Source organism: Exiguobacterium undae DSM 14481, from assembly GCF_000620805.1.
Lineage (GTDB): Bacteria > Bacillota > Bacilli > Exiguobacteriales > Exiguobacteriaceae > Exiguobacterium_A > Exiguobacterium_A undae.
Genome location: NZ_KK211187.1, coordinates 689,285 through 804,627 on the forward strand (window position 1 = coordinate 689,285; position 115,343 = coordinate 804,627).

The following is a 115,343-nucleotide window of genomic DNA, read 5'->3' on the forward strand; positions in this document are numbered from 1 at the left end:
CGCGGCGACCGTCTGCGGTTTGGACGGCGACGAAACCACGTGTCTTATGCAGACTGTTTGTGACGATGACCGGTGTTCCGCGCCCGACGCGGGCAATCTGTCCGCTCAAGACGGATGCCGCAGAACGCAAGGCAACCGTGCTGCCGGAGTCAGTCAGGACAAACATCTTGGCACCGCTGTAATCCGCTTTTCCGGCAGGTGTGGAAGCCGGTGAAGCCGTTCCCTTTTTTAAGTAGGTTCCCATGACATACCCTGTTTTTCCGCCGTACGTGACTTTATGCCAGTTCGAACTGATGGATAACGACTGCACGACTTGATTCGTTGGAATCGTCATCAGCAAGGCACCTGATGTTGTTGGTGCACTTCGCAAGTTCAACCGTTCTGTTGTCGTGTAAGCCGTCGAAGAAGCCGTCGTGACTTTCTTTAAGTAAGAGCCGGAGACGAAACCGGTTTTTTTGTTATACGTGACCTGATACCAATCGCCGTTTCGGAAACTCGATGTGAGTGTGGTTTTCGTCGGGATCGTCAGCAAGCGCGTTGACGAGGTCGAAGCCGCTTGACGTAACGACAGGGCATCTGTCGTTTGATACGTTGTTTTGGTAAAGGACGTACCGGTGACGACTTTCGTCAAATATTGTCCGATGACATAACCAGTCTTTCCGTTATAGGTGACTTTGTACCAATCGCCCAACCGGTAACTGGAAGTGAGCGATGTGTTGTTCGGAATCGTCGTCAATCGGTTGGATGAAACCGAGTTGGAAGAGCGGAGATTCAACAGATCGGTTGTTTTATATGTCGTTTTCGTAAACGTTGTCCCGGTTGCAGCCGATACTAATGAGGACGGAAAAGCGATGGTGATCAGAAGCAAAAGTACTAGGGCCGCTGCTAAGATTTTAGTTAATTTGTCCATTAATTTTCCAGTCTCCTTTTAAGTAAGATGAATAGGTACAAAAGCTTATATAGTCAATTAAATACTTTTAAAATAGTTTAATTTATAATTTATATGTTCCGTTCCATCTCCTTTCTGGTAATATGAAGTGTAGCTGAGGCATCGACAATGAGATAAAAATATTACAGAATAATTAAATATATAATTAAATTATATATTAAAGAGGCAAAAAGTAGTGCTTTATATTTCAAAAAACATACAATTGAAACATAATTGAAATATTTATGTTTAATTTAGGAAAGTAGGTCAACAAATGGGAACGAGTGAACATATCTACCGAGAACTGATGGAAATCGAAGAGGAATACCGTCGTCTGCAACGGCGTGCCGAGTATTTAATCGCGGAGCTGAGCCGGGGAACAGGGGATTCGGCAAAAGAAATCGCCGTCACACAAGAACGCCCGTTAAAACAACGCCGCGTGAATCAACGTTATCCACTGGAAGTCTATGTGCATCAAATCAGTGATCTAATGCGTGAACGCGAGTCGATGTCAGCACGCGACATTCAGATGGAACTTGAATTACGGTACCGGCATCAAATCAGCAACATCTATCAATTGATGGCAAAAGTCGAACAAGCGAATCCTGCAATCAAAAAGGTAGGACGCGGTATCTATACATATGATCCATCTGCAGAAGTTCCAATCTTCATGTGAGCCGCTCGTCGGCTCTTTTTTTTTATGATATAATTCGCGCAGGAGCGTGATGTTATTATGTTATGGACGGCGTCCATTGTCTGTTTTATCGCGGCCTTACTGATCACACCCGTCGTAAAACGCTTTGCGATTGCAGTCGGTGCCGTTGACAGTCCGGACGCGCGAAAAGTACACGTGCGGATCATGCCGCGTTTAGGGGGACTGGCGATTTATATCGCCTTCATGATCGGCTACTTTATTTTGCAACCTTCGAGTCCGTATGCGACTCATATTTTAGTCGGTGGTTTTGTCGTGATTTTGACAGGAGCACTCGATGACCGTTTCCAATTAAATGCCCGTTTGAAATTGATGGGGCAGATCGTCGCGGCCGTCGTCGTCTTAAACGGCGGCATCCGGATCGAATTCATCAACTTACCGTTTGACCAACAACTGTTTCTCGGTTGGTGGAGTGTTCCGTTGACGTTTTTATGGGTCATCGGGATCACGAATGCTGTCAACTTAATTGACGGACTCGACGGTCTTGCAGCCGGCGTCTCAAGTATCGTCCTGCTGACGCTGATCAGTCTGGCCGTCATTCAAGGGAATGTCTACGTGACGATTGTCGCGATTCTGCTCTTGATGAGTACGTTCGGATTCTTATTCCACAACTTTTATCCGGCGAAGATTTTCATGGGCGATACCGGTGCCTTGTTCCTCGGTTACATGCTGGGTGTCTTGTCCTTGTTAGGGTTTAAGAACGTCACCTTGTTCTCACTGGCGGTTCCTGTCATCTTGCTCGGGATTCCGATTTCGGACACGCTGTTTGCGATCGTCCGCCGGGTCTTGCAAGGGAAACCGCCGTTTGCACCGGATAAAGCGCATTTGCATCACCGATTGCTCGATCTTGGATTTACGATGCGTCAAGCCGTGCTCGTCATCTATGGACTTTGTGCGATTTTCGGTATGACGGCGATTCTGTTTTCCCAGACGAATTCGCTTGGTGCGCTTGTGTCCTTATTGATGCTCCTGCTTGTCCTCGATATCCTCGTCGAATCACTCGGATTGCTCGGAGAACGATATCGTCCCTTGTTGAATTTGTTGGAACGCATTACATCAAAATGACCAATCAGCCGCTCAAACGATTTGAGCGGCTGATTGGCGGTTAAGGAGTGTTTCGTGTGAATCTGATCGAACGAACAAATCGTATTGTGTACTTGGATGTGTTACGCGGTTTTGCATTATGCGGCATTTTATTCGTCAACATGCCGAGTTTTCTCGGGGAACGGACGACAAGTGAGATGGGACAGGTCGATCAACTGCTTCGACTCCTGTTTGACCTCTTCATCCAGACGAAATTCTATACCTTATTCAGTGTCTTGTTTGGAGCCGGTTTTATTTTGTTTATCGATCGCCTTCGCGTGAAAGGCAAATCCCTTTGGATCTTCGTACGCCGGCTGACGATTTTGTTGGCATTCGGACTGATCCACCTCTTGTTTTGGAAAGGGGATATACTTCAGACCTATGCGTTAAGCGGCTTCTTTTTATTGTTGTTCGTCAAAACGCGGCCGACGACGAAGCTGTTCGTCGGGATTGCCTTGCAGGTATATACGTTTTTCCTCTACTTATCGATCTATCTGTACGCCCGCTCGGAAGGGGATCAATCGATCGTCGAACCGGACGGAACGTTGCAAGAATTGGTCGCGTCCCGTCAAGTCCTGGACTACATAGCACATCATGCCACGATCGAAATCCCGATGGCGTTGACGAACACGCTGACGATTTTTCCGGAAATCCTGTCCTTGTTCTTGATCGGTGCTTACTTGATGGAACGGTTTACGGTCCGACCGCCGACGACCCGAACGCTCGTCGTGCTGCTCACGGTGAGTCTGCTGTTGTCGCTGCCGGCACTTTATCAGATCGTGCTGATTCATCAAGGCGAAGTACCGGACGGTTTAGCGAACTTCTTTTTCGTCTGGTTATCCGGACGGACACTTGCTGTAACGTATGCGGCGGCGATCGCCTTGCTGATCCGCTCCGGGCGTTCCTTAAATGGATTTCAGGTGCTTGGTCGGATGGCGTTGACGAACTATCTGTCGCATACGCTCGTCTTTACAGTGTTGATTTTCTTGACCGGCGCCTACGGAACGATCCCGCTTTGGCAAGGCACGGTAGCGGTCATCATACTCTTAGTGATACAAGTCGTCTTTTCCCGTTGGTATTTAAGACGACATGCCCAAGGTCCGGTTGAAGCCGTCTGGCGTGCCGGCACCTATGGACGCCGTAAATAACCAGACCAGAGTGTGCGAGGTGTCACAAAAAATTTACAAACTTTTCGTATAATCAGTGGTGGAGGTGGTTATATGAACAGATGGATCGAAATTTTTATCGTGTCCTTGAAACTTGGGTTAACGTCCTTTGGCGGACCTGTCGCCCATTTAGGGTACTTTTACGAGGAATATGTCAAACGAAGGAAATGGGTGGATGAGAAGGCTTATGCCGATCTCGTCGCCCTCTGCCAATTCCTCCCGGGACCGGCGTCAAGCCAGGTCGGGATGGGAATCGGTCTTGTTCGAGGCGGCGTCGTCGGTGCAATCGTCTCATTCATCGGCTTTACGTTACCATCGAGTGTTCTTTTGGTCGTGTTTGCCGTGCTTGCGACGGAATATGATTTGGCGGAAGCCGGCTTCATTCATGGATTAAAACTTGTTGCTGTCGCCATCGTCGCGGATGCTGTCCTTGGTATGGGGACGAAACTGGCGGTCGGTCCGAAGCGCCTGTTTTTGATGTTGCTCGCTCTGGCCGGAGTGTTGCTGCTCGCGCATCCGCTGGCGCAAGTCGGTGTGCTCGTGCTCGCGGCATTGCTTGGTTTGGTCCTGTTTGACGACGAACCGAAAAGCGGCGGACAACTTAACATCCGTGTGCCGCGGCTTCTCAGCATCAGCGCGTTGGTGCTGTTTACCGTCCTGCTCGTTGCGACACCGATTTTAGCGAACGTCGCGACGGGGAACATTCAATTGACAAGCATCATGTATAGTGCCGGAGCGTTAGTGTTCGGAGGCGGACATGTCGTCTTGCCGTTTCTGCAGCAGTCACTCGTCCCCGACTTTTTGACGGGCGACAGTTTTCTGGCGGGATATGCGGCAGCACAAGCCGTTCCGGGACCACTCTTTACTTTTGCGACCTACTTAGGAACGGTCATCCATGGTGTGACCGGCGGAATTCTTGCGACGCTCGCGATTTTCCTGCCCGGTTTCCTGCTCGTCATCGGGGTGCTTCCGTTTTGGGACCGTGTCCGCGGCAACAAACAGGTCAGCCGCATGTTGATTGGTGTCAACGCAGCCGTCGTCGGCATTCTACTTGCTGCCTTGTATGATCCAATCTTTACGTCAAGTGTCAAAACCGGGTTCGACTTTTTCGTCGCCTTCGGACTGTTTTGTTTACTCCGCTTCTACAATCAGTCACCACTGCGCATCGTCCTCATCGGTGCCGTGATCGGAACGATCATGAGTTGGATTTGAAGCCGCTTCAAGCGAATTGTAAACGGCATGTAAAAAACGAACGCTTTTTCTGTTTAGAACAGGAAAGCGTTCGTTTTTTTGATTAGAATGAATTGTTGAAGCAGTACCACGGTGAGTTGGCCGTCACTCCCGTTTAAGCGTCACGAGGACAATCGTATCACGGCTGACCTGATCAACCTGTCGAAAGCCGAATTGCTGATACAACGCGATCGCCGGAAGATTGGCCGCGGCAGTCGAGACAAAGTGGAGCAAGTGTTTGGCAATCCCTTGACGAAAATAATCCGGTGCGACGACTAAGCGTGTGATCGTCTCCTGTTCGATCGTCAAAGCACCGACGAGTTGTTCATCCAAACAATAGACGTAACCGCTTGGCTGCTCGTGCACGAGTTGTGCGGGCGTTTGCTGCAGTGGCGGGGAGTCGGAAACACCAATCAAATCCGCCTCGACTTGATAAGCCCGCTGTTGGAGCCGGTGAAGTGCCGGATAATCAGTTGCTTCCAGTCGTCGAATCATCCGTGACCTCCGGTGTGGACGTTAAGTCATCGGTTGTTTCCGGCAAGTTCAGTTGTTCTTTTAGCGTGGCTTTGGCGTCCGATAACGAAGCCGGATCCAGTTGATAATAGTAGGCCCCGTTGATTTTCGTATCGGTCCCTTTTAAATCGATGCGGTTCACGGCATTCAGTGACTTCGCGAACGGTTGCAGCTGGAATGCTTCCGTCAGCGACATGTTGGTCGTGAAGTTATCACCCGTCGCATCCATCAATTTATTGAGTTTCGTAATGGATCCAAAGGACGTCGACTGATCGATGATCGCCTGAACGACCTGCTGTTGGCGTTTCGTTCGTCCGATGTCTCCTTCAGGATCCTGATAACGCATGCGGGCATAGGCCAGTGCTTCCTCTCCGTTGAGCTGTTGGAGACCGGGCTCCAACTTCACCCCGTTTTTTTGATCCGAGGAATCGAGTGTATCGATCGGTAACTTGACATCGACCTCAATGCCGCCGACGGCATCGACGATCGCGACGACACCATTAAAGTTGATGGAGCCGTAATAATCGATCGGGATATCAAGCAGCGTCTCGACGGTTTCAATCGTCGAATCAATCCCGCCAAACGCATAGGAATGGTTGATTTTATCTTCATACCCGACAGAAGGGATCATGACGAGGGAATCACGGGGGATGCTGAGCAGATTGACTTTTTTATCGGTTTTGTTGAAGGTTGCGACAATCATCGTATCGGCCCGCGAAGACGTATCACCGGGACGTTCATCCGTCCCGACGAGCAGGACCGAGAAATGATCCTTTGTTAAATCGACGGCTGCTGCGCGTTTGTCTGATTTGTCGCCACGCGACAATTCAACCTCGGATTGTTTGGCGGCTTGGAACGTCTTGTTCGCGACATATGCGAACGCGGCGCCGCCTGTAATGAAGATCACCAGGAATCCGATGACGAACATTTTAAACCAGGGACGCTTTCGTTTTGGTTTTGCAGAACGGGATCGTTTGGAATCATCCACTGTTCATTACTCCTTACTTTACTGAATTATTAAAAAACTTTTAAATCTTTATAATCAGTATAGCAGGTCAGGGTTGAATGTCACGTTCGACGTAGCGGGAATGGGTTTTCTCAAGAACGGCCTGACCGTTCGTCAAGTTCGTCATCCAGTCGAGGAAAAGGGGCACGGCGCTTTCTTCCACCCAAACGTCAATCTTGACCTGATCCAGATAATGAATCTGATCGATGATGTGCGGGGTTGCCCGCAGTTCATTCTCAAGCTTCCCGAGCCACGTATAATCGACGGTGATTTCGACCAGATCGTGCGCGACACGTTCGACGATTCCGACAGCATTCAACGCTTCCGAGACACTGGAGCCGTAAGCCCGGATCAATCCGCCGCCACCGAGCTTGATGCCGCCGAAGTAACGGGTGACGACGACGACGGTGTTGCGGAGATTCCGTTTTTTCAGAACTTCGAGCATCGGAACACCTGCAGTCCCGCTCGGTTCGCCGTCGTCATTGGCTTTTTGGATTTCGTTTCGTTCGCCGATGACATAAGCGGAACAGTTATGATTGGCGTCGTGATGTTTTTTCTTGAGGTCCGCGATGAAGCTCTGTGCCTCCTGTTCTGAGGTGGCGCGCGCCAAATATGTAATAAATCGTGACTTTTGGATAATGATTTCATGGAAACCGTTTTCTTTTACTGTATAATAATTAAATAATGTCATAATCAAAAATGTCCTCCTCGTTAACTAGTTCTTTCTAGCATAACGACGATTAGAGAGAGAGACAACCGTGGGGACTGGCAAGGAACGGAGGGAGTAGTATGACGAATGAGATGGGGGAGCGACTGTCCTTGAATGATATCGTACAAAACATCATTGGTGTCGTAGAAGAAAGTCGGGAAGAAATCGTCCGCATCACGGAAAGTTCGCGGGAACAGTATGCTGAAATTCAGCAGGAGTTACGGGAATTGAAGACACGTGTCCACGACTACATTAAAGAAGCCGAGCGGCTAGAACGACACATTAAGGACTCGAAAGCGCGACTCGTCATCGTGAGCAAAAACTTCGACAACTACTCGGAACAAGATATTCGTTCTGCTTATGAGACGGCGAATTCGCTTCAGCTCGAGTCATTCATCAACCAACGGGACGAGATGAACTGCCGCAAACGGCGGGACGAGCTCGAACGCCGCCTGATCCAGCTGGATGAAACAATCGAGCGGGCCGACATGTTGATCAGCCGGGTTTCGGTTGTCTTGAACTTTTTGACGGACGACATGCAGGTGATGAATGAGAAGTATGAGAAGGCGATGCAAAAACAGGAGATGGGATTAAAAGTCTTCCAATCGGCAGAAAACGAACGCCGGCGTCTGTCCCGTGATATGCATGACGGTCCTGCACAAACGCTTGCTCATGTCCTGATCCGGGCCGACTTGATTGAAAAAATTCACCAACATAACGGTGCGGAAGCCGCTTTTGAAGAGATTCACCGCCTGCGGACCTTGATCCGTGACGGTCTGGCCGACATACGCCGCATCATTTATGATCTACGACCGATGACGCTGGATGATCTCGGGTTCGTCCCGACACTCGAGCGGTATCTGCGTCATATGCAGGAAATTTCGAATATTCCCATTCACTTCAACTACCTGGGTGGAGGGGAACGGATCGAGTCGACGTATGAAGTCGCCGTCTTCCGGATTGTTCAGGAAGCGGTCCAAAATGCAGTTAAGCATTCCAAAGCAGGGGACATTCGTATTATCATAGAACAGTATCAACATTCCGTCCGAATCCATGTCAAAGACAATGGGATTGGATTTGATTTTAATTCGATCGTCGAATCGTGTGATGAGTCATTTGGACTGATCGGAATGCGGGAACGGATCGAATTGATTGATGGAGAGTTTGAGATTGAGACGCAGCCAGGTAAAGGGACAGTCATCAAGGTAAGGATTCCAGTTGAGGAATCCGGAGCGAGAGGGGAAACACTGTGAATAACGAGCAAGTAAAAGTAGTCATCATCGACGATCATCAGCTATTCCGTGAAGGCGTCAAACGGATTCTCGATTTCGAAGAAGAATTCATCGTCGTCGCGGAGGGTGAAAGCGGAGCGGATGTCATTCCACTCGTCGAAGCCCACCAACCTGATATCGTCTTAATGGATATAAATATGCCGAAAGTCAACGGTGTCGAGGCAACGAAACGCTTAATGGAAGTGCATCCGGAAGTCCGGGTCATCATCTTATCGATTCACGATGACGAGACATATGTCATGCACGCGCTGGGTGCCGGTGCAGTCGGTTACCTCTTAAAAGAGATGGCGACGGATGAGCTCGTCAATGCCATTCGTTCCGTCTACCGGGAAGGCGGTTACGTCCACCCGAAAGTCACACCGAACTTGCTGCAGGAATACCGCCGTTTGATGAAGATGAAACAAACGATGTCTTCGCAGCCGATCGAAAAACGGGTCGCGGAAGCACCGCTTCACGTGCTGACACGCCGGGAGTGTGAAGTCTTACAGTTGCTCGCGGACGGTTTTTCGAACCGGGCGATCAGCGATACGTTGTTCATCAGCGAAAAAACCGTCAAGAACCATGTCTCATCCATTTTACGGAAGATGAACGTACCCGACCGGACAGGTGCCGTCGTCGAAGCCATTCGACGGGGCTGGGTCGTCGTCGTATAAGAACAGGACGGAAGCCGATTCGGGCTCCGTCTTTCTTTTTTTTAGACACCAACATATGGTATGATAAAAAGCGATTGTGACCTGTCAGAATACCTTATGTCACGACGGAACTCTTAAAAGCGAGGAAATTCACGAATGAGCCAGATTGTGATTTTAACGGATAGTACTGCCTATCTGCCAACTACCTATTGTGAAGAAAACAATGTCCATGTCGCACCGCTTAGTGTCATCTTCGACGAAGAGGCGTATCGTGAAGGAATTGATATTTCCGTACCGGACTTTTATGAACGGATTCAGACGGGAAGCCTGCCGACGACGTCACAGCCGAACATCGGCGATCTCGTCGATGCCTTTGAACGCCTTCCTGCAGGGACGGACATCATCGGCATCACACTCTCAAGCGGAATCAGTGGAACGTACCAGGCACTACATACGATCAACATGATGGTCGAACACGTCCAGGTACATCCGATTGATTCCCGGATTTCCTGTATGCCGCAAGCCTTTTTGGTCAAGGAAGCGGTCCGGATGCGCGATGCGGGTGCAACAGCCGCTGAAATCGTCACCCGTCTCGAAGAATTAAAAGAAGTCATCCGTGCCTATTTTGTTGTAGACGATTTGGAACATCTGCAACGCGGCGGACGTCTCAGCATGACGCAAGCAGTCGTCGGTTCGTTCCTGAAGATCAAACCGGTCCTTCACTTCGTCGATGGAAAGATTGTGCCGTTTGAGAAAATCCGGACGTTTAAACGGGCCGTCAAACGGATTGAAGAAATGATGGAAGAGACGATCCGTGGAAACGGTGCCGGTTATGTCATCGGTGTCATTCACGCAGAAGACTCGGCTAAAGCAGAAACGGAAATCGCTGTCTTACAGGAACGATTCCCGGAAGCACGGATTGAGATGAGCTTGTTCGGACCGGTCATCGGGACCCATCTCGGACCGGGTGCGATCGGTATCACCTGGTATCAAGAAAACTAATCCTGCGACAACGGTAGGACATATACGAAGAATACGGCGTGCCTGTAACAGTAGGCACGTCTTTTTCGTGCCGTTAACGCAGACTAGCCGCGTATTAACAACCGGCGCAGGAAGCACATCTGTTTTGCCGAACTGAATCCTTACATTCGTTCAGGAAGGATGAAGCAGATGGATTTACGAAAACGATGGATTCCGGATTACCAGTTGGATGTTTCTTTCGAGCATCCGGTCGAATCGAGACCGGCCGTGACATGGCGCTGCCAGCGGTGCGGCAAGTTACCGACACGTGGTCCGTGTACGTGTGGCCGACGCTGTTATTATTGCCGGCATTGTTTGATGTTTGGCAAGCTGAGGACGTGTGACCATCTCGTCACGGATCCGCGACCGCTTGATCCCGTTCGACCCGACCGGCATAGCGAACTGCATTTGACGGTCGATCAGCAACGGATTGCGGACGCCATCACGCAGACGATTGAGCAGCGAAAACGCCTGCTCGTCCATGCTGTCTGCGGGGCGGGGAAAACACCGATGCTGTTTCCCGGCATCGAACGGGCCCTCTGTTCAAACAAACGGGTCTTGATCACGACACCGCGTGCCGATGTCGTCCGAGAATTGACCGGGCATCTCAAACGTGCCTTTCAGCAGGCGGACATCGTGTCGTTGTTCGGGGGCTCACCGGATCGCTTGAAACTCGGTGAGATTACAATCAGTACGACCCATCAGTTGGTTCATTACCGGACCTGTTTTGACGTCGTCTTCATCGATGAAGTCGATGCCTTCCCGTACCAAGCCGACCGGACGTTGCACCGGTATGTCCGTCAAGCGATGTCTCCGGACGCGGCCCTGATCTTGCTCAGCGCGACCCCGTCTGTTCGGAACCGGCTCCTGCCGACCGTCCGGCTGATGCGCCGTTATCACGGCTTTCCGTTACCCGTCCCGGAACTCCGCGTCCCCTATACGACAAACGATGTCCTGCACTGGCTTCAGCAACATCCGGCGAAGCCCCGGCTTGTATTCGTGCCAAGAGTCGAAGCGCTTAAAACATGGCAGGGGGTATTGGAGCAACAGGGACTGGCGAGTGAAACCGTCCATGCGGCCGATCCGGACCGCGTTCAAAAAGTCGAACGGTTTCGCCGGACGACGGGGATCCTGCTGACGACGACGATTCTTGAGCGTGGCGTGACGTTGCCGGACGTACAAGTCGCAGTCCTTGATGCCGACCAATCGTTCAGTGTCGCGGCGTTGATTCAAATCAGCGGACGTGTCGGACGAAGTGCTGATTTTCCGGAAGGTGAGATCCTCTTTTTTGCGAACGACCGGTCGAATGCGATGTACCAAGCGGTTCATCAAATCAAGCGTGCGAATCGGGAGGGATTTCAATGAAGTGTTTGTTATGCGATCAGGACTTTTTACCCAGTTGGGCATTGTCGAATGTATGGACTAGGCAAACCCTGTGTCCGACCTGTAAAATAGAATTTGTAAAAAGAGGGGAATGCACGGATTGCGGCAAGCCGGGTCAACCGTTTTGTCTCGATTGCCATAATTGGCGTCAACAAGGAGAGCTGCTCGTGACCCATCCGCTCTTTCTGTATCATCCGCCGGCGAAAGCGTTCATGAGGCGGTACAAGTTTCTCGGGGACACGGCATTGCTCGACGTGTTTCAAACCGAGCTGAAGAAGGTAAAAGTCAAACAGGATTGGATTGTTCCGATTCCGCTGAGTCCGGAACGGTTGCGTGACCGTCGGTTTAATCAGGCGGAACTGATCGGGCGGATGATGCGGGGGCGCATCCGCCTTGTGCTCGAGCGGACAGACGGTCCGGCGTTAAGCCAATTGTCGAGGCAACAACGGCTCGACCGGGACAATCCGTTTCACGTGACGGAGTCCGTTGCCGGAAAAACAATCTTGCTGGTCGATGATGTTTATACGACGGGAATCACCTTACGCCAAGCCGCTTCTCGACTGCGGGAAGCCGGGGCGAAAGAAATTTCTGCCGTAACTTTATTTCGAAGTGTTTAAAAAATCTTCATTCCTGCCGATATTCAATATGAGGTGAAGGAAATGGATGTATTAAACTGCAAATCTTGCGGGAAGTTATTTGTTCGTCAATCTTCGGATCTGTGTGTGGATTGTATCAAGAAAGATCATACTGATTTTGAGAAGGTGCGTGAGTTCCTGCGAGAACGGCGAAAAGTCCGAACCTCACCTAAAGATGTTGAGATGGCTATCGGAGTGAAGAGAGAAACAGTCTTCCGTTACATTAAAGAAGGGCGATTGTTGATCTCTGAGATTTCTCAGATGGAGATCATGTGTGAGAGTTGCGGGAAGCCCTCCCGTGATGGCACGATTTGTGCCGAATGTCGTGACAAGTTGCGACGTGACCTCGCCCAAGCGATGCTAGATTCTTCTGCCCCTTCGAAACCGAAAACGTATCGAACTTGAATTAAGAATCTTGTAGTCTAGAAAGCAGGTGTTCACATGCGAATTGATTCTACGAAATGGGTTAACATGCCTAAGACGTACGAAAGAAATCAAAAAGTAGAAGGAACAGAACCAACACGTACGAATCGACCGGACGAGGTGACGATCTCAAGCGAAGCGCGGATGCGTTTCAGTGAGACAAGCTCATCCCGGACCGAGAAGATTGAATCCCTTCGTCAAGCCATTCAGGATGGAACCTATAAACCGGATGCGAAAAAAATCGCGGAACGTTTCTTGAACTTGTAAGAAGGTTAACTCAGACAGTAGAGGCGACTCGGGGCACGGATGCGCGGGTCGCTTTTTATATGAACACATACTATAGAAGAGGAGGAACTGGCGATGGAACTCATCAATCAGCTTACGGCAACGCACATGGATCTGTTGGAACTGGCACACGAAAAGAAACAGGTTCTGATTCAAAACGATATGCCACGCCTGTCGCAAATCGTCAAGGAAGAACTGGTTTATCTGAAACGGATGGAGCAGTTGGAACAGCAACGGATCGAACACATGGGAGCGGTGACGATGACGGAGTGGCTTCAAGCCCATCCGGAAGATGTCGAGGCCATGCGCCAGTTACTTCAGGCAATCGGCAAGCTCAAGATCATCAACGAATTGAACGCCGATTTGCTCGAGCAATCGTTACAATACCTCAACTGGCATCTTGAATTGTTGATACCAGAAGCAGATGATTTTACATATGGTCAATCAGCGCTTGATCGCGCCCACTTCAATCGAAACGCCTAAGGAGGGAAATACATGGGATCGACGTTCATGGGACTTGAGACCGGACGACGTGCACTGACAACGAATCAGTGGGCGCTCCAGTCGACAGGAAACAACATCGCCAATGCAGGGACGGTTGGCTTTTCACGCCAACGGTTGGTCATGGCAGCAACAGAACAATTGACATCCGCCATCGGAACGGGACGGATGGCTCAAATCGGAACCGGTGTCCGCGGAGAAATCCTCGAACGGGTCCGCGATGTCATGCTCGATAAACAATACCGCGACGAAGCGACGAAAACGGCTTATTACGGCACGAAAGAAGCTGCCTTCGGACGGATGGAAGATATCATCAACGAACCGTCGGATACAGGACTTGCCAAAGCGTTTGACGGTTTTTGGGAATCACTGCAAACGTTATCGACGAATCCACAAGATTCCGGTGCCCGCAGTGTCGTCCGGCAAAAAGCCGAGACGTTGACGCAAACCTTTAACTACATGTCGAAATCACTCAGCCAGGTCAAAGAAGACTTAAAGAGTGAAATCGACGTCTCGACTAAAAAAGTGAATGATTTGTTTACGAAAATCTACAACATCAATGCAGAAATCCATACGGTCGAACCGTTAGGTGTCTTGCCAAACGCGTTGTATGATGAGCGGGATCGCTACATGGACGAACTGGCACAGTATGTCGACTTTGAGAAGGAATCGGTCGATGCCGATGCCATCATCCAAGGCAACATGGGAAATGCATCAAAAAGTGCCGAAGGACGGATCGATATCCTCGTCAAGTTACCAAACGGCGATAAGTTGCGTGCCGTCGATTCCGACTTGCCGCAGGCAGGTACGTTGGCGTTTACGACAAACGAGGACGGTCTGTACACAGGATTCAAAACGAACAGCCAGACGATCAGCTTTGATGACGCCGGCGGCTTCGCGAACGGACGGATCATCGGTTTGATTGAGATGTACGGACATATGAAAAACGGTGAACCGGCCGGCGAGTTCGTCAAGATGCAGAGCAATCTGGACGAGATGGCAGTGACGTTCGCGACAGCCTTCAACGAGGCGCATGCCGCTAACATTAAAAAAGATAAAACGAACGGCACCAATCAATTTTTCGTCTCGACGAACGGTTCGGTGACGGCAGGAACGATTGCAGTCGGTCAGGAAATCAAGGCGAGTCTCGATAACATCGCGACGTCGACGGACGGCAACATCGGTGATAGTGCCGGTGCACTGAAGCTGGCCAACATGAAGACGACGAGCATCTTATTCGCAGCGTCTGCGACGACGACGACAATCGGCTCGTTTTACCAAAACGTCATCGGCGACATGGGAGTTGCGACGGATCAGGTCGGGCGACTCGGTCAAAGTTCCGCCGTTTTGATGGACAGTGCCGATCAACGGCGGATGTCCGTTTCAGCGGTCTCGATTGATGAAGAAATGACGATGATGATTCAGTATCAACATGCATACAACGCGGCAGCGCGTAATATCACGACGGTTGATGAAATGCTTGATAAAATCATCAACGGTATGGGAATCGTAGGACGGTGATGACTAAATGCGCGTAACACAGACGATGTTGACAAAAACAAATATCGGTTATTTATCAGCGAGTTATCAAAAGCTGAGCTCGATGCAGGAACAGTTGATCAGCGGGAAGAAAATCCAACGGCCGTCTGAAGATCCGGTCGTCGCGATGCAAGGCATCCGTTACCGGACGGAAGTCCGGGAAGTCGAACAATTCAAGAAAAACGTCAATGAAGCGACGGGCTGGATGGATTTAACGGATTCAGCGCTCGACGAAGTGACGTCGGCGATGAGCCGCGTCCGGGAATTGACGACGCAAGCTGCGACCGACACGTATGATGCGACGCAGCGAAAAGCGATTCAAAGCGAAGTCGGGCAATTGATTGAGCACATCGGGACGCTCGCCAATACGAAATACAATGAAAAAGGCATCTTCAACGGAACGAAGACGGATCAACCCTTCGTGTCGATTGAAGGATTACGCAACTATTTGTCGAGTTCGGATCAAGCGGTCGATACCGTCTTCACGGATGGGGATCCGGCAACAAAAGACAGTGAAATCATCCAGTATGAAATCTCGTCCGGCATTCAAGTGCAGGTCAATGTATCGCCGACGGACATCTTTAGTCCGGAGACCTTCACGACGTTAAAAAAATTGTATGATGCCCTCGGCGGCGTTTCGGAAACCGGTGCTGCGACCGACAGTTCCAATAACGGAGCCCAGTTATCGGCGATGTTAAAAGACTTGGATTTGATGGTCAATCAGACGGTTGAAACACGGGCTGATCTCGGGGCACGTGTCAATCGGCTCGAACTGAATGCCTCACGCCTCGAAGATCAAGAAATCATCGTCAAGACAGTCATGTCGGACAATGAAGACATCGAAGCGGAAAAGGTCATCATGGAACTGAAATCGTACGAGACATTACACCGCGCGGCACTCAGTGCAGGGGCGCGGATCATTCAACCGACATTGCTTGATTTCTTACGTTAAGGGAGTGACGGGCGATGAATCTGCCACATCTTGAGATGCGTCAAACGTCTGCAAAAATCGGCATCAATACGACACGGGCGACGCTTGAGCAACGCCAAGCACCGGCGACGTTATCGATCGAACAGCCGAAGGGGAATCTGTCGATGGAGACGGTCGCGGCCCGACTTGAGATTGATTCGACCCAGGCGATGATTGAAGCGGGACGGATTCCGGCGCTTGAATCCGTCGAACGGTATGCAGCATTTGGACGGCAAATGGGACAACAGGCAACCGGTCAAGCAGCAGCCGAAGGGGATCAACTGATGCGGATCGAACAGGGCGGCAATGCGGTCGCCCGCGTCGCCAAATCACGTGATACGCCTCCTGCCGAAGTAACGACACTCGGTTTTATACCGCGTAGTCTTGATCGTGTCAAAATCAATTACACACCGGCAGAAGTCCGGATCAACTATACGGCGGAGAAACCACGAATTGAGGTTCAAATCAACCGACCGGAGTTGAACGTCACGGAAGGTACGGTCGACATTTATCTACGGGAACAAAATCAACTGGATATGTGGCCGGTCGGCGGCATATTCGATGGGGAAGGATAATCATATGCAAATCAACACGGATTTTTTTGGCACCGTTCAAGTAGACGAAAGTGAAATCATCACCTTCGCTTCGGAAGTACCGGGTTTTCCGGATGCACGACGTTTTATTCTGTTACCGTTCGGAGAAGGGATTCCGTTCTGGTCGTTCCAATCGATTGACCAGACCGAGTGTGCCTTTGTCGTGACGAATCCGTTTTGGATCGACCCGGAATATGTCTTTGAGTTGCCGGAGTCGGCGAAGGAGCAGCTCGGGATTCAGGAAACGGCACAAGTCGCGGTCTATACGACCGTCACGTTGCGGGAACCATTCCAGGAATCGACGACGAACCTGCGGGCACCGTTCGTCATGGAGACGAAACGCCGTCAAGCGAAACAGATCATCCTCGATGAAACGTATGCGAACCGACGGATGATCGGCAGTTTGACCGAAGTAGGTGGACGCTGATGCTCGTCTTAAAACGAAAAACAGGTGAGGCGATTCAAATCGGTGACGACATCGAGTTGACGATTCTCGCAATCGAGGGCGACCAAGTTAAACTAGGGATCCATGCCCCACGACAGATTGATATTCACCGGAAGGAAATCTATCTGGCGATTCAAGACGAGAACGCCGAAGCTTCCCAAAGTACAGGTTTGATGAGTCAGTTGTTGAAGCAACGGACCGATACGGAAACTTGACCGACACTTCTTTTGCTAGTTCGCTAGTAGAAGAAGTTTTTTTCATTCACAACGAAAAAAATGCTCATTTCTTTTGAATCGTGTATAGTAATGTAGAGAAAAGAAACCTTTTTGACTAAAGAGGGAGTGTAGTGGGATGAATGAGACGAAGCAGCTGAAGAAAGATGCGAATCGTGTATTAAAAGCGACGAGCCGGACCTTTTATATACCGATCAGCCGTCTGTCACAGGAATTGCAGGAGGCGGTAGGAGCCGCCTACTTATGTATGCGTGCGATCGACGAGATCGAGGATCACGAAGAACTGCCGACGGACGTCAAGACTACGCTATTGCGGGAAACGGCATTATTGATGCGGGGAACGTTCTCGGACGAGACGTATCGGGCGTTGATTGCACCGTACGCCGACCAGTTGCCGGAAGTGACGCTTCGTCTTTCAGAATGGATCGCTTATTGTCCGGAAGGAATCCGGTCGAAAGTGCTGGAATCGACGGCTGAGATGGCGGAAGGCATGGCAGTCTGGGCGGAGCGTGACTGGACGGTCAAGACAGCTGCGGACCTTGACGAATACACGTACTACGTTGCGGGACTCGTCGGCGTCATGTTGTCCGATATCTGGTACTGGAAAGCCGGTATCGTCACGGATAAACAACAGGCCATCGGTTTCGGACGAGGCTTGCAAGCCGTCAACATCTTACGGAACCAACAGGAAGACGCCGAACGGGGTGTCGGTTATTTCCCACCGGGTTGGACGACGGAAACGATGTTTGACTATGCGCGCGACAATTTGGCAGAAGCGGATGCCTACCTCGCGTCGATCCCGAAACAGACGACGATCTACGAGTTTTGTAAGATTCCCCTGGCTTTGGCACACGGAACGCTCGATGCGCTCGCCCGTGGAAAAGAAAAACTCAGTCGTCCGGAAGTCTTGAAGATTGTTGGAAGTGCCGTCTTAAAACGCTAAATACATCAAAAAGGAGACCTCGTTCACGCGGAACCGGGTCTCCCTTTTTGTCGTTATCGGATATCTTCGAGGTAGGACAGGACTTTTTCTTCGTACGCTTGACGATCATGTTTATAGGATTGAACATGTCCATCGTTTTCCGTGACATAGAGTTCCGACCGGGGCGCTGCTTTTTGCAACCGCATGCTTTCCGTGACCGGAATCGCGTCATCGTCTTTCCCGTGAATCATCAAAATCGGATAATCGATGCGGCGGATGGCTTCAATCGGTTGGACCCGTTCCGGATTGAGTCCGGTCAAAGGCGGTGTGACTTGTAAGATCACCGGCGTGAACGGGAAGTTCGGCAATCCGCTCCAGACCGGCAGATTCGTTTCGAGATAGTTTTTCAGATCACTGAACGGGCTGTCGGCGATGACACCGGCGACTTCGGCTTTTGGCGCCGTGACGAGTGAGGTCGCAGCCCCCATCGAAATACCATAGAGGACAACCGGTTCCGAGGCGCGTGACTTCGCATAATTGACAGCCGTCAACAAATCATCCTGTTCCTTGGCACCGACCGTGACCCGTTTCCCGTCGGATTCACCGGATCCCCGAAAATCGAATGTCAACACGTTGTAGCCGGCTTGATTAAATTTCTTGAATAACGGGAGCACCGGCAAGTCGTTTTGCTCCCGATTTTTCCCGTAACCATGGGCAAACACGATGGTCAGCTTGGCGTCTTCGCTCGGAATCCACCAGCCGGACAGACGTGTCCGGTCCTTGACGGAACGGAACGATACATTTTCATAAGCAAGTCCTTCTGCTTTTTTCGGATTGGTCGTCAACGGTTCTTTTGCCGGCTCCGTCAGTGACGAACCGACATAGGCCGAGATGCCGACGATCGCGACGAGGACTAAGACAATTAAGACAATCAGTCCGGCAATCAGTTTCTTACGGTGTTTCTTCAACAACGACACGACAATCCTCCCTTTCTTCGACAGCGGTAGGTTAGTGGATATCTTTTTTCTTAAAGCGTCCGCCGTGGACATCGTGGATGTTCCCGATGGCGATGAAGGCTCCTTCATCAAAGTCACGGACGATTTCTTTTAACTTCGTTTCTTCCAAGCGACTGATGACACAAAAGATGATCTTTTTGTCATCTCCGGAAAAGGCGCCTTCCCCGTTTAAATACGTCATCGTCCGACCGAGCCGGTCCATGATGGCAAGTCCAATCTCTTCATGATTTTCCGAGATGATCCAGACACTTTTCGATTGGTCGAGTCCGTCAATGACGACATCAATCGTCTTGAAGGCGATAAAGTAAGTAATCAAGGAATACATCGCCCGGTCCCAACCAAAGACGAAACCGGCGGCCCCTAAAATGAAGACGTTAAAGAACATGACGATTTCACCGACGGAGAAGGGGGTCGATCGGCTGAACGAGACGGCTAAGATTTCCGTCCCGTCGAGTGACCCGCTCGCCCGGATGACGATGCCGACACCGATTCCGAGAATCAGTCCCCCAAACACCGTCGCAAGCAAATCGACCCGTGTCATCGGACCGATGTCTTCGAGTAATTTGGTCGCGACCGCCATGACCGTGATGGCATACAGTGTGGATAAAGCAAAGGTTTTTCCGATTTGTTTATAACCAAAAAAGATGAACGGAATATTGAGGAAAAACAGCCAGAGGGCAAGTGTCGAGTCCGTCAGCTTGGAACCGATGATCGAGATCCCGACAATCCCGCCGTCGATGATGCTGTTCGGGACAAGAAACCCTTTTAATCCAATCGCAAAAATGACCGCCCCAATCGTCAATAACAACAGGCGGCGTACCAGTTGCCATTTCGTTGACCGGCGGTGTCGTTTGGCCTGTTCAGTCGCAGGCATCGAATCCCTCCTTTTTCAGCACTTTTCATTACTATAACAAAAAAGCACTAAGGCGCGCGAGAACGACCTTAGTGCGATGCTTATTCTTTGTAGCGTAATGATTGGAAAAACCGTAAGACGAGTTCCGCTTCCTGCGTCGTCGTGTATTCGCCGACGTACTGCCCGTGTTCGATCGCTGTGACCGTCAAGGTGCAGGAGACAAGTTGAATCCCTTCAAACAGACGCACTTCAAACGTCGCGCTTTGCAACGGGAGTGGTATATCCGTCGTGAAGTACAGAAACCGGGTGCTGGTGCGATGAGCCTTGATGTCTGAAAAGCCTAAATCAAGTGCTTGATTTTGGTGTTTCAGCATCTTGATTTTCCCTTGAACGGAAAAGCTTGGTACACTGTCTTCCGCAAGCGAACAGGCTTCGATCGGATACAAGACTTCGCGCAATAAGTAACTTTCCATCACGCTGGCTGAGACCGGTTTGCTGAACAAATAGCCTTGGATGTTCGGACAGTTGAGCGCCCGGAATGTCTCGAGCTGACGGAGTGTCTCGATGCCTTCGGCGATGACGGATAAGTTGAATTCCATTGCCATGTAGAGAATGCTTTTGACAATCGCCTGTGCCTTGGCATCGTCCGTGATATGCGTCGCAAATTGGCGGTCAATCTTGACGACGTTGATCGGATACCGTTGCAGATACACCATCGATGAATAGCCTTTACCGAAATCATCAAGGGCAATCCGGACGCCGATCTGACTGACATATTCGAGTGTCCGGCTGATGTTCGGATCGTCCATGATCAAAGCGGCTTCGGTGATTTCAAGCTCCAGCAAGTGGGGCGATAAGTTGTACTTCGTCAGAATCTGTTCGATTTGATGTTCAAATCCGGGAATCAAAAAGCGTTTCGGTGAGACGTTGACCGAAATCGGAATCGCCGGTGCCCCGGCACGTGCCCACTGCTTCATCGTTTTACAGGCGGTGTCGACGACCCAGTCACCGATGGCGACATGGAGCGCACTTTCTTCGGCAAGCGGGATAAAATCATTCGGCGGAATCCGTCCCCATTCCGGGTGTTGCCAGCGGATCAAAGCTTCAAGCCCGATGATTTTTCCGGTCCAACTGTCGACCTTCGGTTGATACTCAAGAAACAGCTCTTCCCGTTCGATGGCATAATGTAAATCCTGTTCCAGCCGGTAACGGCGGTAATAATCGATGTCGAGATTCGAGGCGTAATGATGCAAAGCGCTGTGGTTTTCGCGCCGTGAACGGCGCAGTGCCGTATAAGAATGTTTCATCAGCTCAATCGGGTCGTCACTGTCGTCCGGGAAGCGGCTGACGCCGATCGAGACGCGGGCAAACAAGGCATACGGCTCAATCAAAATCGGTTCGGCGGATAACCCCAGTAACATGTCAGCACAGGACGTGACATCTTCCTTGTAGCTTGACGGAATCAGCATCGCGTACTCGTCCCCGCCGAGATGACCAAAAAAGATTTCCTTTGGTTTTGATGAATAAAGCAAGCTGCTGGTTGCTTGAATCCATTGATCGCCGGTCGCGTGACCAAACGCATTGTTGATATCCGTGATCCGGTTAAACGAAATCGAGAGAATCGAGAAGGTGGTCCCTTGTTGCATCCAGTCTCGAATCGTATCCGTCAATGACAGCCGATTCGGCAAACCCGTGATCGAGTCATGCATCGCCAACTGCTGCAACCGTTCCTCGTACTCTTTTTGCAACGTGATATCATGCATGATGCTGTTCGTATAGGCAATCGTTCCATCGAGTTGGAAGACGGGAATCTGTTGATCCTCAATCCACTTGCGACGTCCGTCCGGAAACAGCAGTCGATACTGGATCGTGCCGGATTTCCCGGATGTCAGTCGCTTGATGAATCGTTTCATCGCTGGTCTGTCACGCGGATCCAGTCGCTCAAACAACCAGTCTTGACTAAGAATCAAGTCTTTTGGCAACTCCTCGAAAATCTGGAAAAATCCTTTGGAATGAAACAGCAGCCGTCCGTTCGATAAATCGATTTGCGAGATCGCGGCCTCGAGCGCCTCATAAATTTCTTTTGTTTGTTCCCGTTCCATTTTCAGTTGCCGCCGGACGTCATCGACTTCTGACAAATCATAAAGAATCACGGAAATCGGACCGTTCAGACCGTCGCGTCGCAACGCTTTTAAACGCAGGAGTTGGTATTCTTGATTGGCGTTCAGCACCGATACTTCTTGTTCAAAGGTCTCGATTTCGCCGTCGAGCAACCGGATCATCTGGAACTTGAGCGGGTCGAAGTCACGCGGGTGAATCCGTTGATGGACCTGCTCGTTTGACAGGTGTTTCGGATTCGTTGGATCAAGACCTAAGTAGTTGATCAAGGACGGGGAATACTCGATGGTCCGCGTCGACGGATCATACGTAAAGACAACGAGTTCCGGAATCTGTTCCGTCAGTTCGAGTTGGGAACGGATTTGCGCGACGTCATCCTCAAGTTGTTTTTCGCGGGTAATATCGCGGGCAACCCCGTAGACGCCGACAATCTGACCGTCTTGTTCAATCGGCATATTGGTGATTTTCAGCGTCAGCCGATGTTGATCGACGTGCAGTCCTTGCGCCGTATAATGGACGGTTTCCCCGGCAAGGGCACGGTTGAAAAAGGCAGTCACAGCTTCAAGTTGTTCCGGCGGATTAAAGACTGCAAAATGTTCATATAACGTCTCTTCCGAATAACCGAGCATCAGTGGAAGGTATTCATTAAAGTAAATGATTTCACCGAGGTGATTGAAGAAAAAGACAGCATCCGTCGTCTGTTGAAAAAACGGCTCCACACGTTCCGGATGTGACAGTTCTAATCCACCGATCAACAAGGGGGATGTGGACGAACGACTGAGTCGTTGCATCGCGTTGAAAAAAGTCATGGCTGAATCTCCTCACTCGAATTTTTGGCTCTCTTTCTAGTATCGGAGTATCTGTCCCTGAATTGCAATCAAAGTTCGGCAGATAGACTTATTTTTCAAAAAAAGTGAATCATTTTCTGGGGAATGAGCGAAAAGGGAGAGCGGGGTGACTGCGTCCACGTTCTTTCGCTCGCTTTTCTCGGGCGGAACGGAAGCCGCGGTCGTCTTGACAGTCGACCGGGTCTCCCTTGTTCCTGACGGAAGCAAAGCTTCCTTTTCCCGCAGAAGTCGAGCTTCGAACGTGGACGCAACCGTCTTATATGATTCGTGGATCGAAAGGTAAACAGAAACAGCATACATATAAAAGGCGACAAGAGATGATCATAAAAGCGTAAAAAATCATTAAAAAGACAAAAAGACAAAAAGACAAAAAGACAAAAAGACAAAAAGACAAAAAGACAAAAAGACAAAAAGACAAAAAGACAAACCTCATCATGCTCCACTTGGTGTGAAGGCGGACTTGGTTTGTCATGATTTTAAGGCGTAATCAGATGGCTAAGTCGACAGATATGTCGCTGGCATTTGGATCGGCTTGTTCAGATCAGTCGGACTCGTTCATGCCGTGATGACGTCCCGGACCGTGTCCGCCGCGGGGACCTTGCTGTAAGTCGTCATAGCTTGAGACTTCATCGGCACGTTCTTGCATCCGTTCCTTGATAGCTGTTGCTTGTTTTTTCGTAATGGCACCACTCTTGACTTTCGCCTCAATCGCTGTTGTCTGTTCCGCAAGCACGGCCTGTTCGAATTTTGCGAACGAGACGTTATTTGCTTCCGCGAATTCCGGTAACGATTGATCGGCTGCTTTGAATTTCGTTTCATCGAGGTTCAGTCGTTTGAGGATGGCAGAGCTTGTATCGCCAAACACGTCGTGACCGCGTCCGGCGTGTTCACCCGGTCCGTGCTGTCCGCGTTCCGGCAGGTCGTCGTAACTGTTGGCATCGGAAATTTCTTCTGTCAGCCGTTCTTTGATGTCCGTTGCCTGTTTTTTCGTCATCTTTCCGTCCTTGACGAATTGATCGAGTTGCGTCGTCTGCGCGGCAAGCAAGGCTTTTTTGTAGTCGGCGAACTTGATCGCTTGAGCCTTCGCGTAAGCGGCGAGTGATTGGTTCGCGGCGTCAAACTTGTCCTGACTCAGACCAAGTGCTTTCAAGACGTCAGCGATCAACGATTCATTGAAGAAGCCGCCTTTATCGCCGTGATGGCCTTTTGGCATCTGCTCTTTCAACTCGGCGTAACTGGAGACACCGCTGAAGCGTTCGGTATGGTGTTTCAACATATCGGCTGCCTGCGATTTCGTTAAGTCACCCGATTTGACGAGCGAAGCGAGTTGTTCTTTGGCGGCGGCGAGCTCCGCCTTTTTATAATCCGTGAACGAGATGCCTTTTTGTTTGGCAAGATCAGCAATCGATTGCCCTTTTTCCCGGGCCGTCTCGACCTGCTGTTCGGTCAGATTGAGTTTTTTGAGTAATAACGTCAAGTCGAGTCGTTTCATCCCTTCAAAATGCGGACGTTCGGATTTTGTAGCCGTATCGCTGTCGTTTGTCGCGGCATACGCCGAAGCTCCTCCTACGGTTAAAGCGCTGATGGTCAGTGCGGTGATCCATTGTTTTTTGAATTTCATGGGTGATCACTCCTTTCACCTTTTATGTTAGCGGGCGAGAGAATCAAAGTTGTGAGGAAGTTGCAAAGAAATGGCGAAGAAAGACCAAGCACTTAAAAAAGGCGGTACACTACAAGTGGAGGGATGAAGATGAAGATTTTAGTGATTGAAGATGAACCGAAACTGGCCCAAGTCACAGAACGTTTTTTACGGCATCACGGTTATGGCGTCACGATAGCGGGATCATTGGCGGAAGCAAAAAAGAGCTTAAGTTCGGATCAGTTTGACGCCGTGCTCGTCGATGTCCGCCTGCCGGACGGGGACGGTTGGTCACTTGTCCCGTCGATCAAAACCAGTCAACCGGCACCGGTCGTCTTCATGTTGACGTCACGCGGGGAAGCGGACGACCGGGTATTTGGACTGGAACTTGGCGCCGACGACTATCTCGTCAAACCGGTTGTTCTGAAGGAGTTGATCATTCGACTGGAGCGGGCGTTGAAGCAACGTGTGCCAGCCGGACGACAGTTAGGGGACGTGACGATTGATGAAAAAGCCCGTCAGGTCAAAAATGGCGCGGAGACGATCAGTCTCGCGAAGATGGAATTTGAATTGCTCGTCTACTTTATGGAGCACCTCGGTGAGGCACTGAGCCGCGATCAAATTCTGGACGACGTCTGGGGTTACACGTTTGGCGGCGATACGCGGACGGTTGATACCCATGTCAAACAGCTGCGGGATAAACTGCCGACCGTCAAACAACAGTTGAAGACGGTGCATCGGGTCGGATATCGGTTGGAGGCGATCGAATGAGTAAGTTGATGCGGAAGTTTTTACTCGCCGTCATCGCCCCGTTACTGATCATGGGGGTGCTCAGTTTTGGTCTGACAGCGTTTCTCGTCAACCGGTTTGCGGAAGACGAACGTTACAGTCAACTGGCGCGGGAAGCGAATATCATCGAAGAAGCGCTGACGGAAAATCGACCGGTCCCGCGTGAAATTCAAGGCTTCATCACAACGAACGGCGTGACGGAACGGATTGGCGGGCGTGGCCGGCAAGTCGTCGACTTACCGATTTTAGAGGACTTGCAACAAGAGGACGTGATCGAAGTTCAAGGGAATCGTCTGTTGACCTATCAGGTGACAAACGGGGAAACGGTCATCACGACGATTCGGGAAGCACCGCTTGCGAGCAGTGCGCTCGACGGCGTCTATGTAGCGATTGGCATCGCCTTTCTCGTGACGCTGTTGCTCGCGGCAGGACTTGCCTATTACATGGGCCGGCAGTTCATTCGCCCGATCATTGACTTACGCGCCGTTGCCAAGCAGATTGGCGACGGCCAAAAAGACGTTGTGCTACCGGACCGACCAAACGATGAAGTCGGGGAACTGATCAGTGCCGTGGACGAGATGCAGGAACAATTGGTCCAAAAAGAGGTCTTACAGAAATCGTTTATCGCCGGTATTACGCATGATTTACGGACGCCGCTTGCCATCATCCGCAACGAAACAGAAGCTCTTGCGGCAGGTGTGATTCCGGTCGAAGAGTTGCCGGAGGTGACCGACAGCATCATCGAGGAGACGGACCGCTTAGGTCTCTTGATTGATGAGACACTCGTCTACTCGAAACTGGCCGGCGGGATGATGCCGCTTGACCGAACGGAAGTACAGCTTGATCGGCTGGTACAGGAGACGGTCGAACGCCTGCAGTCGACGTTCCAAAAAGACGGTCTCCGTTTGACGGTTGTAACGGAACCGGTTCAACGATTCCTTGATCGCCGGATGTTCGAGCGGGTTCTTGTCAATTTCCTGATGAATGCGCACGTCGCTGCCCCAAGCGGGAGTGAAGTCCGGGTCCGGCTGGTGTCGAACGAGCTGACGGTTGACGACGCCGGAAGCGGCGTCGTAGAAGCCGATCGGGCGACGATTTGGGACCTTTACGTCAAACAAGCCGGCGGTTCCGGACATGGACTGGGGCTTGCGATCAGCCGGTTGATTCTCGACAGTCACGGCTTGACGTATGGCGTCCGGGACAGTGAACTCGGCGGCGCCTGTTTTTATGTCCGATTCAAAGAATAAAAAATGTCCCGCTCCTCATGCTTGATGAAGGGCGGGACATCGTGTTCATTCAGAATCGTTTGCTTGGACGAGGCTTGGTTTGACGAGTGTATAAAATTCATCACTCATCCCGACGCGGCTGCCCATCTGGCAAGCCAGTTCAAGTGTTTCTTGGTAGAATTTCGCGACCAGGTTATGGTTTTTGATGTGCATGTCCTTCATCGCTTTTTCAACACCGAGGACAACTTTCGCGATTTGATCATCGGCATCATTTCGGACAGGAACGACGTTTTCCGGAAGATCAACTTCTTTATCGTGTCCGTTAAAGCGGAACGACGCCCCGAATCCAAGGTGCTCGAGGAAGAAATGCGGTAACAATTTCCCGGCGAAGAACTGGTGCCACTCTGATTCTTTCATCGTGTCCATGTCACGTTTGAATGATGTCGTCGCGAGTGCGTAGCGGTCATGTGTATCTTTCATGAACTTCTCGAGGATTGGCACCTGCATCGCAAACGAATTCTTCAGCAGATTATCGAGCTGTTCTTGCGTTAATTGTTCTTGTTCAGCCATCAGTTTAACCCCATTTCGTTTCGTTAGTTCTATCGTAAGAAATTTAGACAATTCCGTCAAATCTTTTTCAAGAATAGAGTTTACCTATTTCACAAAAGGGAATTCTTCTACTATCGAAGAGTTGAGGGGGAGTTAGCATGAAACGAGTAGCAATGACAGGGGTATTAATCGGAGCATGTCTAATTCCAGTGACAGCTTTCGGTGCAAGTGACGTGACGTACAAAACAGGAACGATTCAAAATAAAGAGTTCGGTTATTCCGTCAAGGCGACGAAGGCGTTGCAAACGGCCATCAAGCAGGATAAAGTCGAGCTCGTCAAAAACAAAACCGTGAAGTCGAAATACGGCACCGTGACACGCAGCGGAACGTTTTCGCTTTATTATAAGGTAAAGGGGAAAGATCAGTTGCTCGTCAACTTGAACTTTGAACCGAAGAAATTATCGAAAAAACAATTTGAGAAACAAGTCGGATACGGCACGTATCTCGGTACAAAAGGCAACAAAACGTATTATTACGTCCAGCCGACCGAAGCCGTCAAAGGGGCAGTCGGTAAAGCGAAAATTGCCAACTTGATCACAAGTGACGTTCCGGCGATGATGAAGACATTTAAATTAAAATGAGAAAACTGCAAGGAGCACCAGCTTTTGCTAGTGCTTCTTTTGATGGTTCGATATAGTAAAGGTTGAGGTGAAGTGAAATGGAATGGACAGTATCAGAAGTCAAACAAACAACAGAAGTTCTACAACTTGAGAAATGTGTTAATGATCACGATGGCATTGAATTGAAAGTCGCGGCGGATTGGGTCGGACAAAACGATTTTGCCGTTTATGACGATACAAAATTGATCGGTTATCTGCAAGCCTTTGCGTACTTACCGACGGAATGGGAAATCAATGTGTTCGTCGATCCGGATTACCGGAAACAAGGTATCTTCAAGACGCTTGTCGAAGCGGCGAAAGAAGCAGCTCGTCCGCAAGGCGTTGAAGCGTTTACGTTCGTCATTGATGATGAAAGTAAATCAGGGCAGGCTGTCCTTGGTCAGCTCGGTGCGGAGTACCGGATGACGGAATACAATATGGTCTTGAAAAAAGCCCAGTTGTTCTTAAAAGCGGATCCGGATTTCGAACTGCGGGAAGCAACAAAGGACGATCGTCCGTTCATCGTCGAGACACTCGGTTCATCGTTCGGAAACACAGCCGATGAAGCGGAGTCGATCTATCAGGCGATCGAGTCGGAGGATCGCATCACGTTCATCGGTGTCGCAAACGGCAAACCGGTTGGTGTCATTCGGGCGTACTTGGCGTCTGAGACACAAGCGAGCATCCATGCGTTTGCCGTTCGTCCGGAAGCGCAAGGCAACGGCTATGGGAAAAAGATGTTGAAGTTGATGGTGCAGGCAATGTTCCGCACAGGTCGGACGCAGCTTGAACTGGATGTCGAGACGGATAACGCACGGGCACTGGATCTCTATAAAGAGGCTGGATTCGTTGTTGGACGTGGTTATCAGTTCCACGTGCTCGGATTATAATTATTTTGTCGAAAGTCCACGCGAGTGGGCTTTTTTGTCGAGTTCAAAGACCATAGGTCTTTCTATTTTTTACAGAAATACGATATCGTTTCCGTTCGTCCGTTGGCGCGCTTTCCTCGGGCGGAACGCAAGCCGCGATCGTCCTCTTCGGACGACCGGGTCTTGCCGGTTCCTGACGGAAGGGACAAGCCCTTCCTTTTCCCGTAGGAGTCGCGCCCGGACGACGGAAACTTTTTTGTTAGAAAACGGGTGACAAGTGGTGAAGTGAACAATAGGAAAAAACAAGTTCATATTCTAAAAGAAGTCTGAAACCTTCTCGATGTTTTGTCGTATACTAAACATATGGAAAAAAAGAGGAGGCGACGTCATGGACGGTCGACAGGATTCATTACGGACGTTGAAATGGGTATCAGGTGGTTTAGAGGCAGCACTCGGTATTCCGTTGTTAGGTGGTTTGTTCATCATGGGCACAGGCTACACGCCCCTACTGTTTATGCTTGCCTTTCATATCGTGGTCGTCGCCTTGACGGCGCGAGCCGGTCGGGTCTCAAAAGGGAATATCGTCGGAATCGTTGCGTCGACAGTCGGCGTCATTCCAGTCGTCGGGATGTTGTTGCACATGGCAGCCGCGATTACGATCTTGCTGGATGCGGCATTCGGAAACCGGATCATCACGCGGACACATGTGGAACGCGTTGAACCGATCCGTCCCCGTCCGGTCCGGAAAGAACAGGAACGCAAAGAGGATCATCCGTTTTAAGCTTTTTTCGTTGACAGTTGAAAACAAGCCGTGTAAAGTAAACAACAAGTTAAGCCATATCAAACAAATCAACGACGCGGAGTAAGTACCGTCAACACTGCCGACAAAGCGAGTCAGGAAAGGTGAGAGCCTGACGCGGTAAGCTGATTAGGGAATGGACCGCTGAGAGCCTGTTGAACGATTCAGTAGACAGGACGGTTGCCCCCGTTACCGGGCTAGCTGGTTGTTGGACCAGCGACAAGAGGAGATTTTTAATCTCAACTAGAGGTGGCACCGCGCGGATACAGGCGTCCTCTATGCATCAGCTTTTGCTGTAGCATAGAGGGCGTCTTTTGTTTTACGTCAAGGAACGCCGAATCATCCAACGCACATTATCTTTAGGAGGAATTTTTTATGAAAAAGACATTGATCGCGGCGGCAAGCACGGCGTTCCTACTCGCAGGATGCTCGACGACGGAAACAGAAAAGGCAACACCAAACGAAAACGAAAAGAAAGTCCTGCACACGATGGAAAGTTACGATCTCTTGTCGGTCGATCCGGCAGATGCCATCACATCCAACATCTTCAACCAAATCTATGAAGGACTGTATCGGTTTGATGCGAACAATGAACTCGTCCCGGCAGCAGCGAAGTCGCACAGCGTGTCGGAAGATGGAAAAGTCTATACGTTTAAGCTCGATCCGAACGCAAAATGGTCAGATGGCAAGCCGGTCACAGCGGAAAACTTCCGTTATGCCTATGAACGGGTAATCGAGACGAACTCACCGTTTTCTTACTTGTTAGAACCGGTTAAAGAAACAAAAGTCATCGACGACGAGACATTACAAATTGAACTGAAACGTCCGACACCGTACTTCCTCAGCATGACGACGTTCGGCACATATATGCCGGTCCGGGAAGATATCGTCAAAGCACAGGGAGACAAGTTCGGAACGGACCCGGAAACAAACGTCTACAACGGACCGTTCACATTCAAAAAATATCAGGCTGAGCAAGGCTATATGCTGGCGAAAAACGCGGACTACGCGGACCGGAAAAACGTCAAGATCGACGAAGTCGATGTCAAAATCATCAAGGATCCGATGCTTGCGATCAATTTGTTTGAAACAGGTGAACTTGACGTCGCGCCATTGAACTCGGAAAACGTCGTCACGTACAAAGATCAAAAAGAGTACAACACGTTCAGCGACTCGCGGATGTTCTTCATCCGGATGAATCAAAAAACAGAGGCATTACAAGATCAGAAGACACGTCAGGCGATTGACGCTGCCTACGATAAAAAAGCCTTGACGGAAACGTTGCTTGGAAACGGATCATTGCCGGCTGATTACATCGTCCCGCAAGAACTTGATCCAAAGTACGACAAGACCCGTCAAATCGAAGCGTCGTTTGACGCAACACAAGCAAAACAAGTACTCGCCGATCAAAACCTCGAATTGACGATGATCATTGAAGATGATGACGTCTCGAAAAAAATCGGGGAGTATATCCAAGGTTCACTGAAACAACAAAACGTTGACGTAAAACTGTTGTCATTGCCGAAAAAAGAGCGGTTGGCGCGTGAAGGACGAGGGGATTACGACTTGTCACTCGCGAGCTGGGCGCCAGACTATCAGGATGCAACAACGTACTTGAACCTGTTCATGACAGGCAATCCGTTTAACATGATGGACTACTCGAACAAACAGTACGATGAACTCTTGAAACAAGCGGAAAACGAACTTGATCAAGACAAACGTCTGGAATTGTTGAGCAAAGCGGAAACGATGTTGCTCGACGATCAAGCGATTTCACCGGTCTACCAACGGAAAAATGCCTTCCTCCAAAACACGGAAGTCAAAAACCTCGCCCGTCACAATGTCGGAACAGATATTTCGTATAAATACGTTGAGATTGACCGAAAGTAAAGTAAAACCATCAGACATCTAGTCAACGCCTTTCTTCTATAAAAGGCGTTGACTAAATGTTTTTTTTTGTTATGTCTATTACATATGTGACAAAAACGTGAGGCGCATGAACTGCAAAATCAGGTCAATTCTATTAAAGCGTTCTCAGAAGTGACCGATAAAGAAGGTGATGAGATTTGAAACAGGAAAGGGAGTTTCGAAGATGAGTATGCTACGGAAAAATTTAAAGATGCGATTGTTTGTCTGGGTACTGGCGATTTCGGTCATCACAGGCGGAATTTCAGCACAGTTGACGTTGTTCTTACACCGGGGACTGGAAATTGCAGACGGTCCGTCGATTTGGTTTGGTGCCGGAATCGGCTTGATCTTATCGATCATCGGTTCATCGTTGATCCAATTGATTCTTCGTCAACCAATTAAAGCAATTGAGAAGGCAACGGAAACAGCACGTGAAGTCGCAAACGGCAACTTTAACGTGGACTTCGAAGAAGCGAAACGCGGCGACGAAGTGGATCAGTTGATGCATGAACTCGAAGTCATGGTCTTACATATTCGAAAACAAGCGACGCAGATGGGCAATTCAAGTGACAAACTGACGGCGTCAGCGCAGGAAATTGCGGCGGCTGTCCAAGAAGGCAACGCGTCGGGCGAAAGCATCCGTTCAGCGATGGCAGAGCTCTCAACGAAGATGAATGAGAATGTTGATCAAGCGTATCTGTCGATGGACGCGCTCGGTGCCGTCAAACGAACGATGGATGAAGTCGCAAAAGAGATGAACGAAGCGTTGAAATCAGCGACGGTCATGCAGACGGAAGCCGAGAACGGGAAGACACTGGCAACGGATTCAGTTGAAGCGATGCACATGATTTCAAGTAAAATGGAACAATCGGCAACACTGAACGGTCGCCTGACAGATATGACAGGTGAAATCTCACGGATTACCGATGTCATCAGTGACATCTCAGCGCAGACGAACTTACTCAGTCTGAATGCGTCGATTGAAGCGGCACGTGCCGGAGACGCCGGACGTGGGTTTGCTGTTGTTGCAGCAGAGGTCAAGAAACTGGCAGAACAGACCGCAACGTCTGCGAAAGAAATCACCGATCTGATTTCAGGTGTCAAACGTCTCGTCAACGATACAGCGAATGCGATGACGGATGTCCAAAAAGAAGTGGCGACCGGTGTTGGTCTCGTCGAACAAGCCGGTTCGTCGTTTGAAGAGATTCATCAGTCGACGGAAAGTGTCTATTCGCGTGTTCAATCAGTTGATCAATTGGTCATTAAGTCGGATAAAGAAATCGATCAAGTTGGTTTAACGACGGCGAATATCCTTGCGATGGTCGAAGAAGCATCAAAACATGCCGAGCAGGTCTTGCAAGCCTCAAGCCATCAGGCAGCTTCACTCGGTGAAGTCAACGGGGCGATGGAAGAATTAGTTGCCGTCGCAGAACAATTACAGGAAGAGACAGGCGCGACACGTCTGTAAATTAGAAATCGCAGACGAAATCAACGTCTGCGATTTTTATTTGAAGTTTTTTATTTTTTTTGAGAGAAACTGTTAAACATTTCGACGCGACGACGATATATAGAGTGGAAGCAGTCATCGACTACAACCACTGTGCTACTCTTGGGCCGGCCAGGGGGCACATCTCGGAGAAGATGGATCTTCAAAGAGACAAAAAAATTATTCCTATGGAGGGAAACTTAAAATGATTATCAATCACAACATTACAGCACTTAACACACACAACAAACTTTCGAGCGCTTCTGCGGCTCAAGGTAAATCAATGGAGAAACTCGCTTCAGGTCTTCGCATTAACAAAGCGGGCGACGATGCAGCTGGTCTTGCTATTTCTGAAAAAATGCGCGCGCAGGTTCGTGGGCTTGACCAAGCTTCACGTAATGCACAGGATGGTATCTCACTTATTCAAACAGCTGAAGGTGCATTGAACGAAACACACGATATCCTTCAACGTATGCGTGAACTAGGTGTTCAAGCAAACAACGATACAAACACAAATGATGACTTAGGCGAACTTCAAAAAGAGTTTGATCAACTTTCTGAAGAAATCACTCGTATCGGTAACAAAACAGAGTTCAATACAAAGACGTTGTTAAACGGAAATTTAGGTGTGAAAGCAGACGATGGTACTACTACTATTGCTGAATTAACAGCAGCAGGTATTTCAGCTGATGTTGCAGGAGTTAAATCAGGTTCTACTTTGACATTTACTTTAGATACTACGAACTCAATTAGTGTCTCTGATGGAACGACTACTCAACAAATCAATATCGATCCTACTGATGTTAAAGCAGGACAAACGCTTAACTTTGATAAAATTGGACTGAAATTAAGTTTTGACGCTGATGTTGACTTAGCAACAGGAGTAGCAGGTGGAACATTGAACGGAGAAACAATTACTACAGATGGTAATGGCGTTAAATTCCAAATTGGTGCGAATGAAGACACAGTACTTAATCTTGGTATTAAAGATATGCGTACAACCGCTCTTGGTCAAGGCGCTTCTGGATCAGTTGCTTCTTTAGCAAATGTCAACTTAACATCTGCTGGTGCAGGCTTTGATCAAAACATTAAAGTCATCGACCAAGCTATCAAAGAAGTTTCTGCTGAGCGTTCACAACTGGGTGCAAACCAAAACCGTCTCGAGCACACAATCAACAACCTCAAAACATCTTCTGAAAACCTAACAGCGGCTGAATCACGCGTTCGTGACGTTGATATGGCGAAAGAAATGATGAACCAAACAAAGAATTCGATTCTTGCACAGGCTGCACAAGCAATGTTGGCTCAATCGAATCAAACACCTCAAGGCGTGCTTCAACTCCTTCGGTAATTTGATTCCACCGGGCGTCTGATTGGGTAACTGATCAGAGCATGACTGGGTGAATTGCTGGAACTCCTTAGAGCCTTGATGTACGACAACGTGGCTGGAAACGGCGAGCGTGACCGTTCTGAAAAATATCAAGGATTGGACAATCAGCAGCCAAGCACCTGTAGGGAAACCTTGGTGAAGGTTCAACGACTAGGATAGACGACCTAATGGAAACTTCCGATGGTTATGAAATCCGTACTCCGTAAACGGCGGGGGAAGCGCCCAGCTCCTAGTATACCTAGGATGAAGATATAGTCTTATCATTAGCGAAAGCTAATGCGCGTAGCAAGCGAACCAACAGCCGCAAGGCGTTCTCCAATTACTCCGTTAATCGTAATTGGTCCTATAGCTTACTTAAAGGTCATGGACTTGTTCCATGGCCTTTTTCTATTGAATTTTAAAACAGGTATTACAACTTGTTAGAAGATGCCGATATACTACATAGAGAAGAAAAAGGAGTGTTTGTCCATGAATTCCATCAACACGGAAATTCGGCTTCACCTACCTGAAAATGTGTTGCCTTACGAAGCGACACGGAATGTCTTTGTTGAAGCGAATCAAGAAGATTTGGCGCAAGATGGGATTGTCATCTTGCCGACGCCACAACACATCATGAAGCTCGAAGCGGCTATTGAAAAAGCGAATGTTCAGCTTGAAACGCAACGAACCGGTTTGAAGTTCGTCAAACATGAAAAGCTCAATGAATTTTATATTCAAGTTGTTGATACGAATAACCATGTCGTTCAAGAAATTCCGAGTAAAAAGGAACTGGATTTTTTTGCAGCCTTTATGGAATTTAATCAATTAATCGATAAACGGATTTAACAGAAAGGACTGATTGGATGGCAGGGATACGTCTTAGTGGTCTCGCAAGTGGGATTGACACAGAAACGATGATCAAACAATTGATGCAGGCAGAACGCGCACCGGTTGATCGTCTGTCACAAAAGAAACAAACCTTAACGTGGCAACGGGATGCTTACCGCGAAATGAACCGCGGTTTGCTCGATTTACGGACAGCAGCGAGTGATATGTTGTTATCAAAAAACTATACAACGAAGACAGCAACCAGTTCGGATGCATCGAAAGTCGTTGTGACGACAAGTCCATCCGCAACAGCAGGCAGTGTCACAATCGACAGCGTAACACAACTTGCATCGGCTTCTTCACTTGTCATTTCTCGTAATGCATCATTATCCGGAACTATTTCCAGTCAAACGAAACTTGATGCCAGTGGACTCGTTGGGAAAGATGGTTCCGGGAATATAGAGTTGGAACTAACAACTTTTCAAGAAAATGGAACGGCAGGAATACCGGTGACGATGAAGTTTGATGGAACAGCGACAGTTGGTGACTTGGTTTCAAAAATCAACAATGATAAGTCACTTGGTCTCAGTGCAGTTTTCAATGATATTACTGGAAAATTAGTTTTAACGCGTCAAAATACCGGTAAACTTGCGGCAGATAATGAAATCGTGTGGACTGATAAAAATCAAATCGCTGATACAGCGATTGCGCCCGTTAAAACAACAGTAGCTGGAGAAAATGCGATTTACAGCATCGGTGGAACAGCATTACAACAGAAAACCAACACATTCACCCAAAATGGTCTGACAATCACATTGAACGGGACGTCTACAACTGCGACAACGATTAATACGAAACTCGACACGCAAGCAAACTTTGATTCGATCAAGAAGTTTGTTGATAAATATAATGACTTGATTGACAAAATGAATAAAAAAGTCCGGGAAGAAAAGTACCGTGACTTCCAACCATTAACGGATGCCCAACGCAAAGAATTAAGTGAAGATGAAGTCAAGAAGTGGGAAGAAAAGGCCATCAGTGGTGTTTTGAAAAATGACAGTTTCCTGCGTGACGGGATGACGTCATTCCGTAGTGCCATCTCTGCGAAGGTTGATACAGGGTATTCTTATACTGCCGACTCAAAAACGATTGAACTCAACTACATGTCGCAAATCGGAATCACGACAACCAGTGACTTTCGAGATGGTGGAAAGCTCAAACTTGATGAAACGAAACTGAAGAAGATGCTCGAAGAACAGCCGGAAGGTGTCTATAAGCTATTTACAGCAGATGCTCCGGAACCTGTTAAGAATCCCGATGGTTCAGTTACACGAAATCCAGGTGGACTTGACGGATTTGTACGTCAAATTCAAGGCTTCGCTACAACGATGCGAGATGAAATCTCGAAGGTCGCAGGACTTGATGGTGCTGTCGCGACGACGTACCGTCTCGGTAAATCATTGGCTGATCTCGATAAGAGCATGTTGACATGGGAAGATAAATTAAAAACAAAAGAAGACAGCTATTACCGTCGCTTTGCGGCGATGGAACAGGCGATGAACCAGGCGAACAGCCAATCGGCAACTCTCGCTTCGTACTTAGGACAATAAGGAGGACTTCAGATGGCAAACCCATACGCGACGTACCAGACGAACTCAGTGACCACCGCTTTACCACAAGATTTGACGTTGATGCTGTATGAAGGACTGATCAAGTTCTCGATGCTTTCCAAACGAGCGATTGAACAGAATTTGATTGAACAAAAAAACACGAATATCCAAAAAGCACAGGCCATTATTCTTGAGCTTCAACTGACGCTCAACCAATCGATTGCTTTGTCCAAAGACTTAAATAATTTATACGACTACATGCAAGGTCGTCTGATTGACGCCAACGTCAAAAATGATGTTGTGGCAATTGACGAAGTAATCGGTTTTGCGGAAGAATTCCGTGAGACGTGGAAAGAAGCGATGAAGCTCGCGCGTCAACGATGAGTCCGCTCGATCCGCTCCGTCTGAAGACCAAACATCTGATGGAACTGCTGGAGCAGACGCCGGAGGAAGAGGTCTACGATGAGTGGTTGCTGAAGATTCAGAACTTGTTGAATGAACGGGAAGCGTTTATCGCCGCCCACTCGAACTTACTCGCCGGTGCGAATCAAGCCGTCATTCAGGAGCTTGTCGCCGACAGTCAAAAAATCGACTTGAAATTATCGTCAGAAACCGCTAAATTAGGGGTACAAATCAATCAATTGCGTCAGACGAAAACGAGTCGAAAATCGTATGTTGATCCGTATGAAGAAGTCGAAGGCAGTTTTTCACCGTATTTTGATTCTCGTCAGTAACTTTCTAGCCTTAGGGAGGGATCTCGCGTGACAAAACGTGAAGACAAGAAACGAAAGGTCGTCAAACCATTTTATCGATCTGACGGCTCGTACGATCAGTTCATCGAACCGGATGTCGAGTCGGAATCCTGGGAAGAAGCCGAACGTCCGATTTCTGATTTACCGGATGCCTATGAAGAAGAAAAATATCGACGCGAGTCGTTGTAACGAAAGAGGACCTTCCACCGTGGGAGGTCCTCTTTTCATTTAAACCGATAGGCATTTTTTTCGTGTTGTTTGACGCTGTACATCGCTTCATCGGCCCGGATCAACAGTAAGCTTGTCGTCGTCCCGTCGTCCGGATAACGGGCAATCCCGATCGACGGCGTGACCGACATCGCAGTCCCCTTGAACCAAAACGGCTGATTGAGCTGGTCGATGAGCATTTCGGTATACTGAATCGTCTCCGGCTTCGAGCGGACCAGAAAGACGATGAATTCGTCACCACCGAGCCGTGCTGCGACCTCGTCGTCCCGGAGATGGAGCCGAAGTCGATTGGCTGTTTCTTGAAGGACGTAATCCCCCGCATCATGACCGTACTGGTCGTTGACTTGTTTGAACCCGTCAAGGTCAATAAACAACAATGAGCCGATATCGAGTCGCGTCAGTTGCTTTTCCAGCTGTTCTTCAAAATAGCGTCGGTTTGGAAGTCGCGTCAAAGCATCGTGGTAGCCGAGGCTCTCGAGCCACTGTTCCTGCTCGAGCGTCTCTGTGATATCGGATAAAAGGACATAGACATAGTCATGTTCCGGAACCGGAATTAATGTCGTATCATACGTCAACTTGTCATCCTGTAACAGCAGTTTCCGGCTGGACGTAAGACTTGCGACTTCTTGCCGTAGCTGGTGCAACAACTGATCTGGTAAGTCTTGACCGAACCGCTCGGTTGCCGCCGGATTCATCGCGTGCAACGAACCCGTCCGATTGATTTGCAGAATCGGTTCCGGATGGTCAAGAAACAGACGTCGGTATTCTTCTTTTCGTAACTCGAGCAGTGACGTCTGTTCTTTCACACGGCGGGCGAGATCGATCTCGACGATCTCATGTTCTTGAAACAGTTGTTGATTGCGGCGTTCGGAGAAAAATTGACGAATCAAAAACAATGAAAAGAGGACCGTGATCGCTAAGATGTAGACGATACCGGGTACTTCAAAAAAAGTGATCCAGATCAAGAGCAAGGAGAGACTGATATACGGCAGATAGGGACGTGATAACGTCCGCTGACTGGCGACGACGGGCGGGACGTTTCGGAAATAACCAATCAAGCCGGCTAAACTGATCGGATAAAGCGGTAAAAAGAAGACGGCGATCTCCAGTTGATCGCGGACGAGAAACGTATAGTAGCCGAAGTTCGTCACACAAAACAGGGTGACAGATTGCAGTAACAGACGATGCCGTATCGTGTCCCGTAAGCCAGTTGTATAAAGAATCAAAAATGCGAACAAGAGAGCCAAGAAACAGACGGCATAAACCGTCATCGCCACCAGTTCGAGCGGTGTCCGAGCAAATTCCGGTACATTTTGCAGAATCAGTACATATCCGAAGGCGAACGACATGCCGAATAAGATGAAGCCGTCGAGATACAGCAACCGGTTTTGCCGGAATGACGACCAGTCAATCAGCCGTGCCAAGACGAGGGCGGTCAAAAACAAAAACAGGGTCAACGTCACGTTTGCTAAGGCATCGGACCAGACGGGATGCAAGCGGCTCGGTAACAGCGCTAAGCCGAGGTTCAGGACAATCCCGAGCCAGAACAACAGAATCGCGTGGCCAATCAACCGGTACGGATGCCTCGGTCGCGGTCGGATGAACTGAACATACGCCGACCGAGCGCAGTAACTTAATCCAATCAACGTACTGATCCCGGCGATGACCGGCGTCACAGCCGGATTGAATGTCAAAAACAAGACAGGATAGAGTACGAGTACATACAGACTGATGACAAAGGTTCGGTTCATGCGTTCGCCTCCTTTCTAAAGAATGTCGTACTGTTCTGTTTCGTCAATAAGAGAGAAAACCCCTGTTTCATCTCACACATCGAAGACGAACAGGGTTAGAGGTCGTGCTGTTCCCGGTAGAGTTCCCAGTGTTGCCGGGCGTCCTTTTTTACGCGGTCGGAAACTGTTTTGCTTTGGAAGATGAAACTGTACCATTTGCGGGCATCTGCTGTTCGCTCGAGGACAGCGTACAGGTCGGCAAGTCGTAGTAAAAGCAAATCTTCCGGAATTCCGGTTTCAACCGGATCCGTGTAAGACTCGTACAACGCTTCATACTTCAAGACGGAGCGTTCCATCCAGAGTAACTCTTGCTCATGGTTGCCGAGTAACCGGTAAAGCCAGGCAATCCGTACGCCAAGCATCGCTTGGATGGCGTCTTTTTGCCGGGTGATCTGAGCCGTATAGAGACACAGTTTATAAAGTTGCAGGGCTTGGTCCGCTGTGCGTTCGGTTTCCGCAAACGGTAAGATCGGCAATGTCGGCAAGATATTAGTCGCAAGCGTCTCCCGGACGTCGGGCGGCAACTTGCCGAACGTATCGTGAAACAGGAACCGGCAGTGTGTGCACTGGACCGGCTCATAGTAGTAGACGTTCGATCCCTTGTAATGGATCATTCCGTCACGATCCGTTTTGTCAACCCGGATGTGGCGACTCAAGACCCGTTTCGTCTCCGTTTCTTTGAGACAATAGGGGCAACGGCATTTTTTAAGATAGAGGTCGGGCATCGGGGTGGCTCCTCAAGATGAATTTAGACAAAAACGTTGACGAGCATTCCTTTGATTTCGCCGATTTGATCCAAAATCTCAAGGCGGCGTGATTCGCCGGAAATGACGTTGTCGGTCAGTTGGAGTAGTTTAGCGTCGACCTGTTCGACGACCTTATAGATTTTCGTCCGGCCGCGGCGGTTGAAGCCGCGTTTTTCTTCAATTTGCTGTGATTGATCAAGAGCATCCTTCAGGAAATCCTTGATTTTTTCTTTATAGGCTTCGAGGTGCTCGATGGTCTGACTTTCTGCCAACAGTTGACCGTGCTCTTCGACAAGCATCAGTTTTTGTTGGAGGCGTTCGTAACCTTTATGCTCGCGTTTATCTTGCATCAGAGCCGAAAACGTCGTCGATGCTTCGACTTCACGTGGTCCGGTCTTCGGTGTCTGCAGGCGGCTTGTTTCTTGGATGCGCCGGATGTCCATCGGTGATTCCACCTTTCGTTAGTTGAGTAATTGTAAGACGCCTTGTGGCAAGGCGTTGGCTTGCGCGATCATCGCCATGCCCGATTGATTGAGAATGTTGTACTTCGCATACTCCATCATCTCACGTGCCATATCGGTGTCACGGATTCGTGACTCGGATGCCGTCAGGTTTTCTTTGCTGACGCTGAGGACGGATGACATTGCTTCAAACCGGTTTTGGATTGCTCCGAGTTTTGCCCGTTGTTGGGAAATCGTATCGATCGCTTTCGTGTAAAGGCTGATGGCTTGATCGGCGTCACTGCTTGTCATGACGCTGAGCGCGTATTCCGGTGTGCCGTCGTCACTCGGGAAATCGAGAGGACGGACATTTTCGTTCAGTTGTGTCGTCGAGGCGATGCCGATGTTACGTGCACGCATATCATCGATCGTCAAAGAGATGCCTTCACTCGCACCGGCGTTTGTCTGGATAAAGACAGCATTGTCTTTTCCATATGCACCTGTCAGTAATTTTTTGCCGTTAAACTGCGTCGTTTCGGCAATTCGTGAGACTTCGTTCGTCAGCTGATTGATCTCTTCCTGGATCGCCGTCCGGTCTTCCGTCGCGAGTGTTCCGTTACCGGCTTGAACAGCCAGTTCCCGCATCCGTTGCAGGAGGCTGTGGGTTTCGCTGAGTCCGCCTTCGACCGTCTGAACCATCGAGATACCGTCAAGGACGTTTTGTTCCGCTTTATCAAGCGCTTTAAGACGGTTGCGCATCTTTTCAGAAATCGCGAGACCCGCCGCATCATCGGCACCGCGGTTGATTTTTTGACCGCTCGACAGTTTATCCATCGTCGTCTTGACGTTGAGCTGATTGGCGCTTAAGTTTCGATAGGCTTTTAGAGCCTGTACATTGTTTGAAATCCGCATTAATAGTCCATCCCTTCATAACGCTCATGGTGTGCCGCCCGAACGAGGGGACGGTCTTTCTTCAGACTGGCTGCTTGCCAGGTGACGAGCAATTCTTCTGTCAGTTGCAACAATTCTTCCAAGCGTGCTGGCTCGATGTAGGCCTGTAACGTCTGTTCGGCTAAGTAATAATACAGTTGATCGAGTTGCGCTGTGATGATGCCGCCTTCGTCGTTCAGTCCGGCCTGCAGTTTCTCAAGCAGTTGGTAAGCTTTTTGCAGACGGCTGTTGACGGCATCGAACCGTCGTTCGTCACGACTGAGGATTGCCTGTTCATATTGCAGGACAAGTCCTTTTAACATCGTCTCCGTCAATTGTTGCGGTGTCATCTGGTACAGTTCTTGTTCGGTCATGAGTTCCGTCCTTTCGCGTGATCCAGTTCTTCAATCAACAGTAACAGTTCCGCCATCACGTCATAGAGTTGCGGGGGAATCGCCGTTCCGAGGTCGAGGTCGAGCAGGTGACCGAGCAGTGACGTGTCTTGTTCGATTGCGACGCCGCTTGCCCGGGCTTCCTGTAAAATTCGGTCGGCTGCGGCACCGGTCGCCCGGGCGACGACGATCGGCGCATTGCCGGACGCTTCATCGTACCGGAGGACGGCCGCTGATTTGCGATGTTTTAAATCAATTTTCTGATACATGGCTCCTCCTTAAATCCGGTAATCGTAACCGGTTGGGGTCTCATCCGGTTTGACGGCTGTTGGGGTGGTCTGTTCCTTCGTAAAGGCGTCAAACCGAATCTTGACGTCCTGGTAACCCGTCGCCTGCAAGGCATCGGTCGTCCGTTCGAGGAACGGTGTCGCTAGACGCTCGAGGAGCGGGAAATCATTTTCAATCGTAATCTGCATCTTCCGGTTAACAGTCTCGACACGAACGCCGATGTCCCCGAGTCGTGGGGTCTCGAGCTGGACATACAACGTGTTGTTTTCCCAGTCGATCACTTCATCCGGTCGCTTATTTTGTAAGTGGACATGCAGTCCGGCTGTCCCTTCGACGAGTTGAACGGGCAGGGCGAGCAACAGTTGTTGCAGTTGCTGGTTGTTGTCCGGTTTATTGACCTGTTGCTGCGTCGTCAGGAACGTCTGCAGTTTGGTGGCTTCCGGGTTGGCAGCCGGTGTCGCAAGTTTTAATTCAGCCGTCTGCAGCTGAAGCGTTTTTTGGACGGTCTCCTGTAAAACACGGGGACTGTTTTGTCCCGGCTCATACGGAATCGGTCGTTGAGATGCTGGTGCTTGAGTTGGCGCCGGAGTCGTATTCGCGACGACAGGACGCGGCATCGTATTCAATTCCGGCAAATAGGCGGTCCGGACATTGGTCGGAGCGAAGCGGAAGGCTTCCAGTGCTTGGAGGACGTCTTGGACGACGGCCTTTGCTTCCGCACCGCGTCCGAGAAACGCCAGTTCCGTTCCCCGTTCCAGTTTCGATAACAGTTGAATCAATTGTTTTTCATCGCGCATGCTCGTATGTAACATCGCATCGGTCTGTTGGAACGTCTGACGCAGCCGGTTCGCGGTGCTTTCGATGACTTGCGCCATCTGGAGCGGCCGTTCCTCGATCAGCGGTTCGATTTGACGCAGTTGCGAGACAATCGTCCGCTGCTGGCTCCGGAAATCATTTGTCACTTCGGCGAGCCGTGGTGTCACCTCGGCGATGACCGTCAGATTTGAGCGAACGGGTGGAGCAAGCGGTGCCGCTTTTTCTGAAACCGGCTGCTGGGCTTGGGTGATGACGGCGGTCAATTGATCGAGTTTGCTTGGCGCCGGTCGTTCCGCAAGCACCGGGCGTTCACTCGGAAAATAAGTCCGCAGTTGTTCGCGCACTTGCGTCAGTTCGCCGCGGTCGATCCGGGCGAGAATGTCCGGTTGGACGTCCGGTGGTAAGTGTGCCGCGATTTGCCGAAGGGCAACCGGTGTCGCCTGATCGATGTCACGGTGCGTCGGCAGCGTCACCCGGGCGACGTCAAGTGCGATGACGTTGCTGAGCGTCGGTTTCTCGAGGACGGCCTGGCGCTCTGGTAAGACGTCGACCAACGAATCGGTCGAGCCGAGCAACTGGGCAATCAAGGCATCGGCTTCTGCCGGTAAGGCACTGTCGGACGGCCGCGTCACGAGTTGCAGGACCAAATCCTTGTATGTGCCTTGGAGTGCAGCGACGAGCTTGGCGACCGTCTCCGGGGTCTGAGGCAGTTGACCGGTCGCGAGCAACCGGGCGACGGCCTGTTTCAGTTCCGGCGGGAGTTCGTCGAGTAAGGTCGCATCGACACCAGACGAATCGGGTTTGACCGGACCGGTCGGCGGGACGTCTGCTTGGTCGGTGATCTGTTCAATCAGATAACCTTCCGCTGTCTGGCCTTTGACCTTAAATTGAAAGGTGCCTTCCGGAACTTCACCCGTGAAGGTCATCTCGACTTTCTCGCGACCGACCTGGACGAGTGCCGTGTTCGGACCGGTCTTTTCAAGGACGGTGCCGCTGTAGGTTTTTGTCTCCGACAAGGCGGTCGGGGCAGCCGAACGGGTCGGACTGGTTGGATTCATCTGGATATTCATCGATGAACCTCCTTTCTTGATAAATTCTTCATCTTATTATATATCGGCACAAACAAAAAAGGATTGAGCGAATTCATCGCCCAACCCATTTTTTTTACGATTTGATTGCATTAAAGCGGTCCTCTAATGTCATCGCGTTCAATTGCTGGTAACGAGCCATCAGCTCGCCGGTTGCTTTCATTTGGTTGCGGACGATGTAAGGAGAGGCGTTTACGGGAAGGATCATGCCGTTACGAGTTTTGAGTTTAGTCTGTCCGTCTTCCTCGATGACTTCGGACATGTGACTCCAGGCATACCACTCGCAATCATCACGTTTTGGTGATTTGGTAGGGAAAAAGACAAGACCGAGTGTCGGTTCGATGACGACCGGAACTTTTCCTTTCACGGAAGCGACACGTTTAGCGGTGACAATCCGTTCCTCGATGGAACTGTTGTACTGTCTGCAAGACAACTGCAGGAGTTGATACGGACGAAGCGGCGTCATGATCGTTGACCCGTCTTCTAAGACGATGATGGATTGTTTCATCATGTCATAACAGGGCAAAATCGCAACGGTCCGTTTCGTGATTCGATACTTTTCGTCATTATGGAATGGTCGCATTCGACTGCATCCTCCTTAGATAGGACAATGGATAAAATAGGTAATTACTAACGATATAATACAATACTACACCTGTAATGACAATGTAATTTTTTGAAATATAGAGCAATAAGTGGCTTCGTTCGGTTTGATTTGATATTGAATTCAAATTAATCAGAATTTTTAATTGTCAATAATTGCTTCTTTTGCTAGTATAGACGGTAGAGAGCTTGCTCTCGCTATCCAGTTTGCGAAGGGAACGTGAATTCGAATGGAACAAGGTAAAGTAAAATGGTTCAATGCTGAAAAAGGTTACGGCTTCATCGAGACATCAGATGCAAAAGACGTCTTCGTCCACTTCTCAGCGATTCAAGCAGAAGGTTACAAATCACTTGAAGAAGGCGAAGAAGTAGAATTCGAGATCGTCGAAGGCGATCGTGGTCCTCAAGCAGCAAACGTCTCGAAACTGTAATCCCGTTAGCAGCCACCACCGTTTTTAGGAATCCCCTAAAAGCGGTTTTTTTGTTTCATCTCAATTTGTTAAGGGTATATACGCTAATATCAACATGCAACAACTATTATAGTACGCTAGGAATCAAGGGAGATGTTCAACAGAATGTCATCGTTTTCATTTCCTTGAAGGGCTTATCGTGGTATAATAATTACGAACCAAAGAATTTGCAATTTTCAGAAGGAAACGACTGAAGAGATGACGAATTCATAGGTTCAACCGGTTACTTAAGGAGGAGTTTACATGATCTACAACATTCGCGGTGAAAACTTGGACGTCACAGATGCTCTCAAGGATTACGTCGAGAAAAAGCTTGAAAAGTTAACTCGTTATTTTACAACTCCTACGGAAGCGCAAACGGCTTATGTCAATCTCAAAGTCAACAATGAGAAACAAAAAGTCGAAGTGACGATTCCAATGCCAAACCTCTTGCTTCGCGCAGAGGATGTCAATGGCGACATGTACGCAGCAATCGACCTCGTCGTCGATAAGCTCGAACGTCAAATCCGGAAACACAAAACGAAGATCAACCGGAGAGGCCGTGCCAAAGACGGCGGTATTGGGGAGTACTTCAAAACGCTCGAGGGACCGGAGGCAGACGCACCTGTCTACGAAGAGGATGAAGCGGAACTCGAACTCGTTCGAACAAAACGTTTCACACTTAAGCCGATGGACACAGAAGAAGCGATTCTTCAAATGGACATGCTCGGTCACACGTTCTTCGTCTTCTCAGACGCAGAAACGGGTAACACGAACGTCGTCTACCGTCGGAAAGATGGTCGTTACGGCTTGATTGAACCAGAATAATGAATCTACAGGGGACTCGTTCTACGGAACGGGTCCCCTTTTGGTATGCTAAAAAACTATATATCGATAGAGGGTATGTCCGTCTAAAGTTGGATTTCAGAGGAAGCAGTCGGTCCGCTTGTTGAAATTTGACGGCGTATTCGGTACACTGAATAAAGGAAAAATCTCGGAATTCTGTTCGTTTTAAGAATCGTTCGAAGTAAGGGGACTGTAAGGCATGGCTAATTTTCTAAAAGAGTTATTCGCACCGACAAAACGTGTGCTGAAAAAAGCAGAGAAAGCGGCAGATGCCGTTGAATCATTTGAGGCCCAAGTAGGAGCCTTATCCGATCAAGAATTAGAAGGAAAAGCGGTCGAATTCCGAACGCGTCTTGAGAATGGCGAAGACCTCGATGATATCTTGCCGGAAGCGTTCGCCGTCTGTCGTGAAGTATCGACACGTGTCTTAGGCATGCGTCATTACCGTGTCCAGTTAATCGGTGGATACGTGCTGCATAACGGTGATATCGCCGAAATGAAAACCGGGGAAGGGAAAACGCTTGTTGCGACGCTTCCCGTCTATTTGAATGCCCTCGCCGGAAACGGTGTCCACGTCATCACCGTCAACGAATACTTGGCGAAACGTGACCGTGACATCATGGAGCCGCTCTACGCGGCACTCGGTCTGTCAGTCGGCTTGAACCTCTCGAGCATGTCGCGTCAAGAAAAACAAGCAGCGTACAGCTGTGACATCACGTACGGAACAAACAACGAGTTTGGATTCGATTACCTGCGTGACAACATGGTGCTCTATAAAGAAGACCGTGTCCAACGTCCGCTTTCCTTTGCCGTCGTCGATGAAGTCGACTCAATCCTTGTCGATGAAGCACGGACGCCGCTGATCATTTCGGGATCTGCCGAAAAATCAACGTCGCTGTACTCGCAGGCAGATATGTTTGCGAAGATGATGAAGGCGGATGAAGACTATACGGTCGACATCAAGACGAAAAGTGTCCTGTTGACGGAACAAGGAATCGATCGCGCTGAGAAATATTTCGGCATCGACAACTTGTTTGGTCTCGAGCATATCGCACTCAACCACCACTTGAGCCTTGCGCTCCGTGCCAACTCCGTCATGCACCGTGACGTCGACTACATGATTCGGGAAGACGAAGTCATGATCATCGACCAATTCACGGGACGTGTCATGGAAGGCCGCCGTTACTCGGAAGGGCTGCACCAAGCGATCGAAGCAAAAGAAGGCGTCGAGATTCAACGCGAATCGATGACACTTGCGACGATCACGTATCAAAACTTCTTCCGGATGTACACGAAACTGGCCGGTATGACCGGGACAGCGAAAACCGAGGAAGAAGAATTCCGTAACATCTACAACATGCACGTCGTACCGGTACCGACAAACAAACCGATCGTTCGGGACGACCAGCCGGACTTGATCTTCAAGACGATGAACGGCAAGTTTGCTGCGGTCGCGGACGAAATCGAACGCGCTCACCGCGAAGGTCAACCGGTTCTCGTCGGGACGGTTGCCGTCGAGACGTCGGAGTTGCTCAGCAGCATCCTCAAGAAACGCGGCATCCGCCACGAAGTCTTGAACGCGAAGAACCATGCGCGGGAAGCAGAAATCATCGAGAACGCGGGACAACCGAACGCAGTGACGATCGCGACGAACATGGCCGGTCGTGGTACCGACATCAAGCTCGGACAAGGCGTCATTGAAAAGGGTGGTCTCTACATCCTCGGAACGGAACGTCACGAATCACGCCGGATCGACAATCAGCTTCGTGGTCGGGCAGGACGTCAAGGAGACCCGGGTGCGTCCCAGTTCTACTTGTCACTCGAAGATGAACTGATGCGTCGTTTCGGATCGGATTCCCTGCAATCGATGATGGACCGTCTTGGAATGGACGATTCTCAACCAATCGAAAGCCGGATGGTTTCACGTGCTGTCGAGTCGGCCCAAAAACGGGTCGAAGGAAATAACTTTGATGCGCGGAAACAAGTTCTCGGCTACGATAACGTCATGGCTGATCAACGGAAAGTCATGTACGCGGACCGGGCAGCGATTCTTGACGCGCAGTCGGTTTCCGACATCGTGCGTCCAATGATGATTCAGACGATCGAATCTGGTGTCCATCAGTACACACCAGTCGAGTTCGTACCGGAAGAGTGGAGCATCGGTGCACTTGCCGATTGGGCCAACCAAACGCTTGCGATCGAAGAAAAAGTGTCGGAGCAGGACTTGTTCGGTAAAGAACGCGAAGAAATCATCGAACTCTTGCAAGAACGTGCCTTTGCCCACTATGAGCACAAACGCTCAGAAGTGCCGGCAGAAGCGTTCGACGAGTTTGAGAAGGTCATCGTGCTCCGTGCGGTCGATCAGCACTGGATGAACCATATCGATCAAATGGATCAACTGCGCGAAGGGATTCACTTACGTGCTTACGGTCAAAACGACCCGCTCCGTGAATACCAGTCGGAAGGTTCGATGATGTTTGATACGATGAACGCGGCGATTGCAGAAGAAGTGACGCAATTCGTCCTCCGGGCGGATCTTGATCCGAACCTGAAACGCGAAAAAGTCGTCAAAGACGAAGTCGCCGTTTCCGGAAAAGAAGACAAGGTCGTCAAAAAGGCGCCGGTCCGGAAAAATCCAAATGAACAAATCGGACGCAACGATCCTTGTTGGTGCGGATCCGGTAAAAAATATAAGAACTGTCACGGCCGTCAGGCATAAGTGACGAAGCGGCTGAAAGAGGCGGGAGATTCCTGCCTCTTTTGACGGAAAGAGAAGGTGGAACACAATGGAATTAGCAGAAATACGCAATACCGCCGAGTGGATGGAAAAGAAGCTCGATGAATACAAAGCATCACTTGATCTTGAGACGAAGATTTCACGGATCGAAGAGCTTGAAAACGAGATGACATATCCGGACTTCTGGAACAATCAGGAGTCGGCGCAAAAAGTCATCGATGAGTCGAACGGTCTCAAAGCGATGGTCGATAAATACCAACACCTCGCAGACGGCCACGAAAACATCGTCTTAACGTATGAATTGATCAAAGAAGAACCAGACGTCGAGTTGCAGGAAGAACTCGAGTCGGAGCTCGGCGACATCAAACGGAAGTTTGACGAGTTTGAATTACAGATTCTGTTGAACGGCGAGTACGATGCCAACAACGCAATCCTCGAATTACACCCGGGAGCCGGCGGAACCGAGTCACAAGACTGGGCGTCGATGTTGCTTCGGATGTACCAACGTTTCTGCGACAAGCAGGGCTGGAAAGTCGAAACGATGGACTATCAGCCGGGCGACGAAGCCGGCGTCAAATCGGTCACGCTGCGGATCCAGGGGCACAATGCCTATGGGTACTTAAAAGCAGAAAAAGGGATTCACCGTCTCGTCCGGATCTCGCCGTTTGATTCGTCAGGCCGCCGCCACACGTCATTCGTTTCATGTGACGTCATGCCGGAATTCAACGATGACATCGACATCGACATCCGGACGGAAGACTTGCGTGTCGATACGTACCGTGCGTCTGGTGCCGGTGGACAGCACATCAATACGACAGACTCTGCCGTTCGGATCACGCACGTGCCGACAGGCGTTGTCGTTTCATGTCAGCAGGAACGGTCGCAAATCAAGAACCGTGAAGCGGCGATGAAGATGTTGAAAGCAAAACTGTACCAACGCGAAATCGAAGAGAAACAAAAGAAACTCGACGAAATACGCGGCGAAAAATCAGACATCGCCTGGGGCAGCCAAATTCGTTCATACGTCTTCCACCCATACAGCATGGTCAAGGATCACCGGACGAACTACGAAGTCGGGAATACGCAAGGTGCAATGGATGGAGACATCATGGGCTTCATCGATGCGTATCTCCGTTTGATGAATATGTAATCTGTCACGATACCGTCGGCCTATGTGTCGGCGGTTTTTTTCTACCAATCGATCCAGGAGGCGAAACAGATGCAGATTCGTACAGAAATATTCAAGGATGCCGCCGGAATTCGGACGGTCCACCAAGCCGCATTCGGACAAGCGACGGAAGCCGATCTCGTCGACGCCTTGCGCGAAGATGAGGCATCCTTGCCGCACTACAGCCGTGTCGCCGTGACGGACAAGGGGGAAATCGTCGGTCATGTCTTACTGAGCCGTGTGTTCATCGAAGACATTCCGTCGCTTGCCTTGGCACCGGTCGGCGTCAAACCGTTCTGGCAACGAAAAGGCATCGGGTCGGAATTGATCCGTCAAGTGATTGAAGATGCCCGGGAAGCGGGCGAGTCGCATATCATCGTGCTCGGCCATGACAGCTATTATCCGCAGTTCGGATTTGAACGCGCTGTCGATTACGGCATCGAAGCCCCGTTCCCGGTGCCGACGGACGTGTTTCTCGTCATGCCGCTCGAACGCCAAGCCCTAAAGGGAATCAGTGGGACGGTTCGTTATTCCAAACCCTTTAGTACGGTATAAGAGGACCACTGCGAGTTGCTCAGCCCTTCTAGTCGCTTCCCGGCTTTTCCGCTAAAATGAAAAACGGGTTGTAGAACTTAAGTAAGGGGACATGTAACGTTATGACATCAACACGTCAGGAAGTCGTTCGCGACTATATTTATTTATTACTCGGTTCATTGTTCGTCGCCAGTGCCTTCAGTTTATTTTTGGCACCAAACCAATTGGCATCTGGAGGCGTCAGTGGGCTCTCAATCGTCTTAAACGATTTGTTTGGCATCTCACCCGGCTTGTTTCAGCTGATTGCAAACGTCGTGTTGCTTGCGATCGGTTGGATGATTCTCGGGATGGGGTTTGGCGTCAAGTCGCTCGTCGGCTCGATCTTTTTACCGGTCGTCATTTTAGTCTATGAACGGTTTGAGGTACCGGCAGCGACGATGAATCCGATGCTTGCCGCGATTTTCGGCGGAGCCGGAGTCGGAATCGGATTAGGATTAATTTTTAAAGCCCGCGCCTCGACCGGCGGGATGGACTTGATCGCCCAACTGCTGCACCGGTTCACGAAGTTACCGCTTCACCTTTGTATCGCGTTGCTCGACGGGACGATCGTCATCAGTGCTGCCGTCATCTTTTCACTCGAAATCGGCTTGTATGCGCTCGTTGCCTTGTTCATCACGATCAAGATGATCGATATCGTCCAGCTCGGAATCACGAACGACAAGCTCGCCTATATCATCTCGGATCAACGGGAAGCCCTCGTCAAAGAGATCTTCCAGACGCTTGACCGGGGAGCGACGGAAATCGAAGCGGCGGGTGCCTTCACCCGGACCCGGAAACCGATGTTGATGGTCGTCGTCCGGCAGGGAGAGATCACGACGTTAAAAGAAATTGTTAAACACATCGATCCGACGGCGTTTCTTGTTGTCAGCGAAGCCCATGAAGTACTGGGACTCGGTTTTTCCGACGACAAACGTTACCGGAATGTACCGTAACTGTTTGGAAAAGATGAAGTTTTTGTGAAATCATGCTTAAAAAGTCTGGATAACGGTTATACTCTAATAAATAACGACGCAGCTTGTTACTTATAAGGGGGACATACGGATGAAGCTCAAAAATCTTTTACTTGCGGCAGGACTTGGCGCAACGCTTGTACTCGGGGCATGCGGAAGCGATGACAGTTCGTCTGATACATCGTCAGATACGACGAAAGAAGAATCAACAATGAACGATGATTCGTCGAAAACAGAAACAGCGGTGGATGCGGAAAAAATCTTCGCTAACAACTGTGCTTCTTGTCACGGGAACAATCTGGAAGGAAACGTTGGTCCGAACTTAACGAAAGTCGGAGCGAAGTTATCGTCAGAAGAGATTCAAGAAATCATTAAAAACGGTAAAGGACAAATGCCAGCAGGCATCCTGAAAGACGATAAAGAAATCGTTGCCGTCGCTGATTGGTTGGCTGAGAAAAAATAATTATGTGATAATATGGGGCTAGAGATGACGGACATGACAAGTGTTCGTCATCACTGGTCCCTTTTTTCCTTTAAAACCGCCGGAAATGACATTTGATTGTAATGTGCACCGTTTTTTTTGCCTGTTATAATGGGATTCGATAGGCGTTAAGACCTATCTGATCACCAACCAGTAATCAAGTAAGGATGTGAAGTAAGTGATCAAGATGCAACAAGTCAGCAAAATCTATCCGAATGGTGTCACGGCACTTCGTGAAGTGAACCTGACGATCAATCAAGGCGAATTCGTCTATATCGTTGGTCCGTCTGGAGCTGGGAAATCGACATTCATGAAAATGATGTACCGCGAAGAACGACCGACAAGCGGTTCATTTTTATTTAAAGGAATTGAAGTCGGCAAGCTGAAAAATCGGCAAATCCCCGAACTTCGTCGCCAAATCGGCGTCATCTTCCAAGATTTTAAACTCCTCCCGTCATTGACGGTTTATGAAAATGTAGCCTTTGCCCTCGAAGTCGTCGGTGAAGACAAATCACAGATCCGGAAAAAAGTGCTTGAGGTATTGGACTTAGTCAAACTGAAGCATAAAGAACGGAACTATCCTGATGAATTATCCGGCGGAGAACAACAGCGGATCTCGATCGCGAGAGCCATTGTCAACCGTCCGTCACTCGTCATCGCCGATGAGCCGACTGGAAACCTCGACCCGGATACAGCATGGGAGATCATGGAAGTGTTCGAAGAAATTTATCGCCGTGGGACAACGGTCGTAATGGCGACCCACAATCGAGATATCGTCAACAAGATGCGTCACCGCGTCCTTGCGATTGACGGTGGAAAAATCGTCCGTGACGAAGAGAAAGGAATGTACGGCTATGAAGTTTAATGGATTCCGTCATTTACGGGAAGGGGCAAAAGGTCTCGTCCGAAACGGCTGGATGACATTTGCTTCCGTCAGTGCTGTTACCGTGACCTTGTTACTCGTAGGAATTTTTGCAATGGTCATGTTCAACGTCAACAAGATTTCCGATAACGTCGAAAAAGACGTCGAAATTCAAGTGTTCGTCGAACGTGAATCCGATCAGGCAAAGATCGACTCAGTTGGAGAAAAGTTAAAGCAGATGCCGGGCATCGAGTCTGTGCGTTATAGCTCAAAAGAAGAAGAACTGGATCGCTTCAAGGAACAGCTTGGCGAAGGATCACAAGCGTACCAGTCGGTTGAGAAAGACAACCCGCTTCATGACCGCTACATCGTCAAAGCAACTTCACCAAATGAGACAGAAACTATTGCAAATACAGTCAAAAAAATGGAAAATATAGATAGCGTCGAATATGGTGAAGATTATGTTGAAAAGATGTTCAACTTCCTTGAAGGGGTTCGGATCGGCGGAATCATCCTGATTGTCGGTTTGACATTCATGGCGATGTTCCTGATTTCGAATACAATCAAGGTAACGATTTTCTCACGCCGTCGTGAAATCGAGATCATGCGACTCGTCGGTGCGAAAAACGGCTTCATCCGGGCACCGTTCTTTATTGAAGGGCTCTTGATGGGGATACTCGGGGCGTTGATTCCGATTGCCGTCGTCTACTTCGGATATGAAGTGACTTACAACGCGCTTCAGCCACAGCTTGTCTCGCTGAATGCGTCGATCTTCACCTTGATTCCACCAGGTGAGCTGTCCGTGCAAGTCGCACTGATTCTGCTCGCATTAGGTGCCTTCATCGGTGTCTGGGGATCAACGACGTCACTCGGTCGATTCTTGAAGATTTAAGGAAAACAACCAAATAAAAGATAGAGGAGAGATGCTTCTCATGAAGGTCCGATTCTGTTCTGCCGTCCTAAGCTTGGCATTAATAGGTTCAAGTGTATCCGTTCACGCAACGTCCAAGGAAGATTTGTTGAAGGAACAACAGGAGGTCGAGTCCCGTCTGCAAGAGACGGAGCGATCACAGAATCAGACATCTGAGAAGTTAATCTTGACGAAACAGGAGCGCAAGGAAGCACAGGCGCGCCTCGATGAAGTCAACAGCCGTTTGGATGATTTAGCGAGTCAGATTGCAGATCAACAGACGGCTGTTTCTGTCGCTAAACAGGAACTGGCCATCGTGACGCGAGCCGTGGATCAGACGACATTCAAGCTCCACGCGCAAGAACAAAAGATTGGTGATCGTCTGCGGTCGGTTCAACGGGACGGGGATGTCAAATACATCGAAGTCCTGCTCGATTCCAAAGATTTTGGTGATTTGATCTCCCGATTCAGTACGGTTCGGGAAATCATCAAACAAGATGACGGGGTCTTGAATGCCTATCAAGAAAACGTCAAACAATTGTCGGAGCAAAAAGCCGAACAAGAACTGGTACTCGGCCAATTGAAAAAGGAACAGCGGAAGCTGTTGATCTTACAGACCCGGATCATTGCCGAGTCCGATATCAAACGGACGCTCGTCGTTCAATTGAATCGTCAAGTCAAACAATTACAGCAGGAACAGTTTACGAAAGCCGAAGAAGCAGAGATTCTTGCGGATCAAAAACGATTGATCAGTCAACAACTCAGTGATCTGCGAGCCGCCGAATTACGAGCCAAGCAACAAGCCAAGGAACGGGCGGCAGCTGCAGCGGCAGCCGAAAAAGCGGCCCAGGAACAAATGGCCCGGGACGCAGCGCGAGCTGCAGCGGCGAAATCAGATGCGGCGAAATCAGACGCAGCCAAGTCCAAGCAGACAGAAGAACCGCTTCCGGTACCGGAAGCGACGACGGAAGCATCTGTTTCCAGTGATGCTGGTGAAGTTGGAGCGAAACCGTTCCAATTGCCGGTCACCGGGTATGTCTCGTCCCCGTTCGGTCCCCGTAATAATCCGTTGACCGGGAAGCCGGAGCTTCATACCGGCATCGATCTCGTCAACGCCAAAGGGACACCGATTAAAGCGGCAGCCGGAGGGATCGTCCTTCGCGCAGGTAGTGCGACCGGTTACGGGAACGTCGTCATGGTGACACACTTGATCGACGGGAAAGTCTGGACGACGGTTTATGCCCATTTGGATTCAATCGCTGTCTCAGCCGGTCAAACGGTGATGCCGGGTGAAACCGTCGGGACACTGGGCTCAACCGGATGGTCGACCGGACCACATCTACACTTTGAACTTCATCAAGGTGAATGGGCGGTCGGACAACCGAATGCGGTAGATCCTGCCCCATACATCTTGTAACTTCAACAGCATAGCTGACGAAAAGATAGGGTAACCTATCTTTTTTTGCTATACTGAAAAAAATAGCAGGTTTACACCAGAAACGAGGAATCACGCGTGAAAAAATCGACAACGGCCGTCATAGCGGTCAGTACATTTGGTCTCGGTCTAGGAGCCGGTGCTGTCGGGATGTTAGCGACAGGTGGAACGGATACAGCAACAAGTACCTCGTCGAATGCAACGGGGGATTGGAAGAAGATTGATCAAGTCCGACAGATGATTTCACAAAATTACTTGGAAGACGTAACGGATCAGGAGTTGCTCGAAGGTGCCTTAACGGGGATGACGGAAGTGCTCGAGGATCCGTATTCGGTCTACATGGACGAGTCGGAAACGGCTTCGTTTAACACGAACCTCTCATCTTCGTTTGAAGGAATCGGAGCGACGCTTGAACAAAAAGGGGAATCGATCGTCATCGTCTCGCCGATCAAAGGGTCACCGGCTGAAAAAGCAGGGATCAAACCAGGGGACGTCATCTTGGAAATTGACGGCAAATCAACAAAAGGACAAAAGACGGATCAGGCGGTCAAGAAGATTCGTGGTGAAAAAGGGACGAAGGTAGTGCTGACGATTCAGCGCGGAGGACAAGATCCGATGAAAATCACGATCGTCCGCGATACGATTCCGATCGAGACCGTCTATTCTGAGACGGAACAAATCGACGGAAAAACAATCGGCGTCTTACAGGTAACACAATTCTCTGATCCGACAGCCGGCGAGTTCGAGGAACAACTGGCAGCACTCGAAGAGAAGAACATCGATGGCTTGGTGATTGATGTCCGCGGAAATCCCGGTGGTCTGCTGACAGCAGTCTCGGAAATGATTGCACCGTTCATTCCGAAAGAGACGCCAATTTTCCAAGTGGAAGACAACAAAGGCGAACGGACGCAGGAATTCGGGAAAGCGGACGAGAAGAAACCATATAAGATTGTTGTCCTCGAAGACAGTGGTTCCGCGTCAGCATCCGAGATTCTCGCAGCCGGACTCAAAGAAGGCGCCGGTGCAGAAGTCGTCGGGACGAAGTCGTTCGGAAAAGGGATCGTTCAGAGTGCGTATGATTTAAAAGACGGCAGTGACTTGAAGCTGACGACGAACAAATGGTTGACGCCGGACGGAAACTGGATCCATAAAAAAGGTGTCAAGCCGACCGTCGAAGTTAAGCAACCCGACTACTTCAACGTCACGAAGATTCTGACGGACGACAAGACGCTCGCTACGGGCGACTATGGAAAACCGGTCGAAAATGCACATCTCGTTCTCGAAGCAATCGGCTTTGATCCAAAAGGGCAAACAGGATACTTCGGGGATACGATGAAGCAGGCCGTCGAACGCCTGCAGAAGGATGCGAAACTTGAGGTAACCGGCAAAATCGATCAAGTGACGGCATCGGAAATGGAAACCCGTTTGTTGAAAAAATTAGAAGATCCTAAAAATGATGTACAACGCATCAAGGCACTTGAAGTTGCCGCACAATAACTCACAGAAAGAGGTCTGAATGGGCGTGGAATTACTCGATGGAATCGGTTGGACAGCGATTAGTCTCTTCGCTAGTCCGATCTTGTGGTTAGCAATCCTGGTCAGTTTGGTACTCAGCATGCGACGGGTTAAACGCGAACGGAATCTGTTCCGTTCCCGCACGCGCAGCAAACGAACCGATGTATTTGAAACACTGGTCCCGGGACTGGTGGTCGGACTCGTACTTTCGATCGTCAGCCTCAGCTTAAGACTGACGATCTCGACCGAGTTCCTGCTGGGTCTGATGGGACTGACCGGTTTGATCTTACTGACGGGTGTCATTCGATTCAACTTACCGCTTTGGCCGCTCGTCATTCTTGCCGGGATTGGTTGGTTCGTGACGGATGACCGGGTCGAAGGGCTGAAGGATGTCGGGGCAACGGATCTGCTGTTGCTTGCGGCATTATCCTTGGCGGCGGAACTGATCCTGCTCGCATGGCGCGGGAAAAAGAAGTTATCCCCGTCGCTTGTCTTGTCGAAGCGCGGACGTTATATCGGCGGATTGTCTGCCAACAAGCTCTGGTTGATTCCGCTTGTCGTCCTCGTCCCGGGCAGCAGCCTGGAAGCGTGGATTCCACAATGGTCGTTTCCAGAGTTTGTTCCGATCGTCTTATTCCTGCCGATCGGCTTCAGTTTCCTCTTTACCGGACAATTACCGGAGCAATTGATCCGACCGCTCGTCCAGGGACGTCTGATCACGTTCCTGCTGGCTGTCCTGCTGACGGCAGGGGCTTTCCTGACCGGACAAAACGAATGGTTGTACGGGTTGCCTGTGCTGCTTGTCGTCCATCTGCTTCTCCATCAGCGGACAAAACGCTGGAATCGTTCACAGACACCATTGTTCTTGAATGGGAAGCGTGGTGTCGTCATCCTTGGAACGCTGCCTGAAAAACCGGCGTCTGAGATGGGACTCGTCCCGGGGGAAGCGATCTACAAGGTCAACGGAGAGTTCGTCGAGTCCGAGAAGACGTTTTATGAAGCGATTCAAAAACACAAACCGTATTTGCGGCTTGAGGTGATGAATCACAACGGGGACGTCCGCTTTGCGCAACGTGCGTTTTATGAACAGGATCACCATGATCTCGGCATCCTGTTCGTCAGCGAACCGGGCAATACCCGCTCGAAAATCCGGACACTGCAATAAAATCACGTCTCACGCCTTACTTTTTCTGCAGAGAAATCAGTTCAGCTATCCGGCTGGACTTTTTCTTTTGTCGAAAAACGGGTAACTTGCTAAGAGGAGCACTTCATAATCGAATGTTTGTTCGTAAAGTGGTACAATAAAGATAGATTTTTTTACTGGATGAGGGGGAAGAATACGATGGATTTTGAGTTAGTATCACCATTTGAACCGGGTGGCGATCAGCCGGCGGCAATCGAGAAACTGGTGGCGGGTGTCAAGGACGGCGAGCGGCATCAGACGTTGCTTGGAGCGACCGGGACAGGGAAAACGTTTACCGTCTCGAACGTCATCAAAGAGATCAAGAAACCGACACTTGTCCTCGCGCACAACAAGACACTGGCCGGTCAACTGTATTCGGAGTTCAAGGAGTTCTTCCCGGATAACGCAGTCGAATACTTTGTCAGCTTTTATGATTATTACCAACCGGAAGCGTATGTTCCGTCGACGGATACATTCATCGAAAAGGATTCCTCGATTAATGACGAGATCGATAAATTACGTCACTCGGCGACATCTGCTTTGTTCGAACGGGAAGACGTCTTGATTGTCGCGTCCGTTTCCTGCATTTATGGTCTCGGTAATCCGGAAGAATACAACAATCACGTCTTGTCCCTGCGTGTCGGGAACGAGATGGGCCGTAACGAAATGTTGCGCCGCCTGATTGATATTCAATATGAACGAAATGACATTGATTTTCAGCGCGGACGGTTCCGTGTCCGGGGAGACGTCGTCGAAATTTTCCCGGCGTCCCGTGATGAACAATGTGTCCGGGTCGAATTTTTCGGAGACGAAATTGAACGGATTCGCGACATGGATCCATTAACCGGTGAGATCATTGCCGACCGGGAACACATCTCGATTTTCCCGGCGTCCCACTTCGTGACCGGGGATACCCGACTCCAGAAAGCCATCGCGAACATCGAGACCGAACTCGAGACGCAGCTGGCGAAGATGCGGGAAGACGGTATGCTGCTTGAAGCGCAACGGCTTGAACAGCGGACGAACTACGATCTCGAGATGATGCGGGAGATGGGCTACTGCTCGGGAATCGAAAACTATTCCCGTCATTTGAACTTGATGCCACCGGGATCGACTCCGTATACGTTGATTGATTATTTCCCGAAAGACTTCCTGCTCGTCGCCGATGAATCGCACGTGACGTTACCGCAAATCCGCGGGATGTACAACGGTGACCAAGCCCGGAAACAAGTCCTCGTCGACCACGGGTTCCGTTTACCGTCGGCGAAAGACAACCGGCCGCTTCGGTTTGAAGAGTTCGAAGAGAAGGTCAGTCAGGCAATTTATATTTCCGCGACACCGGGGCCGTATGAACTCGAGCACTCCAAAGAGATGGTCGAACAAATCATCCGGCCGACGGGACTCGTGGATCCAACGATCGAGATTCATCCGATCACCGGACAAATCGATTATTTGATGGACAACATCCGCGAACGGGTCGCGAAAAATGAGCGGGTCCTCGTCACGACGCTGACGAAGAAGATGTCGGAGGATTTGACGGATTACCTCAAGGAACACGGCGTCAAGGTCAACTATATGCACTCGGAAATCAAGACACTCGAACGGATTGAAATCATTCGCGATCTGCGGCTCGGTAAATACGATGTCCTCGTCGGGATCAACCTCTTGCGAGAGGGACTCGATATTCCGGAAGTTTCGCTCGTAACGATTCTTGATGCCGATAAAGAAGGCTTCTTACGCTCGGAGCGTTCCTTGATTCAAACGATTGGACGGGCTGCCCGAAACTCAGAAGGGCACGTCATCCTGTTTGCTGACAAGATTACGGATTCGATGCAACGCGCGATGGACGAGACAGAACGGCGTCGCAACATCCAGATCGCCTTTAATAAAGAACACGGCATTACGCCGAAAACGATTCAAAAAGACGTTCGGGGTGTCATCAGCACGACGATTGAAAGTGATGACACGGTCGAAAAACTTGAGAAGTTCGACAAGCTCAAAAAACCGGAGCGCGAAACATTGCTCGAACAGCTCGATCAAGAAATGCGCCAAGCCGCGAAAGACATGCAGTTTGAGCGGGCGGCAGAATTGCGTGACCTTATCTTAGAATTGAAAGCAGGTGCCTAAGTTGGCAGAAAAAAAGAACAAGATCATCATCAAGGGCGCTCGCGTCAATAACTTACAAAACATCGATGTCGAAATTCCCCGCGATCAGCTGGTCGTCCTGACCGGCTTATCCGGGTCTGGAAAATCGTCACTCGCGTTTGATACGATTTATGCAGAAGGGCAACGCCGGTATGTCGAAAGTCTGTCGGCTTATGCCCGCCAGTTCCTCGGTCAGATGGATAAACCGGATGTCGATGCGATTGAAGGTTTAAGTCCGGCCATTTCGATCGATCAGAAGACGACCAGTAAAAATCCCCGCTCGACGGTCGGGACGGTCACGGAAATTTATGATTACCTCCGTCTGTTGTATGCGCGCATCGGGAAACCGATTTGTCCGAACCACGGGATCGAGATTTCGAGCCAGACGATCAGTCAAATGGTTGACCAAGTCATGGAACTGCCGGAGCGCAGCCGTCTGCAGATTCTGGCGCCGATTATTTCCGGACGTAAGGGTGCACACGTCAAAGTCTTTGAAGACTTGAAGAAAGAAGGGTTTGTCCGCGTTCGAGTTGATGGAGAAACGATTGATTTGACGGATGACATCGAACTCGAGAAAAACAAAAAACATTCGATCGAAGTCGTCGTGGACCGGGTGGTCGTGCGACCGGACGTCGAAGCCCGTCTCGCGGATTCGCTCGAAACGGCATTACGTCTGGCTGACGGCCGGGTCATCGTCGATACGATGGACGGCAACGAGATGTTGTTCAGTGAACATCATGCTTGTCCGATTTGCGGTTTCTCGATCGGCGAACTCGAACCACGGATGTTCTCGTTCAATTCGCCGTTCGGCGCTTGTGCGTCTTGTGACGGACTTGGAACGAAGCTTGAGGTTGATGTTGATCTCGTCGTCCCGCATCCGGATAAGTCGCTGAACGAAGGGGCGATCGTTGCTTGGGAACCGACCAGTTCACAATATTATCCGCAACTGCTTGCTGCCGTCTGCAGTCATTTTAAAATTGATATGGATACACCGTTCGACCAATTGTCGGAAGAACACCGTGACATCATTTTAAACGGGAGCAGCAAAGAGGAGATTCAGTTCCGCTATGAAAATGATTTCGGAATGGTCCGCAACACGACGTTATTCTTCGAAGGCGTCTTAAACAATCTCCAACGTCGCTTCAAAGAGACGTCATCTGACTATATCCGCGAACAGATGGAAGGCTATATGGCGAAAAAAGCGTGTCCGACGTGTAAAGGGCATCGCTTGAAACGCGAATCACTGGCTGTTAAGGTCTCCGGCATTCACATCGGCGACGTGACGAAGATGTCCGTCAAACAGGCGGTTGTCTGGTTTGAAGAGTTGCCAAGCAAATTATCAGAGAAAGATCAGACGATTTCCCGGATGATCGTCCGCGAGATTCACGAGCGGTCATCGTTCCTTGAAAATGTCGGACTCGATTATTTGACGATTTCACGAGCGGCCGGGACATTGTCCGGCGGCGAGGCACAACGGATTCGCCTCGCGACCCAAATCGGTTCCCGTCTGACGGGTGTCCTCTATGTCCTTGACGAGCCGTCAATCGGACTCCACCAACGGGATAATGACCGGTTGATCAACACGCTGAAAACGATGCGTGACCTCGGAAATACACTGATCGTCGTCGAACACGATGAAGATACGATGATGGCAGCGGATTACCTGATTGATATCGGTCCCGGAGCAGGAGACCACGGTGGGTTCGTGACCGCGGCAGGACGTCCGGAAGAATTGATGCAGGATCCGAATTCGCTGACGGGGCAATACTTGTCCGGGAAAAAATTCATTCCGGTCCCATCGGAACGGAAACAGCCGGACGGCCGGTCATTACAAATTCATAAAGCCTCAGAAAACAATCTGAAAAACGTCGATGTCGACATTCCGCTTGGTCTGTTCGTTGCCGTGACCGGTGTATCCGGATCCGGGAAATCGACGTTGATCAACGAGATCCTTTACAAGACGATTGCGCACGAAATGAACCGGGCGAAAGAAAAACCGGGAGCGCACAAAGGGATTTCCGGACTCGATCAAATCGATAAAGTCATCGATATCGACCAGTCGCCGATCGGTCGGACCCCACGTTCGAACCCGGCCACGTATACCGGTGTCTTTGATGACATTCGGGACGTCTTCGCATCGACGAACGAAGCGAAGCTCCGCGGCTACAAAAAAGGTCGCTTCAGTTTCAACATCAAAGGCGGACGGTGTGAAGCATGTCGCGGAGACGGAATCATCAAGATCGAGATGCACTTCCTGCCGGATGTCTATGTTCCGTGTGAAGTTTGTCATGGAAAACGCTACAACCGCGAAACATTGGAAGTGAAATATAAAGGCAAGACGATTGCCGACGTACTCGAGATGACGGTGGAAGACGCGTTAGCGTTCTTCGACAAGATTCCGAAGATCAGTCGGAAGTTACAGACGATTGCAGATGTCGGCTTGACGTACATGCGTCTCGGCCAACCGGCAACCGAATTGTCGGGCGGGGAAGCACAGCGGGTCAAGCTGGCGTCTGAACTCCACAAACGCTCGACCGGAAAAACGATCTACATTCTCGATGAACCGACAACCGGCTTACACGTCCACGATATTGCGCGTTTGCTGAAAGTCTTACAACGTCTCGTCGACAACGGGGATACCGTCCTCGTCATTGAACACAACCTCGATGTCATCAAGACAGCCGACTACCTGATTGATTTGGGTCCGGAAGGCGGCGACGGCGGCGGGAAGATTGTGGCGACCGGAACACCGGAAGAAATCGCGGCGGTCAAAGAATCCTATACGGGTCATTATTTGGCGCCAGTTCTCGAACGGGACGCGGCACGGATTGAATCATGAAACTTTTTTGATTCAGGAATCGTAAAAAGGGAAGTAAGAGAAGTAGAGCGAAAGTAATAAGCAAGTGGAATGGATTAACGTGTGCCAGATCAGAGGAGGGAATTATTGATGAAGCAAGATATGCGCCAACTGATACTTGAACAAGTGAAAGAAGGAAAGCTGACGATTGATGAAGCGCTCGACAAACTCGAACGCCTTGAGGCAATCGATCAGCAACAGTCGACGGCAAGTGAGCATAAGTATGTGGATGAACCGGAACATTACGACCGCGTGGACCATTATACGGTCGACTCCCTTACATCAAAGGTCATGTCAGCGTTTGACGGACTCGTCAACCGGATCAAGGAAAGTGATTTGTCACTGAACCAAACGTCCGGACCGAACGTCACGTACGTCAAACAATTCCCGTTCAGCGGTGAGACGATTCATTTGGATCTCTTTAATGCCAATGCCGTCATCGAGCCGGGTGATTTGGACGAGTGTGAGCTGACCGTTACCGGTCGTCCGCTCCGTCAAGTCAATGAAGAACAGGCACTCGAACAGCTGCAAGCTGCACTGCAACACTCTGTCTCTGCCAACACGTTATCGATTCGTTTGAAAGACAAACGTGTCCGGGCGACCGTTCATCTGAAGATTCCACGCCGTCATTACGAGTCGTTGATCTTACAGACACTGAACGGGGAAATCACATTGTCGTCTCTTGACGCGACGACGGTGCAACTGATGACGGCAAACGGACGGATTCATGTCCGTGACCTGTTCAGCGACGAAGTGAAGACATCAACGGCAAACGGTTCGATTGAAATCGAAGAATCGGAGATCAAGTCGTTGAAGGCAAAAACCGCTAACGGTCAAGTCATCGCGACCGGCGTCTTTGAACGGTCTGAGCTGAAAACGGCGAACGGAAACGTCCGTTGTGAACTGAAGACGGTTCAGGATGCGAAGATTCAAGCTTCGTCACTTGCCGGAAGCATCGCCTTGATGTTGCCGCACGGTGCTGAAATCTACGGTGAACTGGAAACGAACTTTGGTGGATTGAACTGCAACTTGGATGAAATGGAATTGATTCGCGATCAAAAAGAAGTCGTCAATCGGAAACTGCATTTCTTATCCGGTCGTGGTCGTTCGCCAAAAATCGAGGTTGCTGCCGATACGAAGACAGGTACGATTTCTGTCACACATGGTGTCCATCTCAGCCCACAAGCATTATAAGCAAATCCCTGCCCCTTCAACAAAGGAGGCAGGGATTTTTTGGGACAAAAAATCCGACTGCTTCCTCGCGAAAGGGGCAGTCGGATGATGTGTGATACGTCTTAATAATCGTAATCCTGATCCATCATCGGATCATTAAAATCCATATTTTCGAAATTGTTCATGTCATAGCCGAACGCGAGTAAGGTAATGATACCGATGATTCCGAGGATAATCGATAAAACAATCAACCCAATCCCAAGCCAGCTTTTGCGGCGTGAGCGATTCCAATAGAAGATGATTGCCAGAATATACGAGATAAACGAACCGCTGATGAAGATCCCGATGATCGAGATGATGAAGAACAATAATGCGGTTTGATCTTGATTGCGTGAGTAGGCTTTCCACATGTCAATCAGTGCGATGATGAGGTACACAAACCCAACGATGGCAAGAATCCCGAATAAAATCATGATGATGATAATGCCAATACCACTGCCTGAAGCGTCCATCATAAGATCCCTCCTTTTTATGTTATCTGTAATCCATTCCCAAGATTGTCCACTTCTAATCGAATTCCTCGATTTTCGTAAAAATATGGTACAATACTTCAAGTGAAAGGGGCTGATTGAGCGTGCAACCAAAAGTGCGAACAGCTGAAATCGTAAAGCAATTCAATTTAAAAATCGTCACCGGAGAAGAGGGCTTACACCGCCCGATTCTGACGGCTGATCTTTGTCGACCGGGTCTTGTCCTGGCGGGGTATTATGCCTATTATCCGGCGGAACGACTCCAGATTCTCGGAAAAACCGAATTGACCTTCTTTAATAATCTGACGTACGAAGAACAGCTCGAACGGGCGAATGTTCTCTGTACGGATGAGACACCGGGCATTTTGATCACTCGTGGGTTTGAAGTACCGGAAGCCATCGTCAAAGCAGCAGACGAAACGAACGTTCCGCTCTTGACGACAAAAGGACATACGACATCGGTCGAATCTCAAATTACGAACTTCCTTGAAGCAGAACTCGCACCGACGACGGCGATGCACGGTGTGCTCGTCGACATTTATGGCGTCGGCGTCTTCATCAAAGGAGCCAGCGGCGTCGGGAAGTCGGAAACGGCACTTGAACTCGTCAAACGGGGACACCGCCTTGTAGCTGACGATTCGGTCGAAATCCGCCAAACCGGCGACGGGATTTTGGTCGGGACTGCACCGAAACTGATTCAACACCTGCTCGAGATCCGGGGAATCGGAATCATCGACGTGATGACATTGTTTGGTGCCGGTGCCGTTCGTTCGCACAAAAAAATCAGCCTCGTCTGTAATTTAGAAATTTGGGATCAAACCAAAGTCTACGACCGTGTCGGTCTGGATCAAGAAACGCTGCAAATCATCGATACGGAAATTCCGTTCTTGACGATTCCGGTCCGTCCGGGGCGTAACTTAGCCGTCATCATCGAGGTGGCTGCGATGAACTACCGCCTGAAAAATATGGGCATCAATACAGCAGAAGAGTTTGCGGGGCGTCTCGCGCAAGCGATTGAAGATGGGAACGGTGGTCTTTGATGGGAACATTAGCGAGTGTACAACCGACGTTTGATCGCATCGCGATCGAACTGGGACCGATTCCGATCTATTGGTACGGGATCGTCATCGCCCTAGGCGCCGTCGTCGGTCTGATGATTGCGATCTTTGAGTCGAAACGGATCGGATTTAACGAAGAGTATGCGGTCGATGTCGTCATCTGGTCGATTCCGATCAGTATCATCTGTGCCCGTATTTACTACGTGGCGTTCGAATGGGATTATTATGGTCAGAACCTGGATCAGATCATCAACATCCGCCAAGGCGGGATCGCGATTCATGGGGCGATCATCGGGGCGATCTTGACGGTCTTGATCTATACCCGGAAGAAAAACATCTCGTTCTGGCAGATTGCCGACATCTTGGCCCCGTCACTTTTGTTTGGTCAAGCCGTCGGACGCTGGGGGAACTTCTTTAACCAGGAAGCCCACGGCGGAGAAACGACGTGGACGTTCCTGCAGGATACGCTGCACCTGCCGGACTGGATCGTTAATCAGATGTATATCGATGGCGTCTATTACGTTCCGACCTTCCTGTATGAAAGCATCTGGAACATCATCGGGGTCATCCTGTTGATCGTCTGGCGGATGAAGTTTAACCCGCGTCGCGGATATATCTTCCTCGGTTACCTCGTCTGGTATTCGATTGGTCGTTTCTATATCGAAGGCTTACGAACGGACAGCCTGATGATGGGCGACGGGTTACGGACCGCTCAAATCGTGTCGATTGCCTTGATCGTTTTTGGTCTCGTCATGATGGTCCTTCGGAAAAATGCCGTCCGTTACTTGGACGGAACAAAACGGGAGGCGAAATGAGCCGATGATTCAAACGATTTTATTTGATCTCGACGGGACGTTGATCGATACGAACCCGCTCATCCTGAAAAGTTTTGAACATACACTGAGTTATTACTATCCGGACCGGACGTTTACGCAAGCTGAACTGCTTCCGTTCATCGGTCCGACCCTCGAGAAGTCATTTTCAGAAATGAACGCCGACCAGTGGAAAGAGATGGTCGCGTTTTACCGCAGCTACAACATTGCGATGCATGACGCGCTTGTCCTCGAGTATCCGGGTGTGCTTGACGGATTACGTCAATTGAAGCAACAAGGGTACAAGATGGCGGTCGTGACGTCGAAAAGTCGGCGTGTCGCGCTGCAAGGCATTGAACTGTTTGGTCTGACGCATTTGTTTGACGCAGTCATCGCCGCGGATGACGTGACGGAAGAGAAACCGGCCGTTGAACCGTTTGAAAAAGCGATGGCACTGCTCGGGGCGACCCGTGAGGAAACCATCATGGTCGGCGACAACGATACGGACATCCACGGCGGGAAAAATGCGGGACTGAAAACCGTTGCCGTCGGGTGGGCGATCAAAGGTCGTCCGTATCTTGAAGCGTTGCAACCGGATGTGATCATTGATTCGATGGAACAGTTGGGTGACTGGATCGAGGCCGAAAATGCCAAGGCGGACTGATCGTTATCACGTCGGGTCGACGAACCCGCTCTGGCATATGTACCGGACGGTGTCGTTCCTGAAAGTGATGTGGTGTTTTGTCATCATCACGATCGGCCGCTTCTCGCCGTCGCTCCGTTTTAAGAACGGTCTCTACCGGACGTGTTTACGGATGAAGATCGGCGACCGGACGGCACTGGCCTTGATGGTCATGCCGGATACGATGTTTCCGGAACGGATTACGATTGGTTCCAACACGATCATCGGATTCAATACGACGATTCTCTGCCATGAATATTTGACGACGGAGTACCGGATCGGTAACGTGACGATCGGCAACGATGTGTTGATCGGAGCCAATGTCACGATCTTACCGGGTGTCACGATCGGAGACGGTGCCGTGATTGGCGCCGGTTCGGTCGTCCATCGCGACATCGAGCCGTACGAACGGGTATCGAGTCAGCCGTTGCGCCGGCATGAAATGTGACGAAAATGTGAGAACAGGAGGAAACGAGATGAGTAACGTCCGCTTTACGTACAAAACAGGAAAGTATTTCGGAAGATTATTTGCCGAACGTCCGCAAGGGTTGGTCGTCGAAGTTCTGGCGGTTGAAAAACACCCGATCCAAGGGGACCTGCACAATCCGAATCAGGTCGACGTGCCACTCTTCCATGTCCGTCCCGCCTTACACCCGCACGAAAAAGTGACGGTCGCACCAAGCGTCGTTTATGCGTATGACGGAGAGATTCCACCGTACGCAGACAGCTTACGGCGCGCGTACGAAAAGGATGTCGAACGCCTGAACGGACAAAATCCAGAAGCGGATGCTTTCGTACAAAAATGCTTAGAGAATTACAAGGAACTGGAATCGATTTATGCGAAACGTTGGGGGTAAACCCCGGCGTTTTTTTCTGTTGCAACGCCTTCCGAGATAGGTTATTCTTGTCTCTGCAACTACGAAACCAGATTTAGATCTATGGGGGCTTGAATCATGATGGAATTAACTGAATACAAAGCAGACCCCTTTGCGATTACAACGCGCCAAGCGGAACTTTTTTATTTCCGCGGACGGAAGGCGCACCGGGAAGGGAGACTTGAAGAGGCGGTTTATCATCTCGATGAAGCCACGACGCTTCAACCGGAAGATGTCCGTTATCTGTTACGGTACGCCCGTGTTCTGTTCGAGACAGGTGAAATCAACCATGCCAATGATGTGTTGAAACAAGTCCGGACACTCGACAAGTCAAATACCGAATCATTGTTTTATCTAGCAAATAACTACGCGCATGTCTCTTTATATGAAGAAGCGAAGACGTATGCGCTTGAATATTTATCTTGTGCACCAAACGGTAAACACGCAGAGGCATCGGCCGCGCTCGTGGAACTGATTGATCTCGAACAAGAGATGGAAGATGACGATGAGGATGAATTGATTCGTTTACATGCTCAAGCACAACGTCAAATCGACAAAGGGATGTTATTTGCGGCGCAGGAGACACTGGAGTCCTTGATTACCCAGTATCCGACGTTTTGGCCGGCCTATAACAATCTCGCCATTGTCGAGTTTTATCTCGGTGAAAATGACCGTGCCTTTGCCTCACTTGAACAGGTGCTCGACGGCAATCCTGGAAACTTGCACGCGCTTTGCAACACACTCGTGTTGCTGCACGAGATGGGACAGGATGAAGAAGCCCATCGCTTGTCGCAAAAGCTCGAGCATGTCCGGGCCGTTAACCTCGAGACCCGTTACAAAGTCGCGTCGACGCTTGCGATCATCGGTCGCCATGACTTGGCTTACGAAGAATTGAAGCTGCTCGAACGTCGCGGTTACCGTGGGGATCCGTTGTTCGGACACTGGTTGTCGATTTCTGCGTTCAAGACCGGTCATATCGAAGAAGCTGCTGCCTTTCTCCAGTCCAAGGAAGCAAAAGGGATGCGGGAAGAACAGGAAGCGTACGATATCCGGCATAACCTGCAGTTCCGTTCAGCCTTGATTCAAGCACTGAAGACGGAAGACGATGTCTCGCGAATCTTTACGGCACTCCTGCTCGGTAAGCTCAATGACGGGGAAGCAAAACTCGCCCTGTCGATGATGCCGGAAGTGACAGATCATCCGGATGTCTTATTGCTGACAGAACAGATCCTTCATGAAATGAACGGAGAGCATGAGGTCGTCGATGCTCGCATTCATCGTGCGTTGATGACGATCCGCCTCGCGGAACGGTATGTCTCGGACGAGGAACGGATGAGTCTTGAAGGCGACTTTTACGAACGTTTCGCCCGGCTCGTCCTCAGTGGGGAGACCTTTGAATCGATTGAGCAGTCTGCTGCTGCCTTGATTTATCTGTTCCACGATGTCCGCGAAGGGATGTTGATTGAAGACTGCGCGACGCTCGTCCATGTTTCGTTTGACGAAGTGGCGGCGACGATTCGGTCATATCAACGGCTTTTGAACCCGGCCCGTGCAAAGTGTTAGACGTTTGTACGATTCTCACCTATACTCAAATTACAACGAAAATACAGATGGGGTGGAATCATGACAGAAACTGAGCAAAAAATTTATGACGTCATCATTATTGGTGCCGGTCCTGCCGGTATGACGGCAGCACTTTACGCATCACGTGCAAACCTTTCAACATTGATGATCGAACGTGGTATTCCGGGCGGCCAGATGGCCAACACGGAAGACATCGAAAACTATCCGGGCTACGACAGCATTCTCGGACCGGACCTTTCACAAAAGATGTTTGATCACTCAAAAGCATTCGGAGCAGAATATGCCTACGGTGACGTTCGCAGCATCGAAGACGGTCCTGCTTACAAGACGATCCACGCACACAACAAGGATTATTACGCCCGTGCGATCATTATCGCTTCTGGTGCGCAGTATAAGAAAATCGGCGTCCCGGGTGAAGAAGAACTTGGCGGACGTGGTGTGTCGTACTGTGCGGTCTGTGACGGCGCCTTCTTTAAAGAAAAAGAATTGTTCGTCATCGGTGGCGGCGACTCAGCGGTCGAAGAAGGGGTTTACCTGACACGATTCGCGAAAAAAGTTACGATCGTTCACCGTCGCGAAGAATTACGCGCACAAAAAATTCTCCAAAAACGAGCATTCGACAATCCGAAAATCGACTTCATCTGGAACCATACGGTCAAACAGATCAACGAAGATAACGGTAAAGTCGGCGGCATCGAATTGATCAATACGAAAACAGCGGCAACGACAACGTATCCGATTGATGGTGTCTTCATCTACATCGGAATGAACCCGATCACAGGATATGTGCAAGACTTGGGCATCCTCAACGATCAAGGGTATGTCGTGACGAATGAAGGCATGGAAACGAACATCAAAGGGATTTTCGCAGCCGGTGATGTCCGTGAGAAAACACTTCGTCAAGTCGTTACAGCAACAAACGACGGTTCAATCGCGGCGCAAAACGCGCAACACTATATCGAAGCGTTGCTTGAAGAATTAAAAGAATCATCACAAGTCTAATTCAGGAACCAGCTTGGTTGGAGGCACTTCCATCAAGCTGGCTCTTTTTTTATGTTATACTGAAACCAGAATAAAAAATACACACGGAACTGTTGTCTGGAGGGCGAAGAGATGGAACAGAATCAACCGCAACTGGTCATCATCACAGGAATGAGTGGCGCCGGAAAAACGGTCGCGATGAATAGCTTTGAAGACTTGGGCTACTTTTGTGTCGACAATTTACCGCCGACGTTACTACCACAATTGATCGAAGTGATTGGACAGGTGCGTCCGAAAATCGCCGTCGCCATCGATACACGGGCTCGTGATTTCATCGATAGTTTCTTTGTCGTTTACGAAGATTTAAAGAAAACGAATCTGCAAATCCGGATGCTGTATCTCGACGCCCGCAATGACGTGCTTGTCCGCCGGTATAAGGAATCCCGTCGTTCCCATCCGCTCGCACCGACGGCGTCCCCATTGATCGGTATTGAACGCGAACGGACGTTGCTCGAAGGATTCCGTGACAAGGCGCAGCTGCTGATGGATACAAGTGACATCAAACCGCTCGCTCTCAAGGAACGGATTTTAAAAGAGTTCACGGAAGGCGAACGGATTCCGTTCACCGTCAACGTGATGTCGTTTGGATTCAAGCACGGTCTGCCGCTCGATGCCGATCTCGTGTTTGACTTACGGTTCCTGCCGAACCCGTTTTACATTCCGGAACTCCGTCCGAAGACCGGACTCGATCTCGAAGTCTCGTCGTATGTCATGCAGTGGCCGGAAGCGAAGTTGTTTTATAAAAAGCTCGTCGACATGCTTGAATTCCTGATTCCCCAGTACGAGCGGGAAGGGAAATCACAGCTCGTCGTCGCACTCGGCTGTACAGGCGGCAAACACCGCTCGATTACGTTTGCGGAAGCGATCAGTAAAGAATTCAAGAACCAATACCATATCGTGACGAACCACCGGGATTATGTGCATGCGAAGGAGGAGAAGTGATGAAATGGGAACGAAAAGTCGTCGCCATCGGCGGAGGAACGGGCCTATCGACTCTTTTGCGCGGACTGAAACACTATCCGCTTGATATCACGGCCATCGTGACGGTCGCCGACGACGGAGGCAGTTCCGGTCGCCTGCGGACGGAATTTAATATGTTGCCGCCGGGCGATATCCGAAACGTCATCGTCTCGCTTTCGAAATCCGAGACGTTGATGGACCGGATCATGCAGTACCGGTTTGAAACAGGAGAAGGGCTGCATGGTCACTCGCTCGGCAACTTGATGCTGACGGCGGCGACCCAGCTCTGTAACGGCTCGTTTGTCGAAGCAATCGGTGTCATGGGGCAGCTGTTGAATGCCGAAGGAAAAGTCTATCCGGCGACGGAACGGACGATCACCTTATGTGCCGAGTTTGAAGACGGGACCATCGTTAAAGGCGAATCCTTGATTCCGAAGGTCGGGAAAGTGATTGAACGGATTTTCCTCGAAGAAGAAAACGTCCGTCCGGTTCCGGAAGCGATCCAGGCGATTCTTGACGCCGATGTCATCGTCCTCGGACCAGGCAGTCTGTACACGAGTGTCATTCCGAACGTTCTGATTGAAGAAATTCGTGATGCGATCAAACAATCGTTGGCACCGGTCGTCTATATCTGTAACGTCATGACGCAGCCGGGTGAGACGACTGCCTTTACGGCCAATGACCACCTGAATGTCTTGGAACGATTCCTTGGCAAGGGTGTGATTGATACGATCATCGTCAACAATGAATCGATCGACATCAGTTATTTACGAAAATACCAGAAGGATCACGCCGATATCGTGACGTATGATGAGACGAGTTTTGAAGAGGCCGGAATTGAAGTTCTCGCCGATGATATCGTGGATTACAACCACCATTTCATCCGCCACGACTCCGATGCCGTCGCCAGTCTTGTCATGCGGAAGGTCTTATCGATTCGACGTGTCCGTCAATTCGAAGGGAAGGAGGAACTGACGTGAGTTTTGCTTCAGAAGTTAAAAAAGAATTAACCCAAATCGCCATCACCGACCACGAGATGAAGGCCGAGCTTGCCGCACTTGCGCGGATGAACGGAGCGATTTCGTTTGGTCTTGGACGCGGCTTGACGCTTGATATCTCAACGGAAAACGCGTCGATCGCCCGCCGAATCTATTCGTTGCTCAAACGGGCTTACGCCGTCCACCTCGACTTATTGGTCCGGAAGAAAATGCGGCTCAAAAAAAATAACGTCTACATCGTCCGCGTCAAACAACAGGCGGATAAAATCTTGCAGGACCTCGGCATCCTCGGTGAAGGATTCACGATGATCCGCTCGATCAGCGATTCGATTTTGAACGATGAACGCCGTGCCCGGGCGTATCTGCGCGGTGCGTTTTTAGCCGGCGGATCCTTGAATAACCCGGCGACCTCGTCGTATCACCTTGAGATTTTCAGTTTATACGAGGAGCACAATGCGGCGCTCCGGAGTCTGACGAACCAGTTTGACCTCAATGCGAAAGCGATTGAACGGAAAAAAGGGCATATCCTCTACATCAAGGAAAGTGAAAAGATTTCCGATTTCCTGAAGCTCGTTGGAGCGACCTATTCGATGTTGCGTTTTGAAGATGTCCGCATCCTCAAGGACATGCGCAATTCGGTCAACCGACTCGTCAACTGTGAAACGGCGAACCTCAACAAGACGGTCGGAGCGGCGCTGCGGCAAGTCGAGAACATCAAGTTTCTTGAACGGACGGTCGGACTCGATGTCTTACCGGACAAACTGAGAGAAATCGCGATCTTGCGTGTGACGCACCAGGACGTGACATTACAGGAGTTAGGCGAGATGGTCGAAAGTGGTTCCATCTCAAAATCAGGTATCAATCATCGATTGCGCAAGATTGATCAAATCGCGGATAAAATCCGGAACGGGGAATCGATGACCGGGGCTCTTTAGGGAGTAACTTGCGAGATGAACCATAGTCTACTATAATATATAGTCGGTGCAACTAAATGTTCGAATTAAGGAGTTTTTGAAATGGCTAATGAGAAAAAACGTATTTCGCTGACAGTTGATGCGAAGTTTGATGAAGTGCTTACGAAAAAAGCAAAAGCGATCGGGGTTCCGAAAAGTACACTCGTGACATTTGCGACTTCTTTATTCCTGAAGCAATTACAGGCAGAAGAAGAACTTTCACCACATGCGAACGGCATCTACACGCTGATCCGCGAAAACCATGATATCGTATCTGATATCACGGACATGATCGATTAATGAACAAGGACCGCTGTCTGCGTACTTCCTTCTTAACGGAAAGGTACAAGACGGCGGTCTTTTTTTATTTGAGAAACAGAAAAAAACCGCCTTCACACGAAGTGAAGACGGTTTGCTGAAACAGCTTACGCACGTTCCATGACACGGTCGATTAAACCGTAGTCTGCTGCTGATTGAGCAGACATGAAGTTATCGCGCTCTGTATCACGCTCGATGACTTCAAGTGGTTGTCCTGTGTTTTCAGCCATGATTTTGTTTAAGTGTTCACGCATTTTGATGATACGTTCTGCGTGGATTTTGATATCTGATGCTTGACCTTGTGTTCCACCAAGTGGTTGGTGAATCATGATTTCAGCGTTCGGAAGCGCAAAACGTTTTCCTTTAGCGCCGGCTTGAAGCAAGAAAGCACCCATTGAGGCAGCCATTCCGATACAGATTGTTGAAACTTGTGGTTTGATGAAGTTCATCGTATCGTAAATCGCCATACCCGCTGTGATTGAACCACCTGGGCTGTTGATGTAAAGCGAGATTTCTTTATCTGGATCTTCGGCTGCTAGGAATAGCAACTGGGCAACGACTGAGTTGGCGACGTTGTCGTCAATCGCGCTCCCGAGAAGGATGATACGGTCCTTGAGCAAACGTGAGTAGATATCGTAAGCACGTTCCCCGCGGTTGGTTTGTTCGATGACTGTTGGAATTAACATAGTCTTTGCCTCCTTATAGTTGGTATGTAGCTCATATTCGACTTGTCCTTATCATAATCCTTTGGTCAATATTGGTCAAAAGATACGCTGTAGGTTTTATGTATTTTTCCTGAAACGGATTGAGCTAAACATATCAATATAGAAAAAAGGCAATACCGATAACGGCATTGCCTGTAGATTCAAGTATGGTACACCCGGAGAGATTTGAACTCCCGACACCTGGTACCGGAAACCAGTGCTCTATCCCCTGAGCTACGGGTGCATGTTTTTACTGAACAATTAATAGTATACCGACATTTTTTCAGGAAAGCAATACTAGATTGTGAAATTTCTTGTTTTTTTACAGATGGCTTGAATCCGGGCAAGAATCCACCGGTCGATTATAATAGAAACAGGTACCGATCAAGTCTGAGAAACGGAAGGTGAAGGGATGGAACAGAGGCAGGAACAGACACAACGTCTCGTGATGTCAGCATCGCATTTGTTTCAGTTGGCGATTTTGGAAGAATCACGGGCCGAGCTTGAGGAACATCTCTATCGAATGATTCGTCGCGCCACGTCTCATAAACATAATGGAAGAAAAACGATTCATCCGGATCTTGAGCAAGTCGCGAATCGAATCGAGTCGTTTGAAGCGGATCTTCTAAAGCAAATACGTTTAGAATCGGTCAGACAGGAAATAAGATATATGGCGGAACAACTCATCATGTACTTAGATGCGGATGGATTACTCAGAACGACGGATGCACAACTTTCCACTAATTTAAAAAGTGAAGCCACGCTGATCAAGCAGGCCCGCGAACTGCTTCAACGATGCGAGCCGACCGGTATCGCGGCACGTTCGGAAACGGAGTGTCGGTTGTTGCATGCCATGGAATTAGAAGATGCCACACTCATTGATCGGGTGGCAGAACTCCATGACGGGCAATCCCTTCAGGACGTATTAGCCGGACTTGACGACGAAGAGCAGCGACGAGTGAAGAAGCAGATCAATCGACTGCCGAAAACGCCTCTTTTACCGGAAACGACCGTCGTTACGATGCCGGAAGCGGAAGTTCGAGTAGTTGACGATCAACTTCAGGTGGAGTGGTACGATTTGCCGCTCGACACGTCCTGGACGGATCTCGAAGAAGCAAAACCTTTTTTAAGCGCCTATGAACGGCGTCGCGTCACGTTACACGCAATCTTGGACGTCATCATGAAACGGCAGGTGAGATGGTTTCAAGGCGAACTTCATCTGGAACCCCTCACGAAAAAGGAAATCGCGGAACAAACCGGACATCATCCGTCGACGGTTGGTCGGGCGATTGCGCATAAAACGATCCGGACTATCCACGGGACACACAATCTCGAGAACTTTTTTGTTTCCCGGACGAAGGACGGGACGTCGAGCTTTTTGATCAAGGTCCGAATCGCACAATTGATTCGGGAAGCGACGACACCGTTGTCGGATCAGCACATCACAGACCGGTTATCGGCGGACGGCATTCGGGTCGCACGCCGGACGGTCGCGAAGTACCGGGCGAGCCTTGATCTGACCCGGTCCGACATCATGAAGAAACGAAAGGCGAATGACTGATGCAAACAAAAGAACACAAGAGCTTAACACTGTATTCACGTCCGGGTTGTACGCTATGTGAGGAAGCCGCCGTCTTACTTGATTTCGTACTCGACGAATTCCCGGAGTGGACGTTCGAGGAAATCAACATTGATGAAGATGCAGCGCTCAGTTTACGGTTTTTATATGAAATTCCCGTCGTGATGTATCAGTCTGAAATTTGGAGTTATGGCAAATTTGAGACAGACACACTAAGAAACCGCTTACTTGAAAAAAGTTAAAGGGCGAGGCTTGAAACCTCGAACAGAGGCTGTTATAGTGAGAATGTACCAAGTGGGACGAGATACGACACGCGGGACGTAAAGTGTCCAGCAATTTTGAGAGGAGCGGGAATACATGATTCGGCAGTTAGTACAGATCCAAAAACGAATCGTGCCTGATCTGATCGAAGAAATGCAGACACGTTACGACATACTTCATTATGTCCGGCTCATGCAGCCGATCGGCCGACGGACACTTGCGACAAGCCTCGGCTTGACGGAACGGGTGTTGCGCCGGGAAGTGGACTTCCTAAAAGAGCAAGGATTGCTCGAAGTGGCAACACAGGGAATGTCTTTAACGGATGAAGGACGGACCGTTTTACGGAGTATGCACAGCGTGATGGCAGAACTGGCCGGTATTTCCGATATGGCGAAAGCCTTGAAGGAAAAACTCGGCGTACGGGATGTCGTCATCGTACCGGGTGACTCGGATCAGACATTTTGGGTACAACGCGATATGGGACGTGCGACCGTCGCACGTTTGAAACGAGAACTTTCTTCATCTGTACACAACACGATTGCAGTCACAGGAGGAACGACGATGGCTTCCGTCGCGGCGATGATGTCGCCCGATAAGGAAAATCGTCCGATGACCTTTGTACCGGCACGTGGCGGCTTAGGTGAAACACTGGAATTACAAGCGAACACGGTCTGCTCACGGATGGCGTCTCGTGCACAAAGTGATTATCACTTGTTGCACATCCCGGACATGGTCAGTAAGGAAACGTTTGTCAAGATGGTGGAAGAGCCGAGCATAAAAAATGTGTTACAAATGATTAGAGATGCGTCAATCGTGGTACATGGAATTGGTGAGGCAAAAACGATGGCAAAACGTCGTCGTGCTTCAACGGAGTTACTGGAACAGCTCGAAACCGAGCACGCAGTCGCGGAAGCATTTGGGTATTACTTCGATCGGGACGGGAAAATCGTGCACCGGGTGAAGACGGTTGGTCTTCAACTCGACGACTTAAAACAAGTCGAACACGTCATCGTCGTCGCCGGCGGACATTCCAAGGCGGAAGCCATCAATGCGTATGTCAAACAGTCCCCGGACATCATCCTGATTACGGATGAAGGGGCAGCAACAACGATTTTGAAAGGGTAGCCCCCTTTTGAATAATAGATAACTCGCTTTACATTAAAAGGAGGAAAATTATCATGGCAGTAAAAGTTGGTATTAATGGATTTGGACGTATCGGACGTTTAGCACTTCGTCAAATTCTTCAGTTTGACGGAATCGAAGTAGTCGCAATCAATGACCTTACAGACACTAAAATGCTTGCACACCTCTTGAAATATGATACGACTCAAGGTCGTTTCGACGGCGAAGTCGAAGTACACGATGGTTACTTCCTCGTCAACGGTAAAGAAATCAAAACACTTGCTAACCGCAACCCAGAAGAACTCCCATGGGGCGAGCTCGGTGTTGACATCGTTCTCGAATGTACTGGTTTCTTCACAGACAAAGAAAAAGCTGAGCTTCACTTGAAAGCTGGAGCTAAAAAAGTCGTTATCTCAGCACCTGCTACTGGCGACATGAAAACAGTTGTCTTCAACACGAACCACGAAATCCTTGACGGAACTGAAACAGTTATCTCTGGTGCTTCATGTACTACGAACTGTCTCGCGCCTATGGCTAAAGTTCTTCAAGATCAGTACGGAATCGTTGAAGGTCTCATGACAACAATCCACGCTTACACTGGCGACCAAAACACACTCGACGCTCCACACCCTAAAGGTGACTTCCGTCGTGCACGTGCAGCGGCAGCTAACATCGTTCCTAACTCAACTGGTGCTGCTAAAGCAATCGGTCTCGTACTTCCAGAACTTCAAGGTAAACTTGACGGATCTGCACAACGTGTACCAGTCGCTACAGGTTCACTCACTGAGCTCGTAACAGTTCTTGAGAAAAAAGTAACAGTTGAAGAAGTTAACGCAGCGATGAAAGCAGCAGCTAACGAATCTTACGGTTACACTGAAGACGAAATCGTTTCTTCTGACATCGTTGGTATCTCTTACGGATCACTCTTCGATGCAACACAAACGAAAGTCGTTACAGTCGGCGACAAACAACTCGTTAAAACAGTTGCTTGGTACGACAACGAAATGTCTTACACTAGCCAGCTCATTCGCACACTCAAACACTTCGCAGAAATCGCTAAGTAATTCGAGCAATTAAATAGCAATTGAATAAGAGCGGAAACGATACAGTCTCCGCTCTTATTGCGGAAAAAAGTCTGGAGGGGCGCACTAGCCCCTCACTATACGTATGAGACGGAGGACGAATGTATGAATAAGAAATCAATTCGCGATATCGATGTAAAAGGAAAACGCGTGTTTACACGTGTGGACTTCAACGTACCGCTAGAAGATGGCAAGATCACAGATGATACACGCATCCGTGCTGCCCTTCCGACAATCAAACACTTGGTTGACGGTGGAGCGAAAGTCATTCTCGCAAGCCACATGGGACGTCCAAAAGGCGAGAAGAACCCTGAATTCTCACTTGCACCAGTCGTAGCACGCCTCAGCGAACTGCTTGGTAAAGAAATCAAGCTCGTTGAAGAAGCATACGGTCCGGTCGCTGAAGAAGCGGTCAGCAAGCTTGAAGAAGGCGATGTCATCGTTCTTGAAAATGTTCGTTTCTACCCAGGTGAAACGAAAAACGATCCTGAACTCGCAGAAGGTTTTGCGAAACTTGCAGATGTTTTCGTCAACGACGCATTTGGTGCAGCTCACCGTGCGCACGCTTCTACAGAAGGTATCGCCCATCATGTCGATACAGCTGTAGCAGGATTATTGATCGAAAAAGAACTTCAAGTTCTCGGTAAGGCTCTCTCAAACCCGGATCGTCCGTTTACAGCGATCATCGGTGGTTCGAAAGTCGCTGACAAAATCGGCGTCATCGATCACTTGCTTGATATCGTCGACACGTTGATCATCGGCGGAGGATTATCTTATACATTCCTCAAAGCTCAAGGTTATGAAGTCGGTACGTCACTTCTTGAAGTCGACAAAATCGAACAGGCGAAGGAATTCATGAAAAAAGCAGAAGACAAAGGCGTGAAGTTCTTGATGCCGGTTGACTGTGTCATCACGAAGGAATTCGGCGAAGAAACATATGTTGGACCACGCGACATCGACAGTATCCCAGCGGATCACATGTCACTCGATATCGGTCCAAAAACAATCGAACTGTATGCAGAAGCAATCAAGTCTTCGAAACTCGTTGTCTGGAACGGACCAATGGGTGTGTTCGAACTTGATAAATATGCAAACGGAACAAAAGGTGTCGCTCAAGCATTAGCTGACAGCGATGCATACTCGATCATCGGTGGTGGAGATTCTGCTGCAGCGGCTGAGAAGTTTGGTCTTGCAGATAAAATGAGTCACATTTCAACGGGTGGCGGCGCAAGCCTCGAGTTCATGGAAGGAAAAGCTCTTCCAGGTGTCGAAGCGCTTAACGACAAGTAATCTAAAGTTCACAAGGGAGTGTTTTCAATGCGTAAACCAATTATCGCAGGTAACTGGAAAATGAATCTTACCCTCAAGGATGCTGTGGCATTCGCTGAGGAAGTCAAAGGAACTGTACCCGCTTCTTCGAAAGTCGACGCGGCTGTCTGTGCACCGTCTGTATTCCTTGCACACTTGACAGAAGCGACAGCTGGAACGGACCTGAAAATCGGCGCTCAAAACATGTACGACCAAGAGAGCGGCGCATTCACAGGTGAAATCAGCCCAGTGATGCTCAAAGAACTTGGCGTAACATACGTCGTCCTCGGTCACTCAGAACGTCGTGAGTATTTCGGAGAAACAGATGCGTTCATCAACAGCAAAACGAAAAAAGCATTTGAGCATGGTATCGTGCCAATCGTTTGTGTTGGTGAAACACTCGAAGAACGCGAAGGCGGAAAATTCGAATCAGTGATCCGTGAGCAAACAACGAACAGCTTGAAAGGCTTAACAGTTGATCAAGTCAAAAACCTTGTTGTCGCGTATGAGCCTGTCTGGGCAATCGGAACAGGAAAATCAGCAACAGAACAAGATGCACAAGATTCTTGTAAATTCGTTCGCGATGTCATCGCAGCTGAATTCGGTACGGAAGCTGCAGAAGCAGTCCGCATCCAGTACGGCGGAAGTGTCAAACCGGACAACATCAAAGAATACATGGCTCAACCTGACATCGACGGTGCTTTAGTTGGTGGCGCAAGTCTTGAGACAGGATCGTTCCTCAAACTGTTGGAGGCGATTTAAATGAAAAAACGTCCAGTCGCACTGATCATCCTTGATGGTTTCGGTATGCGTGACGAGGAGTTCGGAAATGCTGTCACGGCAGCAAACAAACCGAACTTCGACCGTTACTGGGGACATTACCCGCATACATTGTTGAATGCGCAAGGAGAATACGTTGGTTTGCCTGAAGGACAAATGGGGAACTCAGAAGTGGGTCATTTGAACATCGGTGCAGGTCGCGTCGTCTATCAATCGCTATCCCGAATCAACAATGCCATTAAGGATCGCTCGTTCTTCTCGCGTCAAGCGATGAACGATGCGGCAGGTCACGTGAAGAAATACGGTTCAGCCCTTCATATCTTTGGTTTGGTCTCTGACGGTGGGATCCACAGTCACATCAACCACCTGTATGCGGTGCTTGAATTCGCAAAACTTCACGAAATCGAAAAAGTCTATCTCCATGCTTTCACGGATGGCCGCGATTGTGATCCACAATCAGGAGCCGGTTTCCTCCGTGATGCACAAGCGAAGATGGACGAGTTAAACGTCGGTCAATTCGCAAGTGTCTCTGGTCGTTATTACGCGATGGACCGCGACAACCGCTGGGAACGCGTCAAGAAAGTCTATGACGTCATCACGTTCGCAGACGGTCCGACAACAAAAGACCCAATCGCGATGGTCGAAGCTTCGTACAAAACAGACGTCACAGATGAGTTCATTGAACCAACGGTAGTCGTGCAGGAAGACGGTACTCCAGTAGCACCGATCCACGATAACGATGCGATCATGTTCTTCAACTATCGTCCGGACCGTGCGATTCAGCTCGCCAAGACGTACAAAGAAAAAACAGGCTTCAATGGATTTGAATTGCCGGACAACGCACCGAAGAACCTGCTGCTCGTCTCGATGACGAAGTACTCGGATGCGATTGATACGGATATCGTCTTCCCACCGGAAGACATCAAAAACACACTCGGTGAAACGTTATCAAAACAAGGCCTTAAACAATTACGGATTGCGGAAACTGAAAAGTACCCGCACGTCACGTTCTTCTTTAACGGTCAACGTGAAGAGCCGTATGAAGGAGAAGATCGGATTCTGATCCCATCTCCAAAAGTCGCGACATACGATTTGAAACCGGAAATGAGTGTTTATGAAGTCACAGAAGCACTCGTTGACGCAATCAACACGGACGAACACGACGCAATCATCCTCAACTTCGCCAATCCCGATATGGTCGGTCACTCGGGTATGCTCGAGCCGACGAAAAAGGCGATCGAAGCGGTGGATAAATGTCTCGGTCAAGTCGTTGACTTGATCATCAGCAAAGGTGGCGCAGCCATCATCACAGCCGACCACGGAAACGCGGACAAAGTCCTCAATGCCGATGGCAGCAAGATGACGGCGCACACGACAGAACCTGTTCCATGTATCGTCACAGTCGAGGACGTCGAACTCCTTGAGCCATTGACTGGCGTACTGGCAGACTTGGCACCAACTGTTCTCGACTTACTCGGAGCAGATCAACCGGCAGAAATGACCGGGAAATCGATTGTAGCAAAGAAATAATCCCGTCAATCGATGGACTGGTCACGGTCGCACTACAAACTAATCTTTCTCAAACAAAAAGGAGCGAATTTAAATGTCAATGATTACAGAGATTTATGCACGCGAGATTCTTGATTCACGCGGTAACCCAACAGTAGAAGTAGAAGTATATACAGAAGACGGCGGTTTCGGTCGCGCACTCGTCCCATCAGGCGCATCAACTGGTGAGCACGAAGCAGTTGAGCTTCGCGATGGCGACAAATCACGTTACCTCGGTAAAGGTGTCTTAAAAGCTGTTGACAACGTCAACGAAAAAATCGCACCTGAAATCATCGGTTACGATGTCTTCGACCAAGCAGGAATCGACAAAAAGATGATCGACCTCGACGGTACGAAAAACAAAGGTAACTTCGGCGCTAACGCAATCCTTGGTGTTTCTATGGCTGCTGCACGTGCTGCTGCAGATGAGCTTGGTCTTCCACTTTACACGTACCTCGGTGGATTCAACGCGAAAACACTTCCAACTCCAATGATGAACATCATCAACGGTGGATCACACGCTGACAACAACGTTGACTTCCAAGAGTTCATGATCATGCCTGTTGGAGCTCCAACATTCAAAGAAGCACTTCGTATGGGTGCTGAAATCTTCCACGCGTTGAAATCAGTTCTTAGCGGAATGGGTCTTAACACAGCAGTTGGTGACGAGGGTGGATTCGCTCCAAACTTGAAATCAAACGAAGAAGCAATCACAGTTATCCTTGAAGCAATCGAAAAAGCTGGCTACAAAGCAGGCGAAGATGTTTACCTTGCAATGGACGTTGCTTCTTCTGAGTTCTACGACAAAGCAGCTGGAACATACAACCTCGCTGGCGAAGGCAAAGTCCTCACAACAGCTGAGCTTGTTGAATTCTACGCACAACTCGTTGACAAATACCCAATCATCTCAATCGAAGATGGCTGTGACGAAAACGACTGGGATGGTCACAAACTCCTTACAGATCGTATCGGACACAAAGTCCAACTCGTTGGTGATGACTTGTTCGTAACAAACACAGAGAAACTTGCTGAAGGTATCGAAAAAGGCATCGCAAACTCGATCCTCATCAAAGTTAACCAAATCGGTACGTTGACTGAAACATTCGACGCAATCGAAATGGCGAAAAAAGCTGGTTACACAGCAGTCGTTTCTCACCGTTCTGGTGAAACAGAAGATTCAACAATCGCTGACATCGCTGTTGCGACAAACGCTGGTCAAATCAAAACAGGTTCACTTTCACGTACAGACCGTATCGCGAAATACAACCAACTTCTCCGCATCGAAGACATGCTTTCAGACGTTGCTGTATACGACGGAATCAAATCATTCTACAACCTCAAGAAGTAATTACGGGTTGATGATTTAAAGTGTGTTGTACACTCGCTGTACAGCCAATACCTCCTATTTATGTGCGATCTCCGCACATGAATAGGAGGTTTTTTTGTTCCTGATGGATCGGTTAAAGAGAGTTTAAGTTGAATTCTAAAAATAGAAACGATTTGTAACAGACAGCTTTAATCGATTACACCAATGTGATTCAGTTCGAAACGTTAAAAAAATCAAATTTATAGGACCTTTCTTTTACTACCTGGTCATTAAAATGTTATAGTTATAAATAAGTTTAAGTTCGATCATTATAGTGATTAGATAAATGTAAATGGATTAAGCTTAAAAACATCTAAAAGGAGACATGATCATGTTAAATTCAGATTTAGATATACGCTTAGAACCACGCATTAAGGAACTTTACCGCTTACATAAGGAGCGTTCAGCCAATATTGATTGGAGCTATCACGAATTCATTCCATGGGACAAGGCGATGTCGTTTAAACGGGTTCCTTGGGAGGAGAGTCAAGTTACGCTTCCGGAAGGCGTCATCGTTGCCGTGGAAACGGCATTACTGACAGAAGTAAACTTACCTTGGTATACATCGCATTTGGATTACACATTCAAAAATTCGATGGAAGTCATCAATGATTTCGTCCGCACGTGGACGGCGGAAGAAGACCAGCACTCGAGCTTACTGGAAACGTATTTACTTGTGACACGAAACGTCAATCCGACACGGTTGCATCAATTAAGAAGACGCGTCGTTGAAAGCGGCTGGTTCCCGGACTTCACGAATCCTTTGGCGACAATGGCCTACACTTCGCTGCAAGAGCTTGCGACACTCGTTTTCTATAACAACGTAGCGAGAGTGGCAGGAGCGCATGACAAAGACTTGGCGACACTGCTCCGCCGTTTGGCAAAAGATGAAGCCCTTCATTATGCGTTCTACCGCGACACGGTAAAAGCGCACCTTGAACTCGACCCGAACTTCATCGTGTTCTTTGAAGATGTCATCATCAATTTCTCGATGCCGGGAGCGATCATGCCGGACTTTACCGAGCGTATGAAGACCATCGCAGTGGATACGAATTACGGACCCCTCCAATACTTTGACCAAGTATTAGATGTCGTCGTGAAATACTGGGATATTGAGAACTTGCAACCTACGAGCGAAGAGGCCAAACAATCTCAAGCGAACATCATGAAATATCACGGGCGTTTGAAACGCATCAAGGACCGTCAATCAGCAAAAACGAAGATTGATGCATAAGGAAGGGAGCACTAAAAAATGACGTGTGAAATATGCGGAAAAGAAACGAATAACCAAGTCAGTTATTTGGAACTGAACACGTGGGAATTCAATTCGTTGAAGACAGAAGAAAAAGACTTTTATCCGATTTGTTACAGCTGTTTTGACAAGCATACGAACGAGTTCATCGATCAGGAAATGGATCTTGAATTAAGAAAAAAACGTTCGCAGATGGTAAATAAAGAAGTCGAGGCAGAAATCGAAGCTATTCTTGAAGTTGAAAATTAAGTGCTCAATTAGATTCCGATATATGTTGGAATCGTCAGACTGAAGACAAAATAGTGGTTTTTCTCTTAATCGAGAAGAGCCACTTTTTGCTCGTTCTTTGAAGTATTATTTTATATTTAGTCCAAATAAAATAAAGAGGGAAAATAAATTTGATACCCTCAAAATATCTTCAACATTCATAAATGAACTATTTTTAACAAAAAAATTCTGTACAAACTTATTCATTTACGTTTTTCTTCATATTTATTTTCAATAACGTAAAACAAAAAAAGTGTTATAAGGATAACGAATGAAGTTGTGCTATGCTCCATTAATTCAAAGTACGGTAGTGTTAAAGACAGAAGTATCAGTGACGTCGCTACTAATCGAACGATAACAAGTTTTTTATTATATTTGTTATTATCCAAATTACTTCCTCCTTTTTCAAATTTAACATTAACATTATTTCCTATATGATAAAACCTATTGCACATTAATCACGAGGTTTCTTAATCCAACGTTGAAGCGTCTCATGTGGTTTCCTCAAACAAGATCTGACAGCGCAGGCTTGCGCTTTTTCCTGTAGGAGTCGCGTGAAACGCGTGATAACAGGTGCATAGAAAAACATTCATCGCTCGACTTCTAAGGGAGAAGGAAGCAACGCTTCCGCCCTAGAAAAGCGAGCGAATGAATGTTTTTTCGTAGACCTAAAAAAACGAGACCCGACTAAACGTCGAATCCCGTAGTATCAAAATGGAATTATCCTCCTTGAAATCAATCCTCGATAAACGTAACGAGGTAATGATGAGCAGAATAGAGCGGAGCACGCGTGACGAAGAACTCGGGTAAGTCGACATCGATATCGAGTTCACGTAAAGTTTGCGGATCGAGACACTCCTGGACGAGACGTTTGATATCGCTGAGTAATTCATCGTGCAAATTCGCTTCCGCTGCGAAGGAACGTTTGGCTTCATCTTTTAACAATAAGACGACTGGAGGAAGACCGCGTAGTAAGTCGACCTGAAGTGGTTGTTCGTTGCGTTGAAAAAAGTCGTTTAAGCAACTGACGACCTTCATCGAATGTTCTTCTTTCATCGGTCGGACCCCCAACTTTCTTTAAGTAGCTGTTACTATCAAGCTATTCCCTAAAGTCAGATAGGATATGCAGACAAACTGGAATCGGTGCATTAACGGATTCAATAACCGGGTACAGAAAGAGGTAGGGGGGATGAATATGCTGTTTCGTTATTTATTTTTGGGTATGGACCCCGCGATCGACGAGATTCAACTACGGATCATTTATTTTACGGAATTGATTTTCTTTATCGGTCTGTATCAGATTACGAGTCGTTTTTCACGTCAAAGCATGATTCTCGGAACGGTCCTCGGCATCACGGGTCTGATTGCGCTCCTACCGGGAGCCATCTATATTCTGCGGTATAACCCGGAAGATGCGGTCATCGACATTACGTTCCTGTTGATTTACTTACTGGAGCCGCTTGCGATTTTAGCATTTCTCGTCGCCTTGTTTCGACGGTTGTATCAAAAACGCCATCCCAATCATTGAAGAAGTCCGGACAAACGTTGTCGTAACACGTTTGATCGGACTTTTTCGTCTGTCTGAAAAAAATAAATAAAATATATTTTAGCAAAAAGGATTGATGTGTAACCGGTTACACAATATGATACATATTGTAAGCGTTATCAAAAGAAAGAGGTGGCGAACATGTCGACCATCCGGGAAGTAGCGAAAGTGGCAAATGTCTCCGTTGCGACCGTCTCACGTGTCATGAATGAGAAGGGATATGTCAGCGAAAAAGCAAGAACAGCAGTCCTGCAAGCGATTAAGCAGCTCGATTACCGACCGAACCGGGTCGCCCGGTCGTTGTTCCAAAAACGATCTGGTCTGATTGGTTTGATTGTCCCGGACATCACCAATCCTTTTTTCCCGCAACTCGCACGGGCTGTGGAAGATATGGCACATCAGCACGGATTTCAGGTGATTTTGTGTAACACGGATGAACAGTTTCAGAAAGAACAAGAATATATTCAGTCACTCGAAGCGATGCACATCGACGGGCTGATCATCACGACGAACTATTCGAACAACCCGAACTATGAAGGAATCGAAGTGCCGATCGTTGCCCTCGACCGTGTTTTGCAAGGTGCAATCCCGACGGTCACGTCGAACGGTTACGACGGCGGTAAAAAAGCGGCACAGTTCTTACTCGATCACGGAGCAACCGAACTTGTCGTCATCAGCGGTCCGTCGAAATTGCCGACAATCAAAAAACGCCGGGATGGATTTGAGGAAGTTGCCGGGAAACACCTCGTCGCAAGTATCGAGTCGCCGTTTCATTTCCAAGGCGCACTCGGGGCGGCGAACTACTTATTTGACCATTACGACTGTAACGGAATTTTTGCGGCAAACGATGTCATCGCCGCAGCGACGATTCAGGTCGCAGCTGAGCGGGGAATCGCGATTCCAGACCAGCTACAGATCATCGGCTATGACGGAATTGAACTCGGGCAGATGATTTCACCACCACTTACGACAATTGCCCAGCCGATTTATCAGATGGGCGAACTGGCAGCAAAGTTATTGATTCAACGAATTGAAGGAAAAGAGATTGCGGCCGTCCATCATGAATTGATGGTCGAAGTCATCGAACGAGAAACGACGAAGCGGAAGGGTGAACAGTCATGAAACAAATCAGTGTAGTCGGAAGTATCTCGATGGACTTGGTCGTTGAAAGCGATCGTCGTCCGTCAGCAGGGGAAACGGTCATCGGATCCGCCTTCCATACGGTACCGGGAGGCAAAGGGGCCAACCAAGCGGTCGCGATTGCCCGACTTGGCGGCAACGTCGAAATGGTCGGCTGTGTCGGCGATGATGCAAACGGCGTTGCGATCCGGCAGAACTTTGAAACGGAACAAGTCGGGACGACGCATCTGCAGACGATCGCGAACGAACGGACGGGGACGGCGCACATTACGCTGGCGGAAGGCGATAATTCAATCGTCGTCGTCCAGTCGGCGAACTTGGCGGTCGTTTATGACGAGGCACAGCTCGACAGCCTGCTCGGTCAGACGGACATGATTTTATTACAGCTCGAAATTCCACTGGAAACGGTCAAACAGGTGGCGCGTTACGGCAAGACACACGGTATTCCTGTCGTCTTGAATCCGGCGCCAGCCATCGTTCTTGACGACGAGCTGCTGGACGACGTGACGTATCTGACACCAAACGAACATGAATGCGGCTTGATTTTTGGACAACAGCAGTCACTTGAACATTGGTTAAGCCAGTATCCGAATAAATTGATCGTGACAGAAGGCAGTCGCGGCGCCCGTTTCTATGACGGGGATGCCATCGTGACGGTGCCGGCAATCAAGACGGACGTCATCGATACGACGGGTGCCGGTGATACATTCAACGGGGCACTTGCGGTCAGCTTGACGGAAGGAACGTCATTGACAGAAGCGATCCGCTTTGCCAACAAGGCAGCCGGCATGTCCGTCCGCGCCCTCGGGGCACAAGGCGGAATGCCGACACGGGAACAGATGGAGGTTGAAGCATGAAACGACACGGGATTTTAAACAGTCACATCAGTAAGGTCTTAACGGATCTTGGTCATACGGACATGGTCGTCATCGCCGACTGCGGTCTGCCGATTCCGGCAGGCGTAGAGCGGATCGACTTGGCACTTGAGCTCGGAACACCGTCGTTCGCGGATGTTGTCCGTGTCGTCGCCGACGATATGGCGATTGAACAGGTGACGCTCGCAACAGAAATCAACGACACGAACGTCAAGGCACTTGAGGTCGTCAACCAACTCGACGTCCCGCAAGACTTCGTCTCGCACGAAGCATTCAAGGAACTGACGAAGCAGGCGAAAGTCATCATCCGGACGGGTGAAGCGACACCGTATGCGAACGTCATCTTACACGCCGGCGTCATTTTTTAAGGGGGAAGCACGATGCAAATTGAGATGACAGGTATCAAAAAAGCGTTTGGTCCCGTTCCCGTCTTGAAGGGTGTCGACTTTACACTGGCGACCGGTGAGATTCATGCCTTGATGGGTGAAAACGGAGCCGGAAAATCGACCTTGATGAAGATTCTGACCGGTGTCCATAAAGCCGATGAAGGAACGATTCAAATTGACGGCGTGGAACAACAGTATAAAAATCCGAAGCTGGCGGAAGAAGCGGGAATCGCTTTTATCCACCAGGAGCTGAACATCTTGCCGGACTTAACGGTCACGGAAAATCTGTTTCTCGGACGGGAACTGAAATCCCGCTTCGGCATTCTTAAGCAAGCGGAGATGAAACGGCTCGCTGAACGTGAACTGGCGGAATTGAACGTCTTCATGGACGTCAATCAGCTCGCCCGGACGTTATCGGTCGGACAACAGCAGATGATTGAAATCGCGAAAGCGTTAATGACGGACGCGAAGGTCATCATCATGGATGAACCGACGGCCGCTTTGACGGAACGTGAAATCCGCGCCTTGTTCAGTGTCGCGACGGCACTGCGGGCACAGGGTGTCTCGATCGTCTACATCTCGCACCGGATGGAAGAAATTTTTGAATTGTGCGACCGGATCACCGTCTTACGCGATGGTGTCTCGGTCTCGACCCACCGGATTGCCGAGACCTCATTTGAACAGATTGTCCGCGAAATGGTCGGACGTGAGATGGGCGAACGGTATCCGGAGCGGCAGGTCACGCTTGGTCAGACGGTCCTCGAAGTCACCGGGGCAACCGGCAAACGGTTTGAAGATGTCTCGTTTTCCGTCCGGGCCGGTGAAATCGTCGGCTTTTCCGGCTTGATGGGCGCCGGGCGGACAGAAGTCATGCGTGGCTTGTTCGGAGTCGATCGGCTGAAAGCAGGGACGATCAGCTTAAACGGCAACGTCATCAAAATCAAATCGCCACACGATGCGATCAAACAGGGACTTGGCTTCTTGACGGAAGATCGAAAAGGTGAAGGCTTGTTCCTCGACTTTTCACTCCGGGAAAACATCTCCTTGCCGACAATCCGGTCGTTATCGAAGTCCGGTGTCATCTCCGATCAATCGGAGCGGCAGTTCGCCGAAGGCTATCTCAAGTCGTTATCTGTCCGACACAGTTCGATGGATCAACCGGCGAAGTCGTTGTCCGGCGGGAACCAGCAAAAGGTGGTCCTCGCGAAATGGCTCGGAACGAAACCGGATGTCTTGATTCTCGACGAACCGACACGCGGTGTCGACGTCGGGGCGAAAAAAGAAATTTATACGATCATGAATGAACTCGCCGCATCGGGTGTCGCGATCATCATGATCAGTTCCGACCTCCCGGAAATTCTCGGGATGAGTGACCGTGTCTATGTGATGCGGGAAGGACAGATGAGCGGCATGCTCAACCAACAAGAGGCCACGCAAGAAAGTATCATGACGCTTGCGACAGGAGGACAATGACATGGAATTGATGCAAGGGAAACTGACAGAAAAGAAACCAAGACGACTCGGGATTGGTCAAAAGCTTGGTCCGCTCGCCGGACTGTTCGCCATCATTCTCGTCGTCTCGATCATGGAACCGGACTTTTTAACACTTAATAACTTATTCAACATCTTACGCCAAGTTTCGATCAATGCCTTGATTGCCTTCGGGATGACGTTCGTCATCTTAACAGGTGGAATCGACTTATCGGTCGGTTCGATTCTTGCGTTGTCATCCGCGTTCGTCGCCGGTCTGATGACCGACGGAACGTCCGCGATTCTCGCTGTGCTTGCCGGATTGATCGTCGGCGCAATCATGGGTGCGTTAAACGGAATGGTCATCTCACTCGGGAAAGTCGCACCGTTCATCGCGACACTTGCGACGATGACGATCTTCCGTGGTCTGACACTCGTCTATACGGACGGGAAGCCGATTACCGGACTCAGCCAAGGCGGCTGGTTCGAATTATTCGGTCGCGGCTACTTCTGGATCTTCCCGGTCCCGGTCGTGACGATGTTGATTGCCTTTGGCGTTCTGTACTTCATCTTGAAGAAAACGACGTTCGGTCGTTACACGTATGCAATCGGCGGTAACGAAGAAGCGGCAAAATTGATGGGGATTCAAGTCAACAAAGTGAAGATTTTGATCTACTCGTTGTCTGGTTTGATGGCAGCACTCGCTGGGATCATCTTGACGTCGCGTCTGAACTCGGCGCAACCGACAGCCGGAACATCGTACGAACTGGATGCAATCGCAGCGGTCGTCCTTGGTGGGACAAGCTTAGCCGGTGGACGCGGTTGGATTGTTGGGACGTTGATTGGTGCATTGATCATAGGAACACTCAACAACGGACTGAACTTACTTGGTGTCTCGTCCTTCTTCCAGCTCGTCGTCAAAGGGCTCGTCATCCTGTTCGCGGTACTCGCGGACCGGAAACAAACTACGTGATTTACCATCCAAAAGGAGGATATTGATATGAAAAAACTACTCGCACTCGTCATGATGGCGTTAATGGTCTTCGCAGCGGCTTGTTCGACGGAACAACCGGGCAGTGACACGGAAAAAGAGAAGAAAACAAAAGACTTTAAGATTGGTCTGTCGATTTCGACACTCAATAACCCGTTCTTCGTCTCGCTGAAAGAAGGAGCAGAAAAAGAAGCAAAAGCACAAGGCGCAACACTGCAAGTCGCGGATGCACAAGATGATGCCGCAAAACAAGCAAGTGACATCGAAGACATGATTCAAAAGAACGTCGATCTCATCTTGATCAACCCAACGGATTCAGCAGCAGTCGGTGCAGCTGTTCAAACAGCAAACGATGCGGACATCCCGGTCATTACAGTGGACCGCAATGCAGAAGCCGGTGACGTCATCGCGCACATCGCGTCGGATAACGTTGCAGGCGGGAAACAAGCGGGTGAGTACATGATCGAACTCGTGGGCGACAAAGCGCAAGTCGTTGAACTCGAAGGAATCCCGGGCGCATCGGCAACACGCGACCGCGGTGAAGGGTTCCACGCGGCAGTCGACAGCAAGCTTGACGTCGTTGCCAAACAATCCGCAAACTTTGACCGGGCAAAAGGTCTGTCGGTCATGGAAAACATCCTGCAAAACAACAAAGACATCAAAGCCGTCTTCGCACACAACGATGAAATGGCCCTTGGTGCCGTCGAAGCGTTGAAAGCAGCGGGCATGGAAGATGTCAAAGTCATCGGGTTTGACGCAACAGACGATGCCGTCAAAGCCGTCGAAGACGGGAAGATGGCGGGAACGGTCGCTCAGAAACCGGCTGAGATCGGTAAAACGGGGATCGACACAGCAATCAAACACCTTAAAGGCGAGACAGTCGAGAAGAACATTCCAGTCGAACTCGATCTCATTAAACAATAATTTTCCTCACCAGCCGGTCTGATTTTGTCAGCCGGCTGGTGTTTTTTGGAGGGAAGCTGAACTTCGTGAATCTATACCTTGTTCCCGTAGTTGTTTTTCTCTATAATGAAAGAAGCGTATATTACTGAAGGAGGATCATCGATGATCATTCATAACGTGGCTCTTGTCGGCCTCATCGTCGTTTCCGTTCTTCTCATCATCGTCGTTCTCTTGATGTCAGGCCGTACGGCTGGACTCGGAGCATTGACAGGTGGGGCAGAACAATTATTTGGTCGCCAAAAAGCCCGTGGCTTGGATGCGGTCCTAAATCGTGTAGCGTCTATTTTAGGGGCATTATTCTTTATCTTGGCGTTACTCGTCGCTTTTTATAAGTGAGTACTGAAACGACAGCCGTCCGATCGCGCTGTCGTTTTTTCTTATTTCTCGATTTCTATTTTTTTATTTTGGGGTATAGAGTTAGAGGGGGAATCATTTTATGAAAATCACATTACCAAAACCATTCTTTTTTGAAGGCGGCAACCGGGCAGTCCTGTTGTTACACGGCTTCACCGGCTCAAGCGCCGATGTCCGGATGCTCGGACGTTACCTGCAAAAACATGGTTATACATCACTGGCACCACAATATAAAGGGCACGCTGCCCCACCCGAAGAGCTGACGAAGACTGGGCCAGCCGACTGGTGGCAGGATGTCCTCGACGGTTACGAAGAGTTAAAAGCGAAAGGATACGACGAGATTGCGGTCTGCGGACTGTCACTCGGCGGTGTCATGTCGCTTCGACTGTCGATGCACCGTCCGGTCAAAGCGGTCATTCCGATGTGTGCGCCGGCTTACATCAAAAGTGAAGACGTCATGTATGCAGGAGTCACGGAGTATGCCAGAGAATTTAAGAAGCGAGAAGGAAAATCGGTCGAGGAAATCGAGCAGGAGATGGCTGTGTTCGAACCGATGCCGACCTTAAAGGATCTGCAAGCCTTGCTGAAAGAGACACGCGATTCACTCGAAGATGTCTATGCACCGACACTCGTCATCCAAGCCCGCAATGATCATATGATCAACACGGATTCAGCCAACATCATCCATGATGGTGTCAGTGCCTTACAAAAAGATCTGATCTGGTATGAGAACTCAGGTCATGTCATTACGCTCGACAAAGAAAAAGAAACGCTCCACCAAGACATCCATGAATTTTTGGACGGCTTGAACTGGAGCCATTAACTGGAGGTGTCACGTTGGAATTACGTGAACGCATATTAGAGGTCATCGCGGCGGACGAACGTCCGTTGTCGATTGATCAATTAACGAAAAAACTGGAATTAACGGATACGGCACAGTTCAAGGAACTGATCCGGACGTTAAATGAACTTGAAGAAGAAGCGCTTGTTGCGCGGACCCGTTCGAACAAATACGGAACCCTCGCTCAAATCGGACAAGTTGCCGGAAAAATCTCGGTCCACCAACGTGGATTCGGATTCGTTTCACCGGAAGACGGTTCTGCCGGCGATATCTTCCTGCCGGCACCGGAACTCGGCAATGTCTATAACGGGGACCGTGTCCTCGTCAAAGTTTTTGCTGAATCCAACGGCGGAGACCGCCGCGAAGGCAAGTTGCTCAAGATTCTCTCACGCGGACCGGCTGATTTCGTTGGGACGTTCGTCAGTCCAAAAGGACGGATTGAGTCGATCGCCTACATCGAACCGGATGATTCGAAGCTGACGTTCTTACCGGTCGTCGCAAACGAAGATACGCTTGGTGCCGTCGACGGCCATAAAGTCCTCGCGCGGATCACGAAGTATCCGGACGGCCGTTACGCCGGAACCGCCAAAGTCTTACAAATCATCGGGCATAAAAATGACCCGGGTGTCGATATCCTGTCGATCGTCCACAAGCACGGCATCAATGTCGACTTCTCGGACGCAGCAATCGCGGAAGCAAATGACATTCCGGATCAAATCGATGAGAAAGATCTCGTCGGTCGCGTCGACTTACGCAACGAAGTGACGGTCACGATTGACGGCGCTGATGCGAAAGACCTCGATGACGCGGTCCATGTCAAGAAACTTGCGAACGGCAACTACGAGCTCGGTGTTCACATCGCCGACGTCTCGCATTACGTCAAGGAAGATTCACCGCTGGACGAAGAAGCCCGCGAACGCGGGACCAGTGTCTATCTCGTTGACCGGGTCATTCCGATGATTCCGCACCGTCTGTCAAACGGAATCTGTTCACTCAACCCGCACGTTGATCGGTTGACGCTCAGCTGCATCATGGAAATCGACCAGAACGGTGCTGTCGTCAACCATGAGATTTTACAGAGTGTCATCAAGACGACGGAACGGATGACGTACACCGATGTCCGGAAAATCATCGAACGTGAAGACGAAGAAGTGGTCGCAAAATACCACGATCTCGTCGCCAACTTTGATCAGATGGCGGAACTGGCTGCGATCCTCCGCGAACGCCGCTCCCGCCGTGGCGCGATCAACTTCGACTTCCCGGAAGCAAAAGTGCTCGTCAACGAAGAAGGCAAGACAAGCGAAATCATCCTGCGCGAACGGTCGGTTGCCGAAAAACTGATCGAAGAGTTCATGCTCGCCGCGAACGAAACGGTGGCGGAGCACGTCCAGCACCAAAAACTGCCGTTCATGTACCGGATCCACGATGAGCCGAAAGCAGAACGTCTCGATACGTTCTTCAAATTCATCGCGAACTTCGGGATCAACGTCGAACGCAAAGGCGAGTCGGTCGCACCGAAGACGTTGCAATCGATCCTGAACGCCGTGGAAGGCGAACCGGAAGAAGCCGTCGTCAGTACGGTCATGTTACGGTCGCTCCAGCAAGCGAAATATGACGTCGAACCGATTGGTCACTTTGGTCTGTCGACTGATTTCTACACGCACTTCACGTCACCGATCCGCCGGTATCCGGACTTGATGGTCCACCGTCTCCTGCGCGAGTACATCATCTTTAATGATAAATCGCAAAAGACACAGGACCGTTATTCTGCGATTCTGCCGGAAATCGCCGATCACGCTTCAAAACGGGAACGTCGTGCCGTTGACGCCGAGCGGGAAACAAATGCACTGAAAAAAGCCGAGTATATGGAACAACACATCGGCGAGACGTTTGAAGGGGTCGTCAGCGGAGTGACCAACTTCGGCATGTTCGTCGAGTTGCCGAACACGATCGAAGGACTCGTTCACATCCAGGCAATGACGGATGACTTCTACCGCTATGACGAAGCGAACTATCAATTGATGGGCGAACGGACGAAACAACAGTTCCGGATCGGCGATGTCGTCGAAATCAAAGTCACCGGTGTCAACATCGATGAGAAGACAATCGACTTCGCAGTCGTCGGGATGCCGGAACGCCAACCGAAAAAACGCTTTGAGTCGAAGACGATCCGTTCAACGGGCGGCCGTCCGGGACAAAAACGCGACGACAAGAAAGACGACCGTCGCGGGAAGTCGAAACGTCCGAGTAAGCCGAAGGACCAGTCGAAAGGCAAAGGATTCGCGCTGAAAGACAAGAAGGATAAACCGCCGTTCCATAAAGCGGTCTCGAATAAAAAACGGAAGCGCAAATAAGCGCTTCTGTTTAGAAATGTGGTGGAAGAGAGATGCCAAAAGGTACAAGTTCAAAAGTATTAGCCAACAACAAACGGGCGTCGTTTGATTATGCGATTGAAGATACGATCGAAGCGGGTCTCGTCTTGACGGGAACGGAAATCAAATCGGTCCGTAAAGGAAAAATCAGTATCGGCGACGCGTTCGTCCGCTTCGACGGCGGGGAAGCGATTCTCTGGAACTCGAACATCGCCCACTTCGAACAAGGGAACCGGTACAACCACGAACAGCTCCGTCCGCGGAAACTGTTGCTGCACAAAAAACAGATCGCCAACTTGATGGGACTCGTCTCGCGCGACGGCTACACGATCGTGCCACTGAAGGTCTACATCAAAAACGGCTATGCGAAATGTCTGATCGGACTCGGTCGCGGGAAGAAGAAATTCGACAAACGTGATGATCTGAAGAAGAAGGATGCGAAGCGCGATATCGACCGCGCATTACGCGACAAGCAAAAGTATTGAACCCGTAACACTTTTCTGCTATTATAATAGTATTCGGAAAGCCCCAATTTTATATCTTGGGGACGTTACGGATTCGACGGGGGTAGTTCGGTCTTCTGTGGCGTGTCGAGGGGTCGGCCTCGTTAAAACGCATCAGCCATAACTGGCAAAACTAACACACAACTCGCAGCAGCTTAATAGCTACTACGGATCCTAGCAGCCGTCGCCTGGTCGGCTGATTTCTAGGGTCTCACTTTAAACAGGCTACGCTTGGACCCTTCCGTCTGGAGGGAAAGAGAAGAGATGGAATCAGACTGGTCGGACGGACGCCTGTCAATTGGCAGCCTGACGACGAGATCCCAATAAATTGACTACACACGTAGAAGCTTAAGTATACGATGCCTTCGGACGTGGGTTCGACTCCCACCGTCTCCATACCCTGAAATCTTAAGGATTTCAAAGATTGTCAAAACCCTTGTAAACTAAGGGTTTTTTTGTTTTTTCATTTAAACATTGAATATGTAATTACCTATTGTAATCACAATTTAGAAATCGACTTATTTAAAAGTGAATCAATTAATAGTTTGGAAGTTGATTTTATTTAAAATTATAATGTGGTTAATGGTTACATTTTTAGGTTAAAATGTATACATATTTGTGTTCCGAAAGGTGAATAAAATGCAGGAATTTAATATCGATACAATTAATAGAGACGCAAGTGATAAATATAAAGGATTTAGATATCAAAAATTTCGAGTTGCTATAAAAATGCTACAGTTAATAAAAAAAAATAATCGAAACAATATTATTGCGTTACCTGAATTTAGAGATGATGGACATTTCGTTGATGAAAATGGCAATGAATACTTGGAACAAGACAAATTATATGAGAAGGGCTTTTCTTTTAATTCTTCAGAAATTCAAAAATCAATGATAAATTTTTTGGATAACTTTATTGAGTTAAAAAAAGATCCATACATTAATTTTATTTTTTTTACTAATACTACATTTAAAGGTGAGAATCAAACTAAAAAGTTAACGGAATTAGGATTAACTGTTTTACAAAAACCAGTAATTCAGTACTTAGTTGATAAAGATTTTGAAAAAGATGTAATAGATTTTGTTTCTAAATATTTAATTAATATATATAAAGAGACATACGATATTCAAGAGGACAAACCAGATACATATCATGTAAATTACATTACTATAAAAAAAATGGAAAGCGAAGAATGGATAAATTTTTTATCAAAAGTATCGTTTAGATTTGGCGAGGGAGACTTAGATAAATTATCAGAAGAATTAGAAAGAGAAATTAGTGAATGTCAATTCTTTTCAGCAGAACATCTTGGAAAAGAAAATTTAATTAAAAGAAATTTATTAGATGTTATTGATGAACGAATGACACAAAAACATGTAACTCAAAAAATTATTGGTGTAGATTCAGTTAGATACATTTATAAAGAAGTTGAAAGTAGTAATAGTGAATTAGTAATTGATGAAGTGCATTTACATTGGGAGAATATCGAAAATGAATTAGAAAATGATTCAATAAGGAATCTTAAAGAAAAAATTCTTTGTGTTTGTCCAGAAATTAACGAAAAAACACTGAAAAAGTACACTAGAGAATCTGTAACCGTAAAAGATGAAATAAAAAGATTTGATAGAAGGCAGATCAACTCTCTCAGATATAGAGTATACGAAAGTATGGGTATTTTTTTTGAAGAAGAATTCAATTACAGTGAAATTTTAACAATTGACATGCTAAATGAAACTATAAAATTATTAAAGGAATTTGTATTAAAAGATATTGATCAATTAAAAAAAGATTATAGTTACGGTATAAAAAATGACATTGCGGTGAAGAAGATGACTATGTTGCTAATTGATGAATGTTTTTATTCATTTGATGAGGTGTAAATATGGATGATATTTTCAAGAAAAAAAGACTTTTGTACGATAGGAATGAAGATTTATATTTTTTAACATACAATGTAATCTTAATTTTATCAGAACTAGGTTGTACAACTGAAAAAGGTAGTTTTAAAGATTATAGAAAATTGATATTTTTAGTACCGATAATTTCTGATGATAAAAGTACGCAACTCTTAATAAATTATTATAAAAGTAGTAAAAATCCTAACAAGTATATTGTTAAAGAATTAAACAGAATTTACTACAGTTCGCTTGAAACAATAACTTTATTAAGGTATTTATTACTGATTTTAGAAAGAAAGAATATAATTAAAATTATTAATGAAGAAAACAAGGTTAATATTGTTTTACTAGAAAATGAAGACGTAAAACGATTTATTCAAAGTCCTATCTTTTTTAATGAAAAAACTAGGATTAATAAAATCAAAAAAAGAATCAAATCAATAAAACGATTAAATTATATAACTTTTGTAGACGGATTCTTTAAAATGAATGGAGTAGCTATATGGGAAAATTGAGAATAAATTCTTTAAAGTATAGAGGAAAGAAATATTATTATCAAAACAATCAATTTGGAAATGGCTTAAATTTATTAGTAGGTGATAACGGTAACGGGAAGTCTACTTTTACATATTTAATTGTTTATTGTTTAGGTATAAATGTAGAATTTTTTAAGGAAGGCCATAGAGAACCTATAGTTCAAATTCTAAATGATACAAACAAATCTGTTGAATTAGATATAATTATCAATGAGGAAAACTACATTTTAAGAAGAGGGATTGGTGAAAATATAATTAGTGTGTATGATATTGAAGCAGAAAAATACACATCTTATAGCGTACATAGATTAGGTTTGGTTTATCAAAAAGAAAAAATGACATTTTCTGATTGGATTATGAAAAAATTAAATATTGAATACATAGAAATCGAACAAAATGACTCTGTACATCGTTTAAATTTTGATGATTTATTTAGATACATATATTATGATCAATTAACTGAAAATAAAAAAATAATTAGCGATTTTGGAGTGCAATCTTCCGATTATTTTAAAAATAGTAATATCATGAAAAGAAGTATTTTCGAAGTGTTGATGTCTGGATATAGTGATAAGTATTATGAAAAGTTTTTTGAGCTTAAAGCACTTAATAAAAAATTAAATATCGAAAAGCAAAAGTTGAAATCCATAGAAATAATTCAATCTGAAATACTTAAACAATTGAGTAAAAATGATATTACCGATATAAATGCAGAGCTTAATGACACTAAAGTGGAGTTAAAAAGATTAATTGGTATTAGAGAAGATGTTAAACGGGAAAGGTATTTTGGAGAAGAGGTAGTATCAAGAATCCAAGATATTCAGAATAGCATTGTAGTTGAAACACATAAATTGAAAAATTATGAATATAAATTAAATTCGATATCTGAAGATTTATCAAAAGCTCTAAGAGTGAAAAGTGATTTAAAGAGCGAAATTGAACAATTAGACAGAATATTATTTACCTCACAATTCATAGACTTAATAAATAATGAAGAATGTCCATTTTGTCTAGAAAAAATAGATTTAGAAGAAAATAAGTGCATTTGTGGATCAGAACATAATTTGGATTTCTCAAGATTTATATATTCGGATAAAGAATATATTCAGCTCTTGAAAACAAAAGTAAAATCTTCAGAAACTATAAATGAAGTAATAATAGGATACAAAAAAGAATATGCACAACTTGAAGAAATTATTAGAAAAATTAAAGAACAAATAAAAAAATCCGTGAACGAAGTAAAATCTATCACTAATGATATTGAATCAAACTCTAATATCTCTACATTAGAAGAAATTACTGATAAAATAATCCCTTTAAAAGAAACTGCTTCTGAATTGGAAATTCTAAATGAAAGAATTAAAGATGTAAAATTATCAAAGACCTTAATCAATAAACTTGAGCATAATATTTTTGAGACTAAAGAAACCTTAAAAAAATTAGAAGAAGAAAAGGATAATAAATTTCAAAGAAACATAGAGCAATTTGAGAAAATATATAGTGAATATTTGACAGACTTTTTTAATGGTAGTGAAGATGAATACTTTGTTAAATTAGATAGAAATTATTATCCTTTTATCGGAAAGTATAAAGAACAAAGTTTTAATGTTCCAAGACGGCTATTTTTTTATCTTTCGCTGTTAAAATTATCATTAGATTCTGACTATCAAATTACTTTTCCAAAGTTTTTGATAATTGATACTTTAAAAGCCGAAGGGATCGAAATTTCTCATTTAAAAAAAATATTTACTTACATCGAAGAATTTAATGACTTAGATTGTCAAATTATTATCACAAGCGGTTATGATGAATTTGATGAACAAGTTCAAGGGGATTACTTGATTGATTATCTATCTCCAGAGAACAAGTTATTAAAAGAAGTGTAAAACTATCAACAATCATAATTAGTAAAATCAAGTATACATGAGTTAAATGAATAAAAGAAATGAGGCAGGAAAAATGATACGACGTGCCACCTTGATGGACGGAAAAGCCTTATCGGATTTGATGCGACGGATTGATCGGGAAACGAAATATATGTTGTATGAACCGGAAGAACGTAGCATGTCGACGGAGCAGGCGGAAGCGTTCATCGAACGGTTTGGTCAGGCGGCAAACTCAGATATCTTTGTCGTCGATGTCGATGACCAACTTGTCGGCTATGTGTTGGTCGTCGGTGGAAAACCAAGTCGAATCCGTCACCGGGCAAACCTTGTCATCGGCTTGCTGGATGCCTATACGGGGCGCGGGCTTGGTGCGGGATTGCTCGAAGCCGTCGATGCGTTTGCCATTGAAGCGGGACTCGTCCGGCTCGAACTAACGGTCCGGAAAGATAACCTGCGGGCAATCGAGCTTTATCATAAGTTCGGCTTCAACATCGAAGGAACACGGATTGCCTCGCTGTTTATTGACGGTGAATACGTCGACGAACTGGCGATGTCGAAAATATTTACAGCAGAAGAAGTCTAAAAAAGATGCTCGGTTGCCTCCTCTCAGATTGAGACGGGACAGACGAGCATCTTTTTTATTGCGATAATTTTTGTTGTTCGAACTCGACTTCGAGGACATTTTTGGCATAATCCTTACCCCAGTCATACATCGCGTCTAAAATCGGCATCAGACTATGGCCGTGTGGTGTCAACGAATATTCGACCTTAGGCGGAACAACCGGATAGACTTCCCGGTGAATGATATGGTGATCTTCCAGCTCCCGTAACTGATTGACGAGCATCCGTTGCGTAATACCGGGCATCAGACTTTTCAGCTCTCCGAAGCGTTTTGTACCTTCTTTACCAAGGTGCCAAAGAATCAGCATCTTCCATTTCCCCCCGATGATTGATAGGGTCAATTCCTTTTCACAGTTAAACTGCCGGTCTTCAAAATGTGGCATCGTCCCACCTCCTTTTTTAGTATAGCCCTCTTGTCATCGACAGTATACTTTTCCGCACTATGTATGAAAAACCGCACTATGTAAATTAAAAGTGCGTACTTCCCAAGTTCGTCTATCAGGATTATATTTAGTCATGTTCCTTCACGAACGTCAGAAGGAAGTGCCAGGTCCATAAATAGAGAGAAGAATGGGAGAGATCAATTATGAAATTACAACTCGCAATCGATTTAGTCGATACAGCAGGTGCCATCGCTTTAGTCAAAGAAATTGGTGAAGAAAACTTGGATATCGTTGAGATCGGGACACCGGTCGTCATCAACGAAGGACTTCGTGCCGTTAAAGAAATGAAAGCGGCATTCCCGAATTTAACGGTTCTCGCCGACTTAAAAATCATGGATGCTGCCGGCTATGAAGTCAGCCAAGCTGTCGCACACGGTGCCGATATCGTGACGATTCTTGGAGCAGCCGAAGATATGTCGATCCAAGGTGCGGTTGAAGAAGCGAAAAAATCAGGCAAGAAGATTTTGGTGGATATGATCGCTGTCAAAGATATCGCGACACGTGCGAAAGAGCTTGATGAACTTGGTGTTGACTACATCTGTGTCCACACAGGTTACGATCTTCAAGCCGTCGGTCAGAACTCGTTCGAGGATCTCGCAACAATCAAATCAGTTGTTAAAAATGCAAAAACAGCAGTTGCGGGCGGCATCAAGATGGAGACATTACCGGAAGTCATCGCAGCACGCCCAGACCTCATCATCGTCGGTGGCGGAATTACCGGACAAGACGACAAACAAGGAACAGCGTCAACGATGCGTCGGATGCTGCAAGAGGCGTAAATGACACATATTCAAACGATTTTACAAGAGCTGACGTCGACGGTGGAAGCGATTGATCAAGCCGAGACGACGCAACTCGCCGAAGCCGTTCTGAAGGCAGACCGGATCTTTCTCGCTGGAGCCGGTCGCTCCGGCTTGATGGGCAAAGCGTTTGTCATGCGTCTGATGCACATGAACTTCGATGCGTATGTCGTCGGTGAGACGGTCACCGCGAACTTGCGTGAAGGAGACTTGTTGATCATCGGATCAGGATCCGGTGAGACAAAAACACTCGTTCCAATAGTCGAGAAAGCGAAACAGATCGGTGGAACCGTCGCGGTCGTCACGATTGAGCCGACGTCGACACTGGCGAAGTTAGCGGACTTAACCGTCAAACTGCCGGGAGTGCCGAAAGAGCGGACAGCCACGGCGGATGAAACGGTTCAGCCGATGGGATCATTGTTTGAACAAACGATGTTGCTGTTTTACGACGCATTGATTCTTCACATCATGGCGGCGAAACAACTTGATTCAAAAACGATGTACGGCAAACATGCTAATTTGGAATAGAAGAAATCATAAGACCGGTAGACGTGTGTGACACGTTTGCCGGTCTTTTTGGTATAATTTTCAAAAAGGTATTTCCATTTGTGTGAGTTTATTCGGATGACAGAAAGAATCGACTTGTGATAATGAGAGAAACGAAGGGGTAGAAAGGAGGACGGGGAATGCGTTTTGTAAAGCCGATGACAATCATCGTATTGATCAGCAGTTGTCTCCTGTCGGGATGCATGTCTGAGACGGAAGAACCTGTCGTGAAACCGCCTGCTGACGTTAAATCAGTAAAACCAGTTAAAGAAAAAAATGAGGTGGAGGAATTTTTAATCAAAGAGCCATCGAAAGATGCGGATACACCGGGAAAAGCGGCCGTCGAACAGATTCAACTGACATTTAAAAATGGACAAACGGCTGTCCCGACCGAAGACGATGTCTTGTCGGAAGCAATTCTCGGTCAAAAAGCGGTTGTCAGTCTGCATGCACCGGAAGAACAGAATGATTACATAGTTTTGTTCTATGAAAGGGTTAATCGTTGGACATTAACCGGGATTCTTCCTGTGACGGGGCCGAATACATCCGGGCGTTCGGAATCACGTGGATTGAAGCTTCCGTTTTCAACGTTTAGGTCAGACGAAATGACCTGGAGTGATACGAAAGACGCACCAACCACATGGGCGTTTGCCGGGAAACAGGCGATCATCACGGTCTCGAAGCTGTCACAACAAACGATTGACGATAATCAATCAGCGGTCGTGACATTATCAAACGGAATTGAAGCATACATCCATGAGACGAAGCGGGAAGCCAGTTTGTCTTATCAGGACGGCGAACAGACGGTTCTCTTAGCCGGAAACGTCCCGGTAGCTAGTCTCAAAACACTTGCGGAATCACTGCCATCTGTCAGCTCTCTGTCGTTTCCGTATGCTGAAACGGAATGAAAAATCGCCCGTTTCCCGCAACTCCTGACAGAGTTGATGAAAACGAGCGATTCTTTTTTTACATATTTAATGTCTTACCACTTCATATCAAAATCAGCACCGACGTCTTTCGCTAGGTGCGCATCCGATCCGTAAACGAGCGGAATGCCTAAAGACTGAGTGAGTTGCAGGAGTTCCGGGTAAGGATAGGAAAGACCGCATAACGGTTTCCGCAATCCTGCCGTATTGAGATCAAGCGTAAAGTCCGCCTGGCGGATTTTCCGGACCGTCTCATCCAAGTTCGCCGGCGTCTGCTCGAGCGGATAGGCTTGGATGAACTTCGTCGGCAACGTCAGGTGACCGAGGCGTTTTGGCTGATGTGTGCCGAGGTTCGTCATGACGAGCGCCTGGATGCCTTCATAATACCGTTCGTGAGCCGCCGTGACACTGCCTGTCGCCGTGACGATCTCACCAAAACTTTCCTTGCTGAAGTCGACCATGTAATACCGATCCTCGATCCAGAGGTAATGCAGCGACAGGATACCGTCCGTCAGCTCGGGACCATAACGGGCGATGATGTCCCGCGTGCCGTCGACGTCATGCTCCCAGTAATCAAACTCCATTCCGATCCGGATGTCGATATCGTTTTTGTATGTGTCGCGTAACGTTTTCAGTTCTTCAATGTAGCGTTCGGCGGTCGCAAACGACATCCCGGAATCGTTATCGGGTGCCGGATCGACGAGTCCTTCCGGCAGCGGGGCGTGCTCGGTGAAGCTGATCCGTTCGAGACCTTGTACCAGGGCACATTCGATATACGCTTCGAGTGGATCCTTTGTTCCGTGTGGACAATACGGGCTGTGGACGTGACCGTCCCATTTGATCAATTGCATGACAAAACCTCCAATATGTTTTTTTCAGTACGAAAACAGGCAAAAGGATTGACAATCGAACCACAAAAAAGGTATCTTATCGTTAAATAATTTAGCGTGGTACAGTGATAACAAGATAAAGGAGTGGCGACATGCAATCATTTTCTACGATTCGACTCAAAGACGGGGCGACGGACTACGTCGGGCAATCAGCTGAACGCCTGCAACGTGTCATCCGCCAGCTCGAGGATGGGCTCGAACAATCTAACTATACCCGATTAATCACCCCTTTAATTGAAGAAGTCGGTGGCCGGGAACAAATTCGGATGGATTTTACGACAAGTGTCGCGCGGGCGCTCAGTGAGCGGGGCCGCGAACAATATAAGCGCGTCTTTTACAGTGGTTCGGTCTTCCAGCCGGAAGAAAAGTTCCAAGTCGGATTTGAAGAGCGGGGCGTCATCGCCGAGGTCGAAGCGATCCAACTCGGCGTCCGGTTGATCGAAGAATTGACCGGTAAAGAAGTGACGTTGTCGATCGGCGATGCCGGACTGATTGAACACTTGATTGAAACCCGGGTCGGTGATCACCACCTACGGGATCAAGTGACGCAGATGTTGCGGTTACGGAACGTCATCGAACTGAAACGGATTGCCCGGGAACTCGATGATGCCTTGCTCGCCAAACTCCCGCTCTTGTTTGGTCGGGAAGGGGCGGAACAGATCTTGCCGTATGTCGACGAAACCCGCTTGAATGCCGTCATCGATTTAGCAGACGCCGTCAATGCCGATCTCGACTTCGGACAGATGGGGTTGCAGACATACTATGATGGCGTGACGATTCACGGTTTCATCGAAGGTGTGACCGAGCCGGTATTGGTCGGAGGACGATACGACCGGCTGTATGAACAATTTGGTCAGGAACAACAAGCGTTCGGGATCGGATTTTCCGTCGAACGACTCGCGGAGGTGCTCTAAATGCGGATTGGGATTACGAAAGGCCGGCTGTCGAAAACGACGGAACGGTATTTAAAAGAAGCAGGCGTCGAAACATGGGGGGCGATCGAACGTGAATTGATCGTCAAACGCGGCGAACATGAATTCGTCTTCATGAAAGGATCGGACTTGATTCCGTACGTCGCCCAAGGCGTCCTCGACGTCGCGATCACCGGCAGCGACATCCTGCTCGAATCGGATCAGGAATTGTCGGAACTGGCAGAACTACCATTCGGGATTTGCCGGATGTCGGTTTGTGCGAAAGAGCCGTTGCAGTTCGAAGGCGGACGGCGGGTCCGGATCGCGACCAAATATCCGGTCATCGCAAAACGTTACTTCAGTGAACTGGGTGTCGATGTCGATATCGTGCCGCTGAACGGTTCGGTTGAACTGGCACCATTGCTCGGACTTGCCGATGCGATCGTCGATATCGTCGAAACGGGTGAGACACTCCGGGCGAACGGTCTTAATGAATACGAAAAAATCATCGATATCAACGCCCGATTCTTTACAAGCGAGTGGACGTTGAAACGCAAACGCGTCGAAGTGATTCAATTACTCGAACAGCTGACAGAAGGAGTGACTCGGTAATGGCAACGACAAAAAACTTCAGTGTCGACCGCGAGACGGAGCAAGCCGTCCGGTCGATTCTGGAACAAGTGGCAAACGACGGCGATGCAGCCGTCCGTCGCTATACAAGTGAATTTGACCGTGTTGATTTGACAGACTTCCGTTTGGATGAAACGAAGATTCAAGAAGCGTTTGATCAAGCCGATCCGAATCTGGTCGACTCGTTAAAACTGATGGCGACTCGACTCGTTGAGTGGCACGAACAAGAATTGCCGTCCGACATCGAGCTCGTCGAAGCGGACGTCACCCGTCGCCAACGGTTTGTTCCGGTTGACTCGGTCGGGATTTATGTCCCGGGCGGAGCAGCAAGTTATCCGTCGACCGTCCTGATGAACGCGATTCCGGCTAAAGTCGCCGGCGTCGAACGGGTCGTCATGGTGACACCCGTCACCGGACTCAGCACGGAAGTATTGGTCGCGGCGAAAATCGCCGGTGTGACAGAAATCTATACGATCGGTGGCGCCCAAGCCGTCGCTGCCTTGACGTTCGGTACGGAATCGATTCAAGCGGTTGATTTGATCGTCGGACCGGGTAACCGGTTTGTTGCCGAAGCGAAACGTCAAGTCTACGGCATCGTTGGTATCGACTCAGTCGCTGGACCGTCAGAAGTCGTCGTCATCGCTGATGAGACGGCGCATCCGGACCGGATTGCCGCCGATCTCCTCGCCCAAGCAGAACACGACCGGGACGCCGTCGCGATTGCCTTTGTCCCGACGGAAGCGATGAAAGCCGACGTCGATGCGAACATTGAACGCCGTCTGCAACAGTTACCGCGCCAGGAGATTGCACGCCGGGCGATGGAAAACGGCGGCGTCTTCGTTGCCTCACTTGATGAAGCGATTGAAGAAGCAAACCGTTTGGCAGCCGAACACTTGGAGCTCGCTGTCGCGAACCCGCAAGAGGTCGTCAAGTTGATCCGTCACGCCGGGATGATTTTCCTCGGACACGAAACACCGGAAACACTCGGGGATTATGTCGCCGGGACGAACCACGTCTTACCGACATCCGGGACAGCCCGCTTTGCGTCCGGCTTATCGGCACGAACGTTCTTACGTCACCAGACGATGCTCGAAGCGACACGGGAAGGTGTCGCCCGACTAGCGAATGCCGCGAAAACCGTTGCCCGGGTCGAAGGACTCGAAGCACACGCACAAGCGATAGAAGTGAGGGAGAACTGATGCGACTACACCAAAACGAACGATTTACGGCACACAGTCCGGTTGGCATCGAGACGATCAAACAACTCGTCGAGACGTTTCCGTTCAATGAATATCCGGTCGAAGTCATCGATCAAGTCAAAGCATCGTACAGCGCCTATGCCGGTGTCCGTCCGACGCAACTCGTGGCCGGGAACGGCTCCGACGAACTGATTGGTTACCTCTGTGCCCGCTACGCCGGTCCAGAGTCACCGGTCATCGCCTCGCAACCGGACTTCGTCATGTATCAGTTTTATGCCGACCGCGCACGGGCTGACTTCAGTAAAGTCCCGTTGCTCGACGGGATGGCGCTTGATGTCGATGGACTGCTCGCTGCACCAGGCAACATCATCTTCCTCAGTCACCCGCATAATCCGTCAGGGATCTTGCGGAAGGAACAGGATGTCCGCCGATTGCTCGACAGCGGAAAATATGTCGTGATTGATGAAGCCTACATCGACTTTGCCCTCGAACAATCGATGGTCGCTCTGCTCGACGAGTATCCGAACGCCATCATTCTCCGGACGTTGTCGAAAGCATTTGGTCTCGCGTCCTTGCGACTCGGCTTCCTGATTGCCAGTGAACAGGTCGTCGCGGAAGTCGAATCAATCAAGTCGCCGTATAACGTCTCCGGACTCTCGGCTGCGGTCGGAATCGCCATCATGGCCGAGCCGGAGCTGGATCTCGTCTTGGAAGAGACGTTCGCGAGCCGGGACACGATTGCCCGTCTGGTCGAACCGCTCGGCAGAACGTATCCGAGTGCTGCGAATTTTGTTTACGTTGAATACGACGAAGCTGAACGCTTCACCGAACGTTGTGCCAACGCCGGACTGCGGATCCGTTTGTTTGACGGAGCCTTCCGTGTCAGTTGCGGCTCGACGGAAGCGATGGAAATCTTAGAGAAATGTGTAGAGGAGGAACTGCAATGCGTCGTGGGACAAGTGAACGAGTAAGTTCAGAATCAGAAATCAAGGTGGCGGTCGACCTCAGTGGCGGACCGGTTGAAATCAAGACGGGCGTCGGTTTCTTTGACCACATGTTGACCTTGTTTGCCTTTCAGGCCCGGATTGGTCTGGTGATCGAAGCGAAGGGCGATCTCTGGATCGATGCCCACCATACGGTGGAAGATACGGCCATCGTTCTCGGAGCGGCCTTAACGGAAGCGTTAGGCGACAAAGCCGGCATCGAACGGTACGGCGAATCACGTGTGCCGATGGACGAGACGCTTGCCTCGGTCGTCCTCGACTTCAGCGGTCGTCCGTATACCGTCTTCCTCGCCGAATTCAAAAATCCGAAGCTCGGTGATTTTGATACGGAATTGGCGGAAGAGTTTTTCCAAGGTTTGTCCCGCAGTGCCCGGATGACGATTCATGCCCAAGTCCTCTACGGTTCGAATACGCACCATATGATCGAAGGACTGTTCAAGGCACTGGGCCGGGCTGTCCGTCAAGCGGTTGCCGTAACCGGTGACGGCGTCCCGTCGACGAAAGGACTGATTGACCAATGATCGCGATTGTAGATTATGGTGTCGGCAACATCGCCAACATCGAACGGGCGTTAAAAGAGCTCGGAGAAGCCGTCATCGTCACGAGTGATCTGGAATTGCTCGGACAGGCGGAAGCGCTCGTCTTACCGGGTGTCGGTGCCTATGCCCCGGCAATGGCCCGGTTAGAAGAGACGGGATTGATTGAGTTCTTACAGGAACAAGCGACGAAAAAACCATTCCTCGGGATTTGCCTCGGGATGCAACTGTTGTTTGAATCAAGTGATGAAGACGGCCAGACGCAAGGGCTCGGCATCTTACCGGGAACAGTCGAAAAGTTACCGAGTGACGTCCGCTTGCCGCACATGGGCTGGCACCAGTTGACGAATCATGGCGAAGCGGTTTATTTCGTCCACTCGTACGGTGCCGTCTGTGAACCGGACTGGATCGTCGACTCGGTCGAATACGGACGACTCGTCCCGGCCATCGTCCAAAAGGACTTGGTGACAGGGATGCAGTTCCACCCGGAGAAGAGTGGCGAAGTCGGATTGAAATTACTTAAGGAATGGAGAGAGACGACATGCAACTCTACCCAGCAATCGATTTAATGAGCGGACAGGCCGTCCGGCTCAAACAAGGTGATTTTCAACAGCAGACCTTTTTCGGGGATGCGTTGACAATCGCGAGACGGTTTAAAGAAGACGGTGCGACAGCGATTCACCTGATTGATCTCGATGGCGCAAAAGCCGGTGAACCTCTTCACTTGAGCCTGATTGCGGACATCAAAAAAGAAACCGGTTTGTTCGTCGAAGCCGGCGGCGGCGTCCGCAACATCGAAACGGTCGAAGCCTACGTTGGCGCCGGGATTGACCGAATCTTGATCGGCACCGTTGCGCTCGAAGACGAAGCGTTGCTCGAACAGATGATTGAGCTTGCCGGTGATAAGTTGGCAGTTGCCTTGGATGCCAAAGACGGCATCGTCCAGACACGCGGCTGGCTCGAAGCGAGTGACTGGACGCTCGAGCGGGCGATCGAACACTTGATTCAAAAAGGCATTAAGACCTTTTTATACACGGACATCTCCCGTGACGGGATGATGCAGGGACCAGATGTTGACGGACTCGACCGCTTAAAACGGGACGGCGTTGAACTGATTGCGTCCGGTGGCGTGACGACGGTCGAAGACGTCGCCCGCTTAAAAGAGATCGGGATGGACGGTGCCGTCATCGGTCGTGCCTTGCTCGACGGTTCGTTGTCGTTGAAAGAGGTGCTTCGCGTATGTTGATGAAACGGATCATTCCTTGCCTCGATGTCAAGGAGGGGCGCGTCGTCAAAGGCGTGAAGTTTCAAAATCTGCGCGACCTCGGAGATCCCGTCGCCGTCGCGAAATACTATTACGAACAAGGTGCCGATGAGCTGGTGTTACTTGATATCTCGGCAACACAAGAAGGACGCGACACGATGCTCGATATCGTCGAGCGGGTGGCGGAAGTCATCTACATGCCATTTACGGTCGGGGGCGGCATCAAGACACTGGAAGACGCGAAACGATTGATCCGTGCCGGTGCCGATAAAGTCTCCCTCAATTCATCGGCGTTACAGAACCCGCAACTGATTCAAGACATCAGCCGCTTGTTTGGTGTTCAGGCGACGGTCGTCGCGATCGACGCCAAGCGGACTGGTGATTCGTGGGGCGTCTTCTCGCACGGCGGCACACAAGCCGTCGGACGGGATGCGATCGAATGGGCGAAGGAAGCGGTATCGCTTGGAGCCGGTGAATTGCTCGTCACATCGATGGATGCAGACGGAACAAAGGACGGCTACGATTTGGAATTGATTCAACGCTTACGCGAAGTCGTCAATGTGCCGTTGATCGCCTCCGGTGGGGTCGGGACACTCGAACACTTGGCGGAAGGTCTCGAAGCGGGAGCCGATGCGGCACTTGCGGCATCGATTTTCCACGAAGCGACTTATACGATGCCGGAGACAAAAGACTACTTGAAGGCGAGAGGAGTCGACGTCCGATGATCGAATTGAATTTTTCGAAGGGACTCGTCGCGGCCGTAATTTTAGATGAGACGACAAACGATGTCCTGATGGTCGGCTTCATGGATCAGGCAGCTTACGACAAGACGCTTGCGACTGGACTCGTCACGTTTTTCTCAAGGACGAAAAACCGCCTTTGGACGAAGGGCGAGACGAGCGGGAATACGCTCGAACTACGCCGTATGTGGATCGACTGCGATCAGGACAGTCTGTTGATTACTGTCAAAGCGAACGGACCGACGTGCCATACCGGCAATCGGACATGTTTCTATACAGAAGTGGAGGTGCCGCATGCTACATGAACTTGAACGTACAGTAAAAGAAAAAATCGCGTCACAAGATGAGGCGTCTTATACGAACTACCTGGTCAAAGCCGGGCGGGAAAAAATCGCTAAGAAGTTTGGCGAAGAGGCCTTTGAAGTCGTCCTCGCGGGCGACGACACCCTTGCGGAAGAGACAGCGGATTTGCTGTATCATCTGACGGTGTTGCTTGCTGATCGGGGTGTTTCGTTTACCGACGTCGAAGCCGTCTTGAACGAACGCCACGGAACAAAGTCGACGTTTAAGGATCGACCGGATATCGAACAGTGGTAATCCATGACTCTGCATTCCTCAAACGGGATGCAGAGTTTTTTTGCTGAAAAAAGTGGGAAAACAACAAAGGAAGTGTCATCAAATCGTCAGAACATTTTGATAGGCATTTAGTAGAAAGCGGGCGTATAATCAAGAGCATAGTCTGTTTGTCCAGAAAGTAGGTGTCATCTTGATCACGAAAAAAGAAATCACGAAAACGATCAAAGAACAATCAAAAGAAACAATCGAAGAGTTGCTTGCGAAAGGCGACTCGTTAAAAGAAGAGATTGCTAGTGCGATTACGCACGGACTGGGTGTCATCTTCAGCATCGTCGCTTTAGTATTGCTGGTCCTGCAAGCCTCGAAGTCGGGCAGTGCCTGGAACATCACCGCCGTCAGTATCTTTGGCGCGACGATGATTTTGCTCTATCTGTTCTCGACGTTGATGCACTCGCTGATGCATACGCGTGCCAATAAAGTCTTACAGATCCTTGATCATGCGGGAATCTACTTATTGATTGCCGGGAGCTATACACCGTTCGCTTTGATCACGTTGCGCGGACCACTCGGTTGGACGTTGCTCGGGATCGTCTGGGGAGTCGGGACACTCGGCATCATCTGGAAACTGTATTCGACCGGAAAATATGTCTGGATTTCGAACGCCTCGTATTTGATTCTCGGTTGGTGCTGTCTGTTTGCCATCAAACCGATTTATGAAGCGCTTGGCTTACAAGGGTTCCTTCTCCTGCTTGGCGGTGGACTCGCTTATTCCCTTGGTGTCATCTTTTATGTCTGGGCACGCTTGCCTTACAATCACGCGATTTGGCATCTGTTCGTCCTTGCCGGCAGCGTCTTGATTTTCTTATCGATCTTCTATTACGTCGCACCGGCATCGGCACCGCTGTCTTGAAAAACTTAAAGTTACGGGACTGGCTCCCGTTTACCCTCTACATGCTGATTGGTGTTGGACTGCTCCTCTATTTCCGTTTTTCGGGAATGATGGAGCAGTTTGATATCCAGGCACTATCGGACTGGATTCGCCAGCAGGGTGCTTTCGGCATGTTGCTGTACATATTGGCTTATACGATCCGACCGCTCGTCTTTTTCCCGGCGAGCTTGCTGACGGTCTTTGGCGGTTATACCTATGGTCCGTGGGTCGGGACGATTCTTGATGTCATCGGCGCCGGAACCGGCAGCCTGCTCAGCTTTTGGATTGCCCGCCTGCTCGGTCGGCGCGGGATTGAAAAAATCATCGGCACCGGTAAATTAACAGCGCTCGACGAACGGATTGCGACGAATGGATTTGTCGTCGTCTTGATCGTCCGGCTGATTCCGCTGTTTCCGTTTGACGCGATCAGTTACGCGTCGGGGTTGTCGAAGATTAAATTCCGGCAGTTTGCACTCGCCAGTTATCTCGGCATCATTCCCGGTGCCTTTGTCTACAACAACATCGGTGCGAGTCTGAGGGATCCGTTTTCCTGGCAGTTTTTCTTTGCGATCTTCTTATATCTCTTATTTTTTACTGTCGGTTTTTTTGCACAACGGATGTTACGGAAAAAACAAAACAATGAGCACATGTAAGCGCTTTATGTCATAATATGAATGCAGAGATGTGAACCGACATGGTAAAACAGCCTAGCATTTATTTAGGGGGAGTAATGAGTGATGGAACGAGTATTACGGGATGGTTTTATCTTTTTATCGCAAAACAAGACATTGAATGGTCTGGCGAAACGGTATGGTCTGAAATTCGGTGCGGGTCGCTTCGTCGCGGGGGATTCACTGGAAGCCTCAAAACGCGCAATTCAGGACTTGAACTCAAAAGGATTGTGCGTCACGATGGATCACCTCGGTGAGTTCATCTCGACGGTCGCTGAAGCGGAAATGATGACGCAGGAATGTATTCGTGCGGTGGAAATGATTGCGGAAGAGAAATTAGACTCGCAACTTTCCCTGAAATTGACGTCGCTCGGTCTCGATATCTCGGATGAATTGATTCGCTCGAACATGGAACGGATTTTGACACGGGCGAAAGAAGTCGGCGTTTTCGTCACAATCGACATGGAAGACGAGCCGCGTTGTGAAAAAACGATTCAACTGTTCGAAGAATTACGTCAATCGTTTGATAACATCGGGACGGTCATCCAGTCGTACTTGTACCGGTCGGAAGACGACATCAAACGTGTCGGACGATTCGAGACGAACTTACGGATTGTCAAAGGCGCATATAAAGAGCCGGCAACGGTCGCCTTCCCGGAAAAAGAAGATGTGGACCATAACTACATCAAGCTCGTCAAACTGCAACTCTCACTCGGTAACTACGCCGCGGTCGCGACACATGACGATGCGATGATCGAACAAATTATCCGCTATGCGAAAGACAACGGCATCGGCAACGACAAGTTCGAATTCCAGATGCTGTACGGCATCCGTGTCGAGCGTCAGCTTGAGCTCGTGAAGCTCGGCTATAAAGTCCGTGTCTACGTCCCATATGGTCGTGACTGGTACGGCTACTTCATGCGCCGTTTGGCGGAACGTCCGGCGAACGTGGCGTTTGTCCTTAAAGGCATGGTTAAAGGTTAAAATGTAAAAGGGGAGGAGCCATTTTGGTTTCCTCCCTTTCTTTTTCTATACATTGGATGATTACATACGTATTTGCTAATTTGATATTAAAGTCTTTCAAGTAACTCCGAGAGGTAACCTTCAAATATTTCTATTAGATAAGGAACAGCTAGATAATAATCCTTATAGTCTTTTAAGTTTGTTGTACTTTTAAAACTACCATCATCTAATAAATGATGAGCAGCTGAATTTCGTAATTTTCTATACTCAACATACAATACATATGAATATTCTTTATCAATAAGTTTGTTTTGTTCATTAGCATTGGTAATGTTGTGATTATGTTTATTCTTTATCAATGGTTCTTTATAGTCTTTACCTTTGATACGCTTTGCTTGCTCTTTTTGACCAAAGTGACTTTTAATTAAAGACCTTATCATTTCACAAGCTAAATATAAGTTAAGAAATTTGATTTGTGGATCTTGGGCCGCCAAACCTTTATTATAAAATGATCTTGCATTATCTAATTTTTCTACTCGGATTTTTCCTGTTTGTAAATCCAATTTATTAAAGTGCTTAATTTTATATCTAGCTTCAATAATTGAAAACACGTTTAGATCAAATAATATAAAGAATGAGCTTATTCTTAATGGTGTTTCAAAAGTTAGTGAAAGTTTATTTGTTACATA

The 115,343-nt window shown here is 48.8% G+C and carries 117 protein-coding genes, 1 tRNA gene, 1 other RNA gene, 2 pseudogenes and 1 other annotated feature (2 of these 122 running past the window's edge); of the genes and pseudogenes, 97 read left to right on the forward strand and 24 right to left on the reverse strand.

Annotation, left to right across the window (positions count from 1 at the left end; genetic code table 11):
• On the reverse strand, positions 1-910 hold the 5' portion of the coding sequence (locus P397_RS0104130; protein WP_028105731.1) for an N-acetylmuramoyl-L-alanine amidase. The gene continues 575 nt to the left of window position 1, outside the view; only the first 910 of its 1,485 coding nucleotides appear in the window; the start codon lies at positions 908-910; its stop codon lies off the left edge, out of view.
• A gap of 292 nt (positions 911-1,202) precedes the next feature.
• Here P397_RS0104130 and P397_RS0104135 point away from each other — a divergent pair, with 292 nt between their 5' ends.
• From P397_RS0104135 to chrA, 4 genes are all read left to right on the forward strand, one after another.
• Positions 1,203-1,604, forward strand: coding sequence for a Rok-like winged helix domain-containing protein (locus P397_RS0104135; protein ID WP_014971241.1), 402 nt, complete (start codon positions 1,203-1,205; stop codon positions 1,602-1,604).
• 57 nt (positions 1,605-1,661) lie between these two features.
• The gene (locus P397_RS0104140) at positions 1,662-2,705 is read left to right on the forward strand and encodes a glycosyltransferase family 4 protein (RefSeq protein WP_026832101.1); all 1,044 of its coding nucleotides are present in this window, start codon (positions 1,662-1,664) and stop codon (positions 2,703-2,705) included.
• A 56-nt stretch (positions 2,706-2,761) separates the two neighbouring features.
• Positions 2,762-3,871 carry a DUF418 domain-containing protein gene (locus P397_RS0104145; RefSeq protein ID WP_028105732.1) on the forward strand — a complete coding sequence of 370 codons (1,110 nt, stop codon included), beginning with the start codon at positions 2,762-2,764 and terminating at the stop codon, positions 3,869-3,871.
• A 72-nt stretch (positions 3,872-3,943) separates the two neighbouring features.
• Positions 3,944-5,101, forward strand: coding sequence for a chromate efflux transporter (chrA, locus tag P397_RS0104150; RefSeq protein WP_028105733.1), 1,158 nt, complete (start codon positions 3,944-3,946; stop codon positions 5,099-5,101).
• Positions 5,102-5,224: 123 nt separating this feature from the next.
• Here the strand turns inward: chrA and P397_RS0104155 are convergent, their stop codons facing one another.
• The 3 genes from P397_RS0104155 to P397_RS0104165 all read right to left on the reverse strand — a co-directional run bounded on the left by P397_RS0104155 (position 5,225) and on the right by P397_RS0104165 (position 7,329).
• Complete coding sequence (locus tag P397_RS0104155) at positions 5,225-5,614, reverse strand: GNAT family N-acetyltransferase (RefSeq protein ID WP_028105734.1); 390 nt, start codon at positions 5,612-5,614, stop codon at positions 5,225-5,227.
• The gene (locus P397_RS0104160; RefSeq protein WP_026832105.1) at positions 5,589-6,620 is read right to left on the reverse strand and encodes an LCP family glycopolymer transferase; all 1,032 of its coding nucleotides are present in this window, start codon (positions 6,618-6,620) and stop codon (positions 5,589-5,591) included. Before P397_RS0104160 ends, P397_RS0104155 begins: the two co-directional genes overlap by 26 nt.
• Before the next feature lie 67 nt (positions 6,621-6,687).
• Entirely contained in the window at positions 6,688-7,329 is a 642-nt protein-coding gene (locus tag P397_RS0104165) for a YigZ family protein (RefSeq protein ID WP_026832106.1), read from the reverse strand.
• Positions 7,330-7,427: 98 nt separating this feature from the next.
• On the opposite strand from P397_RS0104165, the gene P397_RS0104170 reads away from it, so the two are divergent.
• The 13 genes from P397_RS0104170 (at position 7,428) to P397_RS0104235 (ending at position 18,241) form a co-directional block, all read left to right on the forward strand.
• A complete protein-coding gene (locus tag P397_RS0104170) occupies positions 7,428-8,600 on the forward strand; it encodes a sensor histidine kinase (protein ID WP_028105735.1) in 1,173 nt (390 codons plus the stop codon).
• Positions 8,597-9,292, forward strand: coding sequence for a response regulator (locus P397_RS0104175; protein WP_026832108.1), 696 nt, complete (start codon positions 8,597-8,599; stop codon positions 9,290-9,292). The genes P397_RS0104170 and P397_RS0104175 overlap by 4 nt, the downstream gene beginning before the upstream one ends.
• A 135-nt stretch (positions 9,293-9,427) precedes the next feature.
• Entirely contained in the window at positions 9,428-10,273 is an 846-nt protein-coding gene (locus tag P397_RS0104180) for a DegV family protein (protein WP_028105736.1), read from the forward strand.
• Between the two features lie 168 nt (positions 10,274-10,441).
• Positions 10,442-11,656 (forward strand): helicase-related protein, encoded by a 1,215-nt coding sequence (locus tag P397_RS0104185; protein WP_051523877.1) that lies wholly within the window; start codon positions 10,442-10,444, stop codon positions 11,654-11,656.
• Between the two features lie 185 nt (positions 11,657-11,841).
• Entirely contained in the window at positions 11,842-12,291 is a 450-nt protein-coding gene (locus P397_RS0104190; protein WP_235183945.1) for a ComF family protein, read from the forward strand.
• Positions 12,292-12,750: 459 nt separating this feature from the next.
• Positions 12,751-12,999 carry a flagellar biosynthesis anti-sigma factor FlgM gene (gene flgM / locus P397_RS0104200; protein ID WP_028105740.1) on the forward strand — a complete coding sequence of 83 codons (249 nt, stop codon included), beginning with the start codon at positions 12,751-12,753 and terminating at the stop codon, positions 12,997-12,999.
• A gap of 93 nt (positions 13,000-13,092) precedes the next feature.
• Positions 13,093-13,500: a flagellar protein FlgN gene (locus P397_RS0104205; protein WP_028105741.1), complete on the forward strand. Its 408-nt coding sequence runs from the start codon at positions 13,093-13,095 to the stop codon at positions 13,498-13,500.
• Positions 13,501-13,512: 12 nt separating this feature from the next.
• Positions 13,513-15,039, forward strand: a complete 1,527-nt coding sequence (gene flgK / locus P397_RS0104210) for a flagellar hook-associated protein FlgK (protein WP_028105742.1) — start codon at positions 13,513-13,515, stop codon at positions 15,037-15,039.
• Between the two features lie 7 nt (positions 15,040-15,046).
• Positions 15,047-16,009: a flagellar hook-associated protein FlgL gene (gene flgL / locus P397_RS0104215; RefSeq protein ID WP_028105743.1), complete on the forward strand. Its 963-nt coding sequence runs from the start codon at positions 15,047-15,049 to the stop codon at positions 16,007-16,009.
• A gap of 14 nt (positions 16,010-16,023) precedes the next feature.
• Positions 16,024-16,602 carry a DUF6470 family protein gene (locus tag P397_RS0104220; RefSeq protein WP_028105744.1) on the forward strand — a complete coding sequence of 193 codons (579 nt, stop codon included), beginning with the start codon at positions 16,024-16,026 and terminating at the stop codon, positions 16,600-16,602.
• A 4-nt stretch (positions 16,603-16,606) separates the two neighbouring features.
• A complete protein-coding gene (gene fliW / locus P397_RS0104225; protein WP_026832118.1) occupies positions 16,607-17,047 on the forward strand; it encodes a flagellar assembly protein FliW in 441 nt (146 codons plus the stop codon).
• The gene (gene csrA, locus P397_RS0104230; protein WP_026832119.1) at positions 17,047-17,280 is read left to right on the forward strand and encodes a carbon storage regulator CsrA; all 234 of its coding nucleotides are present in this window, start codon (positions 17,047-17,049) and stop codon (positions 17,278-17,280) included. The genes fliW and csrA overlap by 1 nt, the downstream gene beginning before the upstream one ends.
• A gap of 136 nt (positions 17,281-17,416) precedes the next feature.
• Complete coding sequence (locus P397_RS0104235; RefSeq protein WP_026832120.1) at positions 17,417-18,241, forward strand: squalene/phytoene synthase family protein; 825 nt, start codon at positions 17,417-17,419, stop codon at positions 18,239-18,241.
• A gap of 53 nt (positions 18,242-18,294) precedes the next feature.
• Here P397_RS0104235 and P397_RS0104240 read toward each other — a convergent pair whose 3' ends face one another.
• The 4 genes from P397_RS0104240 to P397_RS17100 form a co-directional block, all read right to left on the reverse strand.
• Positions 18,295-19,197: an alpha/beta hydrolase gene (locus P397_RS0104240; RefSeq protein WP_028105745.1), complete on the reverse strand. Its 903-nt coding sequence runs from the start codon at positions 19,195-19,197 to the stop codon at positions 18,295-18,297.
• 31 nt (positions 19,198-19,228) lie between these two features.
• Positions 19,229-20,110 carry a YitT family protein gene (locus P397_RS0104245; protein ID WP_028105746.1) on the reverse strand — a complete coding sequence of 294 codons (882 nt, stop codon included), beginning with the start codon at positions 20,108-20,110 and terminating at the stop codon, positions 19,229-19,231.
• Between the two features lie 80 nt (positions 20,111-20,190).
• Complete coding sequence (locus P397_RS0104250) at positions 20,191-23,016, reverse strand: sensor domain-containing protein (RefSeq protein WP_028105747.1); 2,826 nt, start codon at positions 23,014-23,016, stop codon at positions 20,191-20,193.
• Positions 23,017-23,596: 580 nt separating this feature from the next.
• Positions 23,597-24,676 carry a hypothetical protein gene (locus P397_RS17100; protein WP_051523879.1) on the reverse strand — a complete coding sequence of 360 codons (1,080 nt, stop codon included), beginning with the start codon at positions 24,674-24,676 and terminating at the stop codon, positions 23,597-23,599.
• A gap of 129 nt (positions 24,677-24,805) precedes the next feature.
• Between P397_RS17100 and P397_RS0104265 the strand changes: the two genes are divergently transcribed.
• Both P397_RS0104265 and P397_RS0104270 read left to right on the forward strand, forming a co-directional pair.
• The gene (locus tag P397_RS0104265; protein ID WP_028105748.1) at positions 24,806-25,465 is read left to right on the forward strand and encodes a response regulator transcription factor; all 660 of its coding nucleotides are present in this window, start codon (positions 24,806-24,808) and stop codon (positions 25,463-25,465) included.
• Complete coding sequence (locus P397_RS0104270) at positions 25,462-26,730, forward strand: HAMP domain-containing sensor histidine kinase (protein ID WP_028105749.1); 1,269 nt, start codon at positions 25,462-25,464, stop codon at positions 26,728-26,730. Before P397_RS0104265 ends, P397_RS0104270 begins: the two co-directional genes overlap by 4 nt.
• Before the next feature lie 45 nt (positions 26,731-26,775).
• On the opposite strand, the gene P397_RS0104275 is transcribed toward P397_RS0104270, so the two are convergent.
• Positions 26,776-27,279: a hypothetical protein gene (locus P397_RS0104275; protein WP_026832127.1), complete on the reverse strand. Its 504-nt coding sequence runs from the start codon at positions 27,277-27,279 to the stop codon at positions 26,776-26,778.
• Between the two features lie 137 nt (positions 27,280-27,416).
• Between P397_RS0104275 and P397_RS0104280 the strand changes: the two genes are divergently transcribed.
• The 11 genes from P397_RS0104280 (at position 27,417) to P397_RS0104330 (ending at position 37,727) form a co-directional block, all read left to right on the forward strand.
• Complete coding sequence (locus tag P397_RS0104280; protein WP_028105750.1) at positions 27,417-27,899, forward strand: hypothetical protein; 483 nt, start codon at positions 27,417-27,419, stop codon at positions 27,897-27,899.
• A 77-nt stretch (positions 27,900-27,976) separates the two neighbouring features.
• Complete coding sequence (locus tag P397_RS0104285) at positions 27,977-28,807, forward strand: GNAT family N-acetyltransferase (RefSeq protein WP_028105751.1); 831 nt, start codon at positions 27,977-27,979, stop codon at positions 28,805-28,807.
• Positions 28,808-29,174: 367 nt separating this feature from the next.
• On the forward strand, positions 29,175-29,567 hold the full coding sequence (locus tag P397_RS0104290; RefSeq protein ID WP_028105752.1) for a hypothetical protein: 393 nt from the start codon (positions 29,175-29,177) through the stop codon (positions 29,565-29,567).
• A gap of 62 nt (positions 29,568-29,629) precedes the next feature.
• Positions 29,630-29,865 (forward strand) — a binding site (T-box leader).
• 95 nt (positions 29,866-29,960) lie between these two features.
• On the forward strand, positions 29,961-31,475 hold the full coding sequence (locus P397_RS0104295; protein WP_028105753.1) for a peptide ABC transporter substrate-binding protein: 1,515 nt from the start codon (positions 29,961-29,963) through the stop codon (positions 31,473-31,475).
• A gap of 202 nt (positions 31,476-31,677) precedes the next feature.
• Positions 31,678-32,961 carry a methyl-accepting chemotaxis protein gene (locus P397_RS0104300; RefSeq protein WP_026832132.1) on the forward strand — a complete coding sequence of 428 codons (1,284 nt, stop codon included), beginning with the start codon at positions 31,678-31,680 and terminating at the stop codon, positions 32,959-32,961.
• Between the two features lie 223 nt (positions 32,962-33,184).
• Complete coding sequence (locus P397_RS0104305) at positions 33,185-34,330, forward strand: flagellin N-terminal helical domain-containing protein (RefSeq protein WP_028105754.1); 1,146 nt, start codon at positions 33,185-33,187, stop codon at positions 34,328-34,330.
• Between the two features lie 507 nt (positions 34,331-34,837).
• A complete protein-coding gene (locus tag P397_RS0104310) occupies positions 34,838-35,194 on the forward strand; it encodes a flagellar protein FlaG (RefSeq protein ID WP_028105755.1) in 357 nt (118 codons plus the stop codon).
• Between the two features lie 17 nt (positions 35,195-35,211).
• A complete protein-coding gene (gene fliD / locus P397_RS0104315) occupies positions 35,212-36,786 on the forward strand; it encodes a flagellar filament capping protein FliD (RefSeq protein ID WP_028105756.1) in 1,575 nt (524 codons plus the stop codon).
• Positions 36,787-36,798: 12 nt separating this feature from the next.
• Complete coding sequence (gene fliS / locus P397_RS0104320) at positions 36,799-37,170, forward strand: flagellar export chaperone FliS (RefSeq protein ID WP_028105757.1); 372 nt, start codon at positions 36,799-36,801, stop codon at positions 37,168-37,170.
• On the forward strand, positions 37,134-37,520 hold the full coding sequence (locus tag P397_RS0104325; RefSeq protein ID WP_233550693.1) for a hypothetical protein: 387 nt from the start codon (positions 37,134-37,136) through the stop codon (positions 37,518-37,520). The genes fliS and P397_RS0104325 overlap by 37 nt, the downstream gene beginning before the upstream one ends.
• A gap of 27 nt (positions 37,521-37,547) precedes the next feature.
• On the forward strand, positions 37,548-37,727 hold the full coding sequence (locus tag P397_RS0104330) for a hypothetical protein (RefSeq protein WP_012371303.1): 180 nt from the start codon (positions 37,548-37,550) through the stop codon (positions 37,725-37,727).
• 35 nt (positions 37,728-37,762) lie between these two features.
• Here the strand turns inward: P397_RS0104330 and P397_RS0104335 are convergent, their stop codons facing one another.
• From P397_RS0104335 to P397_RS0104370, 8 genes are all read right to left on the reverse strand, one after another.
• Entirely contained in the window at positions 37,763-39,517 is a 1,755-nt protein-coding gene (locus P397_RS0104335; protein WP_028105758.1) for a GGDEF domain-containing protein, read from the reverse strand.
• Positions 39,518-39,612: 95 nt separating this feature from the next.
• Positions 39,613-40,281, reverse strand: a complete 669-nt coding sequence (locus P397_RS0104340; protein ID WP_028105759.1) for a DUF2225 domain-containing protein — start codon at positions 40,279-40,281, stop codon at positions 39,613-39,615.
• A 23-nt stretch (positions 40,282-40,304) separates the two neighbouring features.
• On the reverse strand, positions 40,305-40,745 hold the full coding sequence (locus P397_RS0104345; protein ID WP_028105760.1) for a YaaR family protein: 441 nt from the start codon (positions 40,743-40,745) through the stop codon (positions 40,305-40,307).
• Between the two features lie 18 nt (positions 40,746-40,763).
• Positions 40,764-41,654 carry a flagellin N-terminal helical domain-containing protein gene (locus tag P397_RS0104350; RefSeq protein WP_028105761.1) on the reverse strand — a complete coding sequence of 297 codons (891 nt, stop codon included), beginning with the start codon at positions 41,652-41,654 and terminating at the stop codon, positions 40,764-40,766.
• Positions 41,654-42,046, reverse strand: coding sequence for a flagellar export chaperone FliS (locus tag P397_RS0104355; protein ID WP_028105762.1), 393 nt, complete (start codon positions 42,044-42,046; stop codon positions 41,654-41,656). The genes P397_RS0104350 and P397_RS0104355 overlap by 1 nt, the downstream gene beginning before the upstream one ends.
• The gene (locus tag P397_RS0104360) at positions 42,043-42,333 is read right to left on the reverse strand and encodes an EscU/YscU/HrcU family type III secretion system export apparatus switch protein (protein WP_012371297.1); all 291 of its coding nucleotides are present in this window, start codon (positions 42,331-42,333) and stop codon (positions 42,043-42,045) included. The genes P397_RS0104355 and P397_RS0104360 overlap by 4 nt, the downstream gene beginning before the upstream one ends.
• Positions 42,334-42,342: 9 nt before the next feature.
• Entirely contained in the window at positions 42,343-44,238 is a 1,896-nt protein-coding gene (locus tag P397_RS0104365) for a serine/threonine-protein kinase (RefSeq protein ID WP_028105763.1), read from the reverse strand.
• Between the two features lie 94 nt (positions 44,239-44,332).
• Positions 44,333-44,839, reverse strand: coding sequence for a competence protein ComK (locus tag P397_RS0104370; RefSeq protein WP_026827557.1), 507 nt, complete (start codon positions 44,837-44,839; stop codon positions 44,333-44,335).
• Between the two features lie 250 nt (positions 44,840-45,089).
• Between P397_RS0104370 and P397_RS0104375 the strand changes: the two genes are divergently transcribed.
• From P397_RS0104375 to P397_RS0104445, 15 genes are all read left to right on the forward strand, one after another.
• Positions 45,090-45,290: a cold-shock protein gene (locus P397_RS0104375; protein ID WP_026832145.1), complete on the forward strand. Its 201-nt coding sequence runs from the start codon at positions 45,090-45,092 to the stop codon at positions 45,288-45,290.
• A 282-nt stretch (positions 45,291-45,572) separates the two neighbouring features.
• Positions 45,573-46,136, forward strand: coding sequence for a ribosome hibernation-promoting factor, HPF/YfiA family (gene hpf, locus P397_RS0104380; protein ID WP_026832146.1), 564 nt, complete (start codon positions 45,573-45,575; stop codon positions 46,134-46,136).
• A 217-nt stretch (positions 46,137-46,353) separates the two neighbouring features.
• Positions 46,354-48,873 (forward strand): preprotein translocase subunit SecA, encoded by a 2,520-nt coding sequence (secA, locus tag P397_RS0104385; RefSeq protein WP_026832147.1) that lies wholly within the window; start codon positions 46,354-46,356, stop codon positions 48,871-48,873.
• 67 nt (positions 48,874-48,940) lie between these two features.
• Positions 48,941-50,041 carry a peptide chain release factor 2 gene (prfB, locus tag P397_RS0104390; protein ID WP_028105764.1) on the forward strand — a complete coding sequence of 367 codons (1,101 nt, stop codon included), beginning with the start codon at positions 48,941-48,943 and terminating at the stop codon, positions 50,039-50,041.
• A 69-nt stretch (positions 50,042-50,110) separates the two neighbouring features.
• A complete protein-coding gene (locus tag P397_RS0104395) occupies positions 50,111-50,614 on the forward strand; it encodes a GNAT family N-acetyltransferase (RefSeq protein WP_028105765.1) in 504 nt (167 codons plus the stop codon).
• A 101-nt stretch (positions 50,615-50,715) separates the two neighbouring features.
• Entirely contained in the window at positions 50,716-51,585 is an 870-nt protein-coding gene (locus P397_RS0104400; protein WP_026832150.1) for a YitT family protein, read from the forward strand.
• 109 nt (positions 51,586-51,694) lie between these two features.
• Positions 51,695-52,066 (forward strand): cytochrome c551, encoded by a 372-nt coding sequence (cccB, locus tag P397_RS0104405; RefSeq protein WP_026832151.1) that lies wholly within the window; start codon positions 51,695-51,697, stop codon positions 52,064-52,066.
• A gap of 196 nt (positions 52,067-52,262) precedes the next feature.
• Positions 52,263-52,949 (forward strand): cell division ATP-binding protein FtsE, encoded by a 687-nt coding sequence (gene ftsE / locus P397_RS0104410; RefSeq protein ID WP_012371287.1) that lies wholly within the window; start codon positions 52,263-52,265, stop codon positions 52,947-52,949.
• Positions 52,939-53,838 carry a permease-like cell division protein FtsX gene (gene ftsX / locus P397_RS0104415; protein WP_028105766.1) on the forward strand — a complete coding sequence of 300 codons (900 nt, stop codon included), beginning with the start codon at positions 52,939-52,941 and terminating at the stop codon, positions 53,836-53,838. The genes ftsE and ftsX overlap by 11 nt, the downstream gene beginning before the upstream one ends.
• A 40-nt stretch (positions 53,839-53,878) precedes the next feature.
• Positions 53,879-55,273 carry a murein hydrolase activator EnvC family protein gene (locus P397_RS0104420; RefSeq protein WP_028105767.1) on the forward strand — a complete coding sequence of 465 codons (1,395 nt, stop codon included), beginning with the start codon at positions 53,879-53,881 and terminating at the stop codon, positions 55,271-55,273.
• A 96-nt stretch (positions 55,274-55,369) separates the two neighbouring features.
• Complete coding sequence (locus tag P397_RS0104425; protein WP_028105768.1) at positions 55,370-56,788, forward strand: S41 family peptidase; 1,419 nt, start codon at positions 55,370-55,372, stop codon at positions 56,786-56,788.
• A gap of 19 nt (positions 56,789-56,807) precedes the next feature.
• Positions 56,808-57,971, forward strand: a complete 1,164-nt coding sequence (locus P397_RS0104430; protein WP_028105769.1) for a PDZ domain-containing protein — start codon at positions 56,808-56,810, stop codon at positions 57,969-57,971.
• A gap of 177 nt (positions 57,972-58,148) precedes the next feature.
• On the forward strand, positions 58,149-60,116 hold the full coding sequence (gene uvrB, locus P397_RS0104435) for an excinuclease ABC subunit UvrB (RefSeq protein ID WP_028105770.1): 1,968 nt from the start codon (positions 58,149-58,151) through the stop codon (positions 60,114-60,116).
• Position 60,117: 1 nt separating this feature from the next.
• Positions 60,118-62,973, forward strand: a complete 2,856-nt coding sequence (gene uvrA / locus P397_RS0104440; RefSeq protein WP_026832157.1) for an excinuclease ABC subunit UvrA — start codon at positions 60,118-60,120, stop codon at positions 62,971-62,973.
• 108 nt (positions 62,974-63,081) lie between these two features.
• Positions 63,082-64,185, forward strand: coding sequence for a DUF4097 family beta strand repeat-containing protein (locus tag P397_RS0104445; RefSeq protein WP_028105771.1), 1,104 nt, complete (start codon positions 63,082-63,084; stop codon positions 64,183-64,185).
• A 101-nt stretch (positions 64,186-64,286) separates the two neighbouring features.
• Here P397_RS0104445 and P397_RS0104450 read toward each other — a convergent pair whose 3' ends face one another.
• Positions 64,287-64,679, reverse strand: a complete 393-nt coding sequence (locus tag P397_RS0104450) for a hypothetical protein (RefSeq protein WP_028105772.1) — start codon at positions 64,677-64,679, stop codon at positions 64,287-64,289.
• Positions 64,680-64,798: 119 nt separating this feature from the next.
• On the opposite strand from P397_RS0104450, the gene hprK reads away from it, so the two are divergent.
• From hprK to P397_RS0104505, 11 genes are all read left to right on the forward strand, one after another.
• The gene (hprK, locus tag P397_RS0104455) at positions 64,799-65,734 is read left to right on the forward strand and encodes an HPr(Ser) kinase/phosphatase (RefSeq protein ID WP_026832160.1); all 936 of its coding nucleotides are present in this window, start codon (positions 64,799-64,801) and stop codon (positions 65,732-65,734) included.
• Positions 65,734-66,567: a prolipoprotein diacylglyceryl transferase gene (gene lgt / locus P397_RS0104460; protein WP_026832161.1), complete on the forward strand. Its 834-nt coding sequence runs from the start codon at positions 65,734-65,736 to the stop codon at positions 66,565-66,567. Before hprK ends, lgt begins: the two co-directional genes overlap by 1 nt.
• 4 nt (positions 66,568-66,571) lie before the next feature.
• Positions 66,572-67,228, forward strand: coding sequence for a pyrophosphatase PpaX (ppaX, locus tag P397_RS0104465; RefSeq protein ID WP_026832162.1), 657 nt, complete (start codon positions 66,572-66,574; stop codon positions 67,226-67,228).
• A complete protein-coding gene (locus tag P397_RS0104470) occupies positions 67,212-67,694 on the forward strand; it encodes an acyltransferase (RefSeq protein WP_028105773.1) in 483 nt (160 codons plus the stop codon). Before ppaX ends, P397_RS0104470 begins: the two co-directional genes overlap by 17 nt.
• Positions 67,695-67,722: 28 nt before the next feature.
• A complete protein-coding gene (gene kapB, locus P397_RS0104475) occupies positions 67,723-68,103 on the forward strand; it encodes a sporulation phosphorelay system protein KapB (RefSeq protein WP_026832164.1) in 381 nt (126 codons plus the stop codon).
• A gap of 96 nt (positions 68,104-68,199) precedes the next feature.
• Entirely contained in the window at positions 68,200-69,684 is a 1,485-nt protein-coding gene (locus P397_RS0104480) for a tetratricopeptide repeat protein (RefSeq protein WP_028105774.1), read from the forward strand.
• A 60-nt stretch (positions 69,685-69,744) separates the two neighbouring features.
• Complete coding sequence (gene trxB, locus P397_RS0104485) at positions 69,745-70,707, forward strand: thioredoxin-disulfide reductase (RefSeq protein WP_026832166.1); 963 nt, start codon at positions 69,745-69,747, stop codon at positions 70,705-70,707.
• A gap of 111 nt (positions 70,708-70,818) precedes the next feature.
• Complete coding sequence (rapZ, locus tag P397_RS0104490; RefSeq protein ID WP_012371271.1) at positions 70,819-71,688, forward strand: RNase adapter RapZ; 870 nt, start codon at positions 70,819-70,821, stop codon at positions 71,686-71,688.
• Complete coding sequence (locus P397_RS0104495) at positions 71,688-72,686, forward strand: gluconeogenesis factor YvcK family protein (RefSeq protein WP_028105775.1); 999 nt, start codon at positions 71,688-71,690, stop codon at positions 72,684-72,686. Before rapZ ends, P397_RS0104495 begins: the two co-directional genes overlap by 1 nt.
• Positions 72,683-73,639, forward strand: coding sequence for a DNA-binding protein WhiA (gene whiA, locus P397_RS0104500; protein ID WP_026832168.1), 957 nt, complete (start codon positions 72,683-72,685; stop codon positions 73,637-73,639). Before P397_RS0104495 ends, whiA begins: the two co-directional genes overlap by 4 nt.
• Before the next feature lie 81 nt (positions 73,640-73,720).
• Positions 73,721-73,957: a hypothetical protein gene (locus P397_RS0104505; RefSeq protein ID WP_026832169.1), complete on the forward strand. Its 237-nt coding sequence runs from the start codon at positions 73,721-73,723 to the stop codon at positions 73,955-73,957.
• A gap of 125 nt (positions 73,958-74,082) precedes the next feature.
• On the opposite strand, the pseudogene clpP reads toward P397_RS0104505, so the two are convergent.
• Both clpP and P397_RS0104515 read right to left on the reverse strand, forming a co-directional pair.
• Positions 74,083-74,667 (reverse strand): annotated as a pseudogene (gene clpP / locus P397_RS0104510) (ATP-dependent Clp endopeptidase proteolytic subunit ClpP); the annotation flags it as partial.
• A gap of 180 nt (positions 74,668-74,847) precedes the next feature.
• Positions 74,848-74,923 (reverse strand) — tRNA-Arg (locus P397_RS0104515).
• 168 nt (positions 74,924-75,091) lie between these two features.
• Here P397_RS0104515 and P397_RS0104520 point away from each other — a divergent pair.
• From P397_RS0104520 to P397_RS0104565, 10 genes are all read left to right on the forward strand, one after another.
• On the forward strand, positions 75,092-76,240 hold the full coding sequence (locus P397_RS0104520) for an RNA polymerase factor sigma-54 (protein WP_028105777.1): 1,149 nt from the start codon (positions 75,092-75,094) through the stop codon (positions 76,238-76,240).
• A complete protein-coding gene (locus P397_RS0104525) occupies positions 76,240-76,500 on the forward strand; it encodes a glutaredoxin family protein (RefSeq protein ID WP_035387574.1) in 261 nt (86 codons plus the stop codon). The genes P397_RS0104520 and P397_RS0104525 overlap by 1 nt, the downstream gene beginning before the upstream one ends.
• Positions 76,501-76,615: 115 nt before the next feature.
• On the forward strand, positions 76,616-77,644 hold the full coding sequence (locus P397_RS0104530) for a sugar-binding transcriptional regulator (RefSeq protein ID WP_081775999.1): 1,029 nt from the start codon (positions 76,616-76,618) through the stop codon (positions 77,642-77,644).
• Positions 77,645-77,697: 53 nt separating this feature from the next.
• Entirely contained in the window at positions 77,698-78,705 is a 1,008-nt protein-coding gene (gene gap, locus P397_RS0104535; protein WP_026832173.1) for a type I glyceraldehyde-3-phosphate dehydrogenase, read from the forward strand.
• 123 nt (positions 78,706-78,828) lie between these two features.
• Positions 78,829-80,013 (forward strand): phosphoglycerate kinase, encoded by a 1,185-nt coding sequence (locus P397_RS0104540; protein ID WP_028105778.1) that lies wholly within the window; start codon positions 78,829-78,831, stop codon positions 80,011-80,013.
• Positions 80,014-80,040: 27 nt separating this feature from the next.
• Positions 80,041-80,793, forward strand: a complete 753-nt coding sequence (tpiA, locus tag P397_RS0104545; protein ID WP_026827585.1) for a triose-phosphate isomerase — start codon at positions 80,041-80,043, stop codon at positions 80,791-80,793.
• The gene (gene gpmI / locus P397_RS0104550) at positions 80,794-82,341 is read left to right on the forward strand and encodes a 2,3-bisphosphoglycerate-independent phosphoglycerate mutase (protein ID WP_026832175.1); all 1,548 of its coding nucleotides are present in this window, start codon (positions 80,794-80,796) and stop codon (positions 82,339-82,341) included.
• Between the two features lie 73 nt (positions 82,342-82,414).
• Complete coding sequence (gene eno / locus P397_RS0104555; protein WP_026827587.1) at positions 82,415-83,707, forward strand: phosphopyruvate hydratase; 1,293 nt, start codon at positions 82,415-82,417, stop codon at positions 83,705-83,707.
• Between the two features lie 349 nt (positions 83,708-84,056).
• On the forward strand, positions 84,057-84,959 hold the full coding sequence (locus P397_RS0104560) for an acyl-ACP desaturase (protein WP_026832176.1): 903 nt from the start codon (positions 84,057-84,059) through the stop codon (positions 84,957-84,959).
• Between the two features lie 18 nt (positions 84,960-84,977).
• A complete protein-coding gene (locus P397_RS0104565) occupies positions 84,978-85,226 on the forward strand; it encodes a hypothetical protein (RefSeq protein ID WP_028105779.1) in 249 nt (82 codons plus the stop codon).
• 753 nt (positions 85,227-85,979) lie between these two features.
• On the opposite strand, the gene P397_RS0104575 is transcribed toward P397_RS0104565, so the two are convergent.
• The gene (locus P397_RS0104575) at positions 85,980-86,300 is read right to left on the reverse strand and encodes a hypothetical protein (protein WP_026832178.1); all 321 of its coding nucleotides are present in this window, start codon (positions 86,298-86,300) and stop codon (positions 85,980-85,982) included.
• Positions 86,301-86,439: 139 nt separating this feature from the next.
• Here P397_RS0104575 and P397_RS0104580 point away from each other — a divergent pair, with 139 nt between their 5' ends.
• From P397_RS0104580 to P397_RS0104650, 16 genes are all read left to right on the forward strand, one after another.
• Positions 86,440-86,772 carry a hypothetical protein gene (locus tag P397_RS0104580; protein WP_026832179.1) on the forward strand — a complete coding sequence of 111 codons (333 nt, stop codon included), beginning with the start codon at positions 86,440-86,442 and terminating at the stop codon, positions 86,770-86,772.
• Between the two features lie 159 nt (positions 86,773-86,931).
• Positions 86,932-87,912 carry a LacI family DNA-binding transcriptional regulator gene (locus P397_RS0104585; RefSeq protein ID WP_026832180.1) on the forward strand — a complete coding sequence of 327 codons (981 nt, stop codon included), beginning with the start codon at positions 86,932-86,934 and terminating at the stop codon, positions 87,910-87,912.
• Entirely contained in the window at positions 87,909-88,787 is an 879-nt protein-coding gene (rbsK, locus tag P397_RS0104590; protein WP_028105781.1) for a ribokinase, read from the forward strand. The genes P397_RS0104585 and rbsK overlap by 4 nt, the downstream gene beginning before the upstream one ends.
• Positions 88,784-89,173 (forward strand): D-ribose pyranase, encoded by a 390-nt coding sequence (rbsD, locus tag P397_RS0104595; protein WP_026832182.1) that lies wholly within the window; start codon positions 88,784-88,786, stop codon positions 89,171-89,173. The genes rbsK and rbsD overlap by 4 nt, the downstream gene beginning before the upstream one ends.
• Positions 89,174-89,185: 12 nt before the next feature.
• The gene (locus tag P397_RS0104600) at positions 89,186-90,664 is read left to right on the forward strand and encodes a sugar ABC transporter ATP-binding protein (protein WP_028105782.1); all 1,479 of its coding nucleotides are present in this window, start codon (positions 89,186-89,188) and stop codon (positions 90,662-90,664) included.
• Between the two features lies 1 nt (position 90,665).
• Positions 90,666-91,634: a ribose ABC transporter permease gene (gene rbsC / locus P397_RS0104605; protein ID WP_051523880.1), complete on the forward strand. Its 969-nt coding sequence runs from the start codon at positions 90,666-90,668 to the stop codon at positions 91,632-91,634.
• Positions 91,635-91,661: 27 nt separating this feature from the next.
• Positions 91,662-92,576 (forward strand): ribose ABC transporter substrate-binding protein RbsB, encoded by a 915-nt coding sequence (rbsB, locus tag P397_RS0104610; protein WP_028105783.1) that lies wholly within the window; start codon positions 91,662-91,664, stop codon positions 92,574-92,576.
• 141 nt (positions 92,577-92,717) lie between these two features.
• Positions 92,718-92,951: a preprotein translocase subunit SecG gene (gene secG, locus P397_RS0104615; RefSeq protein ID WP_012371248.1), complete on the forward strand. Its 234-nt coding sequence runs from the start codon at positions 92,718-92,720 to the stop codon at positions 92,949-92,951.
• A gap of 100 nt (positions 92,952-93,051) precedes the next feature.
• Positions 93,052-93,792 (forward strand): alpha/beta hydrolase, encoded by a 741-nt coding sequence (locus P397_RS0104620; RefSeq protein WP_028105784.1) that lies wholly within the window; start codon positions 93,052-93,054, stop codon positions 93,790-93,792.
• 14 nt (positions 93,793-93,806) lie between these two features.
• Complete coding sequence (gene rnr, locus P397_RS0104625; RefSeq protein WP_026832187.1) at positions 93,807-96,164, forward strand: ribonuclease R; 2,358 nt, start codon at positions 93,807-93,809, stop codon at positions 96,162-96,164.
• Between the two features lie 32 nt (positions 96,165-96,196).
• Complete coding sequence (gene smpB, locus P397_RS0104630) at positions 96,197-96,667, forward strand: SsrA-binding protein SmpB (RefSeq protein WP_014971147.1); 471 nt, start codon at positions 96,197-96,199, stop codon at positions 96,665-96,667.
• 58 nt (positions 96,668-96,725) lie between these two features.
• Positions 96,726-97,084: a transfer-messenger RNA gene (gene ssrA / locus P397_RS17740) on the forward strand.
• Positions 97,085-97,324: 240 nt separating this feature from the next.
• Complete coding sequence (locus P397_RS0104635) at positions 97,325-98,566, forward strand: hypothetical protein (RefSeq protein WP_028105785.1); 1,242 nt, start codon at positions 97,325-97,327, stop codon at positions 98,564-98,566.
• 2 nt (positions 98,567-98,568) lie between these two features.
• Positions 98,569-99,099, forward strand: a complete 531-nt coding sequence (locus tag P397_RS0104640) for a hypothetical protein (protein ID WP_028105786.1) — start codon at positions 98,569-98,571, stop codon at positions 99,097-99,099.
• The gene (locus P397_RS0104645; protein WP_028105787.1) at positions 99,087-101,006 is read left to right on the forward strand and encodes an AAA family ATPase; all 1,920 of its coding nucleotides are present in this window, start codon (positions 99,087-99,089) and stop codon (positions 101,004-101,006) included. Before P397_RS0104640 ends, P397_RS0104645 begins: the two co-directional genes overlap by 13 nt.
• A 73-nt stretch (positions 101,007-101,079) precedes the next feature.
• On the forward strand, positions 101,080-101,589 hold the full coding sequence (locus P397_RS0104650; RefSeq protein ID WP_028105788.1) for a GNAT family N-acetyltransferase: 510 nt from the start codon (positions 101,080-101,082) through the stop codon (positions 101,587-101,589).
• 55 nt (positions 101,590-101,644) lie between these two features.
• On the opposite strand, the gene P397_RS0104655 is transcribed toward P397_RS0104650, so the two are convergent.
• The gene (locus P397_RS0104655) at positions 101,645-102,010 is read right to left on the reverse strand and encodes a winged helix-turn-helix transcriptional regulator (protein ID WP_026827604.1); all 366 of its coding nucleotides are present in this window, start codon (positions 102,008-102,010) and stop codon (positions 101,645-101,647) included.
• Positions 102,011-102,213: 203 nt separating this feature from the next.
• On the opposite strand from P397_RS0104655, the gene hxlA reads away from it, so the two are divergent.
• From hxlA to P397_RS0104670, 3 genes are all read left to right on the forward strand, one after another.
• Entirely contained in the window at positions 102,214-102,849 is a 636-nt protein-coding gene (gene hxlA, locus P397_RS0104660) for a 3-hexulose-6-phosphate synthase (protein WP_026827605.1), read from the forward strand.
• Positions 102,850-103,398 (forward strand): 6-phospho-3-hexuloisomerase, encoded by a 549-nt coding sequence (hxlB, locus tag P397_RS0104665; protein ID WP_028105789.1) that lies wholly within the window; start codon positions 102,850-102,852, stop codon positions 103,396-103,398. It begins immediately after the preceding gene.
• A 158-nt stretch (positions 103,399-103,556) separates the two neighbouring features.
• Positions 103,557-104,324: a hypothetical protein gene (locus P397_RS0104670; RefSeq protein ID WP_028105790.1), complete on the forward strand. Its 768-nt coding sequence runs from the start codon at positions 103,557-103,559 to the stop codon at positions 104,322-104,324.
• A gap of 74 nt (positions 104,325-104,398) precedes the next feature.
• Here the strand turns inward: P397_RS0104670 and hisJ are convergent, their stop codons facing one another.
• Entirely contained in the window at positions 104,399-105,193 is a 795-nt protein-coding gene (hisJ, locus tag P397_RS0104675; RefSeq protein WP_051523884.1) for a histidinol-phosphatase HisJ, read from the reverse strand.
• A gap of 131 nt (positions 105,194-105,324) precedes the next feature.
• On the opposite strand from hisJ, the gene P397_RS0104680 reads away from it, so the two are divergent.
• From P397_RS0104680 to P397_RS0104735, 12 genes and pseudogenes are all read left to right on the forward strand, one after another.
• Entirely contained in the window at positions 105,325-106,146 is an 822-nt protein-coding gene (locus tag P397_RS0104680; RefSeq protein WP_026827608.1) for an ATP phosphoribosyltransferase regulatory subunit, read from the forward strand.
• The gene (gene hisG, locus P397_RS0104685; RefSeq protein ID WP_012371233.1) at positions 106,147-106,755 is read left to right on the forward strand and encodes an ATP phosphoribosyltransferase; all 609 of its coding nucleotides are present in this window, start codon (positions 106,147-106,149) and stop codon (positions 106,753-106,755) included. It abuts the gene before it with no gap.
• A complete protein-coding gene (hisD, locus tag P397_RS0104690) occupies positions 106,755-107,972 on the forward strand; it encodes a histidinol dehydrogenase (RefSeq protein ID WP_028105792.1) in 1,218 nt (405 codons plus the stop codon). Before hisG ends, hisD begins: the two co-directional genes overlap by 1 nt.
• A complete protein-coding gene (locus tag P397_RS0104695; protein WP_028105793.1) occupies positions 107,972-108,943 on the forward strand; it encodes a pyridoxal phosphate-dependent aminotransferase in 972 nt (323 codons plus the stop codon). Before hisD ends, P397_RS0104695 begins: the two co-directional genes overlap by 1 nt.
• Entirely contained in the window at positions 108,916-109,497 is a 582-nt protein-coding gene (gene hisB, locus P397_RS0104700; RefSeq protein WP_012371230.1) for an imidazoleglycerol-phosphate dehydratase HisB, read from the forward strand. The genes P397_RS0104695 and hisB overlap by 28 nt, the downstream gene beginning before the upstream one ends.
• Complete coding sequence (gene hisH, locus P397_RS0104705; protein ID WP_028105794.1) at positions 109,494-110,081, forward strand: imidazole glycerol phosphate synthase subunit HisH; 588 nt, start codon at positions 109,494-109,496, stop codon at positions 110,079-110,081. The genes hisB and hisH overlap by 4 nt, the downstream gene beginning before the upstream one ends.
• On the forward strand, positions 110,054-110,758 hold the full coding sequence (hisA, locus tag P397_RS0104710; protein WP_028105795.1) for a 1-(5-phosphoribosyl)-5-[(5-phosphoribosylamino)methylideneamino]imidazole-4-carboxamide isomerase: 705 nt from the start codon (positions 110,054-110,056) through the stop codon (positions 110,756-110,758). Before hisH ends, hisA begins: the two co-directional genes overlap by 28 nt.
• Complete coding sequence (gene hisF, locus P397_RS0104715) at positions 110,752-111,501, forward strand: imidazole glycerol phosphate synthase subunit HisF (protein WP_026827613.1); 750 nt, start codon at positions 110,752-110,754, stop codon at positions 111,499-111,501. The genes hisA and hisF overlap by 7 nt, the downstream gene beginning before the upstream one ends.
• Positions 111,498-112,113: pseudogene (hisIE, locus tag P397_RS18170) on the forward strand (bifunctional phosphoribosyl-AMP cyclohydrolase/phosphoribosyl-ATP diphosphatase HisIE). Before hisF ends, hisIE begins: the two are co-directional and overlap by 4 nt.
• A 223-nt stretch (positions 112,114-112,336) precedes the next feature.
• A complete protein-coding gene (gene trhA / locus P397_RS0104725; RefSeq protein ID WP_026832200.1) occupies positions 112,337-113,002 on the forward strand; it encodes a PAQR family membrane homeostasis protein TrhA in 666 nt (221 codons plus the stop codon).
• Positions 112,999-113,673, forward strand: coding sequence for a TVP38/TMEM64 family protein (locus P397_RS0104730; RefSeq protein WP_026832201.1), 675 nt, complete (start codon positions 112,999-113,001; stop codon positions 113,671-113,673). Before trhA ends, P397_RS0104730 begins: the two co-directional genes overlap by 4 nt.
• Positions 113,674-113,757: 84 nt before the next feature.
• Complete coding sequence (locus P397_RS0104735) at positions 113,758-114,675, forward strand: proline dehydrogenase family protein (protein WP_026832202.1); 918 nt, start codon at positions 113,758-113,760, stop codon at positions 114,673-114,675.
• An 86-nt stretch (positions 114,676-114,761) separates the two neighbouring features.
• Here the strand turns inward: P397_RS0104735 and P397_RS0104740 are convergent, their stop codons facing one another.
• Positions 114,762-115,343: the 3' portion of a hypothetical protein gene (locus P397_RS0104740; protein ID WP_028105796.1), read on the reverse strand. 408 nt of this gene lie beyond the right edge of the window; 582 of the gene's 990 nt are visible here — the last part of the coding sequence; the start codon falls outside the window, past its right edge; its stop codon occupies positions 114,762-114,764.

What these genes read in the sequence shown, in the direction of transcription:
- rbsC (WP_051523880.1), top strand. Translation starts at nt 90,666, where the DNA reads ATGGAATTGATGCAAGGGAAACTGACAGAAAAGAAACCAAGACGACTC.
- P397_RS0104680 (WP_026827608.1), top strand. Translation starts at nt 105,325, where the DNA reads ATGCAATCATTTTCTACGATTCGACTCAAAGACGGGGCGACGGACTAC.
- secA (WP_026832147.1), top strand. Translation starts at nt 46,354, where the DNA reads ATGGCTAATTTTCTAAAAGAGTTATTCGCACCGACAAAACGTGTGCTG.
- P397_RS0104585 (WP_026832180.1), top strand. Translation starts at nt 86,932, where the DNA reads ATGTCGACCATCCGGGAAGTAGCGAAAGTGGCAAATGTCTCCGTTGCG.
- hisH (WP_028105794.1), top strand. Translation starts at nt 109,494, where the DNA reads ATGATCGCGATTGTAGATTATGGTGTCGGCAACATCGCCAACATCGAA.
- P397_RS0104480 (WP_028105774.1), top strand. Translation starts at nt 68,200, where the DNA reads ATGATGGAATTAACTGAATACAAAGCAGACCCCTTTGCGATTACAACG.
- P397_RS0104670 (WP_028105790.1), top strand. Translation starts at nt 103,557, where the DNA reads ATGCGTTTTGTAAAGCCGATGACAATCATCGTATTGATCAGCAGTTGT.
- uvrB (WP_028105770.1), top strand. Translation starts at nt 58,149, where the DNA reads ATGGATTTTGAGTTAGTATCACCATTTGAACCGGGTGGCGATCAGCCG.
- flgM (WP_028105740.1), top strand. Translation starts at nt 12,751, where the DNA reads ATGCGAATTGATTCTACGAAATGGGTTAACATGCCTAAGACGTACGAA.
- P397_RS0104495 (WP_028105775.1), top strand. Translation starts at nt 71,688, where the DNA reads ATGAAATGGGAACGAAAAGTCGTCGCCATCGGCGGAGGAACGGGCCTA.
- P397_RS0104575 (WP_026832178.1), bottom strand. Translation starts at nt 86,300, where the DNA reads ATGAAAGAAGAACATTCGATGAAGGTCGTCAGTTGCTTAAACGACTTT.
- P397_RS0104270 (WP_028105749.1), top strand. Translation starts at nt 25,462, where the DNA reads ATGAGTAAGTTGATGCGGAAGTTTTTACTCGCCGTCATCGCCCCGTTA.
- kapB (WP_026832164.1), top strand. Translation starts at nt 67,723, where the DNA reads ATGAGTAACGTCCGCTTTACGTACAAAACAGGAAAGTATTTCGGAAGA.
- tpiA (WP_026827585.1), top strand. Translation starts at nt 80,041, where the DNA reads ATGCGTAAACCAATTATCGCAGGTAACTGGAAAATGAATCTTACCCTC.
- P397_RS0104580 (WP_026832179.1), top strand. Translation starts at nt 86,440, where the DNA reads ATGCTGTTTCGTTATTTATTTTTGGGTATGGACCCCGCGATCGACGAG.
- P397_RS0104640 (WP_028105786.1), top strand. Translation starts at nt 98,569, where the DNA reads ATGGATGATATTTTCAAGAAAAAAAGACTTTTGTACGATAGGAATGAA.
- fliW (WP_026832118.1), top strand. Translation starts at nt 16,607, where the DNA reads ATGCAAATCAACACGGATTTTTTTGGCACCGTTCAAGTAGACGAAAGT.
- ftsX (WP_028105766.1), top strand. Translation starts at nt 52,939, where the DNA reads ATGAAGTTTAATGGATTCCGTCATTTACGGGAAGGGGCAAAAGGTCTC.
- P397_RS0104520 (WP_028105777.1), top strand. Translation starts at nt 75,092, where the DNA reads ATGGAACAGAGGCAGGAACAGACACAACGTCTCGTGATGTCAGCATCG.
- hisD (WP_028105792.1), top strand. Translation starts at nt 106,755, where the DNA reads ATGGCAACGACAAAAAACTTCAGTGTCGACCGCGAGACGGAGCAAGCC.
- P397_RS0104560 (WP_026832176.1), top strand. Translation starts at nt 84,057, where the DNA reads ATGTTAAATTCAGATTTAGATATACGCTTAGAACCACGCATTAAGGAA.
- P397_RS0104375 (WP_026832145.1), top strand. Translation starts at nt 45,090, where the DNA reads ATGGAACAAGGTAAAGTAAAATGGTTCAATGCTGAAAAAGGTTACGGC.
- P397_RS0104310 (WP_028105755.1), top strand. Translation starts at nt 34,838, where the DNA reads ATGAATTCCATCAACACGGAAATTCGGCTTCACCTACCTGAAAATGTG.
- gpmI (WP_026832175.1), top strand. Translation starts at nt 80,794, where the DNA reads ATGAAAAAACGTCCAGTCGCACTGATCATCCTTGATGGTTTCGGTATG.
- prfB (WP_028105764.1), top strand. Translation starts at nt 48,941, where the DNA reads ATGGAATTAGCAGAAATACGCAATACCGCCGAGTGGATGGAAAAGAAG.
- hisB (WP_012371230.1), top strand. Translation starts at nt 108,916, where the DNA reads ATGCGTCGTGGGACAAGTGAACGAGTAAGTTCAGAATCAGAAATCAAG.
- P397_RS0104305 (WP_028105754.1), top strand. Translation starts at nt 33,185, where the DNA reads ATGATTATCAATCACAACATTACAGCACTTAACACACACAACAAACTT.
- P397_RS0104235 (WP_026832120.1), top strand. Translation starts at nt 17,417, where the DNA reads ATGAATGAGACGAAGCAGCTGAAGAAAGATGCGAATCGTGTATTAAAA.
- ppaX (WP_026832162.1), top strand. Translation starts at nt 66,572, where the DNA reads ATGATTCAAACGATTTTATTTGATCTCGACGGGACGTTGATCGATACG.
- P397_RS0104285 (WP_028105751.1), top strand. Translation starts at nt 27,977, where the DNA reads ATGGAATGGACAGTATCAGAAGTCAAACAAACAACAGAAGTTCTACAA.
- P397_RS0104280 (WP_028105750.1), top strand. Translation starts at nt 27,417, where the DNA reads ATGAAACGAGTAGCAATGACAGGGGTATTAATCGGAGCATGTCTAATT.
- rbsK (WP_028105781.1), top strand. Translation starts at nt 87,909, where the DNA reads ATGAAACAAATCAGTGTAGTCGGAAGTATCTCGATGGACTTGGTCGTT.
- csrA (WP_026832119.1), top strand. Translation starts at nt 17,047, where the DNA reads ATGCTCGTCTTAAAACGAAAAACAGGTGAGGCGATTCAAATCGGTGAC.
- P397_RS0104635 (WP_028105785.1), top strand. Translation starts at nt 97,325, where the DNA reads ATGCAGGAATTTAATATCGATACAATTAATAGAGACGCAAGTGATAAA.
- P397_RS0104645 (WP_028105787.1), top strand. Translation starts at nt 99,087, where the DNA reads ATGGGAAAATTGAGAATAAATTCTTTAAAGTATAGAGGAAAGAAATAT.
- P397_RS0104650 (WP_028105788.1), top strand. Translation starts at nt 101,080, where the DNA reads ATGATACGACGTGCCACCTTGATGGACGGAAAAGCCTTATCGGATTTG.
- P397_RS0104600 (WP_028105782.1), top strand. Translation starts at nt 89,186, where the DNA reads ATGCAAATTGAGATGACAGGTATCAAAAAAGCGTTTGGTCCCGTTCCC.
- P397_RS0104180 (WP_028105736.1), top strand. Translation starts at nt 9,428, where the DNA reads ATGAGCCAGATTGTGATTTTAACGGATAGTACTGCCTATCTGCCAACT.
- secG (WP_012371248.1), top strand. Translation starts at nt 92,718, where the DNA reads ATGATCATTCATAACGTGGCTCTTGTCGGCCTCATCGTCGTTTCCGTT.
- P397_RS17100 (WP_051523879.1), bottom strand. Translation starts at nt 24,676, where the DNA reads ATGAAATTCAAAAAACAATGGATCACCGCACTGACCATCAGCGCTTTA.
- P397_RS0104400 (WP_026832150.1), top strand. Translation starts at nt 50,716, where the DNA reads ATGACATCAACACGTCAGGAAGTCGTTCGCGACTATATTTATTTATTA.
- hxlB (WP_028105789.1), top strand. Translation starts at nt 102,850, where the DNA reads ATGACACATATTCAAACGATTTTACAAGAGCTGACGTCGACGGTGGAA.
- P397_RS0104360 (WP_012371297.1), bottom strand. Translation starts at nt 42,333, where the DNA reads ATGTATCAGAAAATTGATTTAAAACATCGCAAATCAGCGGCCGTCCTC.
- P397_RS0104155 (WP_028105734.1), bottom strand. Translation starts at nt 5,614, where the DNA reads ATGATTCGACGACTGGAAGCAACTGATTATCCGGCACTTCACCGGCTC.
- P397_RS0104655 (WP_026827604.1), bottom strand. Translation starts at nt 102,010, where the DNA reads ATGCCACATTTTGAAGACCGGCAGTTTAACTGTGAAAAGGAATTGACC.
- cccB (WP_026832151.1), top strand. Translation starts at nt 51,695, where the DNA reads ATGAAGCTCAAAAATCTTTTACTTGCGGCAGGACTTGGCGCAACGCTT.
- P397_RS0104170 (WP_028105735.1), top strand. Translation starts at nt 7,428, where the DNA reads ATGACGAATGAGATGGGGGAGCGACTGTCCTTGAATGATATCGTACAA.
- eno (WP_026827587.1), top strand. Translation starts at nt 82,415, where the DNA reads ATGTCAATGATTACAGAGATTTATGCACGCGAGATTCTTGATTCACGC.
- P397_RS0104355 (WP_028105762.1), bottom strand. Translation starts at nt 42,046, where the DNA reads ATGACCGAACAAGAACTGTACCAGATGACACCGCAACAATTGACGGAG.
- P397_RS0104165 (WP_026832106.1), bottom strand. Translation starts at nt 7,329, where the DNA reads ATGACATTATTTAATTATTATACAGTAAAAGAAAACGGTTTCCATGAA.
- P397_RS0104420 (WP_028105767.1), top strand. Translation starts at nt 53,879, where the DNA reads ATGAAGGTCCGATTCTGTTCTGCCGTCCTAAGCTTGGCATTAATAGGT.
- P397_RS0104335 (WP_028105758.1), bottom strand. Translation starts at nt 39,517, where the DNA reads ATGAACCGAACCTTTGTCATCAGTCTGTATGTACTCGTACTCTATCCT.
- hpf (WP_026832146.1), top strand. Translation starts at nt 45,573, where the DNA reads ATGATCTACAACATTCGCGGTGAAAACTTGGACGTCACAGATGCTCTC.
- trxB (WP_026832166.1), top strand. Translation starts at nt 69,745, where the DNA reads ATGACAGAAACTGAGCAAAAAATTTATGACGTCATCATTATTGGTGCC.
- lgt (WP_026832161.1), top strand. Translation starts at nt 65,734, where the DNA reads ATGGGAACATTAGCGAGTGTACAACCGACGTTTGATCGCATCGCGATC.
- P397_RS0104300 (WP_026832132.1), top strand. Translation starts at nt 31,678, where the DNA reads ATGAGTATGCTACGGAAAAATTTAAAGATGCGATTGTTTGTCTGGGTA.
- rapZ (WP_012371271.1), top strand. Translation starts at nt 70,819, where the DNA reads ATGGAACAGAATCAACCGCAACTGGTCATCATCACAGGAATGAGTGGC.
- P397_RS0104275 (WP_026832127.1), bottom strand. Translation starts at nt 27,279, where the DNA reads ATGGCTGAACAAGAACAATTAACGCAAGAACAGCTCGATAATCTGCTG.
- P397_RS0104140 (WP_026832101.1), top strand. Translation starts at nt 1,662, where the DNA reads ATGTTATGGACGGCGTCCATTGTCTGTTTTATCGCGGCCTTACTGATC.
- P397_RS0104350 (WP_028105761.1), bottom strand. Translation starts at nt 41,654, where the DNA reads ATGCGGATTTCAAACAATGTACAGGCTCTAAAAGCCTATCGAAACTTA.
- flgK (WP_028105742.1), top strand. Translation starts at nt 13,513, where the DNA reads ATGGGATCGACGTTCATGGGACTTGAGACCGGACGACGTGCACTGACA.
- P397_RS0104540 (WP_028105778.1), top strand. Translation starts at nt 78,829, where the DNA reads ATGAATAAGAAATCAATTCGCGATATCGATGTAAAAGGAAAACGCGTG.
- P397_RS0104205 (WP_028105741.1), top strand. Translation starts at nt 13,093, where the DNA reads ATGGAACTCATCAATCAGCTTACGGCAACGCACATGGATCTGTTGGAA.
- P397_RS0104525 (WP_035387574.1), top strand. Translation starts at nt 76,240, where the DNA reads ATGCAAACAAAAGAACACAAGAGCTTAACACTGTATTCACGTCCGGGT.
- P397_RS0104345 (WP_028105760.1), bottom strand. Translation starts at nt 40,745, where the DNA reads ATGGACATCCGGCGCATCCAAGAAACAAGCCGCCTGCAGACACCGAAG.
- P397_RS0104290 (WP_028105752.1), top strand. Translation starts at nt 29,175, where the DNA reads ATGGACGGTCGACAGGATTCATTACGGACGTTGAAATGGGTATCAGGT.
- P397_RS0104445 (WP_028105771.1), top strand. Translation starts at nt 63,082, where the DNA reads ATGAAGCAAGATATGCGCCAACTGATACTTGAACAAGTGAAAGAAGGA.
- fliS (WP_028105757.1), top strand. Translation starts at nt 36,799, where the DNA reads ATGGCAAACCCATACGCGACGTACCAGACGAACTCAGTGACCACCGCT.
- P397_RS0104695 (WP_028105793.1), top strand. Translation starts at nt 107,972, where the DNA reads ATGCGACTACACCAAAACGAACGATTTACGGCACACAGTCCGGTTGGC.
- P397_RS0104470 (WP_028105773.1), top strand. Translation starts at nt 67,212, where the DNA reads ATGCCAAGGCGGACTGATCGTTATCACGTCGGGTCGACGAACCCGCTC.
- P397_RS0104220 (WP_028105744.1), top strand. Translation starts at nt 16,024, where the DNA reads ATGAATCTGCCACATCTTGAGATGCGTCAAACGTCTGCAAAAATCGGC.
- chrA (WP_028105733.1), top strand. Translation starts at nt 3,944, where the DNA reads ATGAACAGATGGATCGAAATTTTTATCGTGTCCTTGAAACTTGGGTTA.
- hxlA (WP_026827605.1), top strand. Translation starts at nt 102,214, where the DNA reads ATGAAATTACAACTCGCAATCGATTTAGTCGATACAGCAGGTGCCATC.
- P397_RS0104185 (WP_051523877.1), top strand. Translation starts at nt 10,442, where the DNA reads ATGGATTTACGAAAACGATGGATTCCGGATTACCAGTTGGATGTTTCT.
- P397_RS0104565 (WP_028105779.1), top strand. Translation starts at nt 84,978, where the DNA reads ATGACGTGTGAAATATGCGGAAAAGAAACGAATAACCAAGTCAGTTAT.
- P397_RS0104450 (WP_028105772.1), bottom strand. Translation starts at nt 64,679, where the DNA reads ATGATGGACGCTTCAGGCAGTGGTATTGGCATTATCATCATCATGATT.
- P397_RS0104340 (WP_028105759.1), bottom strand. Translation starts at nt 40,281, where the DNA reads ATGCCCGACCTCTATCTTAAAAAATGCCGTTGCCCCTATTGTCTCAAA.
- P397_RS0104620 (WP_028105784.1), top strand. Translation starts at nt 93,052, where the DNA reads ATGAAAATCACATTACCAAAACCATTCTTTTTTGAAGGCGGCAACCGG.
- P397_RS0104505 (WP_026832169.1), top strand. Translation starts at nt 73,721, where the DNA reads ATGGCTAATGAGAAAAAACGTATTTCGCTGACAGTTGATGCGAAGTTT.
- P397_RS0104370 (WP_026827557.1), bottom strand. Translation starts at nt 44,839, where the DNA reads ATGCGACCATTCCATAATGACGAAAAGTATCGAATCACGAAACGGACC.
- hisJ (WP_051523884.1), bottom strand. Translation starts at nt 105,193, where the DNA reads ATGCAATTGATCAAATGGGACGGTCACGTCCACAGCCCGTATTGTCCA.
- flgL (WP_028105743.1), top strand. Translation starts at nt 15,047, where the DNA reads ATGCGCGTAACACAGACGATGTTGACAAAAACAAATATCGGTTATTTA.
- smpB (WP_014971147.1), top strand. Translation starts at nt 96,197, where the DNA reads ATGCCAAAAGGTACAAGTTCAAAAGTATTAGCCAACAACAAACGGGCG.
- hisA (WP_028105795.1), top strand. Translation starts at nt 110,054, where the DNA reads ATGCAACTCTACCCAGCAATCGATTTAATGAGCGGACAGGCCGTCCGG.
- gap (WP_026832173.1), top strand. Translation starts at nt 77,698, where the DNA reads ATGGCAGTAAAAGTTGGTATTAATGGATTTGGACGTATCGGACGTTTA.
- P397_RS0104365 (WP_028105763.1), bottom strand. Translation starts at nt 44,238, where the DNA reads ATGAATATCCAGATGAATCCAACCAGTCCGACCCGTTCGGCTGCCCCG.
- P397_RS0104245 (WP_028105746.1), bottom strand. Translation starts at nt 20,110, where the DNA reads ATGCCTGCGACTGAACAGGCCAAACGACACCGCCGGTCAACGAAATGG.
- hisF (WP_026827613.1), top strand. Translation starts at nt 110,752, where the DNA reads ATGTTGATGAAACGGATCATTCCTTGCCTCGATGTCAAGGAGGGGCGC.
- P397_RS0104530 (WP_081775999.1), top strand. Translation starts at nt 76,616, where the DNA reads ATGATTCGGCAGTTAGTACAGATCCAAAAACGAATCGTGCCTGATCTG.
- P397_RS0104430 (WP_028105769.1), top strand. Translation starts at nt 56,808, where the DNA reads ATGGGCGTGGAATTACTCGATGGAATCGGTTGGACAGCGATTAGTCTC.
- P397_RS0104395 (WP_028105765.1), top strand. Translation starts at nt 50,111, where the DNA reads ATGCAGATTCGTACAGAAATATTCAAGGATGCCGCCGGAATTCGGACG.
- hisG (WP_012371233.1), top strand. Translation starts at nt 106,147, where the DNA reads ATGCGGATTGGGATTACGAAAGGCCGGCTGTCGAAAACGACGGAACGG.
- rbsB (WP_028105783.1), top strand. Translation starts at nt 91,662, where the DNA reads ATGAAAAAACTACTCGCACTCGTCATGATGGCGTTAATGGTCTTCGCA.
- P397_RS0104250 (WP_028105747.1), bottom strand. Translation starts at nt 23,016, where the DNA reads ATGACTTTTTTCAACGCGATGCAACGACTCAGTCGTTCGTCCACATCC.
- rbsD (WP_026832182.1), top strand. Translation starts at nt 88,784, where the DNA reads ATGAAACGACACGGGATTTTAAACAGTCACATCAGTAAGGTCTTAACG.
- fliD (WP_028105756.1), top strand. Translation starts at nt 35,212, where the DNA reads ATGGCAGGGATACGTCTTAGTGGTCTCGCAAGTGGGATTGACACAGAA.
- P397_RS0104135 (WP_014971241.1), top strand. Translation starts at nt 1,203, where the DNA reads ATGGGAACGAGTGAACATATCTACCGAGAACTGATGGAAATCGAAGAG.
- P397_RS0104265 (WP_028105748.1), top strand. Translation starts at nt 24,806, where the DNA reads ATGAAGATTTTAGTGATTGAAGATGAACCGAAACTGGCCCAAGTCACA.
- P397_RS0104735 (WP_026832202.1), top strand. Translation starts at nt 113,758, where the DNA reads ATGGAACGAGTATTACGGGATGGTTTTATCTTTTTATCGCAAAACAAG.
- P397_RS0104295 (WP_028105753.1), top strand. Translation starts at nt 29,961, where the DNA reads ATGAAAAAGACATTGATCGCGGCGGCAAGCACGGCGTTCCTACTCGCA.